This window comes from Vogesella sp. XCS3, assembly GCF_020616155.1.
Lineage (GTDB): Bacteria > Pseudomonadota > Gammaproteobacteria > Burkholderiales > Chromobacteriaceae > Vogesella.
On record NZ_CP085530.1, the window covers coordinates 1,569,492 to 1,683,830 of the forward strand.

Annotated in this window: 99 protein-coding genes, 6 tRNA genes, 1 pseudogene and 3 riboswitches (2 of these 109 running past the window's edge); of the genes and pseudogenes, 49 read left to right on the plus strand and 57 right to left on the minus strand. The window is 62.3% G+C overall.

All coding sequences use genetic code 11. The features are described 5' to 3' along the window. Window positions 1–1,218, plus strand: partial view of a DHA2 family efflux MFS transporter permease subunit gene (locus LCH97_RS07455; RefSeq protein ID WP_227304613.1) — the 3' portion only. It extends 327 nt beyond the left edge of the window; the window shows 1,218 of its 1,545 coding nt (coding positions 328–1,545); its start codon lies off the left edge, out of view; its stop codon occupies window positions 1,216–1,218. Window positions 1,219–1,311: 93 nt separating this feature from the next. On the opposite strand, the gene LCH97_RS07460 is transcribed toward LCH97_RS07455, so the two are convergent. Together LCH97_RS07460 and LCH97_RS07465 are read right to left on the minus strand one after the other, a co-directional pair. After that, window positions 1,312–1,656, minus strand: a complete 345-nt coding sequence (locus LCH97_RS07460) for a RidA family protein (RefSeq protein ID WP_026107885.1) — start codon at window positions 1,654–1,656, stop codon at window positions 1,312–1,314. A gap of 112 nt (window positions 1,657–1,768) precedes the next feature. Continuing rightward, window positions 1,769–2,950 (minus strand): fatty acid desaturase, encoded by a 1,182-nt coding sequence (locus LCH97_RS07465; RefSeq protein WP_227304616.1) that lies wholly within the window; start codon window positions 2,948–2,950, stop codon window positions 1,769–1,771. 223 nt (window positions 2,951–3,173) lie between these two features. Between LCH97_RS07465 and LCH97_RS07470 the strand changes: the two genes are divergently transcribed. Beyond that, a complete protein-coding gene (locus tag LCH97_RS07470; RefSeq protein WP_227304620.1) occupies window positions 3,174–4,754 on the plus strand; it encodes a YdgA family protein in 1,581 nt (526 codons plus the stop codon). Between the two features lie 68 nt (window positions 4,755–4,822). On the opposite strand, the gene bfr is transcribed toward LCH97_RS07470, so the two are convergent. Together bfr and LCH97_RS07480 are read right to left on the minus strand one after the other, a co-directional pair. Beyond that, window positions 4,823–5,293, minus strand: coding sequence for a bacterioferritin (gene bfr / locus LCH97_RS07475; RefSeq protein ID WP_017508476.1), 471 nt, complete (start codon window positions 5,291–5,293; stop codon window positions 4,823–4,825). 115 nt (window positions 5,294–5,408) lie between these two features. Next, entirely contained in the window at window positions 5,409–5,603 is a 195-nt protein-coding gene (locus tag LCH97_RS07480; protein ID WP_147683861.1) for a (2Fe-2S)-binding protein, read from the minus strand. Window positions 5,604–5,680: 77 nt separating this feature from the next. On the opposite strand from LCH97_RS07480, the gene LCH97_RS07485 reads away from it, so the two are divergent. The 4 genes from LCH97_RS07485 (at window position 5,681) to LCH97_RS07500 (ending at window position 8,720) form a co-directional block, all read left to right on the plus strand. Continuing rightward, entirely contained in the window at window positions 5,681–6,154 is a 474-nt protein-coding gene (locus tag LCH97_RS07485; RefSeq protein ID WP_227304625.1) for an NUDIX hydrolase, read from the plus strand. A 71-nt stretch (window positions 6,155–6,225) separates the two neighbouring features. Continuing rightward, window positions 6,226–6,705, plus strand: coding sequence for a hypothetical protein (locus LCH97_RS07490; protein ID WP_227304628.1), 480 nt, complete (start codon window positions 6,226–6,228; stop codon window positions 6,703–6,705). 26 nt (window positions 6,706–6,731) lie between these two features. After that, on the plus strand, window positions 6,732–7,778 hold the full coding sequence (gene mnmA / locus LCH97_RS07495) for a tRNA 2-thiouridine(34) synthase MnmA (protein WP_255619332.1): 1,047 nt from the start codon (window positions 6,732–6,734) through the stop codon (window positions 7,776–7,778). A 96-nt stretch (window positions 7,779–7,874) separates the two neighbouring features. Further along, window positions 7,875–8,720, plus strand: coding sequence for a transporter substrate-binding domain-containing protein (locus tag LCH97_RS07500; RefSeq protein WP_227304634.1), 846 nt, complete (start codon window positions 7,875–7,877; stop codon window positions 8,718–8,720). A gap of 73 nt (window positions 8,721–8,793) precedes the next feature. On the opposite strand, the gene LCH97_RS07505 is transcribed toward LCH97_RS07500, so the two are convergent. From LCH97_RS07505 to LCH97_RS07515, 3 genes are all read right to left on the minus strand, one after another. Then, entirely contained in the window at window positions 8,794–9,339 is a 546-nt protein-coding gene (locus LCH97_RS07505) for an NADPH-dependent FMN reductase (RefSeq protein ID WP_227304637.1), read from the minus strand. Window positions 9,340–9,403: 64 nt separating this feature from the next. Next, window positions 9,404–9,874 carry a RidA family protein gene (locus tag LCH97_RS07510; protein ID WP_227304640.1) on the minus strand — a complete coding sequence of 157 codons (471 nt, stop codon included), beginning with the start codon at window positions 9,872–9,874 and terminating at the stop codon, window positions 9,404–9,406. A gap of 13 nt (window positions 9,875–9,887) precedes the next feature. Then, window positions 9,888–11,126, minus strand: a complete 1,239-nt coding sequence (locus LCH97_RS07515; protein ID WP_227304643.1) for an MFS transporter — start codon at window positions 11,124–11,126, stop codon at window positions 9,888–9,890. A 98-nt stretch (window positions 11,127–11,224) separates the two neighbouring features. Between LCH97_RS07515 and LCH97_RS07520 the strand changes: the two genes are divergently transcribed. Beyond that, window positions 11,225–12,124, plus strand: a complete 900-nt coding sequence (locus tag LCH97_RS07520) for a LysR substrate-binding domain-containing protein (RefSeq protein WP_227304646.1) — start codon at window positions 11,225–11,227, stop codon at window positions 12,122–12,124. Window positions 12,125–12,193: 69 nt separating this feature from the next. Here LCH97_RS07520 and yiaY read toward each other — a convergent pair whose 3' ends face one another. The 4 genes from yiaY to LCH97_RS07540 all read right to left on the minus strand — a co-directional run bounded on the left by yiaY (window position 12,194) and on the right by LCH97_RS07540 (window position 21,888). Further along, window positions 12,194–13,324 carry an L-threonine dehydrogenase gene (gene yiaY / locus LCH97_RS07525; protein ID WP_227304649.1) on the minus strand — a complete coding sequence of 377 codons (1,131 nt, stop codon included), beginning with the start codon at window positions 13,322–13,324 and terminating at the stop codon, window positions 12,194–12,196. Window positions 13,325–13,615: 291 nt separating this feature from the next. After that, entirely contained in the window at window positions 13,616–16,468 is a 2,853-nt protein-coding gene (locus LCH97_RS07530) for an adenosylcobalamin-dependent ribonucleoside-diphosphate reductase (RefSeq protein WP_227304652.1), read from the minus strand. Between the two features lie 263 nt (window positions 16,469–16,731). Next, entirely contained in the window at window positions 16,732–18,342 is a 1,611-nt protein-coding gene (locus LCH97_RS07535; RefSeq protein WP_227304656.1) for a methyl-accepting chemotaxis protein, read from the minus strand. Window positions 18,343–18,609: 267 nt separating this feature from the next. Continuing rightward, complete coding sequence (locus LCH97_RS07540; RefSeq protein ID WP_227304659.1) at window positions 18,610–21,888, minus strand: DUF748 domain-containing protein; 3,279 nt, start codon at window positions 21,886–21,888, stop codon at window positions 18,610–18,612. A 186-nt stretch (window positions 21,889–22,074) separates the two neighbouring features. Here LCH97_RS07540 and LCH97_RS07545 point away from each other — a divergent pair, with 186 nt between their 5' ends. Continuing rightward, the gene (locus tag LCH97_RS07545; protein ID WP_227304662.1) at window positions 22,075–23,415 is read left to right on the plus strand and encodes a glutamine synthetase family protein; all 1,341 of its coding nucleotides are present in this window, start codon (window positions 22,075–22,077) and stop codon (window positions 23,413–23,415) included. 56 nt (window positions 23,416–23,471) lie between these two features. Here LCH97_RS07545 and LCH97_RS07550 read toward each other — a convergent pair whose 3' ends face one another. Both LCH97_RS07550 and LCH97_RS07555 read right to left on the minus strand, forming a co-directional pair. Beyond that, entirely contained in the window at window positions 23,472–25,283 is a 1,812-nt protein-coding gene (locus tag LCH97_RS07550; protein WP_227304665.1) for a carboxypeptidase-like regulatory domain-containing protein, read from the minus strand. 32 nt (window positions 25,284–25,315) lie between these two features. Continuing rightward, the gene (locus tag LCH97_RS07555) at window positions 25,316–25,684 is read right to left on the minus strand and encodes a hypothetical protein (RefSeq protein ID WP_227304667.1); all 369 of its coding nucleotides are present in this window, start codon (window positions 25,682–25,684) and stop codon (window positions 25,316–25,318) included. Between the two features lie 195 nt (window positions 25,685–25,879). On the opposite strand from LCH97_RS07555, the gene LCH97_RS07560 reads away from it, so the two are divergent. Both LCH97_RS07560 and LCH97_RS07565 read left to right on the plus strand, forming a co-directional pair. After that, complete coding sequence (locus LCH97_RS07560; protein WP_227304670.1) at window positions 25,880–27,433, plus strand: sensor histidine kinase; 1,554 nt, start codon at window positions 25,880–25,882, stop codon at window positions 27,431–27,433. Next, window positions 27,421–28,074 (plus strand): response regulator transcription factor, encoded by a 654-nt coding sequence (locus LCH97_RS07565; protein ID WP_227304673.1) that lies wholly within the window; start codon window positions 27,421–27,423, stop codon window positions 28,072–28,074. The genes LCH97_RS07560 and LCH97_RS07565 overlap by 13 nt, the downstream gene beginning before the upstream one ends. 45 nt (window positions 28,075–28,119) lie before the next feature. Here LCH97_RS07565 and LCH97_RS07570 read toward each other — a convergent pair whose 3' ends face one another. From LCH97_RS07570 to LCH97_RS07590, 5 genes are all read right to left on the minus strand, one after another. Next, the gene (locus LCH97_RS07570) at window positions 28,120–29,307 is read right to left on the minus strand and encodes a glycoside hydrolase family 5 protein (RefSeq protein ID WP_227304676.1); all 1,188 of its coding nucleotides are present in this window, start codon (window positions 29,305–29,307) and stop codon (window positions 28,120–28,122) included. A 66-nt stretch (window positions 29,308–29,373) separates the two neighbouring features. Then, window positions 29,374–30,453 carry a transporter gene (locus LCH97_RS07575; RefSeq protein WP_227304679.1) on the minus strand — a complete coding sequence of 360 codons (1,080 nt, stop codon included), beginning with the start codon at window positions 30,451–30,453 and terminating at the stop codon, window positions 29,374–29,376. Window positions 30,454–30,486: 33 nt separating this feature from the next. Then, on the minus strand, window positions 30,487–31,260 hold the full coding sequence (locus tag LCH97_RS07580; protein ID WP_227304680.1) for a DUF2861 family protein: 774 nt from the start codon (window positions 31,258–31,260) through the stop codon (window positions 30,487–30,489). Then, a complete protein-coding gene (locus tag LCH97_RS07585) occupies window positions 31,257–31,901 on the minus strand; it encodes a response regulator transcription factor (protein WP_227304683.1) in 645 nt (214 codons plus the stop codon). Before LCH97_RS07585 ends, LCH97_RS07580 begins: the two co-directional genes overlap by 4 nt. Further along, the gene (locus tag LCH97_RS07590) at window positions 31,898–33,280 is read right to left on the minus strand and encodes a DUF3404 domain-containing protein (protein ID WP_227304686.1); all 1,383 of its coding nucleotides are present in this window, start codon (window positions 33,278–33,280) and stop codon (window positions 31,898–31,900) included. Before LCH97_RS07590 ends, LCH97_RS07585 begins: the two co-directional genes overlap by 4 nt. A 96-nt stretch (window positions 33,281–33,376) precedes the next feature. Here LCH97_RS07590 and earP point away from each other — a divergent pair, with 96 nt between their 5' ends. The 3 genes from earP to LCH97_RS07605 all read left to right on the plus strand — a co-directional run bounded on the left by earP (window position 33,377) and on the right by LCH97_RS07605 (window position 35,976). Further along, window positions 33,377–34,519, plus strand: a complete 1,143-nt coding sequence (gene earP / locus LCH97_RS07595; protein WP_227304691.1) for an elongation factor P maturation arginine rhamnosyltransferase EarP — start codon at window positions 33,377–33,379, stop codon at window positions 34,517–34,519. A gap of 56 nt (window positions 34,520–34,575) precedes the next feature. Beyond that, window positions 34,576–35,139 (plus strand): elongation factor P, encoded by a 564-nt coding sequence (efp, locus tag LCH97_RS07600; protein WP_017508451.1) that lies wholly within the window; start codon window positions 34,576–34,578, stop codon window positions 35,137–35,139. A gap of 108 nt (window positions 35,140–35,247) precedes the next feature. Beyond that, window positions 35,248–35,412: riboswitch (yybP-ykoY riboswitch) on the plus strand. Window positions 35,413–35,415: 3 nt separating this feature from the next. Beyond that, complete coding sequence (locus LCH97_RS07605) at window positions 35,416–35,976, plus strand: TMEM165/GDT1 family protein (RefSeq protein ID WP_227304693.1); 561 nt, start codon at window positions 35,416–35,418, stop codon at window positions 35,974–35,976. Window positions 35,977–36,034: 58 nt separating this feature from the next. Here LCH97_RS07605 and LCH97_RS07610 read toward each other — a convergent pair whose 3' ends face one another. Together LCH97_RS07610 and rnr are read right to left on the minus strand one after the other, a co-directional pair. After that, window positions 36,035–37,888: a DUF3857 domain-containing protein gene (locus LCH97_RS07610; protein WP_227304696.1), complete on the minus strand. Its 1,854-nt coding sequence runs from the start codon at window positions 37,886–37,888 to the stop codon at window positions 36,035–36,037. Window positions 37,889–38,446: 558 nt separating this feature from the next. After that, a pseudogene (rnr, locus tag LCH97_RS07615) lies at window positions 38,447–40,957 on the minus strand (ribonuclease R); the annotation flags it as partial. Window positions 40,958–41,045: 88 nt separating this feature from the next. On the opposite strand from rnr, the gene LCH97_RS07620 reads away from it, so the two are divergent. The 5 genes from LCH97_RS07620 (at window position 41,046) to LCH97_RS07640 (ending at window position 41,645) form a co-directional block, all read left to right on the plus strand. Next, a tRNA-Leu gene (locus tag LCH97_RS07620) sits at window positions 41,046–41,132 on the plus strand. Between the two features lie 37 nt (window positions 41,133–41,169). After that, a tRNA-Leu gene (locus tag LCH97_RS07625) sits at window positions 41,170–41,256 on the plus strand. 38 nt (window positions 41,257–41,294) lie between these two features. Continuing rightward, window positions 41,295–41,381 (plus strand) — tRNA-Leu (locus tag LCH97_RS07630). A gap of 46 nt (window positions 41,382–41,427) precedes the next feature. Beyond that, a tRNA-Leu gene (locus tag LCH97_RS07635) sits at window positions 41,428–41,514 on the plus strand. A gap of 44 nt (window positions 41,515–41,558) precedes the next feature. Beyond that, window positions 41,559–41,645, plus strand: a tRNA-Leu gene (locus tag LCH97_RS07640). Between the two features lie 93 nt (window positions 41,646–41,738). Here the strand turns inward: LCH97_RS07640 and dtd are convergent. Next, a complete protein-coding gene (dtd, locus tag LCH97_RS07645; protein ID WP_227304702.1) occupies window positions 41,739–42,191 on the minus strand; it encodes a D-aminoacyl-tRNA deacylase in 453 nt (150 codons plus the stop codon). An 83-nt stretch (window positions 42,192–42,274) separates the two neighbouring features. On the opposite strand from dtd, the gene yaaA reads away from it, so the two are divergent. Continuing rightward, window positions 42,275–43,054 (plus strand): peroxide stress protein YaaA, encoded by a 780-nt coding sequence (gene yaaA, locus LCH97_RS07650; RefSeq protein WP_227304705.1) that lies wholly within the window; start codon window positions 42,275–42,277, stop codon window positions 43,052–43,054. Between the two features lie 64 nt (window positions 43,055–43,118). Here yaaA and LCH97_RS07655 read toward each other — a convergent pair whose 3' ends face one another. From LCH97_RS07655 to LCH97_RS07685, 7 genes are all read right to left on the minus strand, one after another. Continuing rightward, window positions 43,119–44,117, minus strand: a complete 999-nt coding sequence (locus LCH97_RS07655; protein ID WP_227304709.1) for a 2-hydroxyacid dehydrogenase — start codon at window positions 44,115–44,117, stop codon at window positions 43,119–43,121. A 217-nt stretch (window positions 44,118–44,334) separates the two neighbouring features. Continuing rightward, window positions 44,335–44,622, minus strand: coding sequence for a hypothetical protein (locus tag LCH97_RS07660; protein WP_227304712.1), 288 nt, complete (start codon window positions 44,620–44,622; stop codon window positions 44,335–44,337). A gap of 100 nt (window positions 44,623–44,722) precedes the next feature. Next, window positions 44,723–45,691 (minus strand): ABC transporter ATP-binding protein, encoded by a 969-nt coding sequence (locus tag LCH97_RS07665; protein WP_227304714.1) that lies wholly within the window; start codon window positions 45,689–45,691, stop codon window positions 44,723–44,725. After that, window positions 45,688–46,671 carry an ABC transporter ATP-binding protein gene (locus LCH97_RS07670; protein WP_227304717.1) on the minus strand — a complete coding sequence of 328 codons (984 nt, stop codon included), beginning with the start codon at window positions 46,669–46,671 and terminating at the stop codon, window positions 45,688–45,690. Before LCH97_RS07670 ends, LCH97_RS07665 begins: the two co-directional genes overlap by 4 nt. After that, entirely contained in the window at window positions 46,668–47,618 is a 951-nt protein-coding gene (locus LCH97_RS07675; RefSeq protein ID WP_227304720.1) for an ABC transporter permease, read from the minus strand. The genes LCH97_RS07670 and LCH97_RS07675 overlap by 4 nt, the downstream gene beginning before the upstream one ends. A gap of 9 nt (window positions 47,619–47,627) precedes the next feature. Beyond that, on the minus strand, window positions 47,628–48,584 hold the full coding sequence (locus LCH97_RS07680) for an ABC transporter permease (protein WP_227304724.1): 957 nt from the start codon (window positions 48,582–48,584) through the stop codon (window positions 47,628–47,630). Between the two features lie 72 nt (window positions 48,585–48,656). After that, a complete protein-coding gene (locus LCH97_RS07685) occupies window positions 48,657–50,312 on the minus strand; it encodes an ABC transporter substrate-binding protein (RefSeq protein WP_227304727.1) in 1,656 nt (551 codons plus the stop codon). Window positions 50,313–50,595: 283 nt separating this feature from the next. Between LCH97_RS07685 and LCH97_RS07690 the strand changes: the two genes are divergently transcribed. The 5 genes from LCH97_RS07690 to LCH97_RS07710 all read left to right on the plus strand — a co-directional run bounded on the left by LCH97_RS07690 (window position 50,596) and on the right by LCH97_RS07710 (window position 55,969). Then, a complete protein-coding gene (locus tag LCH97_RS07690; RefSeq protein WP_227304730.1) occupies window positions 50,596–51,084 on the plus strand; it encodes a rhodanese-like domain-containing protein in 489 nt (162 codons plus the stop codon). A gap of 21 nt (window positions 51,085–51,105) precedes the next feature. Continuing rightward, the gene (gene epsC / locus LCH97_RS07695) at window positions 51,106–52,071 is read left to right on the plus strand and encodes a serine O-acetyltransferase EpsC (RefSeq protein ID WP_227304733.1); all 966 of its coding nucleotides are present in this window, start codon (window positions 51,106–51,108) and stop codon (window positions 52,069–52,071) included. A 41-nt stretch (window positions 52,072–52,112) separates the two neighbouring features. Continuing rightward, window positions 52,113–53,045, plus strand: a complete 933-nt coding sequence (locus LCH97_RS07700; RefSeq protein ID WP_227304737.1) for a family 2A encapsulin nanocompartment shell protein — start codon at window positions 52,113–52,115, stop codon at window positions 53,043–53,045. Continuing rightward, complete coding sequence (locus tag LCH97_RS07705; RefSeq protein WP_227304741.1) at window positions 53,020–54,819, plus strand: family 2A encapsulin nanocompartment cargo protein cysteine desulfurase; 1,800 nt, start codon at window positions 53,020–53,022, stop codon at window positions 54,817–54,819. The genes LCH97_RS07700 and LCH97_RS07705 overlap by 26 nt, the downstream gene beginning before the upstream one ends. A 151-nt stretch (window positions 54,820–54,970) precedes the next feature. Further along, window positions 54,971–55,969 (plus strand): sulfate ABC transporter substrate-binding protein, encoded by a 999-nt coding sequence (locus LCH97_RS07710; RefSeq protein WP_227304745.1) that lies wholly within the window; start codon window positions 54,971–54,973, stop codon window positions 55,967–55,969. A 77-nt stretch (window positions 55,970–56,046) separates the two neighbouring features. On the opposite strand, the gene LCH97_RS07715 is transcribed toward LCH97_RS07710, so the two are convergent. Next, window positions 56,047–56,943: an EAL domain-containing protein gene (locus LCH97_RS07715; protein WP_227304747.1), complete on the minus strand. Its 897-nt coding sequence runs from the start codon at window positions 56,941–56,943 to the stop codon at window positions 56,047–56,049. A gap of 258 nt (window positions 56,944–57,201) precedes the next feature. On the opposite strand from LCH97_RS07715, the gene tauA reads away from it, so the two are divergent. The 4 genes from tauA to tauD are packed head-to-tail and all read left to right on the plus strand — an operon-like array spanning window position 57,202 to window position 60,657. Continuing rightward, a complete protein-coding gene (gene tauA / locus LCH97_RS07720; protein ID WP_227304749.1) occupies window positions 57,202–58,182 on the plus strand; it encodes a taurine ABC transporter substrate-binding protein in 981 nt (326 codons plus the stop codon). Window positions 58,183–58,195: 13 nt separating this feature from the next. Continuing rightward, entirely contained in the window at window positions 58,196–58,978 is a 783-nt protein-coding gene (gene tauB / locus LCH97_RS07725) for a taurine ABC transporter ATP-binding subunit (protein WP_370630723.1), read from the plus strand. Then, window positions 58,978–59,814: a taurine ABC transporter permease TauC gene (gene tauC, locus LCH97_RS07730; protein WP_227304752.1), complete on the plus strand. Its 837-nt coding sequence runs from the start codon at window positions 58,978–58,980 to the stop codon at window positions 59,812–59,814. Before tauB ends, tauC begins: the two co-directional genes overlap by 1 nt. Before the next feature lie 9 nt (window positions 59,815–59,823). Continuing rightward, on the plus strand, window positions 59,824–60,657 hold the full coding sequence (tauD, locus tag LCH97_RS07735; protein WP_227304754.1) for a taurine dioxygenase: 834 nt from the start codon (window positions 59,824–59,826) through the stop codon (window positions 60,655–60,657). A 12-nt stretch (window positions 60,658–60,669) separates the two neighbouring features. On the opposite strand, the gene LCH97_RS07740 is transcribed toward tauD, so the two are convergent. Further along, complete coding sequence (locus LCH97_RS07740; RefSeq protein ID WP_227304756.1) at window positions 60,670–61,227, minus strand: lipocalin family protein; 558 nt, start codon at window positions 61,225–61,227, stop codon at window positions 60,670–60,672. A 321-nt stretch (window positions 61,228–61,548) separates the two neighbouring features. Between LCH97_RS07740 and LCH97_RS07745 the strand changes: the two genes are divergently transcribed. After that, window positions 61,549–62,298: an SDR family oxidoreductase gene (locus tag LCH97_RS07745; protein WP_227304758.1), complete on the plus strand. Its 750-nt coding sequence runs from the start codon at window positions 61,549–61,551 to the stop codon at window positions 62,296–62,298. Between the two features lie 103 nt (window positions 62,299–62,401). Here the strand turns inward: LCH97_RS07745 and LCH97_RS07750 are convergent, their stop codons facing one another. From LCH97_RS07750 to LCH97_RS07765, 4 genes are read right to left on the minus strand one after another with little or no spacing between them, the layout of a single operon-like run. Beyond that, a complete protein-coding gene (locus LCH97_RS07750) occupies window positions 62,402–63,415 on the minus strand; it encodes a TRAP transporter substrate-binding protein (protein ID WP_227304760.1) in 1,014 nt (337 codons plus the stop codon). A 49-nt stretch (window positions 63,416–63,464) separates the two neighbouring features. Further along, window positions 63,465–64,742, minus strand: coding sequence for a TRAP transporter large permease subunit (locus LCH97_RS07755; protein WP_227304762.1), 1,278 nt, complete (start codon window positions 64,740–64,742; stop codon window positions 63,465–63,467). A 10-nt stretch (window positions 64,743–64,752) separates the two neighbouring features. Continuing rightward, window positions 64,753–65,268, minus strand: coding sequence for a TRAP transporter small permease (locus tag LCH97_RS07760; RefSeq protein WP_227304764.1), 516 nt, complete (start codon window positions 65,266–65,268; stop codon window positions 64,753–64,755). Continuing rightward, the gene (locus LCH97_RS07765; protein WP_227304766.1) at window positions 65,261–65,800 is read right to left on the minus strand and encodes a gluconokinase; all 540 of its coding nucleotides are present in this window, start codon (window positions 65,798–65,800) and stop codon (window positions 65,261–65,263) included. The genes LCH97_RS07760 and LCH97_RS07765 overlap by 8 nt, the downstream gene beginning before the upstream one ends. A 187-nt stretch (window positions 65,801–65,987) precedes the next feature. On the opposite strand from LCH97_RS07765, the gene LCH97_RS07770 reads away from it, so the two are divergent. Further along, a complete protein-coding gene (locus tag LCH97_RS07770; protein WP_227304768.1) occupies window positions 65,988–67,007 on the plus strand; it encodes a LacI family DNA-binding transcriptional regulator in 1,020 nt (339 codons plus the stop codon). 463 nt (window positions 67,008–67,470) lie between these two features. Here the strand turns inward: LCH97_RS07770 and LCH97_RS07775 are convergent. From LCH97_RS07775 to LCH97_RS07790, 4 genes are all read right to left on the minus strand, one after another. Beyond that, window positions 67,471–67,547: transfer RNA gene (locus tag LCH97_RS07775), tRNA-Met, on the minus strand. 60 nt (window positions 67,548–67,607) lie between these two features. Beyond that, window positions 67,608–67,793 (minus strand): hypothetical protein, encoded by a 186-nt coding sequence (locus LCH97_RS07780; RefSeq protein ID WP_227304770.1) that lies wholly within the window; start codon window positions 67,791–67,793, stop codon window positions 67,608–67,610. Window positions 67,794–68,013: 220 nt separating this feature from the next. Then, complete coding sequence (metG, locus tag LCH97_RS07785; protein ID WP_227304772.1) at window positions 68,014–70,074, minus strand: methionine--tRNA ligase; 2,061 nt, start codon at window positions 70,072–70,074, stop codon at window positions 68,014–68,016. Between the two features lie 168 nt (window positions 70,075–70,242). Continuing rightward, entirely contained in the window at window positions 70,243–71,490 is a 1,248-nt protein-coding gene (locus LCH97_RS07790) for an MFS transporter (RefSeq protein ID WP_227304774.1), read from the minus strand. 238 nt (window positions 71,491–71,728) lie between these two features. Between LCH97_RS07790 and apbC the strand changes: the two genes are divergently transcribed. The 3 genes from apbC (at window position 71,729) to LCH97_RS07805 (ending at window position 74,100) form a co-directional block, all read left to right on the plus strand. Then, window positions 71,729–72,877 (plus strand): iron-sulfur cluster carrier protein ApbC, encoded by a 1,149-nt coding sequence (gene apbC, locus LCH97_RS07795; protein WP_227304777.1) that lies wholly within the window; start codon window positions 71,729–71,731, stop codon window positions 72,875–72,877. Between the two features lie 9 nt (window positions 72,878–72,886). Next, window positions 72,887–73,675 carry a glutamate racemase gene (murI, locus tag LCH97_RS07800; protein ID WP_227304780.1) on the plus strand — a complete coding sequence of 263 codons (789 nt, stop codon included), beginning with the start codon at window positions 72,887–72,889 and terminating at the stop codon, window positions 73,673–73,675. Window positions 73,676–73,875: 200 nt separating this feature from the next. After that, window positions 73,876–74,100 (plus strand): hypothetical protein, encoded by a 225-nt coding sequence (locus LCH97_RS07805; protein ID WP_227304783.1) that lies wholly within the window; start codon window positions 73,876–73,878, stop codon window positions 74,098–74,100. An 89-nt stretch (window positions 74,101–74,189) separates the two neighbouring features. On the opposite strand, the gene LCH97_RS07810 is transcribed toward LCH97_RS07805, so the two are convergent. Beyond that, window positions 74,190–74,957 carry a CPBP family intramembrane glutamic endopeptidase gene (locus LCH97_RS07810; protein WP_227304786.1) on the minus strand — a complete coding sequence of 256 codons (768 nt, stop codon included), beginning with the start codon at window positions 74,955–74,957 and terminating at the stop codon, window positions 74,190–74,192. 166 nt (window positions 74,958–75,123) lie between these two features. After that, window positions 75,124–76,407 (minus strand): O-acetylhomoserine aminocarboxypropyltransferase/cysteine synthase family protein, encoded by a 1,284-nt coding sequence (locus LCH97_RS07815; RefSeq protein WP_227304789.1) that lies wholly within the window; start codon window positions 76,405–76,407, stop codon window positions 75,124–75,126. 191 nt (window positions 76,408–76,598) lie between these two features. On the opposite strand from LCH97_RS07815, the gene LCH97_RS07820 reads away from it, so the two are divergent. After that, window positions 76,599–79,214 (plus strand): EAL domain-containing protein, encoded by a 2,616-nt coding sequence (locus LCH97_RS07820; protein WP_227304792.1) that lies wholly within the window; start codon window positions 76,599–76,601, stop codon window positions 79,212–79,214. Between the two features lie 126 nt (window positions 79,215–79,340). Here LCH97_RS07820 and LCH97_RS07825 read toward each other — a convergent pair whose 3' ends face one another. Continuing rightward, window positions 79,341–80,591 carry a hemolysin family protein gene (locus tag LCH97_RS07825; RefSeq protein WP_255619313.1) on the minus strand — a complete coding sequence of 417 codons (1,251 nt, stop codon included), beginning with the start codon at window positions 80,589–80,591 and terminating at the stop codon, window positions 79,341–79,343. Between the two features lie 233 nt (window positions 80,592–80,824). On the opposite strand from LCH97_RS07825, the gene LCH97_RS07830 reads away from it, so the two are divergent. Continuing rightward, a complete protein-coding gene (locus LCH97_RS07830) occupies window positions 80,825–82,450 on the plus strand; it encodes a methyl-accepting chemotaxis protein (RefSeq protein WP_227304799.1) in 1,626 nt (541 codons plus the stop codon). A 96-nt stretch (window positions 82,451–82,546) separates the two neighbouring features. Here the strand turns inward: LCH97_RS07830 and gcvP are convergent, their stop codons facing one another. From gcvP to gcvT, 3 genes are all read right to left on the minus strand, one after another. Further along, on the minus strand, window positions 82,547–85,402 hold the full coding sequence (gene gcvP, locus LCH97_RS07835; protein ID WP_227304802.1) for an aminomethyl-transferring glycine dehydrogenase: 2,856 nt from the start codon (window positions 85,400–85,402) through the stop codon (window positions 82,547–82,549). 234 nt (window positions 85,403–85,636) lie between these two features. Then, entirely contained in the window at window positions 85,637–86,023 is a 387-nt protein-coding gene (gene gcvH, locus LCH97_RS07840; RefSeq protein WP_227304805.1) for a glycine cleavage system protein GcvH, read from the minus strand. Between the two features lie 75 nt (window positions 86,024–86,098). Then, a complete protein-coding gene (gcvT, locus tag LCH97_RS07845; RefSeq protein WP_227304808.1) occupies window positions 86,099–87,184 on the minus strand; it encodes a glycine cleavage system aminomethyltransferase GcvT in 1,086 nt (361 codons plus the stop codon). A gap of 37 nt (window positions 87,185–87,221) precedes the next feature. Continuing rightward, window positions 87,222–87,318: riboswitch (glycine riboswitch) on the minus strand. Between the two features lie 7 nt (window positions 87,319–87,325). Further along, window positions 87,326–87,426: riboswitch (glycine riboswitch) on the minus strand. 214 nt (window positions 87,427–87,640) lie between these two features. On the opposite strand from gcvT, the gene LCH97_RS07850 reads away from it, so the two are divergent. Beyond that, entirely contained in the window at window positions 87,641–88,033 is a 393-nt protein-coding gene (locus LCH97_RS07850) for a hypothetical protein (RefSeq protein ID WP_227304811.1), read from the plus strand. A 92-nt stretch (window positions 88,034–88,125) separates the two neighbouring features. On the opposite strand, the gene LCH97_RS07855 is transcribed toward LCH97_RS07850, so the two are convergent. Then, complete coding sequence (locus LCH97_RS07855) at window positions 88,126–89,448, minus strand: amino acid permease (RefSeq protein ID WP_227304814.1); 1,323 nt, start codon at window positions 89,446–89,448, stop codon at window positions 88,126–88,128. Between the two features lie 240 nt (window positions 89,449–89,688). Further along, the gene (gene gluQRS, locus LCH97_RS07860) at window positions 89,689–90,591 is read right to left on the minus strand and encodes a tRNA glutamyl-Q(34) synthetase GluQRS (RefSeq protein WP_227304817.1); all 903 of its coding nucleotides are present in this window, start codon (window positions 90,589–90,591) and stop codon (window positions 89,689–89,691) included. A 56-nt stretch (window positions 90,592–90,647) separates the two neighbouring features. On the opposite strand from gluQRS, the gene fdxA reads away from it, so the two are divergent. Continuing rightward, on the plus strand, window positions 90,648–90,971 hold the full coding sequence (gene fdxA / locus LCH97_RS07865) for a ferredoxin FdxA (RefSeq protein WP_227304820.1): 324 nt from the start codon (window positions 90,648–90,650) through the stop codon (window positions 90,969–90,971). Window positions 90,972–91,027: 56 nt separating this feature from the next. On the opposite strand, the gene cheD is transcribed toward fdxA, so the two are convergent. The 9 genes from cheD to LCH97_RS07915 all read right to left on the minus strand — a co-directional run bounded on the left by cheD (window position 91,028) and on the right by LCH97_RS07915 (window position 101,219). After that, a complete protein-coding gene (gene cheD / locus LCH97_RS07870) occupies window positions 91,028–91,630 on the minus strand; it encodes a chemoreceptor glutamine deamidase CheD (protein WP_227304823.1) in 603 nt (200 codons plus the stop codon). Further along, window positions 91,627–92,709: a chemotaxis response regulator protein-glutamate methylesterase gene (locus LCH97_RS07875; protein ID WP_227304826.1), complete on the minus strand. Its 1,083-nt coding sequence runs from the start codon at window positions 92,707–92,709 to the stop codon at window positions 91,627–91,629. Before LCH97_RS07875 ends, cheD begins: the two co-directional genes overlap by 4 nt. After that, complete coding sequence (locus tag LCH97_RS07880) at window positions 92,706–93,575, minus strand: CheR family methyltransferase (protein WP_227304830.1); 870 nt, start codon at window positions 93,573–93,575, stop codon at window positions 92,706–92,708. Before LCH97_RS07880 ends, LCH97_RS07875 begins: the two co-directional genes overlap by 4 nt. Then, a complete protein-coding gene (locus LCH97_RS18855) occupies window positions 93,560–96,298 on the minus strand; it encodes a methyl-accepting chemotaxis protein (RefSeq protein ID WP_370630724.1) in 2,739 nt (912 codons plus the stop codon). Before LCH97_RS18855 ends, LCH97_RS07880 begins: the two co-directional genes overlap by 16 nt. Before the next feature lie 15 nt (window positions 96,299–96,313). Beyond that, entirely contained in the window at window positions 96,314–96,808 is a 495-nt protein-coding gene (locus tag LCH97_RS07895) for a chemotaxis protein CheW (protein ID WP_227304833.1), read from the minus strand. Between the two features lie 27 nt (window positions 96,809–96,835). Further along, the gene (locus LCH97_RS07900) at window positions 96,836–99,070 is read right to left on the minus strand and encodes a chemotaxis protein CheW (RefSeq protein WP_227304836.1); all 2,235 of its coding nucleotides are present in this window, start codon (window positions 99,068–99,070) and stop codon (window positions 96,836–96,838) included. Window positions 99,071–99,101: 31 nt separating this feature from the next. Then, the gene (locus LCH97_RS07905) at window positions 99,102–99,467 is read right to left on the minus strand and encodes a response regulator (RefSeq protein ID WP_227304839.1); all 366 of its coding nucleotides are present in this window, start codon (window positions 99,465–99,467) and stop codon (window positions 99,102–99,104) included. A 218-nt stretch (window positions 99,468–99,685) separates the two neighbouring features. Continuing rightward, entirely contained in the window at window positions 99,686–99,991 is a 306-nt protein-coding gene (locus LCH97_RS07910) for an STAS domain-containing protein (protein WP_227304842.1), read from the minus strand. A gap of 10 nt (window positions 99,992–100,001) precedes the next feature. Then, window positions 100,002–101,219 carry a PAS domain-containing sensor histidine kinase gene (locus tag LCH97_RS07915; RefSeq protein WP_227304845.1) on the minus strand — a complete coding sequence of 406 codons (1,218 nt, stop codon included), beginning with the start codon at window positions 101,217–101,219 and terminating at the stop codon, window positions 100,002–100,004. A gap of 127 nt (window positions 101,220–101,346) precedes the next feature. Here LCH97_RS07915 and LCH97_RS07920 point away from each other — a divergent pair, with 127 nt between their 5' ends. The 9 genes from LCH97_RS07920 (at window position 101,347) to LCH97_RS07960 (ending at window position 109,587) form a co-directional block, all read left to right on the plus strand. Then, window positions 101,347–102,288 (plus strand): chemotaxis protein, encoded by a 942-nt coding sequence (locus tag LCH97_RS07920; protein WP_144371860.1) that lies wholly within the window; start codon window positions 101,347–101,349, stop codon window positions 102,286–102,288. A 37-nt stretch (window positions 102,289–102,325) separates the two neighbouring features. Beyond that, the gene (locus LCH97_RS07925) at window positions 102,326–103,261 is read left to right on the plus strand and encodes a chemotaxis protein (RefSeq protein WP_227304847.1); all 936 of its coding nucleotides are present in this window, start codon (window positions 102,326–102,328) and stop codon (window positions 103,259–103,261) included. Between the two features lie 41 nt (window positions 103,262–103,302). Then, window positions 103,303–103,692 (plus strand): chemotaxis response regulator CheY, encoded by a 390-nt coding sequence (gene cheY, locus LCH97_RS07930; protein WP_017507038.1) that lies wholly within the window; start codon window positions 103,303–103,305, stop codon window positions 103,690–103,692. A 41-nt stretch (window positions 103,693–103,733) separates the two neighbouring features. Next, window positions 103,734–104,480: a protein phosphatase CheZ gene (gene cheZ / locus LCH97_RS07935; RefSeq protein WP_227304850.1), complete on the plus strand. Its 747-nt coding sequence runs from the start codon at window positions 103,734–103,736 to the stop codon at window positions 104,478–104,480. Between the two features lie 48 nt (window positions 104,481–104,528). Further along, the gene (locus LCH97_RS07940) at window positions 104,529–106,472 is read left to right on the plus strand and encodes a chemotaxis protein CheA (protein WP_227304853.1); all 1,944 of its coding nucleotides are present in this window, start codon (window positions 104,529–104,531) and stop codon (window positions 106,470–106,472) included. A 10-nt stretch (window positions 106,473–106,482) separates the two neighbouring features. Continuing rightward, window positions 106,483–107,700 (plus strand): EAL and HDOD domain-containing protein, encoded by a 1,218-nt coding sequence (locus LCH97_RS07945; protein WP_227304856.1) that lies wholly within the window; start codon window positions 106,483–106,485, stop codon window positions 107,698–107,700. 9 nt (window positions 107,701–107,709) lie between these two features. Next, on the plus strand, window positions 107,710–108,348 hold the full coding sequence (tsaB, locus tag LCH97_RS07950; protein ID WP_227304859.1) for a tRNA (adenosine(37)-N6)-threonylcarbamoyltransferase complex dimerization subunit type 1 TsaB: 639 nt from the start codon (window positions 107,710–107,712) through the stop codon (window positions 108,346–108,348). Then, window positions 108,341–108,787, plus strand: coding sequence for a ribosomal protein S18-alanine N-acetyltransferase (gene rimI / locus LCH97_RS07955; RefSeq protein WP_227304862.1), 447 nt, complete (start codon window positions 108,341–108,343; stop codon window positions 108,785–108,787). Before tsaB ends, rimI begins: the two co-directional genes overlap by 8 nt. A 101-nt stretch (window positions 108,788–108,888) precedes the next feature. Then, window positions 108,889–109,587, plus strand: a complete 699-nt coding sequence (locus LCH97_RS07960; RefSeq protein ID WP_227304864.1) for a uracil-DNA glycosylase — start codon at window positions 108,889–108,891, stop codon at window positions 109,585–109,587. Here the strand turns inward: LCH97_RS07960 and LCH97_RS07965 are convergent, their stop codons facing one another. Then, window positions 109,588–110,766 carry a methyl-accepting chemotaxis protein gene (locus LCH97_RS07965; RefSeq protein WP_304956729.1) on the minus strand — a complete coding sequence of 393 codons (1,179 nt, stop codon included), beginning with the start codon at window positions 110,764–110,766 and terminating at the stop codon, window positions 109,588–109,590. Window positions 110,767–110,996: 230 nt separating this feature from the next. Between LCH97_RS07965 and LCH97_RS07970 the strand changes: the two genes are divergently transcribed. From LCH97_RS07970 to LCH97_RS07980, 3 genes are read left to right on the plus strand one after another with little or no spacing between them, the layout of a single operon-like run. After that, window positions 110,997–111,305 (plus strand): STAS domain-containing protein, encoded by a 309-nt coding sequence (locus LCH97_RS07970; RefSeq protein ID WP_227304866.1) that lies wholly within the window; start codon window positions 110,997–110,999, stop codon window positions 111,303–111,305. Window positions 111,306–111,317: 12 nt separating this feature from the next. Beyond that, window positions 111,318–112,994: a fused response regulator/phosphatase gene (locus LCH97_RS07975; protein ID WP_227304868.1), complete on the plus strand. Its 1,677-nt coding sequence runs from the start codon at window positions 111,318–111,320 to the stop codon at window positions 112,992–112,994. Window positions 112,995–113,043: 49 nt separating this feature from the next. Beyond that, complete coding sequence (locus LCH97_RS07980; protein WP_227304870.1) at window positions 113,044–113,634, plus strand: YigZ family protein; 591 nt, start codon at window positions 113,044–113,046, stop codon at window positions 113,632–113,634. Window positions 113,635–113,725: 91 nt separating this feature from the next. On the opposite strand, the gene LCH97_RS07985 is transcribed toward LCH97_RS07980, so the two are convergent. Next, on the minus strand, window positions 113,726–114,339 hold the 3' portion of the coding sequence (locus tag LCH97_RS07985) for a response regulator transcription factor (protein WP_227304872.1). Its footprint extends 16 nt past the window's final position; the window shows 614 of its 630 coding nt (coding positions 17–630); its start codon lies off the right edge, out of view; the stop codon is at window positions 113,726–113,728.

Genomic DNA, 114,339 nt, shown 5'->3' on the forward strand with positions numbered 1-114,339 from the left:
CTGCAAGGTGCGCTGGCGGGGCCGATGATTCCGCTGTCGCAAAGCCTGCTGCTGCAGAGCTACCCGCCGGAAAAGCGCGCCATTGCCATGGCGCTGTGGACCATGACCATCATCGTGGCGCCGATCTTCGGCCCTATCCTGGGCGGCTGGTTGTCGGACAACTGGCACTGGAGCTGGATTTTCTTCATCAACGTGCCGGTGGGCGTGGTGGCGGCGTGGCTGAGCTGGCGCGAGCTGCGCCACCGCGAAACCACCATCCTGCAGCTGCCTATCGACAAGGTTGGCCTCACGCTGCTGGTGCTGGGCGTGGGCTGCCTGCAGATGATGCTGGACCGCGGCAAGGAGCTGGACTGGTTCCACTCTGGCGAAATCATGCTGTACGGCGTGGTGGCGCTGCTGAGCCTGTCTTACCTGGTGGTGTGGGAGCTCACCGACAAGCACCCGGTAATCGACCTGTCGCTGTTCCGTGACCGCAACTTTACCGTGGGGGTGATTTCGGTAAGCGTGGGCTTCATGCTGTACTTTGGCGCCATTGTGCTGATGCCGCTGCTGATGCAGACGCAGATGGGCTTTACCGCTACCGAAGCCGGCCTGGCCACCGCGCCGGTGGGCATTCTGCCCGTGCTGCTGTCGCCGGTCATCGGCAAGAACGCCCAGCGGCTGGATATGCGCTGGGTGGTCACGGTGAGCTTTCTGGTGTTTGCCCTGTGCTTCTGGTGGCGCGCGGTCACCTTTAACCCGGACATGACCTTTGCCGATGTGGTGTGGCCGCAGTTTGTGCAAGGTATCGCGCTGGCGGGTTTCTTCATGCCGCTGACTACCATCACGCTGTCAAACATGAAGCCGCAACAGCTGGCCAGTGCGTCCAGCCTGTCCAACTTTCTGCGTACGCTGGCCGGCTCGGTGGGTGCCTCGCTCACCACTTGGCAGTGGGAGCACCGCGAAGGTATCCACCATGTGCAGCTAACCGACCGTATCAGCCTGTACGACGACAGCACGCGCCAGACGCTGGCTGGCATGCAGCAGCTGGGGCTGAGCCAGGAGCAGGCCGCCGCCCTGCTGACGCGCGACATCAGCCGCCAGGGGCTGTTTATCGGCGCCAACGAAATCTTCTGGCTGGCGGCGGGGCTGTTCCTGCTGCTCACCGGCCTGGTGTGGCTGGCGCGCCCGCCCAAGGCGGCAGCCGGGGCCCCACCGGTGGTGGACGCCGGGCACTAACACTGGGCACCACGTGCGGCCAACGTTGGCCGCAGCATGCAACAAGGGCAAGGTCTAACAACCTTGCCCTTGTTGTTTTTAGCGCCGCAAAACCTAGCGCGCGGCCACAATGCGGATCTCTACCTTCCAGTCCGGGTGGGCCAGCTTGGCACCTACCGTGCAGCGCACCGGCGCGTGGCCTTCCGCCACCCAGGCGTCCCAGGCCTCGTTCATCTGGTCGAACTCGGCCAGGTCCGGCATGAAGATGGTGGCTTCAATAATGCGGGTCTTGTCGCTATCCAGCTCGGCCAGCACCTTGTCTACCAGCGCCAGGGTTTCTGCTGTCTGCTCGCGGGCGTTGCCCTGGCCACTTTCCGGCACCTGTACGGTGTAGATCAGGCCGTTGACCACCACGGCTTCGGACATGCGTTTACCCGGCAGATGACGATAGATACTCATGGCAGCTCCTGTAGCAATAACAAGGGAAAGCGCGGATTGTAGCGCAGCCGCGCGCGCCAGCTGCAATAAAAAAGCGCCGCACAAGGCGGCGCTTTGACAGCGAGTGACAGGCTTAGGCTACGGCAGCCGTGCGCAGGCTCTGTGCAAAGCGCTGCAGCGATTCGATACCGCTGGCCTCGGCACGGTTGCACCAGTCCTGCAGCTCTTTGAGCAGTTCGTCACGGGTCAGCGAAGAACGCTCCCACAAACGGGTCAGCTCCTGGCGCATGCTGTACACGGTGTTCAGCACCTGGCTCTTGGCCAGTACCGCGGCCAACTGGGCACGCTCGGCCATAGGGGTGTCTTTGGCGTCCTGCTTCAGCCATACCTTCATCTTGCGTGCCAGGTCGGTATTACCCAGCTCCGGCAACTGGATCTTGGCGGCCTCGGCGCGGTACACATCTTTCAGCTCGCGCGCATAGCGGGCGGCCACGGCGTAGCGGTTGGCAATAATGGCTTGCAGGTGGTCCAGGTCCAGCTGCGGGTTGGCCGCATTCTGCACCAGGCGCGGCGCTACTTTGCGCACCTTGGCCAGACCCAGGATTTCCATGATGCGGATATACATCCAGCCGATATCGAACTCGAACCACTTGTACGACAGCTTGGCCGAGGTACCAAAGGTGTGATGGTTGTTGTGCAACTCCTCACCACCAATCAGGATGCCCCAAGGCACGATATTGGTAGAGGCGTCTTCGTTTTCGAAGTTGCGATAACCCCAGTAGTGGCCAATGCCGTTGATCACGCCAGCGGCAAAAAACGGGATCCACGCCATCTGCACCGCCCAGATCGCCAGGCCGGCAGCACCGAACAGAACCAGGTCGATCACCAGCATCAGCAAGATGCCCTTGCCGGTCTGGCCGGTGTACACGTGGCGCTCCAGCCAGTCGTCCGGGGTGCCGTGACCGAATTTTTCCATGATGCTGCGGTCTTTGCAGGCCGCACGGTACAGCTCGGCACCTTGCCACAGCACTTTGTCGATACCCAGCACTTGCGGGCTGTGCGGGTCTTCCGCGGTTTCGCAGCGCGCGTGGTGTTTACGGTGAATGGAAGCCCACTCCTTGGTAACCTGGCCGGTGGTCAGCCACAGCCAGAAACGGAAGAAATGGCTAGGAATCGGGTGCAGATCCAGCGCACGGTGCGCCTGATGGCGGTGCAGAAAAATGGTGACAGAAGCAATGGTGATGTGGGTGAGCACCAGCGCCACCACGATATAGCCCCACCAGGGCAGGTCGATCAGACCGTTAAGCCATTCCATTTATGCGTCAAACCTCATGGTACGTAGAGACAGGGCCCGATTTTACACGCATTGCCTTGTTGAAACCCAGCATATTCACCAAAGCCCCCCATAGAAAACTACGCAAAATGCCATGAAAATTCAAAGCACAAGCTTGATGCGGCCAACATCGGCCCGCATGCCGATTCATAAGCCGGCGCAGGTATTGTAAGATGCCCGTTCATTTCGTTTTTCAGGCCGGATCGTGAACGTTAACAAGCAACACCTCAAACTGGCTGCCGCCGGTATCGCCGGTGCCTTCGTACTGTACAGTGGCTTTGCCTACTGGGCGGGCATCAAGGCCGAAGAAACCCTGGCCGAACAGCACCGCATGATTGCCTCGATGTCGGTATTCACGGTGAAATCGCACCAGTACGAGCGCGGCTGGTTCTCGTCCGAAGAAACCACCGAACTGGCGCTGAACCAGCAGCTGCTGGGCCCTTACATCGGCCTGCTGCCGGAAAACCTGCGCCCGCTCTTGGGCGGTACGCTGCGCTATCGCCACCAGGTACGCCACGGCCTGCTACCCGGCCTGTTCGACATGGATCTGCGGCCGGCGCGCGCCATAGTGCGTACCGAGTTCGACATGAGCGATGCCACGCGCAAGACACTACAGCGCTTCTTTGGCGATGCGCCACCCATTACGGTGATCAACCGCCTGGGCCTCACTGGCGGCGGCGAGCTGGCTGTCACCATCCCGACCTTCGACTACGAAGAAACGCTGGCTGGCGTGAAAATGAACTGGAAAGGCTTCGACCTGAAAGTCAATTACCAGGCCGGCTACAAGGAATACCACGTCGAATCCACCAGCCCGGGCTTTACGCTGGAAGCGGGCCCGAAAGGCCGGTTTGCTTTCGACAGCGTGAAATACCTGTCTGAAGTCCGCCCCGGCAGCAGCGGGGTAAAGCTGGGTAGCAGCGAGCTGACAGTGGGCGACATCAAGCTCAACTGGAACGAAGCCATCCCCTACAGCATCAAGCTGAACGAGCTGATCTATCTGGTGGGCCGCGTGCGCGTGGGCGAGTTCATCAACCCGTCCGGCGAATTCCGCCCGTCCAACGTTGGCCTGTCCAAACTGAAATACCAGATTGTCACCAGCGAGCAGGACGACTTCGTCAACACCCGCGGCAAGCTGGATTTCGACCGTTTTGCCTACAACGACAGCGTGTACGGCCCGTTCAAGCTGGACATTTCGGCCAACCACCTGCACGGCCCTACCCTGGTGAAACTGGACGACGCGCTGGGCAAGCTGCCCTTCCAGGGCCTGGAGCCGGCGCAGCTGCGCAAGAAATACCTGGACACCATCGTGAAAGAAGGCCTGCCCCTGCTGCAGAACGACCCGAAGCTGATGGTAAATACCTTCTATCTGAAAATGCCAAGCGGCGTGGCGCAAGCCAGCGGCAGCCTGGCGCTGAAAGGCTTCCAGCAGAGTGACCTGAAAAACACCCTGCTATTCCTGAAGCGTTTTACAGCGCAGGCTAATATCGAGCTGCCGCAGCAAACCCTGGAAAACCTGGTGGTAGCGCAAGCACGCAACCTGTTTACCGTGGACGCCAGCGCAGAAGACCAGCCGAATCTGGAAGAGATCGACGCCCTGGCGCGCAGCTTGCTATCGGCCCAGCTGGACGAATGGGCCGCGCAAAAGCTGATCCGCCGCGAAGGTAGCCAGATCAGCACCAGCTTGCTGTTCAACGAAGGCATCCTGAAGGTAAACAACCACGGTGTGGCGCTGCCTTGGCAGGAGCCGGAAGAACCGGCACCTGCCGATGCTTCCGCCGCCCAGTAAGGTTGGCCGGAAGCAAAAAGCCCGTCATTTGACGGGCTTTTTGCTTATTGGCTGATGCCGGCTTGGGCTCAGTCTTCGATCATGCTTTGCTGGTAGTTGGCCAGGCCCAGTTTCTCGATCAGGCCCAGCTGGGTTTCCAGCCAGTCGATGTGCTCTTCTTCGCTTTCCAGCATCTCGGTCAGCAAGTCGCGGGTAACGTAATCTTTTACCGACTCGCAGTAGGCGATGGCGTCTTTCAGCAGCGGCAGGCTTTCGGTGTCCAGCTTCAGGTCGCATTCCAGGATTTCCTGGGTGTTCTCACCGATGTACAGCTTGCCCAGGTCTTGCAGATTAGGCAGGCCTTCCAGGAACAGAATGCGTTCGATCAGCTTGTCGGCGTTTTTCATTTCCACGATGGATTCGTGGTATTCGTGCTCGTTCAGCTCTTTCAGGCCCCAGTTCTTGAAGATACGGGCGTGCAGGAAGTACTGGTTGATGGCGGTAAGCTGGGTTTTGAGAATCTGGTTCAGAAACTTGATGACTTTCTTGTCGCCTTGCATGGCTGTGACCTCCTGCTATATCGAATTGCAGGGATTATGGCACAAATTTATGCAATGACAAGCCAACGGCGCATAGCGAAAATGCAATAGGAATGGTTCTGATTCTGTAGAAGAATCAGGCAGCTACCAGCTCTGGCTCGCTGATTTGCAGCAAAGTTTGCTTGCGCACCTGGTTGGCGCTGCAGGCGCAGCGGCCGCACTCGGTGGCCACGCCCAGATCACGCGCCAGATCGCGCATGGTGACGGCGCCGTCGAAGACAGCCTGGCGAATGTCGCGGTCGGTTACACCGTGGCAAAGGCAAACGTACATGGCAGCACCTGTTGATGATTAAGAATAAGTCGCAATACGTGTATATTAGAAACAAATGATAACGATTGTCAATTAATATGAACAGCCCTATCCCCGATACGCAGTGGAAACCCAACACTACCGTGGCCGCCATCATCGAACGCGATGGCCGCTTCCTGATGGTGTGTGAAAACACCGAACACGGCCTGCGCCTGAACCAGCCAGCCGGGCACCTGGAATACGGCGAAACACTCTTACAGGCTGTCGCGCGTGAAGCGCTGGAAGAAACCGGCTATGCGGCCAACCCTGTGGCGCTAAGCGGCATTTACCTGGCTGACAAGGACGACAGCAGCGGCATCACCTATCTGCGCTTTGCCTTCGTGTGCCAGGCAGATGGCCAGCCACTACGCAGCCAGCTGGATGAGGGCATCGTGGAAGCCGTGTGGCTGACGCCGGCCGAGATCCGCGCCCGGCAAGCCATGTGGCGCAGCCCGCTGGTGGGCCGCTGTCTGGACGACTACCTGGCCGGGCAGCGGCTGCCGCTGGCCAGCATTTACCACCACGGACGCTAGCCAGCATGCGCCGGGCAGCCCTGCTTTTATCGTTATGCCTCGCCCTGCCCGCCCCCCGCGCCGGTGCAGAGGTGCTAACCCTCTGTTACCATTACGGTTGCGATCGCAGCAGTGCCATTGATTTACAGCCCGATGCCCTGATCTGGTTCGAACAGCGCTTGCGCCAGGCCGATAGTGCGGCTGAGGAGCGTGCGGCTTTGCAGGATGTTGCCCTGGCGTATTACCAGATCGCCGCACAGGTGCTGCCGATTGCAGAAGACCAGGGCGGCAACCATGAAGACGCCCGCCTGATAGGCCGCATGGACTGCATCGACCACACACATAATCTGCACAGCCTGCTGGCCCTGCTGCAGGATCACCGGCTATTGCGCTATCACCAGCTGTCTGCCGATGTATTTCGCGCACCGCTGCTGCTTGATGAGCACCATGCCGTGGCCTTGCAAGATAGCGACAGTGGCCAGATCTGGGTAATGGATAGCTGGTTCCGACATTTCGGGGCACCACCGGTGGTGGTGCCTCTTGCACTTTGGAAGGAAGGATTTTCCCCGTGACGGGTAAAAAACGTATTGTTGTCGGCATGTCCGGCGGTGTGGACTCATCGGTAACGGCCTGGCTACTGAAGCAGCAAGGCCACGAGGTTATCGGCGTGTTCATGCAAAACTGGGAAGACGATAACGACGACGAATACTGCTCTATCAAGCAGGATGCGCTGGACGCGATGAGCGTGGCCGACATTGTCGGCATCGATATGGAAATCGTGAACTTTGCCAAGGAATACAAAGACCGCGTTTTTTCGTACTTCCTGAAAGAATATTCGGCCGGACGCACCCCCAACCCGGACGTGCTGTGCAACGCCGAAATCAAGTTCAAGGCCTTCCTGGACTACGCCATGGCCATGGGTGCCGACTGCATCGCCACCGGCCATTACGCGCGCAAGCTGGAACAGGGCGGTATGCACTACCTGATGAAGGGTGTGGACCACACCAAGGACCAGAGCTACTTCCTGTACCGCCTGCAGCAGCACCAGCTGGCGCGCGCCATCTTCCCGCTGGGCGATATCCATAAAACCGAAGTACGCCGCCTGGCCGAAGAAGCCGGCCTGCCCACTGCGGGCAAGAAAGACTCCACCGGCATCTGCTTTATCGGCGAACGCCCGTTCCGCGAGTTCCTGCAGCGCTACCTGCCCACCAAGCCGGGCGAGATGGTGACGCCGGACGGCAAGGTGGTGGGCGAACACGTTGGCCTGATGTTCTATACCCTGGGCCAGCGCAAAGGCCTGAATATCGGCGGCGCCAAGGATGGCACCGGCGACCCGTGGTTTGTTGCAGGCAAGGATATGGCAGCCAACCGCCTGGTGGTGGTGCAGGGCCACGACCACCCGCTGCTGCTGAAGCCCACGCTGCAGATGGACGACCTGTCCTGGACGCTGCCGCACACCCCGGCAGCTGGCGACTACGCCGCCAAAAACCGCTACCGCATGGCCGACGCGCCGTGCAGCCTGTCGCCAGTGGTAGATGGCAAGGCCACGCTGACCTTCCGCGACAAGCAGTGGGCGGTAACTCCCGGCCAGTCTGCCGTGCTGTACGACGGCGATATCTGCCTGGGTGGCGGCATCATCCAGTAAGCTAGCCAGCTCATAACCAGGCCCCGGCCTGTGGTGATTTATGCAGATTAGGGATAGATTCCTATGATGCAATATCACTGCAACGGGGCCTTTATCATGTCATCGTTACGCCATGTCGCCTGGCTGTTGTTGTGGCTAGCCACCTGCAGCCAGGCCGCCACGCTTATCCGCTACCCGCTTCTGGCTACCGCCAACGACCCGCAACAGCAATACATGCTGGCGCTGCTGCGCCTGGCCTGCAACAAGTCCGGCACGGACTGCAAGCTGCAGGCCGCCCGCCCTATGGTACAAAGCCGTGCCATCCTGCAGCTGCAACGCCCGAACAACAGCATCGACCTGCTATGGACCATGACCAGCAAGGAACGCGAGCGCCAGCTGCTGCCGGTGCGCATCCCGCTATACAAGGGCCTGATAGGCTGGCGAGTCGCACTGGTGGGGGAAGGCCGTGAGCAACTACTGGCCGACGTCAAAAACATCAGCGACCTACGCGCTTTCAGCGCCGGCCAGGGCCACGACTGGCCGGACGTCAGCATCCTGCGTGCCGCCGGGTTGACGGTGCTGACTTCTTCCGACTACGAGCCGCTGTTCAGCATGCTGAACCAGCAGCGTTTCGACTACTTTCCCCGCGCAGCCATCGAGATAGAAAACGAATATCTGGCCCATCGCAACAGTGGCATCAGCATCGACCCGTACATCCTGATCCACTACCCCACCGCGTTTTATTTTTTTGTGGCGCCGGGCAACAAAGCCCTGGCCAGCATGCTGGAAACCGGGCTGGAGCGCGCCATTAGCGACGGCAGCTTCGAGCGCCTGTTCCGGCAGTTTCACGCAGGCACCCTGCGCCGCCTGCAGCTGGACAAGCGGGTGATCATCCGGCTTGGCAACCCCCTGCTACCGGCCGAAACACCGCTACAACGCAAAGAGCTGTGGTACAGCCCCTAGTCACGCTCGCCGTAAAAACAACAAGGCCGCGCCCGTGGGCGCGGCCTTGTCGCGTAGCTAATGCCCTACGGCATTAGCCCTTGAGCTGCGCATGCCAGGCCTGCAATGCGGCCAACTGCTTGCGGATATTTTCCTGGATCGCCGCATCCAGCAGGTTACCATCACCGTCAAACCCGCCGGCAAAGGCATTGGCAAACACCTCTGGCTGGTTCAGCACGTGCAGGTTCAGGTACACACATACCTGGCGCAGATGGTACTGCGCACGCGAGGTACCCATGCCACCACCCGCCCCCATGATGGCCGCAGGCTTGCCCGACAGCAGCGCATTGCCCGGCTCGCGCGAGGCCCAGTCCAGCGCGTTTTTCAGCGCAGGGGCGATGGAGTAGTTGTACTCCGGGCAGGCAAACAACAGTGCATCGGCAGCGGCCAGCTGGCCCAGCAGGCGCTGCACGGGGGCTGGCTTGTCGCTGATATCGGCGTTATAGAACGGCATATCGGACAGGTCGGCAATGGTCAGCTGCATGCCTTCAGGCAGGTTGGCCGCGGCGTAGCGCAGCAGGCCTTTATTAGCAGACTTCTGGCGCAGGCTGCCACAAATGGCAACAACATTCAGGCTCATGGCTTACTCCTTGGTGGTGACTCCTCAGGTATACGCCATGGCCGCGCCGTGCGCCAGCCTGACATCAGGCCGCAATAGCGACCATATCCAGCTCCACCGCCGCGTTCTTGGGTAGCTGGTAAACGCCTACCGAGGTACGCACGTGCACGCCGGCCTCACCCAGCAGCTGGTACAGCAGCGCCGAGGCGCCATTGGCCACCTCGCTCTGGCGGGTATAGTTGGCCGCACTCTGCACATACACGTTCAGGCGCAGGATGCGCGCCACCCCGTCCAGCGAGCCCAGGTGCTGGTACAGCAACACCAGCGCGCGCAGGCAGGCGATGCGGGCTGCACGCTGCGCCTCGGCTTCGCTGCAGCTCTCCCCCACGCGGCCACACACCACCACCTGGCTGCCCACACGCGGGATCTGGCCGCTGATGTGCAGCTCCTGGCCGTGCTGCAGCAGCGGCACGTACTGGCCACCGATCTGTAGCGCCTCATTCGGGTCCAGCCCCTCGGCGATGCAAGCCGCCGCCAGTTGTTGATCGCGAGTCATCGCATGCTCCTTGTCATTTCGATACCGGCAGCGGCTCGACACCGCGCAGCTGCCAGGTCAAATACAGGCACAGACACAACAGAGCACCGATCAACCCGGCCACGCCCGGCCAGCCGTCCAGCCGCCACATCAGGCCGGAGCCGCTACCGATAAAGGCCGAGCCCAGGTAGTACGATGTCAGGTAAAACGCCGAAGCCAGCGCGCGGGCGTGCTGCACGCGGCGGCCAACCCAGCTGGCCGCCACCGAGTGCGCGGCAAAGAAGCCAAAGGTAAACAAGGCCACACCGGCCACCACCAGCCACAGGTTCTGGCTCAGCGTCAGCAGCAGCGCAGGCAGCATCAGCGCCACCGTTTTCCACAGCACCACACGGCGGCCGTGGCGGTCGGCCCAGCGCCCGCCCAGATTGGACGACACCATGCCCACCACGTACAGCAAGAAAATCAGGCCAATGGCGCTTTGCGACAGGCCGAACGGTGCCGCCTGCAGGCGGAAGCCCAGGTAGTTGTACAGGCTGACAAAACCGCCCATCAACATGAAGCCCAGCAAAAACAGGCGCGACAAACCAGGGTCGCGCCAATGCTGACGGCTATCCGCCAGCACACTGGCCAGCGACACCGGGCGCGGCACAAAGCGGCGCGACGGCGGCAGCAGCTTCCAGAACAGCAGCGCGGCCAGGGTACCCATTACCGCCAGTGCCAGCAGCCCGGCCTGCAAGCCCCAGGCGTCGGCCACTACCGCCGCCACGTAGCGCCCGCTCATGCCACCCAGCGCGTTGGCCGCAATATACAAGCCCACCGCGCGCCCCAGTGACTCCGGCGCCAGCTCTTCGGACAGGTAAGACAACGCCAGCGCCGGCAAGCCGGCCATCAGCACGCCAAACAGCGCCCGCCACCACAGCAGCCAGCCAAAACTGCTGCTCCACACCGCCAGCCACGACAACAGCACCCCGCCGGCCAGCGAGGCCACCATCAAGGGCGTGCGGCCAACCTTTTCCGCCAGCAGGCTGGCCGGTATCAGCAATAGCGCCATGGGCAAGGTGGCAGAGGACAGCACCGCACTGGCCGCCGCGGGCGACAGGCCGTACTGCGTAGCAAACAGAGGCATCAATGGTTGCACGCCGTACAGCAGGGCAAACGTCGCAAAGCCGCCAATCGCCGCCGCCCAGGTGGCACGCCACCAGGCGGCAGAGCCAGCGTGATGCGGGGTAGTATCGCCGGCCACACGGGCCAGCACAGCAGAAGCACAAGACATGATCCGACACCTTGTCAGGGAATGGTGTCAGCCTAGGCTTGGCGCATGGCAACGTCCAATATATATTTCAATAAGCATTAATACATTGAAAGTATCAAATGGAGCTGCGACACCTGCGCTATTTCGTGGCGGTAGCCGAAGAGCTGCACTTCACCCGCGCTGCCGAGCGCCTGCACATGGCACAGCCGCCGCTTAGCCAGCAGATACGCGCGCTGGAAGACGAGCTGGGCGTACGCCTGTTCGAACGGCACCAGCGCGCGGTCAAACTCACGGCCGCTGGCGAGCGCTTTTTGCTACGCGCGCGCGCCTTGCTGGAAGGCGCCAGCCAGGCAGCCGACGAAGCACGCCGTGCCGCCCGTGGCGAAATTGGCGAGCTGAACATCGGCTTTACCTCCTCGCTGCCGCTGATGTCGCTGCTGCCGGCCGCACTGCAGCGCTTTCGCCAGCAACACGGCAACGTCACCCTGCACTTTCACGAAGAATTTACCCGCGAGCAGTTCCAGCTGCTGGGCAGCAACAAGCTGGATGTAGGCGTGGTGCGCTTTAATGGCGAAGAGGACACGCCGGGAATTGCGCTGCGCGAAGTGCGGCGCGACCGCCTGTGCGCAGTCCTGCCGCGCAGCCACCCGCTGGCGGCCAGCAGCGGCATTGCCCTGACACAGCTGGCTGGCGAACGCATCATCGGCTACCCGTCCAGCACCGGCAACTGGCTCACCCGCCGCCTAGAAAAACTGGCACGCGAGGCCGGTTTCGAGTGGCGCGTCCACCAGCTGGCCGGTGAGGCCACCACCCAGATCGGCCTGGTGGACGCCGGGCTGGGCGTAGCAGTACTACCGGCACCGCTGCAGTGCGTGCAGCTGCCCGGCATCTGCTATGTGCCGCTGCTGGATAGCCACGCCTACATGACGCTGACCGTGGCCTGGCGCGAACGCGACACCTCGCCGCTGGTTGCCGCCTTTGTGGACGCCATGCTGGCCGCCGGTGCGGCCGCACCCTAGCCCTGGCCGGCACGCAAAAAAGCCGGTGCACAGGCACCGGCTTTGGCACTACCCGGTAAGGCTACCCGCTTACAGGGCGGCGCGATAAATCGCTTCTACTTCGGCCTGCGTCGGCTGCACCGGGTTGGTCAGGCCGCAGGCGTCTTTCAGCGCGTTGGCCGCCAGTGTCGGAATATCGGCATCTTTCACCCCCAGCTGGGTCAGGCCGGCCGGAATACCCACATCGGCCGCCAGCTGACGGATGGCCGCCAGTGCTGCCTCGGCGCTGGCTTCGGCACCCAGCGCCACCGCCACATCGGCCAGCCGGGCCGACGCTACGCGGGCATTGAACGCCTGCACGTGCGGCAGCAGTACCGCATTGCACACACCGTGCGGCAGGTCATAGAAGCCACCCAGCTGGTGCGCCATCGCGTGCACATAGCCCAGCGAGGCATTATTGAACGCCATACCGGCCAGGAACTGGGCGTAAGCCATCTGCTCGCGCGCAGCCATGTCCTTGCCATCGCTGACTGCTGCGCGCAGGTTGGCCGCAATCAGGCTCACCGCTTTCAGTGCGCAAGCGTCGGTAATCGGGTTGGCCGCGGTGGAGACATAGGCTTCTACCGCGTGCGTCAACGCATCCATACCGGTAGCGGCAGTCAGGCTGGCCGGCATGCCGACCATGGTTTCCGGGTCGTTCACCGACAGGATGGGCGTGGTGTGTTTATCCACAATGGCCATTTTGATATGGCGCGACTCGTCGGTAATGATGCAGAAACGGGTCATTTCGCTGGCGGTACCGGCGGTGGTGTTGATGGCCACCAGCGGCAGCTGCGGCTTGGCCGACTTGTCCACGCCTTCGTAATCCTGGATCTTGCCGCCGTTCACCGCCACCAGTGCGATGGCTTTGGCGCAGTCGTGCGGCGAGCCGCCACCCAGCGAGATCACGCTGTCACAGGCTTTATCCTGCAGCAAGGCTAGGCCGGCATTTACGTTGGCCGTAGTGGGGTTAGGCTGCACACCGTCAAACACGAAAGACTGGATATCGGCCGCGGCCAACTGCTGTTGCACCTGGGCGACCAGGCCGGCCTTCACCAGGCCGGTATCGGTGACGATCAGGGTGCGGCGCAGACCACGGGCCTGCATGGCGTCTACTGCTTTTTGTACGCTACCGGCGCCCATCAGGTTAAGTGCGGGGATGTGGAATTCGCTAACAGCCATTTTCTTGCCCTTTCATGAAAACGATCTCATGCCTGCAGGCTACGCTTTCTGGCCAAGCGCTTTTTGCGCCAAATCAAGTGATACCCACGCTACAAATTATATTAATCGGCAATGAACTTTCACTTACCAACCCTGTCACGCTGGAAAACACCCCGCAGCAGCCCCAAGCAGTTAGCTATCATGCTGGCTGGCATTTCGCTGCATGGTAAAAAATACTGAAATCGATACCAAAACCGTGGCAGACAGCAAAATGCCGCCCGCAGGCGGCACGTGGTCCCTACGCAAACGGGGCTAGCCGCACGCCCCTACGTGGCCGCAGGCGGTGCAGAATTCGCAGCCGTCTTTCTTGATCAGCGCGCGGTTACCGCACTCGGGGCAGGCCTTGCCCGCCATGGTTGCGGCCGCGGGGCTGACCACGCTGTTACCAAACAGCTCGCCCTGCTCCGGCACCATCACGCCCATATCCTCTACCGGTACACCTTCCTCGCTGAGGATGCCCAGCATGGCGTAGCGGTGGATGATCAGCCGCGCCAGATACGCCTCGGTAGACGGCCAGCTTTGCGACTTGTCGCTGCCTGGTGTGCGGGCAAAAAAGTCGGCCTGCGGCTCGGCGTAGCTTTGCAGCTTGCGCAACTTCATGCCTATCCACGCCGGGTCGATCACGCGCATGTCCAGGCTGAGCATCTTGCACAGCCCGTCCAGCTCGCGCGGGTAGTGGCCGGCCAGCCACATGGAGTACGGCCGGCGCTGGCCATTGGGCAGCACCAGCTCTTTCACGAACAGGGCAAAGTCGTCGCCGGTTTGCGGGTTGACCACGTCTACCGACCAGCTGATGGTGCCATCGGCACCGGACTTGGGCTCCTTGCGGGCAAACAGCGCGTCCATCACCGGTGTGGCGTCGCCATCGGCGCCTTCCAGCGCGCCCAGCTGTGCCACACGGTATTTCACCACGCGCGCCAGCGCGGCGGCGGCGGCGCTGCTCTGTAGCGCACCGTCGGCCAGCTCCACGCGGTAATGGCGGTCGCCGCGGGTGGCGGCCAGTGCGTCCAGCTTGGCGGCCAACCAGGCGCGGTCGCGGCAGCGCATGTCCATGGATAGCGTTTTGGCGATGGCGCCCAGGCCACGCGGCACGTCGCCATTGACCCAGCATTCGAACGGCAGCGCCGCTTCCCCCAGCTGGCTGCCATCGATATGGCCCACCATCACGGCAAAATCGCCCTCCTCGCCTTCTACCATGAAGGTCCACGACGGGTTGCCGTGCTTGAGTTTGGGCCGGTGTGGCCATTTCAGGCTGGCCAGCGCCGGGCTGGGTGCACTGTTCAGCGTGATGCGGCGGTCCGGGTCGCTCTGGTTCAGGTCTTGCGGCAGCGTCTGGCTGCCAGGGTTGGCCGCAGCCGGCGCCACCGACAGCACCGAGCCCAGCACGCTATTGGGGCGGTAGGTGGTAATGCCTTTCAGCCCGGCACGCCAGGCTTCCAGGTACAGGCTTTCGAAGTCGTCAAACGGGTAATCGGCCGGCACGTTCACCGTTTTGGAGATCGCCGTATCGATGAACGGCGCCACTGCCGCCACCATGCGCATGTGGTCCAGCGCGCTCATCTGCAGCGCGCTGACAAAGTAATCGGGCAGCGCGCTGGTATCGCCCCCTTGCATGCGGTACACGCGGTAGGCGTGGTCCTCTACCAGGTATTCCTGCTGGCTGCCGTCGGCCATGCGCTTTTTACGGGTGTAAAACCAGCTGAACGGCGGCTCGATACCGTTGGACGCATTGTCGGCAAACGCCAGCGAGATGGTACCGGTAGGCGCAATCGACAACAGGTGCGAGTTGCGGATGCCGTGCTGGCGGATGCGCGCCTGGATCGCTGCCGGCAGCCGGCTGGCGCAGTGCGGCGCCGCCAGGTAGCGCTCGGCGTCGAATAACGGGAACGCGCCCTTCTCGATAGCCAGGTCTACCGAGGCGTCGTAAGCGGCGTCGCGCATGCGCTCGGCGATGCTCGCGGCCAACCTTCTGCCCTCTTCGCTGTCGTAGCGCACACGCAGCATGATCAGCGCGTCGCCCAGCCCGGTAAAGCCCAGCCCGACACGGCGCTTGTTTTGCGCTTCGCGCTCTTGCTCCACCAGCGGCCACACGGTGAGGTCCAGCACGTTGTCCAGCATGCGGATGGCGGTGCGCACCACTTGCTCGAAGGCGGCGTAGTCAAAGCTGGCGTGCTCGCCAAACGGCTGGCGCACAAAGCCGCACAGATTGATAGAACCCAGGTCGCAGCAGCCGTAGTCCGGTAATGGCTGCTCGCCGCACGGGTTGGTGGACTCGATCACTTCGCAGTACGACAGGTTGTTGTCGGCGTTGATCTTGCTCATGAACAGCACGCCGGGCTCGGCGTGGTCGTAGGTGCTGTGCATGATCTGCTGCCACAGGTCGCGCGCGCGCACGGTGCGGTATACCCACAGCCCGTCTTCGCGTTGGTAGCTGCCGGGGAAAGCGCTGTTGGCCGGGGCTACCGCGTGGGTAAGCGGCCAGTCACCGTCGGTCTCTACCGCCTGCATGAAGGTGTCGGACACGCCTACCGACATATTGAAATTGCGCAGATCGCCCTGGTCTTTGGCGTGGATGAAGTCTTCGATATCCGGGTGGCTCACGTCCAGCACGCCCATTTGCGCGCCACGGCGCGCGCCGGCCGACTCCACCGTTTCGCAGCTGCGGTCGAACACGCGCATATAGGAAACCGGGCCGGAAGCGCGGCTATTGGTACCCTTGACCTGGGCGCCACGCGGGCGGATACGGCTAAAGTTGTAGCCCACGCCGCCGCCACGGCGCATGGTCTCGGCCGACTGCAGCAGCGCCTCGTAAATGCCTACCTTGCCGTTTTCGCTTTGCGATACCGCATCGCCCACCGGCTGCACAAAGCAGTTGATGAGGGTGGCTTTCAGGTCGGTACCGGCAGCCGAGTTGATGCGCCCGCCGGGAATAAAACCCTGGTCCAGAGCGGCAAAGAATAGCGGCGCAAAGCGCGCCGGGTCGCTTTCCTGCTCGGCCAGCGCCCGCGCGACGCGCTGGCGTACCTCGCTCATGCTCTGTTCGCCGTTCTTGGCGTATTTTTCCAGCAGTACTTCACGCGAAATGTCTTGTTCCACCCATGCCATTGCCTGCTCCCGTCTCATGACCACACCACCATATGTAGCACCCCAATCGGCAGATTACACAATTTTTAGTGGTACAGGGCATTGATAGGGGTCAAAGGCGCAGCTGGCATTCACGGCCAGTATTGCTGGCGCAACTGCTCGTACTCCGGCGAGGCACGCAGCTGGCGTAGCGCATGGTTCCAGGCATAACACCCCCCTTGCGCACACCGGAGCAGAAACGAAAACGCCTCCCACAGGAGGCGTCAGCGATGACAAGCCGGCGATTAGGTCTGGAAGCGGTTCACCGAGGCGCGCAACACTTCGGCTTGCTGATGGATGGCATTGACCTGCTCTACGGCGTGGCTGGCAGACGACAGAGCATCTTCCACCACACCGGCGACCTGCTCCACGCTGCCGGCAATGCTGGTACCCGCCTTGCTCTGCTCCGACATGGCCAGCGCCACCGAGCGGATACGGCTGAGCGAATCCTGCGCACGGCCATTGATAGCCTGCAGTGCACTGGACGCCTCTTGCACGCGTGTAACGCCTTGCTCCACCACTGGGGCAATGTTTTGCACCTGGCCAGAGACAACACCGGTATCGGCGACCACTGCTTGTACGATGGACGAAATCTCGTCGGTTGCCAGCGCGGTACGCTCGGCCAGCTTGCGCACCTCGTCGGCCACCACGGCAAAGCCGCGCCCGGTTTCGCCGGCACGGGCGGCTTCAATGGCTGCATTCAGCGCCAGCAGATTGGTCTGGTTGGCAATCTCGCGGATGGTTTCGGCAATACCGCTGATGTGGCGGGTACGTTCGGACAGCGAGTGCACCTGGCTATTCACCTCGCCAATCTGGCTGGCAATCAGCTCGATATGGCGGCTGGCTTCGCTGGTGAGTGCGGTACCGTTAGCGGCTTCTTCCACGGTGTGGCGGGCATCATTTTCGTTATCACGTGCACTGGCGGTGACGTGATCGATACTGACCGACAGCTGCTCGATGGCGGCGGCGGCCGACGCAGTAGACTCGCTGGCATTGTGCGACACGCTTTGCAGGTGGCCCATGTGCTGTTTGAGCTGGGTACCGGCGTCGGCAATGTCGTGGCTGCCGCTGCGGATATCGGTAATGATCTGCGCCAGTTTGTGCTGCATGGCGTGCATGCTGCCCAGCAGGCTGTGCGACGGGCCATTTACCACGATTTTTTCGGTCAGATCACCTTCGGCAATACGGCGCACTACCGCTGCGGCGTAAGACGGGTCACCACCCAGAGAACGCAGGATACTGCGGGAAAGCAGCCAGGCCAGTACGCCCACCGCCACGATGCCGATAACCACAAACAACAGCATCCAGCGCGCCTCGCTCCAGAAAATCTGGTCGATATCATCGACGAAAAAGCCGGTACCAATCACCCAGCCCCAAGGCTGGGCGCGCACTACGCCGTTCAGTTTCGGGATATCCACATCGCTGCCCGGGCGGGCGGCCACGACATACACCATGCCGTACTGCGCCTTGGTCAGCGCTTCGGCGTATACCTCTACCGAGGTACGGCCATCCGGCCCTTTACCACCGTCATCGTATTTGCCGATGCGGGACTCTTTCGGGTGGTACAGCATCACGTTGCCGCTATCCCGCACAAAGAAATACACCTCTTTGGTACGCACCATGGACAGCGCTTTCAGCGCCTGCTGCTTGGCCTCGGCCTCGGGCAGTTTGCCTTCGGCCGCCAGCTTGGCATGGCGCTCTACAATATTTTCTGCCACTTGCAGCAAGTGGGTAATCTGCGTTTCTTTTTCGTGCAGCAAGCCCTGTTTTTTGAAATACAGCGACATGCCACCTAGCAGCAGCAGGCCAAACAGACTAGCCAAAGTGAGAATCAGCAGGCGTGTAGACAGCTTCATCGGGTGTTTCCTCTCTTATTTATCATTATCGGCTCGCGCATACAGCGGCCAGCGCATCAGAACAGGCATGAGCATCAGCCGCCATTGGGGATACCCGCAGCTTGGCACCGTTTTATTGCCATTGTTGTGGTATGAACCAGCACAGTGCATTAGGCAAGCCAGCTTGCACCAAGCTTGCCATTATTTGCTGTCAGCATGCTTTCAACGCCCCTATCCTGCAGGGCAGGTAACCGCGCAGGACAGGGGCGCTGTACTACAGGGCGGTACTTATTGCAGCTTCAGCAATAGCGGCACGCCATCGGCCGCGGGCTTTACCGGCTCTGGCGCCAGTACAGTGATGCGCTCGGCCAGCGCCGGCTGTGCGGCCAACAGCAGCTGGCGTGCCGCGCTGGCGCGGGCATTGGCTAGCGCCTGCAGCGTCTTGTCGTCCACCTTGCGGGCTGCCAGCAGCTCGGCGCGCATGGCTTGCGCCCGCGCCGGCGTGTCGGCGCTGGTGGCCACACGCCTGAGCCAGGCGATACGGCCAAACTGCACACTGTAGGCGTCACCAACCGCGCTACGCACGGCCGGGTCGCCCAGGTCGGGCACCGGCAGCGGCTCGTCGGCGTGCAGCTTGTAGGCGGCACGCCGCAGGATGTCGCTATCCACCTGCTGCCGTACCAGCGCCACCGCATCGCCAGCCGCGTCGTAGCCGCCCCCCAGCGCCAGCTTCAGTTTGGGTCGTTTGGCCAGCAGCTCGGCCAGTTTGTGCAGCTTTTCGCGCTCCGGTGGCGGGATGCGGTCGTCGCCGGCGTCGGCGTAGATGTCGTCAAAGCCCTCGCCACCAAACAGCGCACGGAACGGCGCGGTAGCCACCTTCACCAGCACATTGCGCAGCGCCTGCCACACCAGATGACCGTAGCTGAAATCCGGCGCGTCCAGGCTGCCGGCTACCGGCAGCGACAGGTCGATTCGCCCGTCGCTGTCTTCCAGAATCGCCACCGCCAGCCGCAGCGGCAGGCGCGTGCCCTGGTAATCGGCTACCTCTTCACCCAGCTGGATGTTGTCTACCACCATGCGGTTGTCGCCCTTGAGCTGGCGGTCTTGCAGCAGGTAGCGCAGCTCGGTGCCAAGGCGGCCGTCGGTAATCTTCCAGCCGGCAAAGGTCATGGCGTACGGGTTGAGGCTACCCAGCGGGATATTGCGGAAGTTCAGCGCCATGTCCAGGTCGCGGGTGACGTCCAGCGGCGACAGGCTGCCGCGGATGCGCACGTCGCCGTACTGGTCTACCCGGCCATCCAGCGCTACCGTACCGCGGCGGCCCGGCTGGCTGGACAAGCCCAGCACGCTACCGGACAGGCTGTGGATGCGGGTACCGAAAGCGGGGTTGAGGCCAAGGTCGGCAAAATCCAGCCGCGCGTCACGTACGCGCACCGCGCGCACGTCCACCACCGGTACCGCTGCCGCTTTGGCGGCAGGGTTGGCCGCAGCCGGCGTGGCAGCTTTGGCAGGCTGTGGTTTCAGCACGTGGGCAAAGTTGGGCACCCGCTGCTCGTCCAGAATGAAGCGCAGCTGCGGTGACACCAGCCGCACGTCGCCCACGCTGACGCGCTGCGGCCGCGCGCGGATGCCGTCTAGCTGCAGGCGCTGCCAGCCCAAGAGCGGCTCGCGCTGGCCGGGTTCGTACAAGGCCAAACCTGCCAGCGCCAGCTGGCCGTCTGCCTGCCAGCGCCGTTTTTTCCAGCTGCCTTTGAGTTTGGCCGACAGCTCGCCGCCGCCAAAGCGCAGCGTGGTGGTGTCCAGTGCGTACGGTGCCACGCCCTGCAGCGGCAGCTTGCGCGCGTCCAGCGTGGCGGTGACGTCTTGCAGGTTGGCCCCCAGCTGCGCCCGCAGCGCCAGTTGGCCGCGGCCCAGCCGAGACTGCCAGTCCAGTGCAAAGCCCTGCGCTGGGTTGCCTTGCAGCGTGGCCTGGTCGATTGCCAGTTGCAGCGCCACCGGCTGCGCGGTGGTGGCATCGCGCCAGCGCAGCTGGCTGTCACTCAGCGTCAACTGCGGATACTGCAGTTGCCAGGCTGGTGCAGAAGCGCGGTCGGCGTCGGTGGCGACCGGGGCCGCCGCCGGCTGCGGATGGCGGCGCAACACACGCTGCCAGTCCAGCACGCCCTGTTTGTCACGCGCGGCGGCCAACTGCAAGCCGCGTAGCTGGATATCGCCGATTAACAGCTGACGCTTGGCCAGATCGGCGCTGCTGGCGGCCACGTCCAGCGCCGCCAGGCGGGCCTGTGGTGGCTGGCGGCCGCTGGCCAGTGCCAGGTCGCGCAGCGCCAGCGTGGCTTTATGCAGTGTCACGCCGCCGTCAGCGCCAATGGCCAGCGATGCCTGCAGTTGCTGCAGCGTCAGGCTGGCGGCAAGCGGGCTGACAAAGCGCTGGTCGGTGGCGCGCAGCTGCCAATCCTGCAGGGTGATGGCTGGTAGCTGCAGTTGCCAGCCGGGGCCGCTGTCGGCCTTGGCCTGCGCGGGTTTAGCCGGGGTGGCTGGCGGTATGGCAGCCAGCCAGTCGGCGCGGCCTTGGCGATCCAGCACCGTGACCAGCTCGGCACCACGCAGCGTTAGCTGGCGAATGGCCAAGCGGCGCGAGGCCAGGTCGAACTGGCCGCCGCCCAGCGTCAGGCTGGCCAGCTTGAACGGGTTGCCGCTAGCCGGCGCCTGCAGCGCCAGCCCTTGCAAGTTGGCCGCAAAACCCTGGCTGCCCAGCTGCAGCGCTTTGCCCTTGAGGTCCACATGGTAAGGCACGGTCAGGCCCAGCTTGCCGGCCGGTGCAGCCAACTTGAGGTGGGGCTGCACGTAGGGCCACACCGCAGCCAGTGTCAAATCGCGCACCTTCAGCACACCGTCGGACTGCAGCGGTTGCAGCTGCAGGCTGCCCTGCCAGTCCAGCTGCGTGCCGTCATCCAGCACGGCGGCCAGCCGGTAGCGGCCATCGCTGCCGGGTAGTGTGGACAGGTCTTTCAGTTGCAAGTCCAGCGGCAGCACCTGGCGTTGCACATCGCCAGCCAGCGCGTCCTGCAGCTGGATGCGGCCCTCCTTGATGGCCAGACGGGCGATCAGCAGCTTAACCGGCTCGCTATCCTTGGGTTCGGCCTTGGCCGGGCCGGCGGCGTCGGCGGCAAAGTGCGCCCAGTTCCACTGCCCGGCTGCGTCGCGACGGGCCAGCAGCTGCGGCGCGTCCAGCGTCAGTTCGGCCAGCGATACCCGCCCCAGCAGCAAAGGCAGCGCCTCGGCGTCCACCCGCAAGCCTTTGGCCAGCAGCAAGGGGCTGCCGTCGCGGTCGGCCAGGCGGATGTCGCGCAAGCTCAGCCGCAGCGCCCACGGCTCGAATACCACCTCGCCAAACGTCAGCTGGCGGCCTATGCCCTGTGCCCACTGCCCGGCGTAGTGTTGTACCAGCTGTGGCACAGCGGCCCAGCTGCCCGCCAGCAATACGGCCAGGGTGCCACCCGTCCATAACAGGCGGCGTGGCCAGCGTGAGGTAGCAGGAGCGGCAGGTGACGAGGAAGCTTCGGTCATGGCGGTAACAATCTGGCGGTAAGGGACGGGGCGCAAGCCACTGCATGGCCTCGTTTTTGCTGAAAGGTAATGCGTACAAGCGTTTGCCTGCATTCTATAACCTTTTCGCCACCGCCATGCGGCAACGCAAAACAGTACAACCACAAGGCTCGCCATGCGGCAGCCTTGTCACCGGAGAGCCTGCTCATGAACGATGCCCAAACCATCCAGCGCTGGCTGGACGAACACCACATCACCGAAGTGGAATGCCTGATACCGGACATGACCGGCCTGGCGCGTGGCAAGATCGTGCCGCGCCACAAGTACAACGCCGCCGAGGGCCTGCGCCTGCCGGAGGCGGTACTGATGATGACGGTCACCGGTGACTACCCGGAGCAGGACTTCACCGCCCCGGCCGACCCCGACATGCGGCTGATTCCCGACGCCGGCACCCTCCGCCCGGTGCCGTGGGCCAAGGAGCCCACCGCGCAGATCATTCACGACTGCGTCAATTTCGACGGCACCCCGGCCGTACTGTCGCCGCGCAACGTGCTCAAGCGCATCCTCAAGCTGTACGAGCAGCAGGGCTGGAAGCCGATTGTGGCGCCGGAAATGGAGTTCTACCTGGTGCAGCTGGAGCCGGACGAAGACATGCCGCTGAAGCCGCCGGTGGGCCGCACGCGCCGCACCGAAGCCGGCATGCAGAGCTTCAGCATCGACGCGGTGAACGAATACGACGATATCTTCGACGTGATGTACGACTGGTGCCAGGCGCAGGGGCTGGCGCTGGACACGCTGATTCACGAAATGGGTACCGCGCAGATGGAAATCAACCTGGACCACGGCGACCCGCTGGCGCTGGCCGACCAGGTGTTTTTGTTCAAGCGCACCGTGCGCGAGGTGGCTATCCGCAACAATATGTACGCCACCTTCATGGCCAAGCCGATGCAGGGCCAGCCCGGCAGCGCCATGCACATCCACCAGAGCGTGGTAGCGCTGGACGGCGGCCACAATATCTTCAGCCAGCCCGACGGCAGCGCGTCACCGGCGTTTTTTCACTTTATCGGCGGGCTGCAAACCTACCTGCCGGCCGCCATGCCCTTCTTCGCCCCTTATGTAAACAGCTACCGCCGGCTGTCGCGCTTTACCTCGGCACCGATCAACCTGAGCTGGGGCTACGACAACCGCACCTGCAGCCTGCGCGTGCCGCACAGCGGCCCGGAGGCACGGCGCGTGGAAAACCGCCTGGCCGGCGTGGACGTGAACCCCTATCTGGCGCTGGCCGCCAGCCTGGCCTGCGGCTACCTGGGCATGACGCAAGGCCTGCAGCCGGACGCGCCGCTGGCGGGCAGCGCCTACGACCAGCCGCACCAGCTGCCGCGCCACCTGGACGACGCCATCGACCTGCTGATGAACTGCCAGCCGCTGGCCGAGCTGTTTGGCGAGCACTTTATCCAGGCTTACAGCGCCATCAAGGAAGCCGAGTACGGCGAGTACTTCAACGTGATCAGCCCGTGGGAGCGGCGCTTTTTGCTGCTGCACGTGTAGCAGGCGGGGCACAAGCATGCGGCCAACCTTGCAGCAGGTTGGCCGCAGCCGTTTGCTTAGTTACTGCAACTGAGGCTGGCCACCGTCTGGCCGGCCAGGGCCAGCGTGGCCGGGTTGGCCGCACCATTGCTAATGGTGACGGTCTGTAGCGGGTAATAGCTGACCGTGGCCTGGCCGCCGGCCTTGCTCACCGACTGTATCGCCAGCAGGCGATAGCTGCCGTCTACTTTGGGTAGCAGCAGCTTGCCGCCTACCAGTTGTACGTCTTCGGCCTTCTGGAGAGTGCTGCAGCTGACCGCCGCGCCTTCCACCAGCAGGGTTCCCCGCAGCACGGTGCCACCACTCACCCCCAGGCCGACGGTATGGCTGGCCACGTAATCACGCAGGGTGGCCGGCAGATTGCTGCGATACGTCGCGTATGGGCTGTTGCCAAACAGGTACTGGCTGGCGGCGGCCTGGAACACGCCGGGGTTGTTGGCAATCGGCTTGCCTTTCACCACCCGCAGCACGCTGGCCACGCGGCGGCCCAGCTCCTGCGGGCCGGCATTGGCGGTCTCCAGCTGCTTGAGCATCAGGCGGAACATCTCGTAATAGCCGGCATCGGCTAGTCTCTGCGTGCCGATCATGCCATCCAGCCTCACATCCATCGGGTGTACGCTGTGGTCGCTGTCGGCAAACCAGCCGTCCACATCGCTCAGCCAGCCGTCCTGGCCGGCAAAGTGCACGGCCAGGCCTTCATCCAGCCACTTTTCCACCATATTCGGGCCGCCGGCCTCGGTATTGCCGGTGGCGGCGTTCACCGCCATGTGGATGGTTTCGTGGTGCAATACCTGGCGCCAATCGTCTTCGCCCGCAGCCTGCGTGCCGCTGAAATAGCCCAGGCTCCCGCCAACCGCCCCGCCGCTGGCACTGCCACCGGCATTCACCACGCTGCCATCCACGCAGTACTGCGCGCGCTGGCCGGTCAGCCCGGTATCGGTCAATACCTCGAAGCGGCTGCGCTCCTTGCGCAGGTAGTAATCGGCCAGCAAAGCGGCGCGGCGTTGCTGGTCGGCGCTGATGCCCTGGCCATACATATCCACATTGGCGGTGCGGTACACGGTAGCGTTCAGCGTGCCGCGGCACAGGTTGTCGTACGGGTAGGCCGGCAAGACAGGCACGCTGGCCAGCGGCACGCTGCTGACGGCGGCCTGCAGCAGGCCGGCCTGGCTGGTGATGCCGTTGGCGTCTACCATGATGGCACCGTAGGGGTGAGCATCCAGCAGCGCGTCCCACCCCTTGCCGTTGGCCGCAAAGGTTTTGTCGGTACGCAGCTTGCCGGCACTGCCACCCGCGGCGCTGGTAAGCGCCAGCAAGTCACTATCGAAGCTGTCCGCCGTCAGCGCCGCCAGATCGCCCTTGCCGGCCGCCAGAAAGTCATACAGCTGCTGGGTGGCCGCCTGGCCGCGGCAAGTGTCGTCGGCGCAGCGGCTGCGCAGCCATTGCCGCAGCTGGGCATTGGTCAGCTGGTTCACGTTGACGTGGTTATCGCCGGCAAATACCGGCGCGTACAGGGTGGTGCCGCCGGACTGCGCCTCCAGCACCATCGGTGCCTGCAGGCTACTCATATCCAGGCTGAACGCGCCGTTGCTGTCGCTGGTGGTGCGGCGGATTACGCCGGCGGCGTCGCGCAGGCTGATACGCGCGCTGGCCAGCGCCTTGCCGGTAGCCGCTACGCCGCTCAGCGTGGTGGCACTGCTGGCACTACCCACCGCAGACGTGCTGCCGGTATTCACCGTGGGGGTACCCGCAGCACCGCCCCCGCCGCCGCAGGCGGCCAGACAAGCCAGCGCCAGTACCAGGCCGGCGCGCTGAAAAGTTTTGCTCATGTTTGCATGCTCCTCGTGGATGGGTATCGGGTTCAGAAGGCGCTGGGCAGCGGCTCGCCGGGTTTCGCGCACTTGGGCAGCGAGTCCGAGGCAAACGAGCTGGCCATCACGCAGCGGAAGCGCTTGCTGCCAAGCTGGGCGTTGTAATAGATGATGGTGCCGTTCAGACTGTTGTCGCGGCTGAGCTCGCTAACGCGCACCTGGCTGGCCGGCACCCCGAAATGCTTGGCGGTGGCGTCGGTTACCTGCTGGTCGCTGGCCACGCCAACGCCCAGCTTTTGCGCCACCACCGGCGCAAACGAGCAGGCGGCCAGCGGCAGGCAGGCCAGCGGCAGGCAGGCCAGCAAGATACCGAGACGGCGCCAGTGCGCCAGGCGGGATAAGGGGAAAACGCTGTGCATGAAAGCCTCCGGCAGTGTTGCTTGCCCGCATGTCGCCATGACATCAGACAGACTGATTGCAATAGCAGCAGCATAAGCAGCGGGGTTTCGTGTGAAAATCACTCACCGGTTGACCCCCCCCTCACTTGGCGCACGATGCAACTTTTCCGCTCCCGACACCGCTGGCCCCGCCGTGATCTCCTGATTTTGGGCAGTGTGATCTCCATTACCCTCACCCTGCTCTGCCTGCAGGCACTGATGCACTGGTCATCCACCGTTCACGAAGCAAACCGCCGCTTTCGTGACCACAAGGACAATTTCTACCGCAGCTTTCAGCAGCACCTGGACCAGTCGCGCGGCGACGGTGCCAGCCTGACACTGGCGCTGCGGCCGGATGGCAGCGTCGATAGCGCGCTGCTACAGCGCATCTGCGGCCAACTGGCCAGCAGCACCTGGGCGCGGGCCGAGCTGGTTATTACCCGTGGCAAATACCCCGGCCGCCTGGCCTGCGGTAGCAACACACGACAAGCCCTGGCACCGCAAGATGTGCTGAACACACAGCAGCTGGCCCATGCCCGCCAGCCGCAGCCGGGGCCCGCCAGTACACGCCAGGCCAGACAAGGGCAAGACCCGGTGCTGGAATGGCTATACCCGCTCCCCCATGCAGCCGGCGCCCCACTGCCGGGCTTTGCCCGCCTGCACTACCGCCTGCAAAGCGGGATCGACGCCGCCGTGCGCAGCCAGCCGGACCACGGCGAGTACGCACTGGACGAAGGCAACCCGCTGGTGCCCGATGACCGCAACGATGCCTACCCGCCCGCGCCGCTACTGCAGAGCGCGCACTGGCCACCCGGGCGCTACAGCGTGGATGTCCTGCCCGGGGTGCAATGGCTACCGCCGTGGAGCACGCACTGGGACAACCTGGACTACACCACCAGCAGCGGCCAACCCTACCGCCTCACCCTGTTTGCCCGTAGCCCGCTGCAAAACTGGCTGGAAATCGTGCCGGCTGCCGTTATCGTGATGGTGCTATTTACTGCGTTGTCCATCGTGGTCGTCATCATGACCTGGACGCTGCTGCGCACCCGCCAGCGCCTGCGCCGCGCCGCCGACAGCCGCCGCCGCCGGCTGGCACGCCGTGCGCGCGAGCTGAAGCAGGCGCAAGAGGAACAACAGCTGCTGGAAGCTGCGCTGCTGGATACCAGCGAGCGCGAAAAACAGCGCCTGGGCAGCGAGCTGCACGACGGCGCCGGCCAGTCGCTGACCGCCGCCCGCCTGCTGGCCGACAGCCTGGCCAGCACCTTGCAGCCGCTACCGCCGGCGCTGGGTGCGCTGCAAAGCTGCCTGCAGCAGGCCGTGAACGAAGTGCGGCTGGGCGCGCGCGGCCTGACCCCCGCCCCCCTACTGGAAGACGGGCTGGAGCCGGCACTGCAGGCGCTGGCCAGCCAGCACGAGGGCAGCGGCGTCAGCGTGGCGCTACAGGTGTGCGACACGCCGCCCAAGCTCAGCGCCGAAGCGCGGCTGCACGTGTACCGCATCGCCCAGGAGGCCATCAACAACGCCATCCGCCACGGCCAGGCCAGCCAGGTAACACTGGCGCTGGGGCAGGCACCGCTACTGACCGTGCAGGACAACGGCTGCGGCTTCGACCCGGCCGGCGTCAGCCACGGTATCGGCCTGCGCTCGCAACAACTGCGCGCCGGCCTGCTGGGCCGCAGCCTGCAACTGCTGACCGAACCCGGAAGAGGCACCACCGTATGTCTGGCCTGATGCTGCAACACGCGCTGCTGGTGGACGACCACCCCATCGTACGGCTAGGGTTGGCCGCATTACTGGGCAGCCACTGCCCGGGCGTGCGCATTGCCGAGGCCGGCAGCGTCACCGAAGCGCGCGCCGCGCTGGCCGCCACGCCACCGCAACTGACGCTACTGGATATCAACCTGGGGCGCGGCAACGGCCTGCAACTGCTACCCGAGCTGCAGGCAGCCGGCAGCCGCGTGCTGGTGCTGTCGATACGCGACGAGGCCAGCATCATCGAACAGGCGCTGGCCGCCGGGGCCGACGGTTACCTGATCAAGGATGCGGCGGGCAAGGAGCTGGCGCAGGCGCTGGCCGCCCTGGCGCTAGGCCAGCGCTACCTGGCGCCCAATGTGGCGGTGCGGCTGGCTGGCCGCCAGGGGCCGCAAGCACCGCAAGGCGTGGACAGCCTGAGCGCCCGCGAGCTGGAAGTGTTCCTGCTGGTGGCGCAAGGGCTGGGCAAGGGCGAGATGGCGGCGCGGCTAGGCATCAGCGCCAACACGGTGGAAACCCACCGCCAGAAACTGAAGCAGAAGCTGGGCGCCGATAGCCAGCACGCACTGTTGAAGCTGGCGCTGGCGCATACCGGCCGCGCGCTGCCTGGCCGCGAGTGAACAGGCCGCCGGGCGTGTTGGCCGCAGCCTGCCGGCGATAGCGTTTTACGGCCGCGTCGCCGCCAGCCGGCGTGCCACCGGCTGCCATTGCACGGTGTTGGCGCGCTTGAGCTCGTAGGGCTTGCCCTGCTCTTGCGCCTGCCAGTACTGCCACGGCAGCGCTTTGTCGCCCAGCTCGTAGTCGTAGCCGTCGTAGGCGTCCTCGCGCCAGGCGTACACCGCCCAGTGCGCGCCCTGCCCTTCCACTACCTGTAGCACGTCTTCCAGATACGCCGCACAACCCGGGCTGCGGCGGTGGCAACCGAACTCGGCGGCCACCATGCGGCTGGCCGGAATACGGTGCGCCCGCGCCCAGTCGTGCGCCGGCGCCAGCCAGGCGGCAACGGCATCTTTATCCCAACGCTGGCCGGCCACCACACCAGGGTAGCGCCACGGCTGCGGCTGCTTGTGGTTCTTCGGGTTGCTCCAGGCGTAGGGCTCGTACATGTGGTAGGCGTACAGCGTGCGGCGATCGGCGCTGGGCTGCGGCCAGTAGGCCAGGCCGCCGCGGGCGCTGGCGTACCAGCTGCCGTCCAGCATGATCGGCGTTTTGGCGTCCACGCTGCGGATGGCGGCGGTGAGCTGGCGGTAGAACGCCGGCAGGTCGCGTGCGCCACCCTGCTCGCGGCGGTACCAGGCCTGCAGTGCCGGCAGGCTGGCGTCCTCGGCCACGTCGCTGCCTTTTTCCGGCGCCGGCTCGTTCACCAGGTTGTAGGCGGCTACCGCCGGGTGGTCTTTCAGCTGCTGCGCCAGGTCGCGCCAGAAGTCGGCGCTTTGCTGCCAGTAGCGTTTGTCTTGCCACAGGCGGCCGTCAAAGCGGTTGTCGTTGTTCTGCCGCCAGCGCATGCCGGGCAGGCTCAGCGGGGCGATCACCACCTTGATGCCGGCAGCGTGGGCGGCGTCCAGCGTGGTGCGCAGCGTGGCGAGGTCGGCCGCCACCAGGCCCTGGTAGCGGTCGGCGTTGCCGATCAGGAAGTCGCGCTGCGCCGGCTGCCATTTGTCGTAGGCCAGCCGCACCCATTCCACGCCCTGGGTACGGGCGGCGCGGTACAGCGCGGCGTCGGGCACTTGCTGGTTCATGATGTTGACGCCGTGGCGCGGGCGCGCGTCCCAGAAAGTAATCAGGTCGGCAGCGTGGGCCAGGTTGGCTGCCAGCAGTGCGCCAGCCAGGCACAGGCGAAGAGGAAAAGCCATCGTTTACTCCGTGTATCAGATGGCGGCATTACAGCGCAGCGCCAGCGGCGCTGTGTCAGGCGAATGTCAGAACCGCTCGCGCCAGCGGAAAGCCCAGCGCCCCACCAGCAGCGTAAAGCCCGCCACCAGCGCCACCAGCAGCCAGAAGCCGTGCGGGTTGGCCGCAAACGGAATGCCGCCCACGTTCATGCCAAAAAAACCGGCCACCATATTGATGGGCAGCGCCAGCACAGTAACCAGCGTCAGCGTGAACAGCGTGCGGTTGGTCTGCTCGTTCAGCATGGCGGCCAGCTCTTCCTGCAGCAGCTTGATGCGCTCTACCAGCGATACCAGGTCGCCCAGCACCAGCGAAAATTCTTCGGTGGATTCGCGCAGGTCTTGCAGATCGTCGTCGTTTACCCAGGCCGGCGGCTTGTTCAGCAGGCGGAACACCGAGCCTGGCTCCGGCGCCAGCAGGCGTTGCAGCCGCACCAGCATGCGGCGCAGCGCGGCCAGCTCGGCACGGCGGTCGCCCAGGCGGTGCGCCAGCAGGCTGTCTTCCAGCGCGTCCACACTGGCGGTGGTGTCGCGCACGATGCGGATCAGGATATCGGCCTGGTCTTGCAGCAGGTGTACCAAGAGGCCCAGCGGCGAGGCAAAAGCCGCCCCCCGCTTGACCGACGCCCGTAGCTGGTCGATGGCACGCAGCGGTTTGAGCCGCGCGCTCACCAGCACCTGTGGCGTGGCGCAAGCCCACATGGAGGCCACGTCGGTGACGCTGCGGTCGAACTCGAAGGTGACATCGTTGATCACGGCCAGCAGCGCCTGGTCCACGTGTTCCAGCCTTGTGGAGCCGGTGCCTGCGCCCAGTTGCTCGTAAAAAGCCTGCGGCAAGGCCGGCAGGCTGGCACGCAGCCAGCGCTGGCAGCCGCTGTGCGACAGGTTCAGGTGTAGCCAGACAAAGTGGCCAGCGGGCAGGCCTGCGGCCAACTGCTGCTGCAAGGCGGCCACGTCCAGCGCGCTGCCGGGCTGCTGCGGAGCAAAACGGTAGGCGCAGATCAGGCCCACCTGTTCTGCGTCAAAACCTGCTGTTGCCGCTACCGCGCCCATGCTGCTGCCCTCGCCTGACCGCGCCCACCGCGGCAGCAGCCAGTGTGCGACAAACACGTGACAACACCGTGACGGGCTGATAGCAACCGCCTAGCGCGGCCCCACCTGGCGCTGCACCACGCGCAATACCAGCGCGCCACGCGCTTCGGCACGTACCAGCGCCAGGCTTTGCCATTGCTCGCCGTTGGCCGCAGGCCAGCGCAGCGCCTGGCCCGGCTCGCGCCGCTGCCACCACTGCAGCGCAAAATCGCTACGCCGCAGCAGCGACTGCTCCAGCCACGGCGCCGGGCAGGCGGCACGCGGCGGCGGCAAGCGGGCCACGCCCAGCGGTTGGCGCGCCAGCCAGCCCAGGTTGGCCGCAGGCGGCAACAGCAGCTGCGCCTGCCACTGCCGCTGGCCAGCCTGCAGCAGCAGGCGGTAGCGGCCACCGGCCAGCGGTGCGGCCAGGTCCGGCCCGGTGAGGCGGAAATGGCGGCCGCCTTCGGCCTCGTAACGGGCACCGGCCAGCAGGTCGCTGCCGCTATCGTCCAGCAACTGCGCGCTGCGGGCGTCGCCTTCGCCACTGAGCGTAACGCGATAGCTGCGCGCCAGCGGCATGTCGCGCTGCGCCAGCTCCAGCGTCAGCGCCGGCTGCCACGGCGGTAGCTGCACGGGGGCGTCCTTGCCGCAGTGCTCGGCGGCCAGCGCTGCCAGTGCGGCCTGCCAGCTATCGCGCTGCGCCTGGCTGGCCAGCTGCGGCCAACTCGCCGCCAGCCCCTGCCACGCGGCGGGTGAGTCGCCGGCCAGCAACGCGCGATTGACGGCGTCCAGCGGCGTGGCCGCCAGGCATGGCGCGGCCAGCATGATCAGCAGCAGGTGCTTCATGCCGCGTGCAGCCGGTAACCGACGCCGCGCAGCGTCTCGATGGCGATGCCGGGCAGCTTTTGCCGCAGCTGCAGGATGTGGGTGTCCACGGTGCGGGTGCTGGGAAAGTGATCGTAGCCCCACACCTGGTTCAGCAGCTCGTCGCGGCTCATCACGCGGCCCACCATGCGCGCCAGCGTGGCCAGCAGCGCAAACTCGGTAGGCGACAGCGCCACCGCCTGCCCCTGCCAGCTGGCGGCCTGGCGCGCCGGGTACAGCTGCAAGGCGCCCACCTGCAGGCTGCCGTCGCCCAGCTGGCGCAACTGGGCACGGATGCGCGCCAGCAGCTCCTGATGGGCAAACGGTTTGCTCAGATAGTCGCGGGCACCGGCGTCCAGGCCGGCTATGCGGTCGGCCACCTCGACACGGGCGGTCAGCACGATCACCGGCAGCGCCTTGCGCGCCAGCCAGCCCGGCAGGTGGCGCAGGCTGTCGCCGTCGGGCAGGCTGCGGTCCAGAATCACCAGGTCGGCCTGGTGCCAGCACGCCGCCACGCCGTCGGCAGCGGCCTGCCACAGGCAGGTGTAGCCTTCGGCTTGCAGGTAGCGCTGCAGGCTGTCGCCCAGCAGCGGGTCGTCCTCGATCAACAACAGGGTAGTCATGGCGCGCTTTCGGCCTGCGGCGCCGGCAGGCAAAGGGTGAAGGTGGTGGGTGGGCCGGACAGCCGCAGCCGGCCGCCCATGCGGCGCATGGCGTCGGCGACGATGCCTAAGCCCAGGCCCATGCCGTCGCCGGCGCTGCCGCGCCGCAGCAGGCGGTGCAGGCGGTAATGCGGCAGGCGGCCGGCGTCGGTAACGTGCAAGCTCAGCAGGTGGCCATCCCAGGCGGCGTGCAGCCGCCACGGGGCCTGGCCGTGACGGCGGGCGTTGGCCAGCAGGTTATCCAGGCACAGCGTCAGCCAGTACGGGGTAAGCAGCAGGGTCACATCCTGTTGCAGGCAGTAGTGGCACTGGTGGCGCTCGGCCACGCCGTCCAGCCAATCGGCCAATGGCACCGGCTGCAGCGCCTGCGCGAAATGGCCCGCGCCCAGGTAGTGGCGGCTGGCCTCCGCCAGCTGGCGTAAACGTGCCACGCCGCCGGCCAGCTGGCCAAAGCTGTGCTGCGCGGCAGGCGGCAGCAGGTCGAACTGGCTGCGCAGCTGCTCTACCACGCCGGCCAGGCCGGTGATGGGCGTGCGCAGCTCGTGGGTCAGCAATTGCAAGGCGCGGCGGCGTTCGCGTTCCAGGCGGCGGCGCTGCCAGGCCAGCCACAGCAGGCTACCCGCTGCGGCCAACACCAGCAGCCCGGCCAGCAAGCGCCAGGGCCACGGGCTGGCCGGCAGCGGCTGCAGGCAATCGCGCCCCAGCCGCGCCTGGCAAGCGGCGCTGCCCTCGGGCGCCCACTGCCAGCCCAGCTCGGCCAGCAGCGGCTGCCACTGCACGGCACGGTATTGCCGCCAGTGGCCATCGTGCAGCCACCACAGGCTGTCGTCTTGCCGTAGCCAGCGCTCGCCGGCCAGCAGCGCATCGAGTTTATCGTCGGACAGCGCGGACAACGGTGCCAGCGCGTCGCTACGCTCGCGCAGATGCAGGCCGGCAGCCGGCGCGCCGTGCGGCCAACGCTGGCGCCAGACGCCGGCACTGCTGCCACCCAGCGGGTGTACCGGGTGCGCTGCCCACCAGGCGGCAGCTAAAGGTTGGCCGCGGCAATAGGCACGGGCGAACTGCTGCCACGCCGCCGGCACCGCACCCAGGCTGCCCTGGCACTGCTGCTGGTAGTGCGCCAGCTGGCGTAGGGCCGCTAGCGGGTAGTCGCCCCACGCCGGCTGCAGGCTGCGCGGCTGCAACAGCGCCTCCGGTACCGCTTGTAAGGCAGCCAGCGGTACCGATGCCACAGGGGCTAACGGCTGCAAACGCGCAGCCAGCGCCTCGGCAGGCGTGGCGACGGGCGGTGCGGCATGGGCGGCGTGGCCAAGCAGCCACAGGATAAGCAGGCGTTTCATCTGCTCATTATATGGCGGCGCGGCCAGGCTGCTGCGCGCTGCAACGCCGGCAGCCGCCCGCTATACTGGCGCCCTGTCATCCAGCCGGTACCTGCCATGCATTGCTCCCTGTTCTGTCGCGTCATCGATAACTACGGCGATATCGGCGTGTGCTGGCGCCTGGCGCGCCAACTGGTGCACGAACACGGCTGGCAGCTGACGCTGTGGGTGGATGACCTGGCCAGCTTTGCCCGCATTGCACCGGCGCTGGACGTAGCGCAGGCCCGCCAGCGGCTGGATGGCATCGAGGTGCGGCACTGGGCGGACACCCTGCCGGCCGACGCCGCCGTGGGCGAGGTAGTCATCGAAGCCTTTGCCTGCGAGCTGCCAGAGGCTTATCAACAAGCGATGGCCGCGCAAGCGCAGCGCCCACTGTGGCTGAACCTGGAATACCTGTCCGCCGAGGACTGGGTAGAAGGCTGCCACGGCCTACCGTCGCCGCACCCGCGCCTGCCGCTGCAAAAGTACTTTTTCTTCCCCGGCTTTACCCCGCGCACCGGCGGCCTGCTATGCGAGCAAGCCTTGCTGGCCGAGCGTGACGCGTGGCAGGCCGACATCGCGGCACAGCACGTCTACTGGCAAGCGCGCGGGGTGCCACCCTGCCCGCCTAGCGGCGTACGCTACAGCCTGTTTGCCTACGACAGCCCGGCGGCGGCGCAGTGGGTGCAGCAGCTGGCCGCCGGCAGCCAGCCGGTGCAGCTGCTATTGCCGATGGGCAAAGTGGTGCCGGACGTGTTGCAGGCGCTGGGCCTGCCAGCAGATGCCGGCGCCGGACAGCACTATCAGTGCGGCCAACTGGCGCTCTACCTGCTGCCGATGAGCGACCAGCGCGGCTACGACCGCCTGCTGTGGAGCTGCGATTTCAACGTGGTGCGCGGCGAAGACAGCTTCCTGCGCGCGCAATGGGCCGGCCGGCCGTTTGCCTGGCACATCTATCGCCAGGACGACGACGCGCATATCGACAAGCTGAACGCCTTTTTGCAGCACTACTGCCACGCCATGCCCCCCGCGCTGGCGGCGGCCGTGCAAGACTACATGCTGCAATGGAACCATAACCGGCTAAGCGGCGAGGCCTGGCCAGCTGTGCAGGCGCAGTGGCCCGCATGGCAGCTGCATGCGGCCGCCTGGCCAGGGCAAATTCTGGCCGGCGGTAGCCTGGCGCAGCGGCTAGTGCAATTTGCCGAAATCAGGCTACAATAGCGGGTTTTCTGGAAATCCGTTTCCATTCCAATTCAAGACATTAGGACTTTATAAGCATGAAAACCGCACAGGAACTCCGCGCTGGTAACGTATTCATGGTTGGCAACGACCCGATGGTGGTGCAGAAAGCCGAATTCTCCAAATCCGGCCGTAACGCTTCCGTTGTAAAAATGAAGATGAAGAACCTGCTGACCGGCGCCGGTACCGAAACCGTGTACAAAGCCGACGACAAGTTCGACGTAGTTGTTCTGGAAAAGCGCGAGTGCACCTACTCCTACTTTGCCGACCCGATGTACGTGTTCATGGACGAAGAGTTCAACCAGTACGAAGTTGAATCCGAAAACCTGGGCGACACCATCGGCTACATCATCGATGGCATGGAAGACAAGTGCGAAGTGACCTTCTACAACGGCAAGGCCATCTCCGTAGAGCTGCCGACCACCGTGGTACGCGAAGTGGAATACACCGAGCCAGCCGTACGTGGCGATACCTCCGGTAAAGTACTGAAGCCGGCCCGTATCAAAGGCACCACCATGGAGATCCCGGTTCCGGCCTTCGTGGAAATCGGCGACCTGATCGAGATCGACACCCGCACCAACGAATTCAAGAAACGCGCCTGATTTACCGCGCTTTCATGAAAACCGGCAGCCTGCGCTGCCGGTTTTTTTACGCCTGCACGCCACGGACAAGCTTGCCGAAAAATCGCGTGCTGGGTATCATGCCGGCTTCCTGAGGGAGTAGCCGCCCTGCGAGACAGCAGGGGCTTGCGTCAACACACTTGGCCGTTCGGCCATGGCGCCAGCGACACGCGTTTGGCAAGACTCATGATTCGCCATGCACAGCGGGGGCTGCGCCATGGTGGGTCATGTTTCGTGCGCAGCCCCCTCGGAGTCTTCATGGAAGCGTTTTTCCTGTCTACCGGCATTGTTGCCCTGGCCGAAATCGGCGATAAAACCCAGCTACTGGCCCTGCTACTGGCCGCCCGCTTCAAGAAACCCGTCCCCATCATTCTGGGCATTTTTGTCGCTACCGTATTCAACCACGCCGCTGCCGCCTGGCTGGGCCACGTGGCTACCGGTTTTGTCGATATGAACATCCTGCGCTGGGTGCTGGGTATTTCGTTCATCGCCATGGCAGTGTGGATGCTGATTCCCGATAAGCTGGACGACGAAACCAATCTGTTCGAGCGCTTTGGCGTGTTCGGCGCTACCTGTATTGCCTTCTTCCTGGCCGAAATGGGCGACAAGACCCAGATCGCTACCGTGGCGCTGTCGGCGCGCTATATGGACGCCACCATCGGCGTGGTGATGGGCACCACCATGGGCATGATGATTGCCAACGTACCGGCAGTGCTGTTGGGCGAGGTGGCCGCACGCAAGTTGCCGGTGGAACTGGTGCACAAGATCGCTGCCGGCATCTTTGCCGTGGTAGGTGTGCTGACGCTGGTGAGCTTTTAAGAGCTAAAAGCGACGATGCGGCCAACCTGGCAGGGTTGGCCGCATCGCTAGGCAAGACCTACTTTTGCAGCAGGATCTGCGCCTGGCCGTCGCACTCTTCCAGCTGGTCGACAAAGCGGCCAAACTCGGCACTGCGCATGGTATCGGCAGACAGCCATAGGGCTTTGCGAACCCACTGCTGCGCCAGCCCCACGCCGTTTTTGACCGGCACGGCTTTCAGGGTGTAGTCGGCCCATGGCGAGCGCACCTCGCAGCTGGCCGGCTGCGCCAATGGCTTGACGTCGTGCACCCGGGTCACGCTCTGCTCGTTACTGGCCTCCATCAGGTAGTCCGTCACTCCGGCCTTGGCCTGCCATTGACGCCAAGTGGCAATGCGGCCGCTGGTCTGGCGCAGATCCAGCAAGCGGAACGCGCCCAGCGGCTTGGTCACCTGTCCGACCTTCGCGTCTACCGTATAGTGGTAAGGCTCGGCCAACAGCGCTGGTACCGCGGTACGCTGTACCAGGTGCTGTGTCTTGGTCATGCCATTGGACAGCAAAGCCTCGGCCAGTACATTGTCCTGCCGCTCTTTGCCTTGCATGCTTTCCACACCCAGTATCTGGCGCGCCATGCTGCCCGCCAGCTCACCCTCGGCCTTGAGTTGCCAGAGGCGGCCATCTTGCGGGCTAAAGTCGAGCTGCTGCCGGTTATAGCTGCTGGCCGCGGCCATTAGCGGTATGCGATCGGTTGCCACTTTGCCATCGTCAGCGAGCACAAACACGCTGCGGTCTTGCAGCTCGCGCACCGGCCCTTGCAACACGTTCAGCTTTTGCGTCGGGTCCAGCCAATAGGTCTGCCCTTCGACTTGTAGCCTGACAATCGCGTGGTTCAAGCCATTTTGTGGCGACAACAGCAGCGGCGTGTTATCGACATCGGCACGCACCAATGCCACCTGCGCCTGCAAACCGCTCGCCCGCAGCATGGCCGCCAGCGTCAGCGCCATATCCTTGCAGTCGCCAAAGCCGCGTTGCTCGATCTGCGCCAGCGTAAACGGTAGATAGCCGTTTTCCGATATCCGCCAGTCGCCCATGTAACGGATACGGGTGTTAACGTCGGCCATCAGGCCGGCAAGCCTTTGCTGCCATGGCTTGCCTTGCACCATTGCTACCGCAGCAACCGCCTGCGCAGGCAAGGGCTCGGCCAGCCGCTGCGCAAAGCCCGTGGCGATGGGTGCCAGATAACGCAATGGGTCAGCCTCGGTACTTACATCAATCAGCGGCAGGCTACGCAATTCAAAGCGGTTTCCGGTTTCGGTGACGTCAAAAAACATGGGCTGTACGCTGCGTGCGGCCAACGTTTTGCGGTCTGCCGATTGCGTCACCTCGATACGACCAGCCAGATCGCGCCCAGCCCAGTGCAGCGGCTGGTCGGCGCGGATTTTCCAGTCGAATTCGTCTATGCGCAGGCTGCCGGCAGACAAACCCTGCATCTGTGACAGCGCCTCGAAAGGCGCGATGCGTGGCGTCTGGCGGCGGTACTCCAGCACCACGGTACTGCCGGTGCGTACTGCAGGAAAGGCCACAGTCAGATAGCTGCTGCTCTCGAAGCCATTCTGCCCGGGCATGGTGCCGCGCTGTATGTCGCCATCCGGTACAGCCAGCTCGGTGCCATCGGGCTGGCGTGTGTAGGCGCGCAGTAGCGTAAGCGTTTCACGTTCGCGAAACACCAGAGTAGCGGTGCCGAAAGCATCACGGCCACTATCACGCAGAATGGTGACCACCTGCTCGATGCGGCAATCACTGCCCTGCGCTACCTGCCACTGGCAATCCTGGCGAAAGCGCAAAGCCGAATTGGCCTCCTGCGGAGATTTGAACGCAGCCATAGCCGGCATGGACACGGCAAGGCACAGCAAAAACTTGGCAGACCGATTCATGATATCAAGATTCATTCTCATCAAAAACGCCACTCAAAGTACAACAAAGTCATAGCCCAAACAAGCTTAGCGCTGACTCTTTAGCATCCACTGCGCGATTCAATAAAAAAACCGCAGCACCTGGCTGCGGTTTTGTTTTCGCTTGCTACGCCGGGCTTAGCGGCGCGGGCTGCGGCGGCTGCGCGGCTTGGGTGTCGCGCTATCGGCCGCCGGCGCTGCCGGTGCCGGGCTGGCCGGCGCCTCACTGGCTGGCGCAGGGTTGGCCGCAGCACTGGCCGCCGGCTTGCGACGGCGCGGCGCTTTGGCGGGTGCCGCTTCGGCAGCGGGCGCGGTTACTGGCGGCACCGGCTGGCTGGCTGCCGGCTTCGGCTCCGCGGGCTGCGCCGTGGCCGCTTTGCTCGCCGGTGCTTTGGTGGCGGCCGGTTTGCGCGGCGCACGCGGTGGCTTGGCCGTTACCGGCGCTTCGGGCTTGGTTTCAACCTGTTTGGCTTCAACCTGCTTGGCTGCGACCGGTTTGGTTTCAACCTGCTTAGGCTCTACCTGCTTGGTTTCAACCTGCTTAGGCTCTACCTGCTTGGTTTCAACCTGCTTGGCTGCAACTGGCTTGGTTTCTACCGGTTTGGCAACAACAGGTTTGGCAGCAGCTGCTTCTGCCGGCTTGTTGGCCGCATTGCCCTTGCCCCGATGACGATTGCGCGATGACGGTTTGGCCGCCGGTGCCGGCTCGCTGGCCACTGGCAATACAGCCGGTACCAGCTTGACGCTGACTTCGGCTGCCGGCTTGGCCGGCGCCTTCTGTGGCGGCTCGAACCCGCCCTGACGGCGCTTGTCGCGGCGGTTTTTCTGGTGACGCGGGCCACGGTCGTCGCGACCGCCATCACGGCCACCGTCGCCCTTGGCGCGGCCTTGATCCAGCAAGGCAAAGTCCACCTGTGCGGTTTCCAGATCAGCGCGCATTACCTTGATGGTGACGGCGTCGCCCAGCTGGTAACGCAGGCCGCTCTTCTCGCCGATGATGGCTTGCAGGTCTTTGTGGAAGTGGAAGTAGTCCTTGCCCAGCTCGGAGATATGGATCATGCCTTCCACGTACAGGCCATCCAGCAGCACGAAGATGCCAAAACCGGCCACGGCGCTGATCTTGCCGGTGAACACTTCGCCCACCTTGTCGCGCATGAAGTAGGTTTTCAGCCACGATTGCACGTCGCGGCTGGCGTCATCGGCGCGGCGCTCGGCCATGGAGCAGTGCTCGCCGATGGCTTCCCACTTGCCCGGCTTGTACTTCTTGTCGGCCAGAATGGCCTTGATGGTGCGGTGCACCAGCAGGTCGGGGTAGCGGCGGATCGGCGAGGTAAAGTGGGTGTACGCCTCGTACGACAGGCCGAAGTGGCCCAGGTTTTCCGGCTGGTAAACCGCCTGCTGCATGGAGCGCAGCAGCATGGTCTGGATCATGCTGGCATCCGAGCGCTCGCGCACGCGGTCGGCCAGCTCGGCGTAGTCTTTGGTGGTGGGCTTGTCGCCGCCGCCCAGGGTCAGGCCGCTGACATTCAGGAAGCGGCGCAGGTTTTCCAGTTTCTCGGGCGTCGGGCCTTCGTGCACGCGGAACAGGCACTTGTGTTCGTGCTTGAGAATGAACTCGGCCGAGCACACGTTGGCCGCCAGCATGCATTCTTCGATCAGGCGATGGGCGTCGTTGCGCACTACCGGTACGATCTTGTCGATCTTGCCCTGCTCGTTGAACAGCATCTGCGTCTCGACGGTATCGAAATCCACCGCGCCGCGTTTCTTGCGCTGCGCCAGCAGCTGCTGGAACAGGGCGTACAGGGTTTCGAGCTGCGGCTTGCGCGGGTGCTCGCCGCCTTCGGACAGCAGCTGCCATACCTGGGTATAGGTAAAGCGCGTTTGCGAGCGCATCACCGCCGGGTAGAACTGGTACTTTTTCACCTTGCCGCGCGCCGAGATCTGCATGTCGCACACCATGCACAGGCGGTCGACATCCGGGTTCAGCGAGCAGATGCCGTTGGACAGCTCTTCCGGCAGCATGGGAATCACGCGGCGCGGGAAGTACACCGAAGTACTGCGCGTGCGGGCGTCCACGTCCAGCGCGTCGCCGGGGCGTACGTAGTGGCTGACGTCGGCAATGGCCACGATCAGGCGGAAGCCTTTGCCGCTCTTCTCGGCGTATACGGCGTCGTCGAAGTCGCGCGCGGTTTCGCCGTCGATGGTGACCAGCGGCAGGTCGCGCAGGTCTACGCGGTCCTTGATGTCTTTTTTGCCGACTTTTTGCGAGGTAGCCACGGCCTGCGCCACGGCTTCATCGCTGAAAATATGCGGCAGGTCGTGCTTGCGCAGGGCAATTTCGATTTCCATGCCAGGGTCGGCGTAATCGCCCAGCACCTCGCTGACCTTCACGATGGCCTGACGATGCGCATCCGGGTATTCCAGAATGTCGACCATCACCACCTGGCCGTGCTTGGCACCGCCGTCGCCGCCGGCTTCCACCAGCATTTCCTGGCGCACGCGGCGGTCTTCGGCCACGGCAAACCAGACACCGCGTTCGTTGTAGATACGCGCAATCAGGCGGGTGGTGGCACGTTCGATCACATCGGCAATACGGCCTTCCGGGCGGCCACGGCGGTCGGTGCCGGCCGGGCGGATCATCACGCGGTCACCGTGCATCACCTTGTGCATTTCGCGTTCGGAAAGGTAGATATCGTCGCCCTCGCCGTCTTCGCGCACGGCAAAACCGTAGCCATCACGGTGGCCGGAAATGCGGCAGGGGATCAGGTCGAGCTTCTGCGCCACGCAGATCTCGCCCTTGCGGTTAATCAGGATCTGGCCGGCACGTTCCATGGCGCGCAGGCGGCGCTCGAACAGGTCCAGCTCGTGATCGTAAATGGGGAAAACGGCCGCCAGTTCCTCTGCGTGCATCGGCACGCCATTTTTTTCGAGGATTTCCAGGACAAATTCGCGGCTAGGTAAGGGATTGTCGTATTTGGTTTTTTCGCGACTCAGGTGCGGGTCCTGCAGGCGCAAAGGCTGGTTCTTGCTGTTTTTTCTATTGGAGGCCATTGACACTCTCAAAATGATCATTATAATGCGTGCTTCTTCGGTGCACTGCCCTAAACAAGCAGCGCTATCGATGATACAGCAAAGCAGCGCCCAGGTGGCGGAATTGGTAGACGCACTAGGTTCAGGTCCTAGCGCCCGCAAGGGTGTGGAAGTTCGAGTCTTCTCTTGGGCACCAGCAAATGCTCGCTTCTTTGTTGTAGAAAACCCGGTTGGCCCAGGTGGCGGAATTGGTAGACGCACTAGGTTCAGGTCCTAGCGCCCGCAAGGGCGTGGAAGTTCGAGTCTTCTCTTGGGCACCAGCAGCAATGCTGATGTTCAACCGGTAAAAATTTGTCGTGCCCAGGTGGCGGAATTGGTAGACGCACTAGGTTCAGGTCCTAGCGCCCGCAAGGGTGTGGAAGTTCGAGTCTTCTCTTGGGCACCAGCAAGTTATCTTGCTGTTGACACGACAACTGACAATCAAGGTTTTGGCCCAGGTGGCGGAATTGGTAGACGCACTAGGTTCAGGTCCTAGCGCCCGCAAGGGTGTGGAAGTTCGAGTCTTCTCTTGGGCACCATTACTTTTTGTCAGATAGCAGTCGGCAGCACACAATCAGGTTTAGCCCAGGTGGCGGAATTGGTAGACGCACTAGGTTCAGGTCCTAGCGCCCGCAAGGGTGTGGAAGTTCGAGTCTTCTCTTGGGCACCAGTTAAAAAAGCCGTTGACACAGTCAGCGGCTTTTTTGCGTTTTCACCTTCCGCACACAGGTTGGCCGCATGCGGCCAACCCTGCCCTGCCGGCTTACTCCGGCGCCTTGCTATCCAGCCAGATGGTGACCGGGCCATCGTTCACCAGTGCCACCTGCATGTCGGCGCCGAACACGCCGGTGGGTACCGCCTTGCCTAGCGCGGCGGCCATCGCCATCACAAAGCTGTCGAACATCGGCTGCGAAATCTCGCCCCGTGCCGCGCGGCTGTAGCCGGGGCGGTTGCCCTTCTTGCAGCTGGCAAACAGCGTGAACTGGCTCACCGCCAGCACTTCGCCCCCTGCGTCCAGCACCGAGCGGTTCATCACCCCCTGCTCGTCGTTAAAAATGCGCAGCTGGCTGACCTTACGTACCAGCCAGTCGATGTCGGCGGCCGTATCGGCCTCTTCTACCCCCACCAGCAGCAGCAAGCCGGCGCCGATCTGCCCCGTGATGCTGCCCTCTACCGTTACCGACGCCTGGGTAACGCGCTGTACCAATACCCGCATGCCTGCCTTTCCTGCCGCGTACCATTCACCGGCTGCGCCGCCATGCATTAGAATGGCCGCCGCCCACCGCCTAAGGACGTGACATGTTGATGGTTATTTCGCCAGCCAAAACGCTGGACTACGACACCCCTGCCCACACCGCACGCTACACGCAGCCAGACTTCCTGGCCCACAGCGCCGAGCTGATCGCCACGCTGCGCCAGCTTAGCCCGGCCGATATCGGCCAGCTGATGAGCATCAGCGATGCACTAGCCACGCTGAACGCCGGGCGCTTTCACGACTGGGGCGGTGAATTTACACCAGAAAACGCCAAACAGGCAGTACTGGCCTTTATGGGTGATGTGTACGAAGGGCTGGATGCCGCCAGCCTGAGCGAGCCGCAGCTGGGCTGGCTGCAGCAGCACCTACGCATTTTGTCCGGCCTGTACGGCCTGCTGCGCCCGCTGGACCTGATGCAAGCCTACCGCCTGGAAATGGGTACCCGCCTGGCCAACCCGCGCGGTGCCAACCTGTACCAGTTCTGGGGCGAGATCATCACCGAGGCACTGAACACCGAGCTAGCCAAACAGCCGCTGCCGCAGCTGGTGAACCTGGCCTCCGACGAGTACTTCAAGTCGGTGAAGCCGAAGAAGCTGCAGGCCACGGTGATCACACCAGTGTTCCAGGACCTGAAAAACGGCCAGTACAAGATCATCAGCTTTTACGCCAAGCGTGCACGCGGCCTGATGGCGCGCTGGGCGGTAGAACACGCAGTGAGCGATGCCGAGGCACTGAAGGGCTTTAACAGCGAAGGCTACGCCTTTGACGCTAACGCCTCCGACGCCACGCACTGGGTATTCCGCCGCGACCCGCTGGCGCAATAAGCACGTTAGTCGCAAACAAAAAGGTTGGCCGCGGCCAACCTTTTTTCATTCGCAACGCCAAGCGCTACTGCGGCAATACCTCGTTGGCCAGCGCTTCGCCAGCGGCAAAGGCCGTGGCGTTGCCCAGCGTGGTATCGGCGATATTGGCCAGCGCCTCGCGCGTGAGAAAGCCTTGGTGCGAGGTGACCAGCACATTGGGGAAGGTCAGCAGCCGCGCCAGCTGGTCATCCTGCAGGCCGGTATCGGACAAGTCCTCGAAGAACACGCCCTCCTCCATTTCGTACACATCCAGCCCCACACCGGCCAGCTGGCCGCTCTTAAGCGCGTCGATCACCGCCGGGGTATCCACCAGCGCCCCACGGCTGGTATTGATCAGGATGGCACCGGGCTTCATGGCGGCAATGGCTGCCGTGTCGATAATATGGCGCGTGGCAGGCAGCAGCGGCACGTGCAGGCTCAGCACGTCGCTGTGCGCCAGCACCTCGGCCAGCGGCGCGTAGTCAAAGCCCAGCCGCGCCGCCAGCGTCGCGTCCTGCTGCGGGTCGCAGGCCAGCACGCGCATGCCGAAGCCGCGGGCAATGGCGATGGCCGACTCGCCGATACGGCCGGTGCCGATCACGCCAAATGTCTTGCCGTGCAGGTCGAAACCTACCAGCCCGTCCAGCGAGAAATCCATCTCGCGCACGCGTACGTAAGCCTTGTGGATGCGGCGGTTCACCGCCAGCAGCAGCGCAAAGGCGTGCTCGGCCACCGCGTGTGGCGAGTAGGCCGGCACCCGCGCCACGCGGATGCCGTGCTGGCGGCAGGCGGCCAGGTCCACACCGTTAAAGCCGGCGCAGCGCAGCACCACCAGCCGCACACCCAGCGCGGCCAACCTGGCCACCACGGCGGCGTCCAGCCGGTCGTTCACAAAGGGGCAAACAGCGTCAAAACCGGCCGCCAGCTCCACCGTGGCCGTATTGAGGCGCGGCTCGAAAAACCCCAGCTCATGGCCGAAGCGGGCATTGGCCAGCGTCAGCGCCTGGCGGTCGTAATGTTTGGTGTCGAATACGGCAATCTTCATGCGCACTCCAGTGGGTTGGTGGCTGTGTATCAAGCATGATGACGCACTTGCCGCCTTGCAGGAAAGCCCCCACGAAGCCAAGCCGGGCTCCCTCCGCAGGCTCGCTACCCCGACACAGCACCTGCCGATACCGGCCAATGCTGGCGAGGCAGGTTCCGGCGCATGGGGCAAACGCTGTGCTTAGGCGGCCATTGGCCGCACTCGGCCTGACAGGCTGTCAATTCAGACGGGGCCGCAAGCGCGTGGCCACCTCGCCACCCTGCTGTTTGCGGCCAATAAAGGCCACGCTGATCTGCTGGGCCCGCGCCACGCTTTTCATGCGGCGTGCCAGGTTGTGGTTCACAAACTCCAGCATGATGACCATGTGGCCGATACCGGCCGGAATGGTACGGGTGAGGTCGCTGCGCTTGCGCCCGCTCCAGTGCACCACATCGCTGTAACCGCCGGCGATCAGCGCGCGGCGGGTGGCATCGATATTGTCGCCGCCTACAATCATGGCTCGCATGGTGTGACTCCCTTGGTTGCATTCACTGCAGTGTATGGATAGCCCAGCAGCCGACAAACCAAGAAAAACGGCACAGCTTATACACTGTGCCGTCATAGCCTTATGCCATCAGATGACAACGCACCTGATGGCCGGCAGCCACCCTGTGCACCACCGGCACCTCGCTGGCGCACTGCGCCGTAGCCTGCGGGCAGCGCGTGTGAAAGCGGCAGCCGGCGGGCGGGTTGGCCGGGCTGGGCGGCTCGCCCTGCAGCACTACCCGCTCGCGCCGGGCGTCCGGGTCGGCCACCGGTATCGCCGACAGCAAGGCGCGGGTGTAAGGGTGGCGCGGCTGGCCGAACACCTGCTCGCGGCTGCCCTGCTCCACAATCTGCCCCAGATACATCACCGCCACGTCTTCGCACAGGTGCTCGACCACCGCCAGGTCGTGCGAGATGAACAAAAAGCTCACCCCTTGCTGCTTAAGGTCGGCAAACAGGTTGATGATCTGCGCCTGGATCGACACGTCCAGCGCCGACACCGGCTCGTCGGCCACGATCAGCGCCGGCTGCAAGGCCAGTGCGCGCGCAATGCCGACGCGCTGGCGCTGGCCGCCGCTGAATTCGTGCGGGTAGCGGCTGTAATGCTCCTCGCCCAGGCCGCAGCTGGCCATCACCGCCAGCACCCGCTCGCGCAGCACCTCGCGCCGGCACAAGCCATGCGCCAGCAGCGCCTCGCCGATGGCGTCGCCCACACGCAGGCGCGGGTTGAGCGAGCCCAGCGGGTCCTGGAATACCAGCTGCAGCTGCGGCCGTAGCCGGCGCAGCGCGGCTTTGTCCAGCGCGTGCAGGTCGTGGCCGGCAAAGCGTACTTCGCCAGCGTCTTTCTGATGCAAGCCCAATACGGTGCGGCCAACCGTGGTCTTGCCGCTGCCCGACTCACCCACCAGGCCCAGGCTGCGGCCACGGCGCACCACAAAGCTTACGTCGTCCACCGCCCGTACCGCGCCGGTCTGGCGCCCCAGTACACCGCCGTGCAGCGGAAAGTGTTTCACCAGGCCATTCACGGCCAACAGGGTATCGTCGCTCATGCGGCCTCCTCGGCGTTCAACAGCAGGCAAGCCGCCTGCTGGGTAGGGCTGGTGGCCTGCAGCACGGGTTGCCGGTGCAGGCAGGCTGGCCGCGCGTGCGGGCAGCGTTCGGCAAAGGCGCAGTGATCGGGCAGCGCCAGCGGGCTGGGCACCTGGCCGGGGATGGCGGCCAACCTGTCCAGCCTGCGCCCCGGCACCGGCCGCGACGCCAGCAGGCCCTGGGTATACGGGTGCTGCGGGTGGCGGAAGATGTCGCGCACGCTGCCGGTTTCCACCACGCGGCCGGCGTACATCACCACCACGCGGTCGGCCATCTCGGCCACGATGCCGAGGTCGTGCGTAATCAGCAGCAGCGCCATGCCGCTGGCCTGCTGCAGGCGGCGCAGCAGGTCGAGAATCTGCGCCTGGATGGTCACGTCCAGCGCGGTAGTCGGCTCGTCGGCAATCAGCAGCCGCGGCTGGCAGCTGATGGCGATGGCCAGCATCACCCGTTGCAGCATGCCGCCGGACAGCTGGTGCGGGTAGCTGGTGGCAATGGCCTCCGGCCGCGCAATGCCTACCTGTTGCAGCAGCGCGATGGCTTGCTGCCAGGCGGCGGCCGGGCTGAGCTGGCGGTGGGTCAGCAGCGGCTCCATCAGCTGTTCGCCCACCGACAGCACCGGGTTCAGTGCGCTCATCGGTTCCTGGAACACCATGGCGATATCACGGCCGCGCAGCGGGCGCCACGCTGCCGGCGGCAAAGCCAACAGGTTGGCCGCATCCAGCCGCACTTCACCGCCCAAGCGGCAGGCCGGCGCCGGCGGCAGCAGGCCCATCAGGCTGAGCGCAGTCACGCTCTTGCCGCAGCCGGACTCGCCCACCACAGCTACGCTTTCGCCTGCGTGGATGGCAAAGCTGACGTCCTGCACCGCACGCGCCACGCCCTGCTCGGTGGCGAACTGCACGCTGAGGCGGTCAAACTCGATCAGTGGCTGGCTCATCGTGCACCCCTTGCTTGCAGGCGCGGGTCCAGCGCATCGCGCAGGCCGTCACCCAGTACGTTGATGGCGATTACGGTGGCAAAAATGGCCAGCCCGGGCGGCATCCACAGCCAGGGGCGGCGCTGGAAGTCCACAAAGCTGTTGGCGGTATCCATCATATTGCCCCACGACGGCGTGGGCGGTACCACGCCCAGGCCCAGGTAGCTAAGGTAGGACTCGTTGAGGATGGCACCCGCCACGCCGGTGGTAGCCACCACAATCAGCGTCGGGATGGTATTGGGCAGCAGGTGTACCAGCAGGCGGCGCCACAGCGGCAGGCCCAGCACCTCGGTGGCCAGCATGAAGTCGCGGCTGCGCAGCGATTGCACCTGGCCGCGGATGATGCGAGCCAGGTTGGTCCAGCCCAGCAGGCTGAGCATCAGCATCACCAGGTAGATGCGCTGCTCCGGCGCCACCTGCAGCTCGGACAGCAAGGCGCCCAGAATGATCAGCAAAGGCAAGCTGGGGATGGTCATCAGCAGGTCGGCCAGCCGCATGATGGCGCCGTCCACCCAGCCACCGGCGTAACCGGCCAGCGCGCCCAGCACGTAACCCAGCACGACAGACAGCACCACCGACACCAGCCCTACCGCCAGCGAGATACGGCCGGCGTGCAGCAGGCGGGTAAGGATGTCGCGCCCCAGAAAGTCGGTGCCCAGCCAGTGTGTGGCGCCAGGCGGATGGTTGGCCGCCAGCGCATCGGTGGTTTCCAGATCCCACGGCAGCAGCCACGGGCCGGCGACGCAGGCGACTACCATCAGCGCCAGAAACAACAGCGCCAGCATGGCCGGGCGGTTGCGCCACAGCCGGGCCAGCGCCTGCTGCCACGGCGTGCGCCCCGCACTGGCCAGGCTGGCCAGCTCGGCCTGGCGGCGGCGCCACGGCAAACGTAAAGACAACACAGACATCACAACTCCTTAACGCAGACGGATACGCGGGTCGGCCAATGCCGACAGCACGTCGGCCAGCAGGTTGCCCACAATGGTGAGCACGGCCAGCAGCAAGGTGAAGCTCATCAGCACCGGGTAATCGCGTGCGGCCAAGGTATCGATATGGATATGGCCGACACCCGGCCAGTTGAAGATTTTCTCGGTGACGATGGCGCCGGCAAACAGCCCCGGCAGCTCGAAGCCCAGCAGCGCGATCAGCGGCAACAGTGCGTTGCGCAGCGCGTGGCGCAGGATCACTACCCGCTCCGGCAAGCCCTTGGCCCGCGCGGTGCGCACGCAGTCCATCGCCAGCGCGTCCAGCATGCTGGCGCGCACGTAGCGCGTCAGGCCACCGGCCTGCAGCATCACCAGTGTCAGCACCGGCAGCACCATGTGGCGTGCCACGTCCAGTGCGTAGTCCCAGCCAGTGGCATTGCTGCCGATGCTGATCATGCCGCCTACCGGCAGCCAGCCCAGGTCCACGGCAAACCACTTGATCAGCAGCAAGCACAGGAAAAACACCGGAAAGCTCATGGCGGCAAATACGCCCAGCGTCACCACGCGGTCAAACCAGCTGTAAGGACGCACTGCCGCCAGCACACCCACCGCCAGCGATAGCGTCCAGTACAGCAGCAAGGACACCAGCGCCAGCAGAAAGCTGCTCCACAGGTATTGCCCCAGCAGGGTGCTCACCGGTATCTGGTGCTGCAGCGAAAAACCCAGGTCGCCCTGCAGCAGCTGGCCAAGCCAGCCCAGGTAGCGCGCCCATAGCGGGCGGTCCAGCCCGTACAGCGCTTTCAGCTCGGCCGCACGCTGCGGGGTCAGGTTGATATTGCCGTCGATGAAATCGCCCGGCGTCAGCGCAAACACCAGGAAGATCAGCAGCGAGGCACCGAATAACAAAGGAATGGCGCCCAGCAGGCGCCGCAAGACATAGGTTCGCATGAGAGGTCCAGCCAGAAGTGAAACCGGCCGCCACGGTGGCTACCGTAGCGGCCGGGGTTGGCCGCAAGCGGCTCAGTACTGGATTTTCAGCTTGGGCAGGCTGCCGAAAATGCCGTTGAACACATCGGGCTGGTAGTTGCCGATACGGCTGCTATTGACGTACAGCAGCTTGCGGTTAGCCAGCAGGATCAGCGGTGCATCGTTGGCCAGCACCTGGTACAGCTGGTGGTAAATGGCCTTGCGCTTGCCGATATCCAGCGTGCCGTTACCGGCGTTGATCAGCTTGTCTACCTGCGCGTTCTTGTAGCCCACTTCGTTTTCGGTGGAACGGAAACGCGCCACGCCGTCGTGCGGGTCGTTCAGGCCGGAGGTGCGGAAGGTAGCCAGATCAAAGTTGCCAGCCTTGCGCTTGGCCAGCAGCGCGTTGAAATCCGACACCTCGGGGCGTAGCTCCACCCCTACCCGCTTGAAGTTTTCCTTGGCAATGGGAATCAGCGCATCGTTGAACAGGCTCTTGGTTGCCAGCAGGGTGACCACCAGCTTCTGCCCGCCTTTTTCGCGAATACCGTCGCTACCCAGCTTCCAGCCGGCCTGATCCAGCAGTGAGGCAGCTTTGGCCGGGTCGAAGTTGTAAGGGTTCACGCCCTTGGTATCGTAAGCCCAGGACACCGGTGACAGCGGCAGCGTGGCCACACTACCGTAGCCCTGGTACACCACGTCCACCAGCTTTTTGCGGTCCAGCGCATAGGTCAGCGCCTGGCGCACGCGCACGTCTTTCAGCGCCGGTTTGTTGTGGTTGAACTCGATCAGGCTGTAGTCGCTCGAGTTGTAGATATTCAGGTTGGCAAAACCCAGCGCCTTCAGCTGTTCGATGTTGTCGGCATTGATCGAAAAGCCTTCCAGGTCGGTTTCGCCGGTCTGGAACAGCTGTAGCTTGGTGGCGTCGCTGGTGATGCGGTAGATGAAGTTGGGCACCGCTGGCTTGCCGGCAAAGTAATACGGGTTGGCGTGGAAGCGCACTTCCTGGCCCGGAATGAATTTGTCGTAGATATAGGGCCCGGCACCCAGCGGCTTGCTGCTGTACTGGCGCAGCTCGTCCAGCTTGCCTGGCTGGTAGCCACGGCCATACCAGGCGCGCGACAGCACCGGCCCGCCGATCAGCTGCAGCGTGGTGGCACCCGGCTCGGTGACGGTGATCTGGATGGTTTGCGGGTTCAGCACCTTGATACCTTCCACACTGCTGGCCTTGCCGGCCTTGTAGGCGTCGCCGCCCTTGATCTTGGCCAGGCTGATATCGGTGCCGCCGTCGTAGGCCGGGTCGTGCAGGAAGGTCAGCGTAAAGGCCACGTCATCGGCGGTAAACGGCGAGCCGTCACTGAACTTCAGCCCCTTGCGCAGTTTCAGCGTGTACTGCAGGCCGTCCTTGCTGACCTGCCACGACTCGGCCTGCTCGGCGCGCAGCTTGCCTTGCGCATCCAGCCCTACCAGCCGCCCGAAGATCACCTCGGTCACGTTCTCGTCCCAACCATTGCTGAACAGGTAGGGGTTAAAGATGCCCTGCGGCGCCGAAATGGCCCCGACGATGGTGTCCTTGCGCGCCTTGGCCTGCGCCGGAATAGCCGACGGGTTAGTGGCGGCAATTACATCGGCCTGGGCGCTACCGGCCAGTACGCCGGCAGCAATGGCTGCGGCCAACAGGCGGCGCAGGAAGGGAGAGTGGCTATGCATGACTGGTCTCAAAGTGGTTGTCAGAGGCCGCCAAAGTTAGCAGCCCGCCCCCACCAGACAAACCAATGATTTCTGATTTTCTTATCAATAAAGGCATATAAATTCACAAAATCAGAATAATCAACAACAAGAAGCCCAATAAAAAGCCATACACCGCCAAATCAGCAACATCCCATCGTTATAAAAAATACTGGAAATGACAGCTGTTTTTCTTGGTTAGCCCGGCGGAACTGCCGCCGTATAGTGGCCCTGCACCCGAAAGATGCCCTGCACGGAGACCACCATGCCCCACGCTATCAGCCCACAGACCTTCCCCCTGCCTATCAACCCAGACACCTTGCTGGCCTCTGGCCGCGAGCGCGCCCAGCGTGCGGAGCTGCCCTACCCTGGCTGCCTGTACCCGCAAGAGGCGTGGGCACTGGTAGAGGCCGGCGTTGCCGCACTGGTAGACGTGCGCACAGTCGAGGAGCGCAAGTTTGTCGGCCACGTACCGGGCTCGCTGCACGTGGCCTGGCAAACCGGTACGGCGCTGATCAAGAACCCGCGCTTTCTGCGCGAGCTGGAAAACAAAGCCGGCGGCAAAGACCGCGTCATCGTGCTGCTGTGTCGTAGCGGCAAGCGTTCGGCGGCCGCTGCCGAAGCGGCTGCGGCAGCGGGTTTTACCCAGGTGTTCAACGTACTGGAAGGCTTCGAGGGCGAGCTGGATACACAGCAACGCCGTGGCGACCTGGGTGGCTGGCGGCTGCGTGGCCTGCCGTGGCAACAGGACTAACCCACAGCGGGAGCAGATCACATGAATGACCGAGCAAAAAGCTGGCTGTCGTTTGGCAGCCACCAGCAGCAAAACTGGGATATCGAAGGCGTGGTGCGCGAGCTGCGCAACGCCCGCCTGGACTGGCGCAAAACCCACGGCCGCACCCGCGAGCTGGGCGGGCGCGAGTTCCCCTCGCGCGAGGCTCTGCACGACATCGTGGAGGCGCTGTCCGGCGTGCTGTTCCCCATGCGCCTGGGGCCGCCGGACCTGAACGAAAGCAGCGAGGACTTCTATGTGGGCCACACGCTGGCCCAGGCACTGGACGCGCTGGTGAAACAGCTGCAGCTGGAGCTGAGCTATAGCGCCCGGCTGCAAGGGCTGAGCGATGCCAAAAGCGAACAGAACGCGGTGATCATCGCCCGCGGCCTGGCCGCCGAGCTGCCACGGCTGCGCCGCATTCTGGATGCCGACGTGCACGCTGCGTATGTAGGCGACCCGGCGGCGCGCAGCGTGGACGAAGTGCTGCTGTGCTACCCCGGCATCAGCGCCATCCTTTACCACCGCCTGGCGCACTACCTGTACCGCGCCGGTGCCACGCTGGTGGCACGCATCATCGCCGAGATCGCGCACTCCGACACCGGCATCGACATCCACCCCGGCGCCCAGATCGGCAAGGGCTTTTTCATCGACCACGGCACCGGTGTGGTGATAGGCGAAACCGCCATCATCGGCGAGCGGGTACGGCTGTACCAGGCCGTAACACTGGGCGCCAAGCGCTTTGCCAGCGACGCCGACGGCAAGCTGGAAAAAGGCCAGCCGCGCCACCCCATCGTGGAAGACGACGTGGTGATCTACGCCGGTGCCACCCTGCTGGGCCGCATCACCATCGGCCAGGGCGCCACCATCGGCGGCAACGTCTGGCTCACGCGCGACGTGCTGCCCGGCAGCCATATCACCCAGGCCAATAGCCAGAATATTACCGGGACGCCGCAGGCCACACGCTAAGCGCCCCCTTTCTCCCCAGCAAACCAAAGCAAGGAACCATCATGGCCGAACATCAGGATGTCAAACAGGCACTGGGCGACAACGCCGCCCGCCAGCTGGCGAATGCCACCAAGACCGTACCGCAGCTGTCTACCATCAGCCCGCGCTGGCTGGTACACCTGCTGCAGTGGACCCCGGTAGAGGCGGGTATCTTCCGCCTGAACCGCGTGAAAAACGCCGCCGGCGTACGTGTAGCGTGCTCGCAGCGCGACGAATCCGAGCTGCCACAGACCTTCGTGGACTACGAAGAACAGCCGCGTGAACTGTTCCTGAACGCGGTGACCACCGTGCTGGACGTACACACCCGCGTGTCCGACCTGTACAGCAGCCCGCACGACCAGATCAAGGAACAGCTGCGCCTGACCATCGAAACCATCAAGGAGCGCCAGGAAGCCGAGCTGATCAACAACCCGGAATACGGCCTGCTGGCCAATGTGGACGACAGCCAGCGCATCAGCACGCTGACCGGCGCACCGACCCCGGACGACTTTGACGAGCTGCTGACCAAGGTGTGGAAAGAGCCGGGCTTCTTCCTGGCCCACCCGCTGGCCATTGCCGCCTTCGGCCGCGAGTGCACCCGCCGTGGCGTACCGCCACCAACCGTTAGCCTGTTCGGCTCCCAGTTCATCACCTGGCGCGGCGTGCCCATCATCCCGTCCGACAAACTGCCGATCGACGAAAACGGCAAAACCAAGATCCTGCTACTGCGCGTAGGCGACAAGCGCCAGGGCGTGGTAGGCCTGTACCAGCCGGGCCTGGCCGGCGAACAGAGCCCGGGCCTGTCGGTACGCTTCATGGGCATCAACCGCAACGCCATCGCCTCCTACCTGATTTCGCTGTATTGCTCGCTGGCCGTGCTGACCGAAGATGCGCTGGCCGTGCTCGAAGACGTGGAGATTGGCAAGTACCATGACTATCCAGACACTTACAAGTAAGCCGGACGGCCTGCCGGATGTGGCCGACCTGGCGCGGCTGGCCAACGCCTTCTTCAGTGCGCTACCGGGTGAAACGCCGCCAGATAGCGGTAGCCTGACCCCGCCATCGCCTGCCGCTGCACCGGCCATCCAGCCCTTGCCGGCAAGCGCACCGGCGCCGGCCGCCGGTAGCGGCCTGCGCGACGACGCCGCCTACGCGGTGCCGCAAGGCTACGCCGCTGCCGTGCCGCAGTTGGCCGCAGCGCAGCCGTCGGCCCCGTCGGCAGGTGGCGCGCCCGCCTCGTCGCCGTACTACTTCGTCAGCGAAGCAGGCCGTTACGGCGAGCTGGCCGGCAGCACCCAGGCCGCGCCGCTGCCCGGCGTGGACGACCGTGTTACCGCACAGTCGTTCGGCCTGCCCGGCGAGGACTTCCTGCGCAGCCTGCTGCTGGCCGACAGCCGCCAGCCGGCAACGCCAGCCAGCCCGGCCGCCGCCCCCACCAGCCAGTACTACTTTCTGGAACCGGTGACGCGGCTGGACAAGGCACCGGACTTCGACCGCCAGGTGGCCAGCCGCCAGCACGGCTTTGATGTGAATGCGGTACGCCGCGACTTTCCCATCCTGGCCGAGCGCGTCAACGGCAAGCCGCTGATCTGGCTGGACAACGCCGCCACCACGCACAAGCCGCAATCGGTGATCGACCGTATCTCGTACTTCTATCAGCACGAGAACTCCAACATCCACCGTGCCGCCCACGAGTTGGCCGCACGCGCTACCGATGCCTACGAAGCCGCCCGCAATAAAGTGGCACGCTTCATCGGCGCCGGCAGCCCGGACGAGATCATCTTTGTGCGTGGCGCCACCGAGGCCATCAACCTGGTAGCCAATACCTGGGGCCAGCAGAACATCGGGGCCGGCGACGAGATCATCGTGTCCAACCTGGAGCACCACGCCAATATCGTGCCGTGGCAGCAACTGGCGGCACGGGTGGGCGCGCGCATCCGCGTAATTCCGGTGAATGACAGCGGCCAGATCCTGCTGGACGAGTACCGCAAGCTGCTGAACAGCCGTACCAAGCTGGTGGCCATCACCCAGGTGTCCAACGCGCTGGGCACGGTCACCCCGGTGGCCGAGGTCATCGCGCTGGCGCACGCCGCCGGAGCCCGTGTGCTGGTGGACGGCGCGCAGTCGGTATCGCACCTGCGCGTCAATGTGCAGGCGCTGGACGCAGACTTCTTCGTGTTCTCCGGGCACAAGGTGTTTGCCCCCACCGGCATCGGCGTGGTGTACGGCAAGGCGGTGCTGCTGGACAGCATGCCGCCGTGGCAAGGCGGCGGTAACATGATTGCTGACGTCACTTTCGAAAAGACGCTGTACCAGCCGGCGCCCAACAAGTTTGAAGCCGGCACCGGCAACATTGCCGACGCTGTGGGCCTGGGCGCCGCCATCGACTACGTGGAGCGCATCGGCCTGGACAACATCGCGCGCTACGAGCACGACCTGCTGGTGTACGCCACGCACGGCCTGCAGGGCGTGCCGGGGCTGCGGCTGATCGGTACAGCAGCGAACAAGGCCAGCGTGCTGTCCTTCGTGCTGCCGGGCTACCGCACCGAAGAGGTTGGCCGCGCGCTGAACCAGGAAGGCATCGCGGTGCGCTCCGGCCACCACTGCGCCCAGCCCATCCTGCGCCGCTTCGGCCTGGAAGCCACCGTGCGCCCGTCGCTGGCGTTCTACAACACCTGCGAAGAAGTCGATACGCTGGTGGCGGTACTGCACCGTCTGGCGCGCCGTTAATCAGCACTTGCCCTACCCGGCCCGGCCAGCACATGGCCGGGCTTTTTACGCCTATCGCTTTGCCAGCCTATCAATATGCAAATCAGCTTTTCTTGGTTCGGCACGGCCAAGCCGCCCCGTACACTGCCAGCATCACCATAAGGAGCACACCATGACGCTACGCCGTACGCTTGTTTCCACCCTGCTGGTTTCGCTGCTGTCACCGCTGGCCCTGGCAGATGTCAGCCTGCTGAACGTGTCCTACGACCCGACACGCGAGCTGTATCAGGACTTTAACGTGGCCTTTGCCAAATACTGGAAAGCCAAGACCGGCGAAACAGTGACCGTGAAGCAGTCGCATGGTGGCTCCGGCAAACAGGCGCGCTCGGTGATCGATGGCCTGGAGGCCGACGTGGTGACGCTGGCGTTATCCAACGATATCGACGAGCTGCATAAAAACGGCGGCCTGGTACCGGCCAACTGGCAAAGCCGCCTGCCCCACAACAGCACACCGTATAGCTCCACCATCGTGCTGCTGGTACGCAAGGGCAACCCCAAGAGCATCAAGGACTGGAACGATCTGGCACGCCCGGGGGTAGAAGTGATCGCGCCAAACCCGAAAACCGGTGGCGGTGCACGCTGGAACTACCTGGCAGCCTGGGGCTATGCGCTGAAACAGCCCGGCGGCAATGACGCCAGCGCCCGCGAGCTGGTGAAAAAAATCTATCAGAACGTGAAGGTACTGGACTCCGGTGCCCGCGGCTCGCTGGTGAGCTTCTCGCAACGCAATATCGGCGACGTACTGATCTCGTGGGAAAACGAAGCCTATCTGGCCACCAAGGAGCTGGGCCCGGACAAGTTCGACATTGTGGTACCGTCGATCTCCATTCTGGCCGAACCGCCGGTGAGCATCGTGGACAAGGTGGTAGACAAGCGTGGCACCCGCAAAGTGGCCGAAGCCTACCTGCAGTATCTGTACAGCCCGGAAGGCCAGGAGCTGGCGGCGGCCAACTACTACCGCCCGCGCGACCCGAAAGTGGCTGCCAAATACGCCGGTAAATTTGCCAAGGTAAAACTGTTTACCATCGACCAGGTATTCGGCGGCTGGGCCAAGGCACAAAAAGTGCATTTTGACGACGGCGCCATTTTTGACCAGATCATTACCCGCTAAACCGCGCTGCGGCTGCTAATAAGTGGCCGCACAGCAATAAACCCCGGCATGCCGGGGTTTATTATTTGGCAGGCTGATTAAACAGCCGGCTGTGACAGGGTGATCTCAGGTAAAGAGGCTTCCTCTGGTAACGATGCCACATCCAGCGCCAATTGCTGGCTCACCCATTGCCCGGCATAAAAGCGGGCACCCATCTGGTGGGCGATGGCCAGCATATTGCCACAGACAATTTCTTCCACCCCCAGCACATAACCCTGCTCCACCAGCTGTGGCATCAGCTGTAGCAGCTGCTCGCGCACCTGCGGGTACATGATGGCGCGGCGGATAAAGCGCGGTGCCAGGCAGACAAAATCCGGCTCCAGCAGCCATAGCCGGTGCAGGTCGTGCGGGCTTTCGCCAAAGCCGCCCAGCCCTACCTGATGAGCGTGCTCGCGGTAGCGTTGCATCAGGGCGCGGCCAACGTCAGTGGTATCGGGGTCGATAAACAGCAAAAACAGCACCTGGCTACTGGCTAGCCCCAGGCCCTGTAACAGCTGGGTCGTGAAATCCACGATACGGTCGCTGAAAGCGTGGCAAATGCGCGGGTCGAGGTCGATACGCAGCGGCAGCGCACGGCCGTTGCGGCCCAGGTGGTTAAGCAAATGCAGGATGCGGATCAGCTTCAGCAGTGCTACCGCCTTGGTTTCGGCGTAATTCATGGCAAACAGCCAGTCTGCCGGCAGCGTCTGCCCAAACTGGCCGTGGATACGCAAACGCGCTGCCATATAAACCGTCTGGTAGCCCTCGGCATCGGCTTGTACCACGGGGAAGAACTCGCTGCTGAGCCACCAGCCATCAAAAGCGGCAAACACCTCTTTATCGTTCCAGCCTAGCCGGTAGCTGCCTGGCAGGTCTGCCAGCAAGCCCTGACAATACTGTAGTAACGCAGGGGCGAAACCCGCTGGCGTTGTCTTGCTCTTTTTAAAGCGTTTCATTCCAAGGATTCAATAAGAGCGCAATGCCATTAATGTAGGCGCTTTTATTCAGCAACTATATAAGCAATTCAGATAAGCTCTGTCGCAATCCGCAAATACACGACCAAACCCTGACAAAACAAGCAGCTGCGACTTATTCAATTTAATGAATAGCTTTATAAAAATGCTGCGATATATATTGCGGCATTACTTATTTCCACCATGTGTCACTTTTACTTCTAATAGGGGCAACACACCGACACACACAAGGATTGAACCATGACCCGCCCCAGCCTCACCGCCCTGTTTGTTTCCCTGGCTTTCGCCTCCGGCATCGCCCTGGCCGAAGACGTCACCATTGCCTACCAGACCGGCATCGACCCGTCCAAGGTGCCGCAAGCCAATGGCGAGTACGAGAAAGCCACCGGCGCCAAGATCAACTGGCGCAAGTTTGAAAGCGGTGCCGAAGTGGTGGCGGCGGTAGCCTCCGGCGACGTACCGATCGGCAATATCGGCAGCAGCCCGCTGGCCGCTGCAGCCAGCCGTGGCCTGCCTATCCAGACCTTCCTGATCACCGGCGTCATCGGCGAATCCGAAGCGCTGGTAGTGCGTAACGGCAGCAACATCAGCAAGCCGGCCGACCTGGTCGGCAAAAAAGTAGCCGTACCGTACGTATCCACCACCCATTACAGCCTGCTGGCCGCGCTGAAACACTGGAAAGTAGACGCCAGCAAGGTAAACATCCTCAACCTGCGCCCTAGCGAGATTGCTGCCGCCTGGCAGCGTGGCGATATCGACGCCGCCTACGTGTGGGACCCGGCGCTGGGCAAGGTCAAAGCCAGCGGCAAGGTGCTGACCAGCTCGGCAGAAGTCAGCAAATGGGGCGCCCCCACCTATGACCTGTGGATCGTGCGCAAAGACTTTGCCGAGAAAAACCCGGCCTTCCTGAAACAGTTTGCCAAGGTTACCGGCGCCGTATTCGACCGTTACAACAAAGACCCGAAAGCGTTCGCCAATGATGCGGCCAACGTAGAAAAGATCGCCCGCCTCACCGGCAGCAAGCCGGAAGAAGTAGCAGCCCTGCTGCCGGGCAACAAGTACCCGTCGCTGAAAGAGCAAAGCGCACTGCTGCAAAAGCCGTTCGTGAAAGCCGTCACCGATACCGCTGCCTTCCTGAAGTCGCAAGGCAAGGTGGACAGCCTGCAGCCGGACTACAGCCCATTTGTTACCAACCAGTTCGTCAACGCAGCGCAAAAGTAAGCGGGGAGCCAGCATGAGCCTGCTACAAGCACACAATCTGGGGGTGACCTACCCCGGCCAGGCCAGCCCGGCGCTGCAGCACGTATCGCTGCAGCTGGGCGAAGGCGACCTGGTGGTGGCGCTGGGGCCGTCCGGCTGCGGCAAGTCCACACTACTGGGCGTGCTGGCAGGCTTCATCGCCCCCAGCGAAGGCAGCGTCAGCTTTGACGGCCAGCCGGTGGTGGCGCCAGGGGTAGAGCGCGCCGTGGTGTTCCAGCACGATGCGCTACTGCCATGGCTGAACGTGGCCGACAACGTGGCCTTCGGCCTGAAGCTGCAAGGCGTGGACAAGGCCCGGCGCGAGCGCGTGGTAGCCGACACGCTGCAGCTGGTGGGCCTGGCCGACGTTGGCCGCAAGTACACCTGGCAGCTGTCTGGCGGCATGCGCCAGCGCGTGGGCATTGCCCGCGCCATCGCCAGCCAGAGCAAGATCTTGCTGATGGACGAACCGTTCGGCGCGCTGGATGCCTTTACCCGCGAACAGATGCAGCAACTGCTGCTGTCGGTGTGGCAACACGCCGGGCGCGGCATCTTCCTGATTACCCACGACATCGAAGAAGCGCTGTTTCTGGCCACCGAGCTGGTGCTGATGTCGCCCGGCCCCGGCCGCATTGTGCAGCGGCTGCGCCCCGGCTTTAGCCAGCGCTACCGCGACGGCGAGGACGTGCGCACCATCAAGTCCGACCCGGCCTTCATCGCCCTGCGCGAGCAACTGCTGCGCAGCCTGTTTGCCCAACGCCAAGCGGAGGCCGCCTGATGTCTGCTAACGAACACACCCTGATACGCATCCCTGACACCCTGCCCACCAGCCAACGTAGCCGCCGCCCGCTCTCCCCCACGCAATGGAGCCTGATCAGCATCGGCAGCATTACCCTGCTGTGGTGGGCGATTACCGCCAGCGGCCTGGTGCCGGCGCTGTTCCTGCCGCCCCCCGGCGATGTGTTGGCCAAATTCGGCACCCTGGTCGGCAGCGGTTATATGGACGCCACGCTGCAACAACACCTGTGGGCCAGCCTGCAACGCATCGTGCTAGCGCTGTTGGCCGCGGTGGCTGTTGGCATTCCGGTGGGCATTGCCATTGGCACCTTCCCGCGCGTACGCCACCTGCTGGACCCGCTGATCGAGTTCTACCGGCCGCTGCCGCCGCTGGCCTACCTGCCGCTGATCGTGATCTGGTTCGGCATTGGCGAGCTGTCGAAGGTGTTGCTGATTTTCCTGGCCATTCTGGCGCCGGTGCTGATCGCCACTGCCCACGGTGTGGGCAGCGTCAGCACCGTGCGCCAGCAGGCGGCGCTGTCGCTGGGTGCCAGCCGCGGCCAACTGCTGCGCTACGTGATCCTGCCTGGCGCCCTGCCCGACATCCTCACCGGCATCCGCATCGGCCTGGGCGCCGGCTGGAGCACGCTGGTGGCCGCCGAGCTCATCGCCGCCACGCAGGGCCTGGGTTTCATGATCCAGTCCGCCGCGCAGTTTCTGGTCACCGACGTGGTGGTGCTGGGCATCATCGTCATCGCCCTGGTGGCCTTTGCGCTGGAGCTGGGCCTGCGCCGCCTGCAGCGCCGCCTCACCCCCTGGCACGGCCAGACCCATTAAGGAGTAGTCATGAGCTTGCGCTTTACCCGCCTCAGCCCGGCGCTGGGGGCCATTGTGGAAGGTTTTGACCTTGCCACCCCGCTAAACGATGAACTGCGCCAGCGCATCAGCGATGCCCTGCTGGCACACCAGGTGCTGTTCTTCCGTGGCCAGGACGTGAGCCCGCAGCAGCAGCGCGATTTTGCCGCCTGGTTTGGCGACCTGCACATTCACCCGCTGTACCCGAAGATAGACGACACACCGCAGATCATGGTGCTGGACACCGCGCTGAACGACCTGCGCGACAACGCCATCTGGCACACTGACGTGACCTTCATCGACACCCCGCCGCTGGGCTCGGTACTTGTGGCGCGCAAGCTGCCCGAGTACGGCGGCGATACGCTGTGGGCCAGCGGCACCGCCGCCTGGCGCGGGCTGTCGCCCTACTTCCAGCAGCTGCTGGACGGCCTCACCGCCACGCACGACTTCACCAAATCGTTCCCGCTGTCGCGTTTCGGCAATACGCCGGAGGCGCTGGCCAACTACGAGGCAACCCGCCGCAAGACACCGCCGGTGGTGCACCCGGTGATCCGTACCCACCCGGTAACCGGCGAAAAAGCGCTGTTTGTCAGCGACGGTTTCACCACCCACATCAACGAGCTGGAACCAGCCGAAAGCCAGGCGGTACTGCAGTTCCTGTTTGCCCACTTTGCCAAGCCGGAATACAGCGTGCGCTGGCGCTGGCAGCCGGGCGACGTGGCATTCTGGGACAACCGCGTCACCCAGCATTACGCGGTGGACGACTACCGCCCGGCGCACCGCATCATGCACCGCGCCACCATTCTGGGCGACAAGCCGTTCTAACGTTAAGCGGCTCTAGTTGGCCGCCGCGGCGTCGTCACCACGCTGCTGGCTGCCCCAGATCAGCTTGTCGGTATCAAAACCCAGCCCCCGCGCCTGCACTAGCAGGCGCGTTTTCACGTCGTCCGGCAGCTGGCGGTCGCGGGCCAGCAGCCACAAATAGCTGCGGTCGTTGCCGGCCACCATCGCCCAGCGGTAGGCCGGGTCCAGCGCCACCACGTGGTAGCCGCCGTAAAACGGGCCGAAAAATGACACCTTCAGCGAGGCGGTGGCCGGGTCAGTATTGAAATACGCCCGCCCCAGCGCCTGCTGCCAGCGGCCACTGGCAGTATCAAAGCCACGGTTAAGCACCGCCACGCTGCCGTCGGCCTGCGGCGTGTAAGTGGCGCGCACGTCGCTCATATCGCGCTCGAAGCGGTGGTCCAGCCGTGCAATCTCGTACCACTGCCCGCTGTAGCGCTGCAGCTCAAAACCGCTTACCGGCTGGATGCCGGGCGGGGGCAAGGTGCTGCACGCAGTCAGCGTCCAGGCCAGGCTGGCCAGCAGCAAAAAGTAGCGACGTCGGATTGGCATGATGGAAGGCTCCGGTTGACTAAGGTTGGCCGCACCCGGCAAGCCCGAGTGCAAGCGCCTTGCAGCATGAGGGCAGCGCCGCCAAAGCTCAATAGCTCACCAGCCCACGGCTACGCCCCTTGGCAAAAGTGTACCTAGCGATGACAGGAAGGCTCGCCGGCAAAACATGGCACATTCATCAGCACCGCCGGGCACGCACCCGCACACCCAGCCACTGACACTATCCGTCACAGCCTGCCGCCAGGAAACAGCGCAAGAATCGGGCTGCCACAAGCCTGCGCCACCCTTACAGTGCCCCTGTCACTCACACAGGAGCACCCCATGACACTGCTACAAGACAAGGTTGCCATCGTCACCGGCGCCTCGGCCGGCATCGGCGCCACCACCGCCCGCTTATTGGTTGCACACGGCGCAGCCGTAGTACTGAATGCCCGGCAAGCGGGCCCACTGCAAACACTGGCAGCCGAACTGATTGCCACCGGCGGCCGCGTCTGCGTGGTAGCGGGTGACGTTACCCGCGCCGACACCCACCAGCGCTGCGTGGACGCCGCATTGCAACACTTCGGCGGCCTGGATATCGCCATCAACAACGCCGGCAGCACCGGCGCCATACGGCCGCTGGCCGAGCTGCAAGCCGACGAATGGGACGCCACGCTGCAAAGCAACCTCGGCGCAGCGTTTCTGGCAGCACGGGCGCAGATCCCGGCCATGCTGCTACGCGGCGGTGGCGCCATGGTATTTACCAGCAGCTTTGTCGGCAGCAGTGTGGGCTTGCCGGGCATGGCGGCCTACGGCGCGGCCAAGGCCGGCTTGATGGGGCTGGTGAAAGGCATTACCGCCGATTACGCGGCACAGGGTATACGCGCCAACGCGGTACTGCCTGGCGGCACGCTGACCGCTATGGCTGGCGACGAGGCGCAACAGGCGTGGGCTGCCGGCCTGCACGCCATGAAGCGCTTGGCGCAGCCGGCAGAAATCGCGGCCGCCATCGTCTTCCTGGCCAGCCCGATGGCCAGCTTTGTGGCTGGCTCGGCCCTGTACGCCGATGGCGGTAATGCCGCCGTAAAGTAAACGGGTAGTCAGACTTTTCCGTGTGGTACGGCTTGTCCGTAAAAGGTAAAGCGGGGCCGGATCGTTTGCATCCCGCCCCCAACCTGGCATTTTACTCAGCCACCTAGCGCGCCTGCGCCAGCGCGCCCTGCAGCGCCTTCAGTACCTCGCCACCACCGTTGGCCGCAAAGCGGTCGAACGCCGGCTTGGCCTTGTCGCGCATGCGCTTGAGCTCGGCGTCGCTCACCTTGTTGATCTGCATGCCCTGCTGCGTCAGGAAGCTGACGCTACGCATGGCCTCGGCGCGGGTATCCTTGCGCTCGAAGGCGCGCGATACCACGGCAGCGTCCTGCAGGATCTTCTGCTCGTCACGCGACAGGCCGTCCCACCATTTCTTGCTGACCGTCACCACCCACGGGCTGTAGACGTGCTTGGTAATGGACAGGTACTTCTGCACCTCGTAGAACTTGCTGGACTGGATGGTGTTCACCGGGTTTTCCTGGCCGTCCACCGCCCGCGTTTCCAGCGCGGTAAACAGCTCGGCAAAGGCCAGCGGCACCGCGTTGGCGCCAAAGCTGTTGAACATGTCGATGTATACCGGGTTTTGCATCACACGCAGCTTGATACCCTGGAAATCCTCGAAGCGGGTAATCGGGCGCTTGGTGTTGGTCACGTTGCGAAAGCCGTTTTCCCAGTACACCAACCCCACCATGCCCTTGGCCGGCAGGCGCGTCAGCAGCGACTGGCCGAAGGCACCGTCCAGCACCTTGTCCGCCTCCTGCTCGTTGGTAAACAGGAACGGCAAGTCGTACACGCCAAAGTCCTTCTCCACGCCCACCAGCGTGGCGGTGGAGCCCACCATCATCTCTTGCGCGCCGCCGATCAGTGCGTTCTGCATCTGCACGTCGTTGCCCAGCGTGGCCGAGGCAAAGCCTTTTACTTTCAGCTTACCGCCGGAGCGCTTGGCCACTTCGTCGGCAAATACCTTCACCGCGCGGCCCTGGTTGCTGTCTTCGGCCAGGCCGTAGCCAAAGCGGATCAGGCGCGGCTTGATGTCGGCCGCCTGCGCCAGCGGCGCGGCCAGGAAACCGGCGGCCAACAGGCCGGCCAGCAGGGGTTTGAACAGCAGGGTTGTCATGGGTCTCTCCTTGATTTGTGTTGTCACGACAGCAGCGTTGGCCCGCAGGCTAACGGAAAAACTTGGCCGGCACGGTGACCAGCTCGGGCACCGCCACCAACAGGGCCAGCAGCGCCAGATACACGCCCAGGAAGGGCAGCACGCCGCGGGTGGCGGATTCCAGCGAAATGCGGGCAATGCCGCACACCACGTTCAGCACCGTGCATACCGGCGGGGTAATCAGGCCGATGGAGCCCACCAGGATGAACATCACGCCGAAGTAAGTCGGGTCGATGCCGGCTTGCAGCACCAGCGGCATCATCACCGGGCCCAGTACCAGGATGGTGGGGGTCAGGTCCATCACGATGCCCACCAGCAACAGCAGCAGCATCATGGCGGCCATCAGCATGCGCGGTTGTTCCATCAGCGGGCCCAGCATCTGGCCGATCTGCGCCGGCAAGTCGGCCAGCGTGATCATGTACGACGACACCATGGCTGCCGCGCACAGGAACATCACGGTGGCGGTGGTACGGGCAGCGTGCACGAATACCGGCTGCAGTGCCGGCAGCTTCAGCTCGCGGTACACCAGCAGGCTCACCAGCAGCGAATACACCGCCGCCACTACGGCGGCCTCGGTCGGCGTGAACACGCCGAATTTCAGGCCACCAATAATGATCACCGGCAGCATCAGCGCCCAGATACCATCCAGCAGCGCGTGGCGGCGCTGTGCCCAGCTCTGGCGCGGCTGCGGCTTCACCTGCATGCCGCGCGATACCCACAGCCAGGTAAGAACCAGCCCCACGCCCATCAGCAGGCCGGGCACGATGCCGGCCAAAAACAGCGCGGTAATCGAGGTATTGGTGGTGACGCCGAAAATGATGAACGGCATGCTGGGCGGGATGATGGGCGCGATGATGCCGCCAGAGGCAATCAGGCCGGAGGCGCGGCCAACCGGGTAGCCGTTGTCGCGCATCATCGGAATCAGCAAGGTGGCCAGCGCGGCGGTGTCGGCGATGGCGGAGCCGGACAGGCTGGCCAGCAGTACCGAGGCGGCAATCGCCACAAAGCCCAGCCCGCCCTGGATATGGCCGACAAAGGCCACCGCCAGGTTGATGATGCGGCGCGAAATGCCGCCGGCGTTCATCAGCTCGCCGGCCAATATAAAGAACGGCACCGCCATCAGCGGAAAGCTGTCGGCCCCGGACAACAGGTTCTGCGCAATCAGCTGCGCGTCGAAAAAATCCAGGTGAAACATCAGCGCTACCCCGGTCAGGATCAGCGCAAAAGCCACCGGCATGCCCAGGGCCATGCCGGCAAACAGTACAGACAAGAAGATTGCGATGGTCATCGGGTGTCCTTTACAGATCCTGGCCGCCGGTGGCGTCGGGGTTGCCCGGAATGTGCGCCTGCGGGTGGCCCAGCAGGATGCGCAGCAGGTTCAGGCCCAAGAGCAGCAGCATGGCGATAGCGCACAGCAGGCCGGCGCCGGAAAACAGCGCCATCGGAAAGCCCAGCACCGTGGAATAGGTTTGCAGGCCGATCAGCGTCTGCTGCCAGCTGCCTTGCAGAAACAGCACCAGCACGTACAGCATCAGGCCATGGCTGAGCAGCGCACACAGGCGGCGCCAGCGCGGGGCCAGCCTGGCCTGCACCATTTCCACCCCCAGGTGTGCGTGCTGGCGGGTAGCCAGGATGGCGCCCAGAAACACCAGCCACACGAACATCAGCCGCGACACCTCTTCGGCCGAAGCGATGCCCGAGTCAAACACATAGCGCAGCACCACATTGCCGAACACCAACAGCACCATGACCGCCAGCGCCAGCGCCAGCAGCCATTCGATTACCCGCTCGCAGCGGGACAGCAGCTTATGCATGGGAACTCCTTGTCTGTGTCGTAAGGCGGGCGACCACGCCGGCCACCAGCTCGGCCACCAGCTCGGCCACCGGCAGACGGATATCGGCTTCGATAGCGCCCTCCTGCGGCTGCGGTGGTTCCAGGTCGGCCAGCTGGCTATCGATCAGTGCCAGCGGCATGAAATGGCCCTGGCGGGCACGCATACGCGCCTCGATCAGCGCGCGATCGCCCTTCAGGTACACAAAGGCCAGGCCGGGGCAGCCCTCGCGCAGCAGGTCGCGGTAGCGGCGCTTCAGCGCCGAACAGGACAACACCACCCCTTCTCCGGCGGCGGCCGCCTGCAGCAACTGGCTGCGCAGCGCCTGCAGCCATTGATGGCGATCGTCATCGGTCAGCGGAATGCCTGCTTCCATCCGCGCCACATTGGCAGGCGGGTGAAAATCATCGCCCTCTATAAAGCGTGCGCCCAGCGCGGTGGCCAGCCTGCGGCCAACCTCGCTCTTGCCGCTGCCGCATACGCCCATCACTACCAGCATCGTTTGCCTTGTCATGTTAGCGTTAACATTTGGGAGTCAAAAAAATGCCACCGCAGTGGCCCTGCCGCACGTCAGCGGGGAGCTGGCGTTTGGCCGGATGCAAAGTTAGCGCTAACATAAACCCCTGTAAAGCAGATTTGATCGTGCAGCGCAGCAAACTCTGCGCTCCCGACATCCACCACCTCCCGCTAGAATGAGCGCCATGACAGACCGCAAACCCCGTGCCGGCCAAAGCCGTGTCACCCTGAACGATGTTGCCGCCCATGTCGGCGTCAGCGCCATCACCATCTCCCGCGCGCTCAACAAGCCGGCCCTGGTTACCGACAGCCTGCGCCAGCGTATCGACGACGCCGTGCGCCAGCTGGGCTACGTGCCCAACCGCGCGGCCCGCTCGCTGGCTTCGGCACGGTCTCACAGCGTGGTAGTCCTGGTGCCGTCGCTGTCCAACGCCGTGTTCGTTGACACACTCGCCGCCATACACGACACGCTTTACCCCTGCGGCTACCAGATGCTTATCGGCGACACGCGCTACGCGCCGCAAGACGAAGAAAAGCTGCTGCGCACTTATCTGGAATACAACCCCGACGGCATCCTGCTCACCGGTTTCGATCAAAACGACGCCGCCAGCACCCTGTTGCGCAGTGCCAACATCCCTACCGTACACATGATGGAGCTGGATGACAGCGGCCGTTACTGCGTAGGGTTTTCGCAATTCGACAGCGGCTACGCACTAACCCGCCTGCTACTGGACAAAGGCTACCGCCGTATTGGCTTCCTGGCTGCACAGCTAGACCCGCGTACCATCAAGCGTGGCGAAGGCTATCGTGCTGCGCTGCGCGAAGCCGGGCTGTACCAGCCACACCGCGAAATTGCCGAAGCGCAACCGTCGTCGGTGGGCCAGGGCGCGCGGCTACTGGACGAGCTGCTGCGCCAAGCACCGGACTGCGACGCCATCTTCTGCAATAACGACGACCTGGCGCTAGGGGTGATGTTCGAGTGCCAGCGCCGCCACATCGCCGTACCGCAACAGCTGGCCATCGCCGGCTTCAACAACCTGGACATGTCAGCATGGACCAACCCGGCGCTGACCACAGTAGCCACCCCGCGCTATGCGATTGGTGCTGCTGCGGCCAACATGCTGCTGACACTGATGGCAGGTGAACAGCCCGCGCAAGCGCTACAAGATCTTGGCTTCAAATTACTTGTCAGAGGCAGTACCTAGCCCCCTCAACGTAGCAATGACCGCCCCCGGTCATTTGCGTACCGTGGTGTAACCGGCGGCAGTGATGGCATCAGATACAAGCGGCAGGTGAACGCTTTGTGTACAGGCAAATACAAGATGGCCGCCCCAGGGTGGCCATACGCAGCGGGTGGATTTTTGCTCGGGGGGTGAAAAACCGTCAGCCCTAGCAGGCAGATTGGGCCAAGGCCAGTTGACGGGCAAGATGGTATCTACCGTGCTTTTCTTGCCATTGATGTGACGCCACTAACACCAAACTTGACTACCAGCCGGTGACGGCAGCATGCAGCTTGTGTCCAAATGGTCAAAAGTGCTTTGCCAAAAACGTGCTGCGGGCACGGCTTAGGCACAGAAATGGGCACAGAAGCCGGTCTGTGCCTAAAACGGAGCAGAGAAAACGCAAAACCCCTGATTCAATTTTTCAATTGAATCAGGGGTTTGTGTTTGGTTGCGGGAGCAGGATTTGAACCTACGACCTTCGGGTTATGAGCCCGACGAGCTACCAGACTGCTCCATCCCGCGACAGAGAGGAGCAACTATATCTTTACTGCACTTCCGCGTCAAGCTTTTTACAAAAATAACTTATGCTGCCGTCTGTACGTAGGCGTTGGCCGGGTACATAACGCTCTCCACACCCGCGGGTGTGCGCATGGTCACTTCGTAACGGCGGCCTACTGCACGCACGTCCATCACCTCGAAACGCAGCTCTTCACCTTTATCGGTGATTTCCAGGATGCTATGGCCTGGCTCCAGTTGGTTAATACGCATTGTCTATTTCCTTTTCAGTTTTCATTCTTGTTATGAACTATTGGTAAAACAGCTTGAAGCTACAGGACACCATACACAGTGTCAAAGACATTGACCATACGTAGGACTACGTGGTTCCCGCGTAGTGTCAAACAGCTTAGCAGCGGCAAATGAACGCCGGATGACAGGCAAAAAAAACGCCCCGCAATGCGGGGCGCTGTGGCGTAGCAGACAATAACGCTTAGCCTACGCGCATGCCTGGCTGTGCGCCGTCGTCGGTATCCAGCAGGAACAGGCCGCTGCTGTCGTCAGTGCCGGAGGCGCAGACGATCATGCCTTGCGATACGCCAAAGCGCATCTTGCGTTCGGCCAGGTTGGCCACCACGATCACTTTGCGGCCAACCAGCTTGTCCGGCTCCTGGTAGGCGGAACGGATGCCGGAGAAGATGTTGCGCTGTTCAAAGCCCAGGTCGACGGTGAACTGCAGCAGCTTGTCGGAGCCTTCCACAAAGTTGCAGGCCAGTACCTTACCCACGCGCAGGTCCAGCTTGGCAAAGTCGTCGATCTTGATGGTGTCGGCCAGCGGCTCGTAGTTGGCCGCAGCGGCCGGTGCTTGTGCTTCCATGGTCTGTTTGTTCGCTTCGATGAGTTTGTCCACCAGCACCGGGTCGACGCGTTGCATCAGGTGCTGGTATGGCTTGATGGTGTGGCCCAGCAGCAGCTGCCCGGCGTCAGCCCACTGCAGCGGTGCTACGTCGAGGAAGGCCTCTACGTCTTGCGCCACTTTCGGCAGTACCGGCTTCAGGTAGATGGTGAGCAGGCGGAAGGCGTTGATCAGCACGGTGCACACTTCGTGCAGGCGCGCTTCCTGGCCTTCCTGCTTGGCCAGCTCCCACGGTTTGTTGGCGTCCACGTAGGCGTTTACCACGTCGGCAATGCCCATGATCTCGCGCAGTGCCTTGGCGTACTCGCGTGCTTCGAAAGCTGCGGCGACGTTACCAGCTTCGTGGGCGATATTGCCCAGCAGGCGAGTTTCGTCTTCTACGCTATCGGCCAGCTTGCCGCCAAAGCGCTTGGTGATGAAACCGGCGGCACGGCTGGCGATGTTGACGTACTTGCCGACCACGTCGGAATTGACGCGGGCCACGAAGTCACCCAGGTTCAGGTCGATGTCTTCGATACGGCTGTTGAGCTTGCCGGCGATGTAATAGCGCATCCATTCCGGGTTCAGGCCGCATTCCAGGTAGCTCTTGGCGGTGATGAAGGTGCCGCGCGACTTGGACATTTTCTGGCCGTCCACGGTGAGGAAACCGTGGGCGAACACGCCGGTGGGCACACGCATGCCGGAGAACTTCAGCGTGGCTGGCCAGAACAGCGCGTGGAAGTACAGGATGTCCTTGCCGATGAAGTGGTACATCTCGGTGTCGGTATCCGGCTTGAACCAGGCGTCGAAGTCCAGGTTCAGCTGTGCGCACAGCTTCTTGAAGCTGGCCATGTAGCCGATCGGCGCATCCAGCCATACATAGAAGTACTTGCCCGGCGCATCGGGAATCTCGAAGCCGAAGTACGGTGCGTCACGGCTGATGTCCCAGTCCTGCAGGCCGCCGCCGATCCACTCGTTCATCTTGTTCAGCGATTCCGGCTGCAGGTGCGGCTGTGCCACGCCGTCGGCGCGAGTGGTGTTGCCGCTGGTCCAGTCGCGCAGGAAGTCGGCGCACTCGCCCAGGCGGAAGAAGTAGTGCTCGGAGGTTTTCAGCACCGGTGTGGCGCCGGACACCGCCGAGTACGGGTTCTTCAGCTCGGTGGGGTTGTAGGTGGCACCGCACACTTCACAGTTGTCGCCGTACTGGTCTTTGGCGCTGCATTTCGGGCATTCGCCCTTCACGAAGCGGTCCGGCAGGAACATCTGCTTTTCCGGGTCGAACAGCTGCTCGATGGTGCGCGAGGTGATCTTGTTGTCAGCACGCAGCGCGCGGTACATCTGCTGCGCCAGTTCCTTGTTTTCCGGGCTGTTGGTGCTGTAGTAGCTATCGTGGCCGATCAGGAAACCCTGCGAGTCGGCTACGTGCAGCGCTTCTACCTCGGCGATCAGCTGCTCGGGGGTGATGCCGCGCTTCTCGGCTGCCAGCATGATGGGCGCGCCGTGGGTGTCGTCGGCGCACACGTAGTAGCACTCGTGGCCGCGCATCTTCTGGAAACGCACCCAGATATCGGTTTGGATCTGTTCGAGCATGTGGCCAAGGTGCAGCCCCGCGTTGGCGTAAGGCAGTGCACTGGTCACCAGAATCTTGCGTGTGGTCATGGAGAAGCGTCCGGTGAAAGGTATTCGGTAAACCGTCGATTATAACGACAAAGGTTGGCCGCGACAGTCATCGCGGCCAACCTTGTGAAATTACGCCGCCGCAGCAACGCTAGCAGCGGGCTCAGCCAGGCGCTAGCCGCTGGCAGCCAGCACCAGCGGGCGCGCCGGTCAGGCCGATTGTGGCAGCAGGTCCGGGTCGTCGCGCTCGGCCATGGCCACCGCCACTTGCGGGCGCGCCAGCCACACGAAAGCCAGCGCGGTCAGCACCGACAGCAGGGCAAAGCCGGTGATGCCGCCGGCGATATACGCCCAGCGGAAGAGCTCGATGCCGATACCGTAGCCTGCCATGCACAGCATGCTCATGCCAGCGGACACCACACCCTTGGGCAGCTGGCTGCTCATCAGCGCAAAGCGGTACAGCACGCCAAAGGACAAGCCCTCGCCTACCGCCATCAGGCTCATGCCCAGCACCAGGAAGATGTGCTGGTAATGGCCGTACAGTACGCCCGCCAGCATCAGCACCAGGCCGCCCACTACCGGCCACATGCCCAGCAGCACCGAGCGGCCCAGCGGCCAGGCTTCGGCACGGGCGGCCAGCAGCAGGTTACCGGCGATCAGGCCACCGAATACCGGCAGCTGCCACAGGCCGTACTCCAGCGTGCTAATGCCCAGGTCTTCCACCAGCAGCACCGGCGACAATGCGATCCAGCCCATCAGCGGCAGCGCCAGCATGGGGATGCACAGTACCGACAGCACAAAGCGGCGGTCACGCAGCAGCTGCAGGTAGTCGCCGCCCATACGCGACAGCGGGCGCGGGTTGGCCGCAGGCTGTACGGTTTCCGGCATTTTCCACCACAGGCCCAGCAGCGCCAGCAGCGCGCAGGCTGCAATAAACAGGAAGCAGCTACGCCACGGCGCCAGCTCGATCAGCGCGGCACCGGCCAGCGGGCCCACCATGGGGGCAATCAGCGCCACGTTCGCCATCAGCGCGGTAACGCGCACGGCGGTTTTCTCGGCGTAGGCTTCCTGCACCGCGGCATAGCCCACGGCATTGATGAAGCACAAGCCCATGCCCTGCAGTACGCGCAGCGCCATATAGGTTTCGATACTGCTGACCAGATAGGTGGCCAGGCAGCTCACGATAAAGCACACCACGCCGCCGAGCAGCACCGGGCGGCGGCCGTAGCGGTCGGACAGCGGGCCGGTGAGCCACGATAGCGCCGCACCGCCCAGCAAGAAGAAGGTCATCGACAGCGGTACCCAGCCGGCGTCCACACCGAACTCGCGGGTAACTTGCAGCATGGCCGGCTGCGCCATGTCGTTGGCGATATAAACAGCAAACTCGAACAACACCAGGGCTAGCGGGAACAACAAGGTAGCAACAGACAGGTGGGCAATTTTATTATTGGCAGACAAAAGAACACCTCAAAAGCCATGACGCGGCAGCAAAGCACCGCGTCACGTTGACAAAAAGGCCGGGGATTCTACGCGAAATCAGCCACTTAGGCCAGCGCTTATTGCCAACGCACCGCCAACGCAGGCGACAGGCGGCGCTTTGGGCTATCATTTGCGGCATTCCCCGCGCCCCCGGCGCCTGTCGGCGGGCGCAAAACCTGATTAAAATAGTCGGGTAATCCCGACTTGGCGCACGAATATGTTCTCCCGACTAGGCAAACTGTTTGGCAGCCCTGCCAACACCGACACCACACGGACACCCGACATGGCTCACAGCGACGCAGATATTCTGGCAGCCCTTGCCAACCTGATCGACCCGGATACCGGCAAGCCTTACCGCAAGGGCCTGGCCATCGCCTGCAACGACAGCAGCCGCCTGGCGCTGAGCGTCAAGCTGCCCTACCCGGCCAAAAGCCGCTTTGCCGAGATCGGCGCCCTGTTCAGCGAAGCCTTGGCCCCGTTTGCCGACGGCCGCCCGGTAGAGGTTGATGTAAGCAGCCAGATCACCAGCCATGCCGCCCAGCGCGGCGTGCCGCTGCTGCCCGGTGTAAAGAACGTGATTGCGGTGTCGTCCGGCAAGGGTGGCGTGGGTAAATCCACCACTGCGGCCAACCTGGCGCTGGCGCTGGCGGCCGAAGGCGCGCGCGTCGGCATTCTGGACGCCGACATCTACGGCCCGTCGCAGCCGCTGATGATGGGCCTGCAAGGGCAGAAGCCCGAAGTAGTAGAAGGCAAACTCAAGCCGCTGGAAGCGCACGGCGTACAAACCATGTCCATCGGCTACCTGGTGGACGACGACCAGGCCATGGTATGGCGCGGCCCCATGGTGAGCCAGGCGCTGCAGCAGCTGCTCAACGACACCCTGTGGGACGAGCTGGACTATCTGGTGATCGACATGCCGCCGGGCACCGGTGACATCCAGCTGACACTGTCGCAAAAGGTACCGGTGACCGGCGCCATCGTGGTGACCACGCCGCAGGACATCGCGCTGATCGACGCCAAGAAGGGCCTGAAGATGTTCGAGAAGGTGGGCGTGCCCATCCTCGGCATCGTGGAAAACATGGCCATGCACGTGTGCAGCCAGTGCGGCCACGAAGAGCACATCTTCGGCCATGGCGGCGCCGACAAAATGAGCGCGCAGTACGGCGTGGACGTACTGGGCTCGCTGCCGCTGGACCTGTCCATCCGCCTGTCTACCGACGAGGGCAAGCCCACCGTGGTAGCCGAGCCGGACGGCAAGCTGGCTGCCCGCTACCAGCAAATTGCCCGCCGCGTGGCCGTCAAGGTAGGCGACAAGGCGCGTGATTTCTCCAGCAAGATGCCGAAGATCGTCATCCAGAACAGCTAGGGCACACGCATGATCGGCATGTTCGATTCCGGCCTGGGCGGCCTGTCGGTATGGCGCCAGCTGCGCCACGCCCTGCCACAACAGGATGTGGTGTACCTGGCCGACCAGGGCTACTGCCCCTACGGCGAGCGCAGCCAGGCAGAGCTGATAGCACGCGCCGAGGCCATTACCGCCTGGCTGCTGCAGCAAGGCGCGCAGCTGCTGCTGATCGCCTGCAATACCGCCACCAGCGCTGCCGCGCGCCACCTGCGCGAACGCTACCCGCAGCTGCCCATCGTCGGTATGGAGCCGGCCATCAAGCCCGCCGTACTGGCTAGCCAGAGCGGCCGTGTGGGCGTGCTGGCCACCCACGCCACCCTACAGGGCGACAAATTCCGCCAGCTGGTGGCGCAGTTTGCCGGTGACACGCTGGTGATTCCGCAAGCCGGCAAAGGCTTTGTCGAGCTGGTAGAAGCGGGCGAGCTGGACAGCGAACGCAGCCGTGCCGTGGTTGGCCGCGCGCTGGCCCCGCTGCTGGAGCACGGCGTGGACCACGTGGTGCTGGGCTGTACCCACTACCCGTTTCTGGCGCCGCTGATGCGCCAGCTGCTGCCGGCGCACATCGACCTCATCGACCCCACCGACGCAGTGATCCGCCAGACGCTACGCCTGATGCAGCAACACGGCCTGGCCGCCGCCAACGGCGCTGCGGCCAACTACCGTTTTGCCAGCACCGGCCAGCCCGGCAATATGGCCCACTTCCTGCAGCACACGCTGGGCACTACGGCACAGGTGGAATATATCGACTTGCCCGGCTAACACCGGCACCCCTCACCACAGCAGGCCCGGGCACACCCCGGGCCTGTTGCTTTTCAGCGCTGCTTACAACAGATGTCATGCAACTGAATTGACAGAAAAAAACTAAGGTTTTACCCCGCCCCGTCGATAAACAAACATGGGGCAGCACACAGCAACGCTAGTGAATGCAAGGCCCCTGGGCAAGGCAGGAGGAAAACATCATGGGTAATCTGAACTGGTATGCCGGCCTGCGCGAGCAAGCTGCTTATCAACAAGCCGCTGCCATGCTCAAAGCAATTGAAGAACATAAACAGGCTATAGCCCGGCTGGAAACCAGCCTGGCAACCCTGGGCGACATCGTGGATCTGGCACGTGTAGACCGCATGGCCGCCCAGCTACTGGTAGAAGAGCGCCTATCAATAAGCGACCACAAACAGAGCGGTTAAACCGCCTACCATAGTCTGATACCGCAAGGTGCCAACTATAACGGCCAGCCCTGGCAACAGGGTTGGCCGCTCTTCTTTGTGGCTGCCGGCTAGCGCAGCTGCGGGTAGCTTAGCCAGGCCAGATGCAACACATTAAAGCCCGTATGCAGCAACAGGGCGTAGCCCAGCCGCCCCGTGGCGGCATACAGCAGCGCGTACGCCGCCCCCGCCAATGTCGCCACCAGTGCCCACAGCAGGCCACCGGGCATATGCACTAGGCCAAACAATACCGCCGATAAAGCGCAGCGCTGCCATAACGGCCAGCGCGCTGCAGCCGCAAACACCCCCTGGCGAAACAGCGCCTCCTCCGGCAAGGACACCAGCAACAGGTTGGCCGCCAGCCACGGCAGCCACCAGGCCGGCCATTTGGGCTGCCACGCCAGCAAGCCGCTAGCCAGCGCCAGCCCCAGCGCGGCAAACAGGCAGGCAGCGCACGCCAGCAGCCAGTAGCCACGCTTTGTCACCGCGGGGATGGCAACGCCCGGCAGGCACAGCAGCAGCCACAAACCGGCCAGCCCCTTATCCCAGTGCCAGTACAGCGTGTAAGGCTTGCTGTTGTCAGCCAGCATCCCCTGCCACCAGCGTGGCGGGTAAAAACCGGGCAAGGCGTGCAATGCCAAGGCCAGTATCAACAACACCGCCAGCAGCCAGGGCCAGCGCGCCCGTGGCCAACGCCGGCACAGCCAGGCTGCCAAGCCCAGCAGCACGTAAGCCAAGCCAGCTAACGGCGCCAGCACGCCCGCCCACAGCGCCACGGCTGAAGCTGGCACGGCCACGCCCAGCGCCAGCCGGCGCTGCCCGGCCAGGGCCGCCAGCAAGGAGATCGCCAAAAGCGTAAAGGCAGCCAGCACAGGCCAATCAGATACGGTATAAGGCATGTCAGGGCAAAAAAGCAGTAAAGCGCGCCAGTGTAGCGCAAGACAAAAACATTGCGGCCAACCTTGGTGGGGTTGGCCGCAACGGTATTACAGCAAGGGCAGCGAGTTACGCCTGGCGCGCGGCGGCGTCCAGCGCCTGCACCACGTCGGCCAGGATGTCGTCCACGTGCTCGATGCCGATGGACAGGCGGATCAACTCCGGCTTCACGCCGGCACGCAGTTGCTCCTCCGGCGACAGCTGGCGGTGCGTGGTGGACGCCGGGTGGCACGCCAGGCTCTTGGCATCGCCGATGTTCACCAGACGGGTCACCAGCTGCAGCGCGTCGATGAAGCGGCCACCCGCCTCTACCCCGCCCTTGATGCCGAAGGACAGAATGCCGGACGCGCGGCCGCCCATGTACTTGTCCACCAGCGGGCGGCTGGGGTGGCCTTCCAGCGCGGCGTACTCTACCCATTCCACCGCCGGGTGCTGCTGCAGGTACTGCGCCACTTTCAGCGTGTTATCGCAGATACGGTCCAGGCGCAGCGCCAGAGTTTCGATACCCAGCAGGATCTGGTGTGCGTTGAACGGCGAGATGGCGGCGCCCATATTGCGCAGCGGCACCACGCGGGCACGGGCGATGTAGGCGGCGGCGCCCAGCGCCTCCACGTAGTTCACGCCGTGGTAGCTGACGTCCGGCGTGTTCAGGCGCACAAAGCGTTCCTTGTGCTCGCCCCACGGGAACTTGCCGCTATCCACGATGATGCCGCCGATACTGGTGCCGTGGCCGCCCAGGTATTTGGTGAGGCTGTGCACCACGATGTCGGCACCGTGCTCGAACGGGCGGCACAGGTAAGGCGACGGTACGGTGTTGTCCACGATCAGCGGCAGGCCGTGCTTGTGCGCCTCGTCAGCAAACGCGCCAAAGTCCACCACATTGCCCAGCGGGTTACCGATGGATTCGCAGAATACTGCCTTGGTGTTGGCGTCCACGTTGGCCGCAATGTCTTGCGGGCGCGCCGGGTCGATAAAGCGCACGGTAATGCCCAGCTGCGGGAAGGTGTGGGCAAACAGGTTGTAGGTGCCACCGTACAGCGTGCTGGTGGCGATAATATTGTCGCCGGCCTCGGCGATGGTCTGTATGGCGTAGCTGATGGCCGCCATACCCGATGCCACCGCCAGCGCGCCAATACCCCCCTCCAGCGCCGCCACGCGCTTTTCCAGCACGTCGGTGGTGGGGTTCATGATGCGGGTGTAAATATTGCCCTGTACTTTCAGGTCGAACAGGTCGGCACCGTGCTGGGTGCTGTCGAAGGCGTAGCTGGTGGTCTGGTACAGCGGTACCGCTACGGCTTTGGTGGTCGGGTCGGGGCTATAGCCACCGTGTACTGCGAGTGTTTCCAGTTTCATCTTTGTAGATCCCTAGGGCTTGTTATCGCCGGCCGCATCATGGCAGGCCGCAGGCCATACCTTAGCGTCATGCCGCCACAAGATAAAGCCTGTTTTTTTGCAAAGCTTTGCAACCCAGCTGGAGATGCTGCGTCCAAGCCAACCTGCCCGCCAGCGACTATGCTTCAATAAAACAAGACCACGGGCCTCCCATGCTGCAACGACTCTTCCCGCTGGCACACACCGTCAGCCGCCAAATGTTCTGGCTGCAATCATTACTGGTTGTACTGCTGCTCAGTGCCATGGCTTTCCTGCACTACTACAACGACGGGCGCACCTGGCTGCTGGCCGATGAAAGCCGCCGCCACGCCCGCGAACAGCAGCAGCTGGGCGATACCGTGTCGCGCTTGGGCGACCTGCACAACAGGCTGATCCTGCTGGTAGAGGAACAAGAAGCCGAGCAGCTCAGCCCCAGCGATATCGTGCGCCGCAAGCTTAGCCTGCAACAGGCACTGAACCAGCTTACCCAAGACACCCTGGCACTGGGCGAGCAAACACGGCAAAGCCCGGCGCTGGCTAAGCTGGTACGCGAGATCCAGGCCGACCTGATGCGCTACCACACCCAGGCTAGCAACCTGCTGCAACTGCTGCCCAGCGAAACCGAAGCCGCTGAAGAGCAGGCGCTGATTATCAGCCGCCAGGTCACCCAGGACATGGAAAAGCTGCGCAAACTGGCACGCCAGCAGCGTGAAAAGTCCATCCGCCACTTCGAGGCCGACTTGCAGGAAACCCTGCACACCGGCCACCAGCTACAAAACATCCTGCTGGGCCTGTTGCTTGCCGCGCTGGCCTTGATAGGCTGGCGCATGCACCGCATTGGCCGCCAGCTGCAACAAACCGAAGCCTTGCTGGTGGCGCTGGGGCATGGCGACACCAGCGTGGTGCCGCCGCAAGGCGATGCGCTGTTCCAGCCGATATTCAAAGCGCTGCGCCGTTTCCGCGAGCTATTGATCAGTCAGCAAGCCCTGCTGGCCAGCAGCGAGGCGCAACAGCATAAGCTGGAATCCATGGTAGACGAGCGCACCGCCCACCTGCAGCAAGCCAACCGCCAGCTGGAAGACGAAATCCGTCAGCGCCAGCAGGCAGAAAAGCGTCGCCGGCTGTACGAAATGGTGTTCGAGCACACCGAAGACGCTGTCATCATCACCACACCGGATACCCATATCGTTGCGGCCAACCCTTCCTACCAGATGATGACCGGCATGACGCTGGACGAGCTCTGCGGCAAGCGCCCGCCCATTGCCCGCTCCGGCCACCACGACCGCCAGTTCTACCAGCAGCTGTGGACACAGCTGTCCAGCGCCGGGCGCTGGCGGGGTGAAATCGTTAACCGCCACACCGATGGCAGCCTGGTGCATGCCCTGCTTACCATCAATGCCGCCACCGAGCCGGACGGCTCCGTCACGCACTATGTGGGCATCCTGTCGGATATTACCCAGCTCAAGCTGGCGGAAAACCAGCTACGCCGCCTGGCCTACTACGACCCGCTCACCGCCCTGCCCAACCGCGTGCTGCTGAAAGACCGCCTGACGCACGAGATAGACATTGCCCGCGAAGAAAAGCGCAGCTTCGCCACCATGCTGCTGGATCTGGACCGTTTCAAGTACGTCAACGACACGCTGGGGCATAAAGCGGGCGACGAGCTGCTGATGGACGTAGCCGAACGCCTGCGCGGTACGGTACGGCTGGAAGACACGGTAGCGCGGCTATCGGGTGACGAATTCTGCATTATCCTGCGCGACTGCACGCCGTCGCAGGTAGCCCGCACAGCCGACGCCATCGTCACCGTGCTGAACCTGCCTTTCCGCCTGGAGGCGCGCGATGCCGAGGTCGGCGCCAGCATCGGCATTGCCATGTTCCCCGGCGACGGCGAGAACAGTGAAAACCTGATGAAAAATGCGGATGCCGCCATGTACCAGGCCAAAGCGCTGGGGCGTAACCGCTATTGTTTCTTCGAACCCGCGATCGAAGCCCGGCTACGCGGTGAGATGGAGCTGTTCTCCCAGCTGCGCCACGCCATAGAAGAGCAGCAGTTTGTGCTGCATTACCAGCCCATCATCCCGCTGGGCGACGGGCTGGGCAGCTACGGCGAAGCACTACTGCGCTGGCCTGGCGGGGGTAGCCAGGCCTCGCCAGGCGTATTCATCCCCTTTGCCGAACAGCATGGCCTGATAGAAGGCATAGGCGATTTTGTACTGGAGGCAGCCTGCCGCTTTGTGGCCACCAGCGTTGAGCAAGGCCAGCCGCAAAGCATCAGCATCAATCTGTCGGCACGCCAGCTGGCCATGAGCGACCTGCCCGAGCGGCTGGCGCAAGCGGTATCGCAGCATGGCATACCAGCCTCCGCCATCGAGCTGGAGCTGACCGAGTCGTCGCTGATCCAGAACCTGGAAGCCATTTCGGTGACACTGACCCGGCTACGCCAGGCAGGGTTCCGTATTGCCATTGATGATTTTGGCGCGGGTTACTCGTCGCTGAACTATCTGGTGGAACTGCCGGTAGACAAGGTCAAAATCGACCAACGCTTTATCTGGAGCCTGTTCAACAGCCCGCGCAACCAGGCGGTGGTGAAGGCGATTCTGTCGCTGGCGCGCACCATAGGCATCCAGACGGTGGCCGAAGGTGTGGAAACCGCCGAACAGCTGGCGTTTCTGCAGGCCCATGGCTGCCACTACGTGCAGGGCTACTACCTGGCCAGACCCATGAGCCAGCAAGACTTCCTGACCTTCCAGCAGCTAGGCCCGGCCAACGTGACACCCGCAGGCTAAACTGCGGCCAACCCTGCCCGTACAGGTAGCGCAAGCCTGACAAGCAAAACCCCCTGCCAAGCCAGCAGGGGGTTTTGTCTCTCGGGCCGCCACAGCCTTACAGCAGGGTAGCGTACCAGCCAGGGGCTAATCGGCAGCCGGGGGCGCGGGAGGCGCAATCACCAGCACCTTGTCTACCCGGGTGCGGTCCATGTCCATTACCTCGAAGCTGAAGCCGTTCCACACCACCTTGTCGGCGGCGCTGGGTACGCGGCCCAGCATGAACATGACAAAGCCGCCCAGGGTCTGGAAGTTGCCCGACTCTTCGCCCTCGATACTATCCAGCTCGAAATGCTCTTTGAAGTCTTCCAGCGACATCATGCCGTCCACCAGCCAGCTACCGTCTTCGCGCTGCACGATTTCATCGTCACCGTCGCCCGCTTCGGTGGGCAGGTCGCCCACGATAGCTTCCATCACGTCGTTGATGGTAACCAGGCCTTCGATTTCGCCATATTCGTCCACCACCAGCGCGGTGTGGTTACGCGTGCGCTTGAACTGCTCCAACAGCTGCATCGGGCTGATGGCTTCCGGCACGTACAGCGGCGGGCGCACCGATTCGGCCAGCTTCACCGATTTGTCGTCCAGCAGGCGGTGCAGCAGGTCTTTGGCCTGCACCATGCCCAATACGTTCTCGAAACCGCCTTTTACCACCGGGTAGCGGGTAAACACGCTACCGCGAATGATCTTGAGGTTTTCTTCCAGCGGGTCTTCCACGTCCAGCGCAATGATGTCTTTGCGCGGCGTCATGATGGAAACCACCTTTTTCTCGTCCAGGCTGAAGATGTTTTCCACCAGCTCCTGCTCGGCGCGGTCAAAGATGCCTTCGTCAGCACCCTGCTCCATCAACACCTTGATTTCTTCTTCGGTGATGGACGGGTCTTTATTCTTTTTGACACCCAGTACGCGCAGTACTGCTTCGGTAGACAGGCTCAGCAAGCGCACTACCGGGGAGGTGACACGGGCCAGCAGCAGCATAGGGCGCGCCAGGATAGAAGCCAGCACTTCGGGGTTCTGCATGCCCACGCGCTTGGGTACCAGCTCGCCGATGATCAGCGAGAAATAGGTAATCAGCATCACCGTAACCGTCAGGGCTATGGGGCGGGCAAACTCGGCCAGTACAGGGTAGGTTTCCAGATAGTGCTGCAGGCGGTCGGCAATGGCGGCTTCACCGAATGCACCGGACAAAATGCCGATCAGGGTAATGCCGATCTGGATGGTAGACAGAAAACGGGTGGGTTCTTCTGCCAGCTTGAGCGCCGCAGCGGCGCCGCGGTTGCCTTCGTCTGCCCACTGCTGCAGGCGAACCTTGCGCGAGGAGACAATGGCGATTTCGGTCATGGCAAAGATGCCATTGAGGAGAAAGAGTACAACTAATATAAGCACGTCCATTGGACAGGGTAAACACCATATAAAGAAGACTACGCCATTCTACATGCCAGCCGTTTTTTCGCCAGTACCCTGCCACACGCCGTTAATGACAAAAAAATATGTCCAATCATTGGCAAGCCTAGCTGAAAGCACTATAAATAAAAAACTTGGCATTTTGCTGCCCCATTTTCAAGGAAAATGCGATGAAGCGTATTTCTTTGCGTACCCACCTCATGCTGATTGTGAGTATTGCGATCCTGTTCTGTGTGGCGCTGGGTACCAGTGGCCTGCTGGGGTCCCGCAGTATTGCCGGCGAGGTGGACTACTTGCTGAACACCCAGAAAATGATTCGCCAGCAAACCGAAGCCGACATGATGCACGACGCGGTGCGCTCGGACGTGCTGTCGGCGCTATACCGGGACAAGCTGGGCGAAAAGGACAAGCTCAAGGGCATCGCTGCAGACCTGGCCGAGCACGCCAAACACTTTCGCGAGCTGATGGCCGACAATACCCAGCGCGCCAGCACCAATGAACCACTCAAGGCGCTTTACGGCGAAGTCATCCCGCAGGTAGAACGCTATCTGCAATCGGCCAGCATCATCATCAGCAGCCTGGAAAGCCAGCCGGACAAGGCGCTGGCCACCCTGCCCGCCTTCGAGCAGGACTTTGACGCGCTGGAAGGTGGCATGGAAAAAGTCACCGATGCTATCGAACAGTCTTCCACCAGTGCCCAACAGACAGTAGACGCAGGTATCAGCAAGCAATCCATCATGAGCGGCACGCTGGCACTGGTGGCTGCCGTGTTGCTGATCGCCTACGCAGCCGTCCTGAGCCGCCTGCTGCTGCGCCCGCTACAGGCACTGACCAGCACGGCCAACCAGGTCATCAAGACCGGCAACCTGAGCCTGCGTGTAGACGACCACGCCGGGCTGGAGCTGTCTGTCTCAATACAAGCCTTTAACCGCATGCTGCAATCACAGCAAAAGCTGGTTGCCCAGTTGCAAGAAGTTGCCGGCTCGCTGGAAAACACCAGCAGCAGCATAGGTAGCCTCACCGCCCGTGTGCGTAGCGATGCCGAAGCACAGAGCAGCTCGGCCGAGCATATCAGCAGCGCCATCAGCCAGATGAGCCATAGTGTGGCCAACGTCAGCCAAGGCACACGCAGCGCACTGGAGTGCAGCCAGGCGGCGGGCGAACAGGCACGCAGCAGTAGCCAGACGGTCACCCAGTCTGCCAATGCCATTCTGGCCGCCACCCAGTCGGTGCAGCACGTGTCCAGTGTGATCCACTCGCTGGAAAGCAGCGCCATGCAGATCGGGCGCGTAGTGGAAGCCATTACCGGCATTGCCGAGCAAACCAATATGCTGGCGCTGAATGCGGCCATTGAAGCCGCGCGTGCCGGCGAAACCGGCCGCGGTTTTGCCGTGGTGGCCGACGAAGTACGCAACCTGGCGGTGCGCACCAGCACAGCTACCCAGGAAATCCAGACCATGGTGTCCAGTATCCAGACCTCGGCACAGCAAGCGGTACACGCCATGGAAGAAGGCATACGCCAGGTTGCACAAAGCTCGGAAGAGGCACAAAAAGCCGGCAACGCCATCGAGCTGATCGAAGACCGCACCCGCGAAAGCGTCAACACCATGGGGCAGATCCACCAGGAGCTGCAAGAGCAAGCCAGCGCCAGCCAGGATATTGCCGGCAACGCCGACCAGGTGTCCGATATGGCACGCCGTACGCTGAACAGCGCGCTGGAGGTAGAAGCCGAAACCCGCCGCCTGCAGCAGCTAGCGCAAAACCTCAACAAAACGCTGGCCAGCTTCAGCGGCTAGTTTTGGCAGCCGCCATCAAAAAACCCCGCCAGCTTGCACCGGCGGGGTTTTGCTTTGCCTGCGGCCAACCTGCCAGGTTGGCCGCATGGGCAAGGCTTACTCGTAGTTGTCGATGGACGGGCAGCTGCACACCAGGTTGCGGTCGCCGTATACGTCGTCGATACGGTTCACGCTAGGCCAGAATTTGTTTTCCAGCACGTACGGCAGCGGGAAGAACGCCTGCTCGCGGCTGTACGGGCGGGTCCACTCGCCAGCGATGTCGGCCTTGCTGTGCGGTGCGTTGCACAGCGGGTTGTTGTCCTTCGGCCAAACACCGTTCTGCACCGCGTCGATTTCCTGACGGATGGACACCATGGCGGCAATGAAGCGGTCCAGCTCGGCCTTGGACTCGGACTCGGTCGGCTCGATCATCAGCGTGCCGGCTACCGGGAAGCTCATGGTCGGCGCGTGGAAGCCGTAGTCCATCAGGCGCTTGGCCACGTCTACCTCGGTTACGCCGGAAGCGGCTTTCAGCGGGCGCAGGTCGATGATGCACTCGTGCGCCACACGGCCGTTCTTGCCGGTGTACAGCACCGGGTAGTGAGCAGCCAGCTTGTCTTTCAGGTAGTTGGCGTTCAGCAGCGCGATCTCGGTAGAACGCTTGGCACCCTCTGCGCCCATCATGCGGATATACATGTAGGAGATCGGCAGGATGGACGCGGAGCCGAACGGCGCAGCGGATACCGCGCTCTGGCCGGCCACGGCACCCGGTACTTCCGCTACCACGTGGTTGGCCATGAACGGCGCCAGGTGCGCTTTCATGCCAATCGGGCCCATGCCCGGGCCGCCACCGCCGTGCGGGATGCAGAAGGTTTTGTGCAGGTTCATGTGCAGCACGTCGGCACCGATGTCGGCCGGACGAGTCAGGCCCACCTGCGCGTTCATGTTGGCACCGTCCATGTACACCTGGCCGCCGTTGGCGTGGATCAGTTCGCAGATTTCCTTGATGGACTCTTCGAACACGCCGTGGGTGGACGGGTAGGTAATCATCAACGCGCCCAGGTTGGCCGCGTGCTGCTCGGCCTTGGCCTGCATGTCGGCCATGTCCACGTTGCCGTTGTCGTCGGTTTTCACCACGACAACCTGCATGCCCAGCATCTGTGCGGTGGCCGGGTTGGTACCGTGCGCCGATTGCGGGATCAGGCAGATGGTGCGGTGCGCATCGCCACGGCTGGCGTGGTAGCGGCGGATAGCCAGCAGGCCGGCGTATTCGCCCTGCGCGCCGGAGTTCGGCTGCATGGAGATGGCGTCAAAGCCGGTGATGGCCAGCAGCTGCTGCTGCAGGCCTTCGATCATTTCCAGGTAGCCGGCAGCCTGCTCGCGCGGGGCGAACGGGTGCATATTGGCAAACTCGGGCCAGGTCACCGGGATCATTTCGCTGGTGGCGTTCAGCTTCATGGTGCAGCTGCCCAGGCTGATCATGCTGTGGTTCATCGCCAGGTCGCGGTTTTCCAGCTTCTTCAGGTAGCGCAGCATCTCGTGCTCGCTGTGGTGCTCGTTGAACACCGGGTGGCTGAGGATGGCGGATTCGCGTTTCAGGCTGGCCGGAATGGCGTCGGCAGCGGCCGCGTCCAGCGCAGCGATGTCGGCCGCCTTGCCGGTGAAGATTTCAATCAGCTGAGCCAGGTCGGCTTCGGTAGCGGCTTCGTGGAAGGCCACACCCAGCACGCCATTACCGGCGTCACGCACGTTGATACCGGCAGCCAGTGCAGCGGCGTATACCTTGGCCGCATTGGCGCCCAGCTCCACCTGTACGGTGTCGTAGAACTGCTCGAACTTCAGCTTCCCGCCTGCCGCTTTCACCGCGTGGGCGAAAATGGCGGCCAGGCGATGGATGCGCTGGGCAATGCGCTTCACGCCAGCCGGGCCGTGGTACACGGCGTACATGCCGGCCATATTGGCCAGCAGCACCTGGCTGGTGCAGATGTTGGAGTTGGCTTTTTCGCGGCGGATGTGCTGCTCGCGGGTTTGCAGCGCCATGCGCAGCGCGGTCTTGCCTTTGGCATCGATGGACACGCCGATGATGCGGCCAGGCGCCGAACGCTTCATGTCGTCGCGGAAAGCAAAGTAGGCCGCGTGCGGGCCGCCAAAGCCCATCGGCACGCCAAAGCGCTGGGTGTTACCCAGGGCTACGTCGGCGCCCATTTCGGCTGGCGATTTCAGGGCGACCAGTGCCATCACGTCGGCGGCCACGATGGCGACGCCACCTTTGGCTTTGACGGCAGCAATGTACGGGGTCAGGTCCAGCACGTCGCCGGCTTCGCCCGGGTACTGGAACAGCGCGCCGAAGTAGTCGCCGTTGCCGGCTTCTTCCGGGTGGCCCGACACCAGCTCGAAACCGAAGTATTCGGCGCGGGTTTTCAGCACGTCCAGCGTTTGCGGCAGCACGCGGCTGTCTACAAAGAAGCGGTCGCCTTTTACCTTGGAAGCGCGACGCGCCAGCGCCATGCCTTCGGCGGCGGCGGTGGCTTCGTCCAGCAGCGAGGCGTTGGCGATATCCAGGCCGGTGAGGTCGATCACCATTTGCTGGAAGTTCAGCAGTGCTTCCAGGCGGCCCTGGGCGATTTCAGCCTGGTACGGGGTGTAGGCGGTGTACCAGCCCGGGTTTTCCAGCACGTTACGCAGGATCACACCGGGGGTAATCACCGGGTAGTAACCCATACCGATAAACGATTTGTTGATGACGTTCTTGCTGGCCACGGTTTTCAGGTCGGCCAGGGCGTCTACTTCGCGCTGCGCAGCCGGCAGGTCCAGCGCACGGTTAAAGCGGATGCCGGCGGGCACGGTTTGCGCCACCAGGTCTTCCAGCGAGCTGGCACCGATTTCGGCCAGCATCTGCTGCTGTTCGGTATCGCACGGGCCGATGTGGCGGGCGATGAATTCTTGATGATTGAAGAGTTGCGAGAGAGACATGTCTGCGATTCCGTCTAATCGATTAGCCACGAAAACACACGAAAAAACACCGGTAGGGCAACAGCTCAAACCTGTTGCGGCGTAACCCAAAGCTGGGCGTACTGCGCCAAAGGTGTAGCAGCCTGGTCGTGGCACTCGCCTCAAGCGCCGCCAGCCATTTTTGTGTCCTTGCGTGTGTTTCCGTGGCTAATAAAAAAAAATGCCCCGCCATCTTGCGATGGCAGGGCTGTCTTATCAGGCGCCGATTTCGGCTGCGTAGGCAGCGGCGTCCAGCAGGCCGTCCAGATCAGCAGCGTTGGCCGGCTTGATCTTGAAGAACCAGCCTGCGGCGTACGGCTCGCTGTTGGCCAGCTCAGGGTTGGCTTCCAGCTCGGCGTTCACTTCCAGGATTTGGCCTGCGATCGGGGCGTATACGTCGGAAGCGGCTTTTACCGATTCCACCACGCCGGCTTGCTCTTCGGCAGCCAGGTTGGCGCCTACGGCGGGCAGCTCGACAAATACGATGTCACCCAGCAGCTCTTGCGCGTGCTCGGTAATGCCTACGGTTACGGAGCCATCGGCTTCCAGGCGCAGCCATTCGTGGCTGGATACGTATTTCAGTTCGGCAGGAATGTTGCTCATCGTTTCTCTCCAGAAAAATGTGTCGTGTTGGTGTAACGGGGCAGGCGCTCGCTCGCCCCGTCGTTATACACCAGCTTATTCAAAAACTTTCTTGCCGTTACGCACGAACGGCATTTTCACCACACGCACGTCGGTCAGCGTGCCGCGCAGGTCTACCTGGGCGGTAGCACCGGTGGCTGCCGGTACACGGGCGATGGCGATGGAATGCTTGAGGGTGGGCGAGAAGGTGCCGCTGGTGATGATGCCTTCGCCGATACCGTCTACCACAACCTTCTGGCCTTCGCGCAGTACACCACGGCCTTCCAGCACCAGGCCGACCTGCTTCATGGCCACGCCGGCGGCTTTTTGCGCTTCCAGCGCGCTGCGGCCGATAAAGTCGCGGCCTTCGGTCATGGCGATGGTCCAGCCCATGCCGGCTTCCAGCGGGGAGACGCTGTCGTCCATATCGTGGCCGTACAGGTTCATGCCGGCTTCCAGGCGCAGCGTGTCGCGGGCGCCCAGGCCGATAGGCGCCACGCCGGCGTCTTTCAGCTCGTTGAAGAAGGTGATGGCTTCGGTAGCGGGAATCATGATTTCCAGGCCGTCTTCCCCGGTGTAGCCGGTGCGGGCAAAGAACCACTCGCCGGATGGCAGGCCCTGAAACACTTTCAGCGCGCGGATAGCGTCGGCTAGCGCCGGCTTCACGCTGCACACCTTGTCGATGGCGGTAGGGCCTTGCACGGCCAGCATGGCCAGGTCGCGGCGCACTTGCAGCTTCACATCGAAACCGGCGGACTGCTTGTCCATCCAGGCCAGGTCTTTTTCGGTGGTGCCGGCGTTAACGACCATGCGATAACCAAAAGCGGTGAGGTATACGATCAGATCGTCTACCACACCGCCTTGTTCGTTCAGCATGCCGGAATACAGCGCCTTGCCCTCGAAACCCAGCTTGGCCACGTCATTGGCAATCAGCTTTTGCAGCCAGGCCTTGGCGTCGCTACCGGTGATGTCCACCACGGTCATGTGCGACACATCGAACATGCCGGCGTCGCTACGCACGATTTCGTGCTCTTTCAGCTGCGAGCCGTAATGGATGGGCATGTCCCAACCGGCAAAATCGACCATTTTCGCGCCGGAGGCGAGATGGGCTTCGTATAGGGGGGTGCGTTGCGGGGCTGTCATGGCAGGTCCTTGTCCGAGCGTGAGTTTCCTCTGTTTCTCACACCCCTCTGTCCCTGCACCTGAGATTTTCCGGCATTGCGCCGTTAGCCCCTTCGGTGGGCGCATCCTGTGCGCCGCTCTCCAGATTCTGCGGGGAAAACCCCGATTCTTGCAGTCCTTTTGCCTGAGCGATTGCGGGTGCACTTGCGCCTTCGGCGGCGGTTCTGCCCTGCGGGCAAACCGCTCTCTCCTGCGGAATGCGCGCATTATCGTTGCCACAGCGTGGCTTGGCAAGCTGGATTTGGCAGCACTGTGGCTGCGGTTTGCCGGGTTTTGAACAGATGAACAGGCACAGCCAATGCGCTATGCTATATAGCTATCAAATGTCTTGCAGCAACGGCCTTTGGCCGGCAAAAACATTAGCACCCGGCTTACCATGCCAACACATACCGGACAACTCAAGCGCACAAGATGGCCATGGCACAAGACCAAGCCCCCGCTTTTTACCCTTCTGCCATCACGCTGCCAGCCCACCAGGGTTTGACGGCACAGGTCATACAGGAGAACGCCATGCCGTCATTATCGATGGACGAGATTCTTGCCAATCTGGAAAGCTATAGCGAACATGCCGCGCGGCTGGCGGGCCCCGGCCGGCCATACGCCACCGTGCTGCACGATACCCTGCAGCACGTTACCGCACACTTGGCGCCGCTGGAAAAATCACTGGTGATACGGGCCGCGGCCCAGGCTTTTGGCCGCGCGGCGGAGAGTGCCCCTCTGCTAGAAACTGCCATGCCTGGCGCAAACGATATCGGGGCGCATTGTCTGCTACATGGCGAAAACCACCTGATTCCGTTCAAGCTGGACTGAGCAGGGCCAAGGTTGGCCGCAAAAAAACCAGGCCCGGCATACCGTGTACGCCGGGCCTGCTGTCATGTTGGCCGCAAGCTACCCTGCCCTGCTTAGCCTTTCACCAGCCGCTCGCGCAGCTGCCACAGATAAATAGGCAGGCCGGCCAGCAGCAGCAGCACGCCCCACATCACCACCTCGGCACCCGAGCCATAAATGGTCCACATGGCAAAGATGAAACCGCCAAACGAAAACGCCAGCGGTGCGTACCAGTCGCGGCGTGTGAACTGGCGGTGGCGCTTCAGCATCACCGCCAGCAGCGCCATGGCGCAGAAAGCATACGGCAGCAGCGTGGTGGCGGTAGCCAGCAGGATGACAAATTCGAAAATCTGCACGCCACTGTCGCCGCCAGCGTACTTGCTGGCCAGCAGGATGGTCACCAGCACGGTAGACAACAGCAAGCCTACGATAGGCACACCGGCCTTGTTTTCACGCACAAAGAAGCGCGGGAACAAATGGTCGCGTGCGGCCGCGGCCGGAATATGGCCCTGCATCAGGCACCAGCCGTTCAGCGCGCCAAAACAGGACACTACCGCGCCCAGGCCTACCGCGTAATACGCCCAGTTGCCCCACAGGTGGCGGGCAGCGTCGGCAAACGGGGCGCTGGATGCGGCCAACTGGCTGGCCGGCATTAGCCCCTGCAGCGCAATGGTGCTCAGGATGTACAGCCCGGCGGCAATCAGCGTGCCCAGCACGGTGGCACGCGGGATGGTGCGCTCCGGCTGATCCACGTCACCGGCCGGCACCGACGCCGACTCCAGCCCCAGAAACGCCCACAGCGTCAGCGCCATGGTGGCGGGGATCGCCTCGCCCAGCGGCTTGTGCTGCGGGTTGAATTGCACGAAGTCCGGGTTCAGGTACAGCAAACCGGCGATGGTAACGCCACCCAGCGGCAACAGCTTGATCAGCGTGGTGACAATCGCCACGCGGCCCGAGCTTTGCGGGCCGCGGCTGTTGATCCAGGTCACCAGCCAGATCAGGCCGATGGCGGTGGCACCGGCGGCCAGGTTGCTCTGGTTCAGCACCGGAAAGAACACCCCCAGGTAGCTGACACCAGCCACGGTCAGCGCGGCGTTGCCGGCCCACAGCGCGATCCAGTACCCCCAGGCAATCAGAAAACCGGCAAAGTCGCCAAAGCCTTCGTGAATATAGGCGTAAGGGCCACCAGCTTTATGTGGCAGCAGCGTGGCCAGCTTGGCAAACACCAGCGCCAGGCAAATGGCGCCCAGCGAGGTAATAGTCCAGCCAATCAGCGACGAGCCACCGTATTGCGCCAGCGACGCCGGCAGCAGAAACACGCCAGAGCCGATCATATTGCCCACCACCAGGGCGGTACACATCCAGAAGCCGAGCTTGCCCGGTGCAGCCTTAGTCATGGCGGCCTCCTTGACAGGCAGGGGAAACAGCGGAAACAACAATGCACGGCCAGGCCGCACGGGGAATGAGGTATTGCATGGAAAGTCCTGATTGTTCTTGGGTTTTGCTGGTGTCCACAGGCCCACCCCTGTCTCGGGGCGTGGCCATGCCGTACACAGAGCGTTGCACGGCATCACAAAACAAACAGGGCCCCGACGAGGAGGCCCTGCTGCTGTGCACAAAATTATAGCGGTTTTTGGCTATGTCAGGACGATAGGCCCGACCGGTACCTGCGCCAGCCGCCAGTTTTGTCGCGCCCACTGCCATATCTCGTCGCGTGTCTGTACGTGGTTTGGCACCGGGTGCCCTAATCGTGCCAGCGCATCGCGCAACTGCTGCGCGACGTTGGCCGCATCAATCGCCGGAGCCAGCGTCTGCTTGGAAAGTTTCTCGCCCGCCGCATTCACCATCACCGGCAGGTGGCAATGTGTCACCGGCGGGCCGCCCAGACACTGGCGCAGCCACAGCTGGCGCGGTGTGGATACCAGCAGGTCGGCGCCGCGCACGATATCGGTCATACCCTGCGCAATGTCGTCCACCACCACCGCCAGCTGGTAAGCCCAGAAACCGTCGGCCCGCAGCAGCACCACATCGCCGATATCGCGCTGCAGCTGCTGGGCGTAATGCCCCTGCAGCCGGTCCTCAAATGCCAGCTCGGCGTCGGGCACGCGCAAACGCCACGCCCGTGCCTGCCGCCCCGCCGCCACGTCGTGGCGGCAAGTGCCGGGGTAGACCATGCCATCCACACCACGCAGGCCCGATTCGGCAATTTCCTTGCGCGTGCAGGCACAGCCATAAGCGTGGCCGGCGCGGATCAGCTGATCCAGCGCTGCACGGTACAAGTCGTGACGGTCATGCTGCCACACCAGCTCGCCCTGCCACTCAAAACCAAAGGCTTCCAGCGTATGCAGGATGGCACTGGCAGCGCCGGGCATTTCACGTGGCGGGTCCAGGTCTTCCATGCGCAGCCACCACTGGCCACCCTTGCGATGCGCCTCCAGATAGCTACCCACCGCCGTGGTGAGCGAGCCGGCGTGCAACAGACCGGTAGGACTGGGGGCAAAACGGCCACGGTATGGCGCGGTAAAAAGCGAGGCTGACATGGCAGGAAAAGACGACAACAATGAGTAGATGAACAAGCAAGCGCGGGGGCCGCAGCATGACGCACGTTGTAACCGAAGCCTGTATCAAATGCAAATACACCGATTGCGTGACGGTATGCCCGGTGGACTGCTTTCACGAAGGGCCCAACTTTCTGGCTATCGACCCGGACGAATGCATCGACTGCACGCTATGCATTGCCGAGTGCCCTATCGATGCCATCACCACCGACAGTGACCTGCCCGCAGATCAGGCGCATATGCTGGCACTCAATGCCGAGCTGGCGGCGCAGTGGCCGGTGATCAGCAGCCAGAAAGCCCCGCTGCCAGACCACGAGCACTGGGCCACCCAGCACGGCAAACTGCCCTTGCTGGAACGCTAGGCATAAAAAAGGTTGGCCGCGGCCAACCTTTTGTTTTGCTTGCCATGCCAGACGGGCTAGATGAACAGGTCGATATCGCCACCATGCTTTTGCTCGGTATCGCGGTCGATACGGCGGCGGTAGCTTTCTTCTTCCTGCACCAGGGTTTGTTGCGGGTTGATCTTTTTCACCATCACCTTGCCGGTATCGGTAAAAAAGTAGATCTTGCGCGCAATATCCAGCCCCAAGTCCTCGGCCACGATAGGGATGTTCTCCTGCGCCAGGAAGGCGCGCACGAAACCGGCGTTGCGCTGGCCGATGTTCACCGTGGTCATGCCGGCAATCACATTACCGCCGCCAAACACCTTGGCTTCCAGCGTGCTGCGGTTGGCGCCCAACTTGAGCATGTCGTTAATCAGCAGCTCCATGGCGTGGGTACCAAAGCGCGCGGGCATCAGGCGGTCGCTATTGCTGCTGCCTTGGTCCGGCAGCATGAAGTGATTCATGCCGGCAATGCCGGTTTTGCGGTCACGCAAACAGGCCGAGACACAGGACCCCAGCACGGTAACCAGCAGTAAGCCGTCTGCGGAGGCTTCGTACTCCCCTGGCAACAGCTTGGCGGCAGCGCGGCCGAAGCTTTTATCGAAATATCGATGATGAGCCGTACCGGCGATTGTCATCCGGCGTCCCTCGTCGATTTGCCAGCCAGATAGGCCAGCACCCGTTCTGCCACTTTATCCAGCGAGGCCACCTCGTGTACCGCACCGATTTCGTAAGCAGCCCGCGGCATGCCATACACCACACAGGAAGCCTGGTCCTGGCCGATATTGAACGCCCCGGCTTCGCGCATGCGCAGCATGCCTGCCGCACCATCCCGCCCCATACCGGTAAGAATCACCCCGACGGCACGCTTGCCCAACAGGTTGGCTGCAGAGTCGAACAACACGTCGACAGCCGGACGGTGGCGGTTCACCGGCTCGCTCTGGCTCAGCTCGGTTACAAAACCGCTTGCCACCTTGCGCAGGCTAAGGTGGGAATGGCCAGGCGCAATGTAGACGTGCCCGGGCAAAACAGGCTGCCCGTCGGTAGCTTCACATACCGACATGGCACAGCACTGGTCCAGGCGGCGCGCAAAAGACAGGGTAAAGTTTTCCGGCATATGCTGCACCACCAGCACCGGCGGCGTATCAGCGGGCAAGGCAGACAGGAACTCGCGCAGGGCCTCGGTGCCACCGGTAGATGCCCCCACCACGATGATGGCATCGCGGGGCAGGATGGCAGAGGCGGCAGGGATGCGCGGCTGGGCGGTGGCACTGTCACGCTGGATAAAGCGCGCCGGCAAACGCACGCGCGCATCGGCCGCCATACGGATTTTCTCGCAGATTTTCTCGGCGTAATCCAGCATGCCACGGCTGATATCCAGCTGCGGCTTGGCAATGCAGTCGACGGCCCCCAGCTCCAGCGCCCGCAAGGCGGTTTCCGAGCCGCTAGCCGTCAATGAGGAAATCATCAGCACCGGGGTTGGCCGCAAGCTCATCAGACGGCGCAGAAACTCCAGGCCGTCCATCTTGGGCATTTCAACGTCAAGGGTGATCACGTCCGGGTTGGTTTCACGGATACGTTCGCGGGCAGCAACCGGGTCCGGGGCAAACGCCACGACTTCCATATCGCTTTGTTCATTGATGATCTTGCCCAGCAACTCGCGTATCAGCGCTGAATCATCAACTACGACCACGCGTATCTTGCGCTCCGGGTTCATGGTGTTTTTCCACTCGCCAGGCGGTAAGCGGTCTTGCCGCAGGGCGAAAAGGTATCGGTTATATGCTGGATATTCTCGGAATGCCCCAGCAGTAATAAGCCATGCGGTTTCAGGTACTGGGCAAAATGCTCCAGGATCCCGGCTTGCGTAGGCTTATCAAAATAGATCAGCACATTGCGGCAAAAAATTACGTCAAACATGCCTAGCTGTGGCCAGCTGCGATCAACCAGATTGATCTGGCGGAATTCCATATTGCGCATCAGGCCCGACTTGACCTTGACCATGCCTTCGTTCTGACCGCGCCCGCGCAAAAAGAACTGCTTGAGCTGCTGGTCACTGAGCTTGGCAATTCTATCGAGAGCGTACACCCCTCCGGCCGCCTTCTTCAAGACATTGGTATCAATATCCGACGCAACGATATGATAATTACCCGACCTTACCGCCGGGTCGAGCGTCATGGCGATTGAATAGGGCTCTTCGCCGGTAGACGAGGCCGAGCTCCACACACGGTAGGCCTCGCCACGGTCGGCGTGCTTCTGCGCGTGCTGATGCAGGATATCGAAGTGGTGCTGTTCGCGGAAAAACGATGTGAGGTTGGTGGTGAGCGCATTGATGAAATGCTCCCACTCGTGCGCCCCGTCGGGCGAGCGCAACAAGGCCAGGTAGTCGGTAAAGTTGGCGACACCAAGCCGGCGCACATGTTTGGCCAGCCTGGCGTACGCCATGTGGTTTTTTACCGCACTCAGGGCAATACCGGTTTTGTCGTAAAGCAACTCGCGGATGATGCGGAAATCTTCATCGGAGAAATGAAGATCCCGCGCAAAGATGCTTTCCTTATCGCTGGCTGTGCTCAGAACTCCTCCCACTCGCCTTCATCCGTCGCGGCCGGGCGTACGGCCTGGTGGTTCATGGCGGGCAACGCTTTACGCACGGGTGCGGGTGGCTGCGGCACCAGCACGCTGGCTTGCGGCTTGCGCTCCTGCTTGCGTGTCACGGCGCCGAGCTGATCCAGCTTGAAGATAGCCACGGCATCGCGCAGATTCGAGGCCTGCTCTTCCAGCGATTCGGCAGCCGCGGCAGCCTCTTCAACCAGCGCGGCATTCTTCTGCGTGTTCTCGTCCATCTGGCTTACCGCCAGGTTGACTTGCTCGATGCCGGAGCTCTGCTCGATGGAAGCGGCCGAGATTTCGCTCATGATGTCGGTAACACGGCGAATGGACGAGACGATCTCTTCCATGGTGCGGCCCGCTTCGTCTACCAGACGGGTACCGGACTCCACTTTTTCTACCGAGTCGCCAATCAGGCCCTTGATTTCTTTGGCAGCGGCTGCCGAACGCTGCGCCAGGTTGCGCACCTCGCTGGCTACCACGGCAAAGCCACGGCCCTGCTCGCCGGCACGGGCGGCCTCTACCGCCGCGTTCAGCGCCAGGATATTGGTCTGGAAGGCAATACCGTCGATCACACTGATGATGTCCACAATCTTGGTGGCACTCTCGTTGATCTCGTTCATGGTGGACACCACTTTGCCCACTACCACACCACCACGCGACGCAATATCGGAGGCACCCACCGCCAGGCTGTTGGCCTTGCGCGAGTTCTCGGCGTTCTGCTTCACGGTACTGGTGATTTCTTCCATGCTGGAGGCGGTTTCCTCCAGGCTGGCGGCTTGCTGCTCGGTACGGCTGGACAGGTTGACGTTACCAGCCGAAATTTCCTGCGCCGCGGTATTGATGGCGTCGGTGGCTTCCTTGATGTTGCCAACGATCTCTTTCAGGCGCGCTACGGTCAGGTTGGTATCGTTGCGCAGCTGGCCGAACATGCCTTCGTATTCCGCTTCTATCGTGCGGGTCAGGTCACCGGCAGCCAGGCCGGACAGCACCTGGGCGATATCGCCCAAGCCACGGCTGGACACATCCAGCAGCTGGTTCACCTGGCCGGACAAGGTGGCAAAGAAACCGGTTTTGCCATCCAGCGGGATACGCTGGCTGAAGTCACCGTTGGCCGCAGCACCCACCACTTCGGACACTTCTTTTTCTACACGTACTTCTTCGGTGCGGTCTGCCCACTCGACTACCGAGCCGATACGTTCACCGGTATCGCTGAATACCGGATTGGCGGTAAGGCGGAAGGTGCGGCCACCGACGCTGATCTGGCTGGTATGCGTGGTTTTCAGCGCTTCCAGCAAGCCGCGCTGATGCGCCGGGTTACGGTGGAAGACATCCATATTGGCACCCTGCAGCTTGCGGGCGTCAAAGTTTGGCAGTACGCGCTTGATGTCGTGCTCGGCCACCTGCAGCATGTCTTGTACGCTGCGGTTCAGGTAGATGATGTTGCGGTCGTTGTCGGCGATCATCACGTTGGACGACACATTGTCCAGCGCTTTGCGGATACGGGTGTTCTCTTCCAGCATGCGCAGGTCGGCTTCGCGCTTTTGCTGCTCCAGTGCTTCGCGCTTCAGCTGCTCGGTAATGTCCTGCCACTCCACCACAGTCCCCAGGGCGGCGCCTTGTTTGTTCAGGATAGGGGTAACGAACAGCACAAAAGTACGCACACCCACCTGGATGGTGGCCTTGTGCGGCGAACGCATGCTGGCCAGCATGCTGCGCTGGTGCTCGGGGCGCTTGTGGAAGCCATCGATATTGCTGCCTACCAGGTCACGGGCGCTAAAGCCTGGCAGCTCTTTCTTGATGTCCGCTTCGGCGTTTTGGAGCATGTCCGCTACTGCGCGGTTGGCGTACACCACGATATTGTCGGCATTGGCAATCATCACATTGGTGGCTGCGGCGTCCAGCGCGTTACGGATGCGGATATTCTCGACAGCCTTATCAGCAGCCTGCTTGATAAAGTAGAACAGGCTGCTGGTATCTTTTTCGCTAACTTGCAGCGTACTGGTTACCTCGCCGGTGGCCAGCTCTTGCATGAGTTTGGCAGCATCGGACGGCTCGCCACCAATCACACGGAACAACGAACGGCCAATCAGGTAGGCAGCCAGCAAGCCAATCACAAGGGAAGCTACTAGGAAACCTTCGGTAATCAGCAGTGAGGTGTTGGCATCTTGCTGCAGGCTGACGCCGTGCTCCTTCGCCATGCCTTCTTCGTAGGTCACCAGCGCGTCGATGGCATTCAGATACGCTTTCTGCACATCACGCACGTCGGAAAACAGAAACGCCTTGGCTTCCGGCAGCTGGCCTGCGTTGAACAGCGCGCTAAACTGACGCAGCTTGGCACGGTATTCCTGATCTGCCTTGACCAGGGCGGCCTGCATGGCCACCGACTCTTCCTCTGGCGGGTGCTGCTTCAGCACTTCCAGGGCTGCGTCGATGTTCTTGAGCTGCTCATCCAGCTCTTTTACCTGCGATGCCGCTACCTGCGGGTCGTCGGCCAGCAGGGCTGTACGTACACCGCGCGCCGTGGCATTGACGTTATCCACTACCTTGTTCACCGCACTGGCGCGCGGCATGTGGTTCCCGGTAATTTCCGCGCCACTTTCGATAATGGTCTGCAGGCGAAGTACCGACAAGATAGACGATGCGGCGATCAGGGCCAGCAGCACGCCGAAACCGATAACCAGTAACTGTTTGACTTTCATGCCTTTTCCCCTGTTTTAAACGTTGGCCGCAACAGCCGCATCCATCAACGCCATCTCGTCACTGCTCATCAGTTTCTCGATATCCACCATGATGATCATGCGCTCCCCTACCACCCCCAGCCCCTGGATGTAGTTGGTATTCATCACTGCACCGAATTCCGGCGCCGGGCGAATATCGTCCCCGGACAGCTCGATCACATCCGACACGCCATCCACTACCATGCCGACCGTGCGGTTGAGCACGTTCAGGATAATGACCACGGTGAAGTCGTTATAAATGACGTTGCCCACATCAAACTTGATGCGCATATCCACGATAGGCACGATATGCCCGCGCAGATTGATCACACCCTTGATAAAGCTGGGCGACTTCGCCAGGCGGGTTACCGCGTCGTAGCCGCGGATTTCCTGTACTTTCAGAATATCGATACCGTACTCTTCGTTACCCAGCGCAAAGACCAGGTATTCGCGTCTGATTTTGTCGGTATCACTGCTGTTGTTAGCGTCCATGGTGGCAACACCCATCACTAGCACCTGTTAATGAAGCTGCGCGGTGAGTATGTCACCGTGCGCTTTTTGTAAATTCACCCGGACAATGGCCGCCACGTCCAGAATCAGCGCGACGCGGCCATCACCCATAATGGTGGCACCGGACAGCCCCTCTACCTTGCGGTAGTTGGCCTCCAGGTTTTTCACCACAAACTGTTGCTGCCCCAGTAGCTCGTCCACCATCAGCGCTACTTTCTGGCCGCTGGATTCCACAATGATCAGGATGGATTTATCGGGCTGCGCGGCCGGAGCATCAATAGAGAAGTATTCCGCCACGCTGACAATAGGCAGGTATTCGCCACGCACACTCACCACCTGGCCACGACCGGCAATGGTTTTGACTTCACTTGGCGCAGGCTGCAGCGACTCCAGAATGTAGTTCAGCGGCAAAACATAGGTTTCGTCGGCAATCTTGATCGACATGCCATCCATGATGGCCAGCGTAAGCGGCAGGCGGATGGTCATGGTGGTGCCAATATCGACCATGCTGCTGATATCGATGCGGCCACCCATGGCCACAATATTCTTGCGTACCACGTCCATGCCAACCCCACGGCCGGAAACATCGGTAACTTCGGCAGCGGTGGAGAAGCCGGGCTCGAAGATCAGGGCCCACACCTCGGTGTCGCTCATACTGTCGGTTACCGGCAGGCCGCTTTCGCGCGCCTTGGCCAGGATCTTGTCGCGGCGCAAACCGGCACCGTCGTCGGTCACCTCGATCACGATACTGCCGCCTTCGTGGAAAGCACGTAGCGTCAAGAGGCCGGTTTCTTTCTTGCCTTTGGCACGGCGCTGCTCTGGCGACTCGATGCCATGGTCCAGGCTGTTGCGCACCAGGTGGGTCAGCGGGTCGGACAGCTTTTCGATAAAGCCTTTATCCAGCTCGGTGTTCTCGCCCACCATTTTCAGCTCGACTTGCTTGTCCAGCTTGCCCGCCAGGTCGCGTACCACCCGCGGGAAACGATTGAACACAAACGCGATCGGCATCATGCGGATGGACATCACGGCTTCTTGCAACTCACGCGAGTTACGTTGCAGCAGCGATATGCTGTTCAGCAGGTTCTCGTGCTCGACCGAATCAAGCCCAGAGCCGTACTGCATCAGCATGGACTGGGTAATCACCAGCTCGCCCACCAGGTTCAACAGCAGGTCGACCTTATCGGTACTGACGCGGATGGAGTTCTCACCGGCGCTCGGGGCAGCAGCAGGTGCGGAGCGCACCTCCGCACGAACAGGCTCTTTAACCGCGACAGGGACGGCTGGGCTACCCGAAGTGCTGGGTGCAGCAACAGGTACTGCGGCAAGGGGCTCGAACAGACCAAAACCGTCTTCTTCAAAAGCGATGCCGGTTTTGCCATTGGCCGAACCCGCTGGTAGCGGCGCGAACAGGCCGAAGCCATCTTCCTCGAACGCGATATCGCCGCTATTTGCCTCATGACTGGCAGGCAACGGGGCAAAAAGACCGAAACCATCTTCTTCGAAAGCAATGTCACCGGACGGTGCGATCGGCGGCAAGGAGAAGAAACCGACACCGTCATCTTCGACGGTCACATCCTCCACCACCTTGAATGCCTCGGGCGGCAACAAGAAAGCGAGCATTTCCACCACGTCGTCACAAGGGGACTCCGTGCCGAGCAAGGCCAGGGCCGGAATAACCGGGTCTGCCTGCTCGTCCGGTGCCTGCATGATCTGCAGACTGCCCAATGCGGCTAGCCGCTGCCACAGCTCCTCAATGTGCATGGCAACGGGTGGGTAGATTTCGATATGTAACCGGCTAGGCACCGCCGCAGCGACGGGCTGTGCAGCCGCAACGGGTGGCCGGGGCACCGCCTGGCCGGGAATGGAAAGCTGTTCCAGCTTTTGCTTGAGTACCGCAATGCGAGCTTCGTCTACAGGCTCGTCACCACGGTGGAAAGCCAGCATTTCCTTGAGCAGGTCGCCAGAGAGCAATGAGGCATCAACAATATCCCTGCTGAGCGGCAGCTCGTTCTTGCGAACTTTATCCAGCAGGTTTTCCAGTACATGCGTCAACTCGGCCAGATCGCTGAAGCCGAAGGTAGCCGCACCGCCTTTTATGGAGTGCGCCGCACGAAAAATGGCATTGAGATCTTCTGACTCTGGCTGCTGTACATTGATCGCCAGTAGAAGCGATTCCATATTGACTAAGTGTTCTGCAGTCTCATCGAAGAACACCTGATGAAACTGCGACATGTCAAAAGTCATGGACGCCCCCTAGATAATGATTTTCTGATGGTTAGCCAACAAGGCGGCGTACAACGTCTACCAGCTTTTGGGGGTCAAAGGGCTTTACCAGCCAGCCGGTAGCACCAGCAGCCCGGCCCTGGGCTTTCATCTGGTCGCTGGACTCGGTTGTCAGCATCAGGATGGGGACAGATGCGTAATTCGGCAGGCGGCGCAACGAGCGGATCAGCGTCAGGCCGTCCATGCCCGGCATATTCTGGTCGGTGAGTACCAGGTCTACCTGGCCTGCTTGTGCCTTGGATAGCCCGGCATTGCCATCGGAAGCCTCAATGACTTCGTAACCGGCACTTTTCAGGGTGAAGGCAACCATTTGGCGAATCGAGGCGGAGTCGTCCACCGTTAGAATTCTTTTAGCCATAGACTCAGCAATCCATCTAGATTAAGTGTGCGCACAATTTAAACGAAAAAGCCTGCGAAGCCACCATGTTTCTATACGTATTAGTCCATGCGTACCACTTTGGTCAATGTCATGCATGAATCCGGACGCATTTCACAGGCTGCTTGGCAAGCTACCAAACCGGCTGCGGCCAACCTGCGTCTTTAAACCGTGCGCAAGCAACCGTGCCGGCTCGTGGCTCAACGGATGGTGAAAAGCTTGGTAAAGCAGGCAATTTCCAGCACTTGACGCACGGTGTCCTTGCATTGCACCAAAGCCAGGTCTTTACCGGCAGCACCGGCCCGCTCCTTCAGCAGCAAGAGCATGCCCAGAGCCGAGCTATCCAGGTAGGGCACCTGCTCAAAGTTCACATCGATGCTGCTTACGTCAGGGTTCTCCAGCAACTCCTGGCTAGCAGCACGGAAGTCTTTGTGAACATTGAAATCAAACTGTCCAATCAGCAAGATAATCCCGGTCTTGCCTTCTACTTTCACGATGGGCTTCATACATTCCTCATCAAATGGTTTGGTTGGATTGCACAACCGGCAGCTGCAACTCGAACACCGTGCCCCGGTCATCATGTTTGTACGTAATTGACCCTTTCATATCCTCGACCACTCTCTTGACAATGGCAAGGCCAAGCCCGGTGCCATTTGCCCTAGTGGTAAAGAAGGGGTCAAAAATCTGGGATTCTACCTGCTCGGGCACGCCAACGCCCTGATCAATTACCCGAATGACGTAAAAATCCTGCTGCAATGCCGCCTCAAGTACCACCACAGACCCGGCAGGGGCATGTTCGCAGGCATTTTCCAGCAAATTCACCAGTGCGCCCAGCAGGTCGGAACGCCCCCCCAATACCACGGCATCCCCGCCGATTTGCGGCTGCCACTGCAGCTGCTTAGCGGCTAGTTGCGCCTGTACGATAGCCTCCAGTTCGGACAATACCGACGAGATACCGATGGATTCCATCCCATCGCGCACCGGCCCAATGCGCACAAAGCGCAACATGTCCTGCACCAGTGATTCCAGCGCCTGCAGCCGGTTCATCACCTTGCCGGCAAAACGGCTTCGCCCTTCTACCGGCAAATCATCACGCTGCAAGTTGGCCGCATACAACAAGGCAGTCGCCAGCGGGGTGCGTATCTGGTGCGCCAGCGACGCGGCCATGCGGCCCATCACCGCCAACCGCTCTTGCTGGGCAAGCTGCTGGTGCAGCTGGTGCAGATTGCTCACATCTACCAGCAACAAGAATGAGCCAGCACCCGGCAATGGACAGGCCACAACGGTAAAGAACTGCATGGCACCTTGCTGGCGGACATACACACCTTCGCGCTCGCTCTCATGAAAATGCGCATCCAGCAGCCAAGGCTGGCCTGGCTGCAAATCGGGCAACCAGCCATGTACGGCAGCATTCATGGCCACCACGCAGCCACGCTCATCCAACTCTACTACCCCGGCAGGCATGACCTGCAACAGCGTGGACAAGCGTGCGGCAAGCTGCTCGTTGGCCGCAGACTTGGCGACCAGTTCATCATTGGCCAGTTGCAACTTCACATTCAGCTCGGCCACCTGTGCCTCTAACAACTGATAGGCTTGAATCAGGTCATCCGTCACACTATTGAAGTGCTCCAGCGCACTGCGAAGTTGACCTTCGTCTGCTTTCATTCGTAAAACCCCGTTCAGTTGCGACACATCCATTTGTAAAACATGCTTGAACAGTATGATAATGGACAAGAGACATCCGCGGCATCTTGCCGATTGGCAGGGCCACACAAACTTGCCCTAGCCTTTTTCCGCGGACAGAGTATGAATAGTATTGTCAGTGACCACGTTGAACGACAGCCAACCTCCGGAGGTTTCCGTGTCTGAACTACTTAAAAAAATTGATGCCCGCACCAAGCTGGCCGGCACTAACAAACTGGAGATCCTTCTTTTCTCCCTAGGCGTAGATCAACGCACAGGCCGGAAGGAGACCTTTGGCATTAACGTGTTCAAGGTCCGCGAGGTGATGCGCACGCCCGAAATTACCTCGGCGCCGGAAATGCCGGCCTCGGTAGAAGGCATGGTCAGCCTGCGCGGCAGTCTGGTACCCGTGATCGACCTGGCAAAATACGCCGGCATTATTTCCGACAAACGCCCGGAAATCATGATCGTTACCGAGTACAACGGCCATACCCAGGGTTTTCTGGTAGAAGCGGTTGATACCATCCTGCGCCTGGACTGGGCTGCAATGCGCGTACCGCCAGACATGATTACCAACCGCATGGGCGGCCTGGTAACGGCGGTTACCGAGCTGGACGCCGGTACGCTGGTAATGATGATGGACGTGGAAAAAGTGCTGGCAGAAACCGCCATGTACGGCGACGAACACCAGTTCGTCAACATCGAGCCGCTGAAAGAAGAGCGCATGGTGTACTTCGCCGACGACTCTGCCGTAGCCCGCAAACAGATCGAGCGTACTTTCCAGGCCATGCAAGTCAAGTACGCCTACGCCATCAACGGCATGCGCGCTTGGGATGACCTGCAGCGCATGGCCAGCCAGGCGGATCTGGCCGGCCGCAAGCTAAGCGACATCGTGCACCTGGTACTGACCGACGTGGAAATGCCGGAAATGGACGGCTACATGCTGACCAAGATGATCAAGTCCGACCCGCGCTTTGCCGGCATCCCGGTACTGATGCACTCGTCGCTGTCGGGCCAGTCCAACCAGAAGCTGGGCGAATCTGTCGGCGTAGACGCCTACGTATCCAAGTTTGAACCGCAGAAGCTCTCGATGAAAATTCGCGAGATGCTGAAAATCTGAGCTACCTGAATAATCTCTGGAAAAACAAGGAATAGCCATGGCAGCATCTGACGCATCCCTTCTGGCCAGTGTCGACGCCCGCACCAAGCTGGCGGGGTCTAACAAAATGGAAATCCTGCTGTTCTCGCTGGGGACACGGGAAACGTTCGGCATCAACGTTTTCAAAGTGCGCGAAGTATCGCAAACGCCGTTCATCACGCGCACCCCCAACATGCCATTCGGCGTGGAAGGTGTACTGTCGCTGCGCGGTAACATCATTCCGGTCATTTCGCTGGCCAAATTCATTGGCTGTGAAACCGACACCACCACTTACGGCACCATGATCGTGACCGAGTTCAACAAGAGCACCCAAGCCTTTCTGGTGGACTCGGTTGACCGCATCATCCGCGTGGACTGGGATAAAGTGCGTGCGCCGGAAAACGTGATGAGCACCACACAGCAGACCCTGATTACTGCGGTGACCGAGCTGGACGACGGCAAACTGGTATCCATTCTGGACGTAGAGCAGATTCTGGCCAGCGTGGTTGGCGAGACCCGCGTACCGGATATTCCTACGGCAGCACTGGAACAAGACCAGTACGTTTTCTTTGTGGATGACTCGGTTGTCGCCCGCAAAGAAATCAGCAGCGTGCTGGACAAAATGGGCCTGAAATATCACCAAGCCAACAATGGCAAGGAAGCCTGGGACAAACTGCAGGTGTTGGCCAACCGTAACTGGTCGGAAAACGAAAATCTGCACGATACGCTGAAACTGATCCTGGTAGATGCTGAAATGCCGGAGATGGACGGCTATGTACTGACCAAGCTGATCAAATCCGACAACCGCTTCAACGGCATCCCGGTTGTCATGCACTCGTCGCTGTCGTCCAACGCCAACCGCGCCATGGGCACCAGCGTCGGTGTAGACGCCTATGTTGCAAAATTTGACCCCGCAATCCTCGCAGATACTTTAATTCCGTTCCTGCAACGCTAAAATAGCGGGTTAAACACCAATACTTGGTCAGGACAACGCCAATGGCAGATAAAAACCTCCGTTTCCTCGTGGTGGATGACTTCTCCACCATGAGACGTATTGTACGCAACCTGTTGAAAGAGCTTGGCATCACCAATGTGGATGAAGCTGAAGACGGCCAGGTAGCGTTACACAAGCTGAAAACACAGCATTTTGATTTCATTGTTTCCGATTGGAACATGCCGAACATGACGGGGATCGAGCTGCTGCGAGCCGTTCGTGCCGACGCGCAACTGAAACACCTGCCGTTCCTGATGATTACCGCGGAAGCCAAGCGGGAAAACATCATCGAGGCCGCCACTGCAGGTGCCAGCGGTTACATCGTCAAACCGTTTACTGCCGCCACTCTGGAAGAAAAAATGAACAAAATCTTCCAGAACCTAAACAAATAACATCAACATCGCGAACATTGAGCGGTTGAGGAGGAGTAATCGTGTCTGATCACCTTCTTGAAAGTGGCGACTCTCCAGAACTGGAAGCACTTTTTGACAGTATTGCGGCCACGCAGCCGGTAAATAGTGCCTCTGCGCCAGAATCAAAAGCAGCTGCCTTGCCAGCCGACATGTCTCAGGAAAAAGTCCTGGGCATGTATGCACAGATCGGCCAGATGACACGCAAGCTGCACGACACCCTGCGAGAAATGGGCTATGACAAGTCGCTAGAGCGTGTCGCGGATGCCATCCCGGATGCCAAAGACCGCCTGGGCTATATTGCGACACTGACCGCCAATGCGGCAGAACGCGTACTGAACGCTACCGACATTGCCAAACCTATCCAGGATGATTTGCAAGCCCGTGCGGACCAGCTGAACCAGCGTTGGGAACTCCTCTACGCCAACAAGCTGACTACCGAAGAGTTCAAAACCCTGGCTCACGATACCCGCAGCTATCTGGCACTGGTGCCCAAGCAAACTGAAGCCACCAGCAACCAGCTGCTGGAGATCGTGATGGCGCAAGACTTCCAGGACTTGACCGGCCAGGTCATCAAGAAAGTCATGGAAATGGTCAAAACGCTCGAGTCCGAGCTGCTGACCGTACTGATCGAGTACCTGCCTGCCGAGCGCAAGCTGGAGCTCAATACAGAATTGCTGAATGGCCCGGTAGTGAACCCCGATGGCCGTACCGATGTAGTAACCAACCAGCAGCAGGTAGATGATCTGCTGGATAGTCTTGGTTTCTAGGTCATACTCCAAGAACACGCATTAAGTCGACATACAAAGGAAGCAAAAATGAGCGACTTCGCCGGAATGGAAGAACTTCTGCAGGATTTCTTACTCGAGTCGACCGAGCTACTCTCCGATGTGGACAACAAGCTGGTGGAGCTTGAGAAAAGGCCGAACGACCGCGCCTTGCTCAATGACATCTTCCGCGGTTTCCATACCATCAAGGGTGGCGCGGGCTTCCTGAATGTCGCACCGATGGTGACCATTTGCCACCGGACAGAAAACCTGTTCGACAAACTGCGCAACTCCGAACTGGGCCTCTCGTCTGAACTGATGGACGTCATTCTGGACGCCACCGGTGCAGTACGCGATATGTTTACCGTGCTGTCGCAAGGCCTGCCACCACCAAACCCGGATCCGGCCATGTTGGCCGCCCTGGATGCCGCGCTGGCTGGCAACCTGGCTGCCGTGAAGGCACCCACCCAAGCCGCACCTGTTGCCCAAGCCGCACCTGTTGTCCAAGCCGCACCGGCACCTGCCCCGGCTAGCAACAGCAATGAGCCTAACTGGGCAGCATTGCATCAGGCCGTGAGCGGCGCCGAACAACCAGCCGCGGCTGCCAGCCCGGCAGCCACGGCCACCTATGACATGGCTGCTGCTGCAACGGTGGTAACCGAGAGCGCACCCGCCGAGCTCATCCCTGCGGCTATCGTACCCGCAGCGGTTGTGCCTGCAGCGCCGAAACCACAAAACAAACCGGCTCCATCTACCGGCGGCCCGATCTCCGGCCAGGAAAACACGATCCGCATCGACACCGTGCGACTGGATCAGGTACTGAACCTGTCCGGTGAAATCGGGCTGACCAAGAACCGCCTGACGACACTGCGTACCGAAATTCTCCAAGGCAATATGGAGACCAATACGCTGCGCTCGCTGGATGAGGCCATCAGCCAGCTGGACTTGCTGGTAAGCGATCTGCAAAACGCGGTAATGAAAACGCGCATGCAGCCGATTGGCCGCCTGTTCCAGAAATATCCGCGCCTGGCGCGCGATCTGGCCCGCCAATTGGGCAAGGAAGTGGAACTGGTCATTACCGGTGAAGAAACAGAACTCGACAAGACCATGATCGAGGATCTGAACGACCCGCTGGTGCACTTGGTCCGTAACGCAGTGGATCATGGCGTAGAGTCGGCAGACGAGCGCATTGCCATGGGCAAGAAACCGCAGTCGCTGATCGAGCTGACTGCCGAACAGGTAGGTGACCATATCGTTATCGAGATTACCGATGACGGCAAGGGCATGAACCCTGAGGTGCTGCGCCGCAAAGCCATTGCCAAGGGCCTGATCGATGCTGAAACGGCCAACTCTCTGGACGAAAAACAGTGCTTGCAGCTGATTTTCCTGCCAGGCTTCTCGACCAAAGACCAGATTTCCAGCGTATCCGGCCGCGGTGTTGGCATGGATGTGGTGCGTACCAATATCCAGAAACTGAATGGCCGTATCGATATCAACTCCATTCAGGGCGAAGGCACACGCATCAGCATTTCGCTGCCGCTGACTCTGGCGATTCTGCCAGTACTGGTAGTACGTGCCTGCAATCAGCCGTTTGCCGTACCCCTGGCCATGGTGCGCGAGATCATCCCGATCGATACCACCGCCATCCAGGAAGTATCCGGCCGCCCTACCATTGTGGTGCGCGACGAGATCCTGCCGCTGAAAACCCTGTCGGGCCTGCTGAACTGGCAGCCTACACAGAAACCGAACTTTGGCGTACTGATGCAGTCTGCTGAAAAGTCGTTCATCCTGGCGGTAGACTCTTTCGTTGGCCGCGACGATGTGGTGATCAAGCCGCTGCAGAACATTCGCCCGAAAGGTGTGGCTGGTGCCACGCTGTCTGGTGATGGTTCGGTCGTGCTGGTACTGGATATGGAAGACCTGCTGGCCGGCCAGATGGACTCCTCTGCCAACGGTAGCGTTATGCTGAGAAACGCAGACAACTTCTCTTACTAAGATAAAAACAATGTCGACATCCGCCTTTCTGGGACGTCAGCCTGTATTGAACAGGAATCAGCAGCTCATTGGATATGAGCTGCTTTTTCGTCGTGCCGACGATGCTGCCAGCGCCACTCCCCATGCACCGCTAGAAGCAGATACCCAGGTGCTGGTGAATGCCTTGAACAATATGGGCACCAACTGGCTGATCGGCAACAAGCTGGCCTTCATAAATGTAGGCGAAGCGATGCTGACCAGCGACTTTCTGGAGCTGCTGCCGCCCCGGCGCGTCGTACTCGATCTTGCGGCCAACATACAGCCTACCAACGAGGTCGTGTCACGTGTGCGCTACCTGCGCTCGCTGGGCTTTGGCATCGCACTGGACGACTTCTCATTTGATGCGCCTTCCTCTGCCCTGCTGGAGCTAGCCAACTATGTAAAACTGGATGTGCAAAGCCAGACACAAGCCCAGTTTCAGGCACAAGCGGCCAGACTACGCAGCTACCCGGTTATCCGTATTGGCGAGCGTATAGAATCCTACCAGCACTACCACCTGTGTCGTGACCTGGGCATGGATGGCTACCAGGGCTATTACTTTGCCCGGCCGGAAACCCTGTCGGCCAAAGTGATCCACCCTTCGTTCGCCAATACGCTGAAGCTGCTGAACTTGCTGCGTGCTGATGCACCGGTGCGTGAAATCGAGGCGGTACTGAAAACCGATGTGGCGCTGTCGTTCAAACTGCTGCGCTATGTCAACTCGGCTGCTGCCGGCCTGAATACCACCATCAGCTCTTTCAGCCACGCCGTCACAGTGCTGGGCTACCAGAAGCTCTACCGCTGGCTGACCTTACTACTGGTTACCAGCAACGAAAGCAACCATCTGGCTCCGGCACTGCAAAAAACTGCCGTTATCCGCGCCCGCCTGATGGAAATTCTGGCACAAGAAACCGGCTTCACCACCGAGCATTGTGACAATGCCTTTATTGCTGGCATGTTTTCGCTGCTGGACGTGATCTTTGACATGCCCATGCACACCATTCTGGAGCACATCAGCCTGCCGGCTGAAATCCACCAGGTCCTAGCAGACCAGAGTGGCGGCTTGAGCCTGCTATTCCGCCTAGCCATGGCGCTGGAGGCTGGCGACCCATCCCTGCCCCACCTGGCAAGCCAGCTATCGCTGGAACCGGACCAACTGAACCTGCTTCACACTGCTGCCCTGGCGTGGGTAGAAGAACTCGGACTTTGACTTACCCTGATGAATTTACTTGCCATCGATTGCTCGAACCAGAACCTGTCTGTTGCACTATCCACCCCGAACGGCATCATCAGCCAACACCATAGCGTGAAACAAGGGCACTCCGACCATGCACTGGCCGCTGTACACCAGCTGTTAAACGATGCCGGGGTAAATTTGTTGCAGCTGGACGTGATCCTGTTTGGCAAAGGACCCGGCGCCTTTACCGGGCTGCGTATAGCCGCCGGTATCGCCATGGGCCTGGCCACGGCTGCAGGCCTGCCTGTGGTGGGTGTGCCTACCCTGGACGCCATCGCGCGCAGCCTGCCACAAGGTAACGGCCTCGCCGTGATTGATGCCCGTATGGGCGAGGTATATGCCGCGCATTATCAGCATGGGCAGTGTCAGGGCGAGATCAGCGTAGTGAAAGCCGAGCTGGTGGTATTGGACGCTATGCCGGCGGTAGCCGGTGATGCCATCGACTTGCTCCCGCCGCACCATATTCCTGCGAGCTACGCGGTACCTCAGGCTAGCGACTATATCGCGCTCTATCTTGAGAACCCCGCCCGCTACCCGGCAAGCCCCAGTGCGGACTTGCTCTATGTGCGCAACAAGATTGCCCTGACCGCTACCGAGCAACGCGAGCAGAAACGTGGCTGACTTTACCCGCGCCAAGCTTGAAGATGCGCAGCGGCTAGCCAGTGCCGAAGCCGACAGCACGCCCCACGCATGGAATAGCAGCATGTATGCCGGCTCTCTGGCGAGCGAGCACGATACGATCTGGCTGATGCAGCAAGATACTGTGCTGCTGGGTGCGGCAGTGCTGATGCAGGTACTGGACGAAGCCCATTTGCAGAATTTTTTCATCCACGCCAACCATCAGGGCCAAGGGCTGGGCGGCCAACTACTGCGCCACGTGCAGCAGCAGGCCCGGCAGCAAGGTGCCAGCAGCCTGTTTCTTGAAGTACGCGCCAGCAACAGCATTGCCCTGCAGCTATACCAGCGCGCCGGCTTTACCCAGTACAGCACACGCAAGGCTTACTATCGCCAACCCGATGGCAGCCGTGAAGACGCCATCCTGATGAAAGCCGAGCTATGAACCGCCGTGCGTTTGTACTGCATGAAATGGGTCATAACCCGCTGTGGCTCCCGCGTGGGACCAGCCTTGCGGATGACAGCCCTGTCACGGACACTGCGCCCTTGGCCACCTCGGCCATTGTCGCGCCCATTGCACAGGCACCGCTTGTAGCTCCGTCTCCGGCGCCGGCTCCTGCACGCATCATCCCGATCGAGCAGCCCGCCACGCCACGCGAGCAGCCAATAAGCGACTGGGCCACCTTGCATACCAGCATTGCCTCCTGCCAGCGCTGCGAGCTGGCCAAGACACGGCACAATGTTGTCGTTGGCCGCGGCAAGCCCACGGCACGCTTGCTGATTGTGGGTGAGGCACCGGGCGAGCAGGAAGACCGCCAGGGGCAGCCGTTTGTCGGCAAAGCCGGGCAGCTGCTGGAAAGCATGTTGGCCGCAGCCGGTATCGACAGCGAGCAAGACGTCTATATCTGCAATGTGGTCAAATGCCGGCCACCAGGCAACCGCAACCCTGCTCCAGCAGAAATTGCCAGCTGCGCCAGCTATCTGCAGTGGCAAATCGACGCTGTCCAGCCGACGCTGATTGTGGCGCTAGGCCGCTTTGCCGCCCACACTTTGCTTAATAGCCAGGCACCGATCAGTGCACTGCGCAAGCAGCTGCATCATGCGCATGGCCTGCCCGTACTGGTAACCTTCCACCCCGCCTACCTGTTGCGCAGCCCCGGCGAAAAAGCCAAAGCCTGGCAAGATTGGCACCAGATAAAGTGCCAGCTGGCAGCGTCTGGCAAGGTGACAACCAGCGCGTCCTGATTAAAACAGCTCTATATCATTTTTGCTGGCAGACACCTCCGCCTGCGGCGACTGACGCAAAGCCGCCAATTGCGCCAAATACTGCTCTTTGGTGGCGTCCAGCGCCTTACCGCTAGCGGCAGCTTCCAGCAGCGGCGGGGCTAATTGCTGCAAGGCCTGCAACTTCGATACGCACTGCCCGGCCCGCCCCAGCATCTGGCTCAGGCGGTCCTGGAACTGTAGTGAGGTAATGGCCACATTGGTGCTGTGCTCTACCTGCCCAGCAATGCCGTTCAGTTCGGCAACAGCATGCTCCATACCTTGGCTTAGTTCGTTGATCTGCCCCATGGTATGCTGCACACGCATTTTTGCCTCCAGTACATAGCTCATATCGTGCGACGCCAAAGCCGCAATACTGCGATGCGCTTCTTCCACCATTTTCTGTACCGACAAGATAGTCTGGCTGATCTGCTCGTTGAAATCGTGTGTGCGCAACGATAGCGCCCTCACCTCATCAGCCACCACGGCAAAACCGCGACCAGCCTCCCCCGCTCGAGCCGCCTCGATAGCCGCATTCAGTGCCAGCATATTGGTTTGCTTGGAGATGCCATCGATATCAGCCAGGAACGCATGCACACTGCGGATTTTTTCGTCGATCTCAGTCATATGGTTCACCTGCACAATGCTGACCTGGCTGGTGCGCAGGGTATTCTCTACAAAAATCTCCAGCGTTGCATTGGTGTCATGGGCAAAGCGCTCAAAGCTGGCAGTATGCTGGTTGTCGCCCTCTTCCCCCGCACCAATCATGCTGATGGCAATATGCTGCTGCGCCTTGGCATGGCTCGTGATACTGCTGAAGCTATCCAGCAACGCACTGATGGCTTCTTCCAGTATCCGGTTTGCCGCGCCAAGCTGCCCTTCAAGCTGCCGGCACTGCTCGGCGTATTCTTGCTGGATCTGCTGCCATACAGGCTGCACCTGCTGCCAGGCTTGCGCCGCAGTATCCGTCTGGATGGCACGCTGCTGCGAGCGCCCCCGCAAGGCCCGCCAGCCAAGCAGCAACAATATCAAACCGGTAAACCCGCTATGCAGCAGTGCGGCCAACCAGCTCTGCTGAGCCAGTAAGGCTGCCGCCATGTGCCAGGCCAATACAGCGCCCAGAGCCAAGCCCAGACAAACAGCCTGCTTCTTGTGAGGCATAGTCTCCCCTCGAATTATTTGCCACGCAGGATGATGATCCTCTCTAGTATTAGACCATGCAGCCCGCGTAACCCTGCTTATTCTATAGATAACATTATTTGTAACCCGGCAAGCATGTGTAGGGTCTGGTAACGATAAGGCTGGTTAATAGCCGCCCCAATGCATACAATAACCATACCGCATAGATACCACCCTTGCCAGCAGCCACGACCAACCCATAAAGGCCAACCATGTCTGTTACGTTTCATATCCGGGAGCAAGAGGCCACCATCCAGATTCATGGCCATTTCAACTTTTCCCAGCATGGCGCATTTCGTGATGCCTGCAAGGCGGTGCTGTCTCACCAGGCAATAAAATCGCTGGAAATCAATCTGATGGAAGTAGACCACCTGGACAGCTCGGCCTTGGGCATGCTGCTGGTGCTGCGCGATCAGGTCGATGAACGCCGGATTCCGCGGCTATTAATCAGCAATGCCAAACCCGTTGTGCGCCAGATTTTCGCCATTGCCAAATTCGACAAGTTTTTTGAAATAGACTGAAAGCCAGCCGCAATGCAAACCTTGAACGTGCTGGTAGTCGATGACAGCAATGTAAACAGGCTGGTGGTAAGCCGCCTGATCCAGGCGCTGGGGCATCGCGTCATGACGGCGGAAGATGGAGAACAGGCGCTGGCATGCTGCGAAAACTTGCTGCCCGACTTGATCCTGATGGATGTCATCATGCCGCAGATGGATGGCCTGGAAGCCACCCGTCGCATTCGCGAGCGCTTCAACAAACGCTGGATCCCGATCATTTTCCTGACCGGCAAAATAGAGCAGGAAGACATGTTGGCCGGTCTGGAAGCCGGCGGTGATGACTACCTGACCAAACCGGTAGACATCAAGCTGCTCACCGCCAAGATCCGCGTGATGTCGCGGATTGCCGACATGCAACAGCGCATCAGCCAGGATGCGCAGCGCCTGGAGGCCTACTATCTCAGCAACGAGATGGAGCAACAGCTGGCCGAGCACGTACTGCACAACCTGTACGGCGACCGCAGCCAGACTGGCATCGAACAGTGGATCCTGCCAGCCGTACAATTTAGCGGTGACATCATTACCGCGGCACGCTCTCCTACCGACACCCTGCACATCATGCTGGCCGACAGCACCGGTCACGGGCTGTCTGCTGCCATTGCCTGCCTGCCCGCTGCTACGGTGTTCTATGCCATGACGCAGAAGGGCTTCGGCATCAACGCCATCGCGCGCGAGATCAATAAGAAGCTCAAGCAACACCTGCCCGTTGGCCGCTTCGTTGCCGCCACGCTGGCAGCCATCAACCCGCAAGAGAAAACCGTTACGGTATGGAATGGTGGCATTCCGTTTGCCGCCTTCATCAATGAGCAAGGCCAGATCGAAAAACAGTTCCAGTCCAGCAACCCGCCACTGGGTATCTTGCGCAACCTGGACTTTGACGCCAGCGTCGAGGTGTACCGCTGGTCCGAGCCTGGGCGGCTGATGATCTGTTCCGATGGCCTGACAGAGGCCAAAGGTGCGCAAGGGGACATCCTGTCGCTGGAAGACCTGTGCCGTATGCTGGCCCGCCCGTACACCCAGGCTGCGATTGCCCCGCTACGCGAACAGGTCATCGCCCACCTGGCCGGCCATGAAAACGCCGATGATATCTCGCTGGTACTAGCGCCCTGCACGGCCAGTATCGGCCCTGCCAGCACGGCAACACAAAGCACGATGTTTACCCAGCTGAGCAACTGGGAGCTGCGCCTGGACTTTGGCCCCAAAGAACTGCGCGAAGAGCTGGGCATGGCCACCCTGCTGGGCTGGCTCAACCAGATCGGGCTATCCGAAACCCAGCTCAGCGATATGCTGCTGATCGTCACCGAGCTATTCAACAATGCCCTGGACCACGGCGTGCTGGCACTGGACTCCAGCGAAAAACACTCCAGTACCGGCTTTGCCAGCTATCTGATGAAACGAGCAGGCAAGCTGTTCGGGCTAGAGCATGGCTGGATACAAGTGGCCATGTCGCATGTTACCGGCGAAGACTTTCCCATCCTGAAACTCTGTATCCACGATAGCGGCCAGGGCTTTGATGCAACGCGCTTCCTGCAGGCTGAGCCGGACGATACCGCCCTGCACGGGCGTGGCATTGCATTGGTAAACCGCCTGTGCCGAAGCGTGCGGTATCAGGACGATGGCCGTCGGGTTGAAGTGGAATACGTCCTGCGCTAAGGCGCGGCTTGTTATCATGCCGCCCTCAGCACGCTAGCCCCTACCCCACATGCCGTTTACCCTGCCCCACCCTGGCCACGCCGAACTGGATATCAAGAAAAGCCGTTTCATCGCCTGCGTCGAGGCCGTGCCCAGCCGTACAGCGGCCCTGCAGCGCGTGGCCGAGCTCAAAGCCGCCCACCCCGGTGCAGCACACGTATGCTGGGCGCTGCTGGCAGGCGGCCACTCTGCGGCCAACGACGATGGCGAGCCCTCCGGCACCGCCGGCCGCCCCATGCTGGACGTGCTGCGACACCAGCAGCTGGAGGGCGTACTGGCCACCGTGGTGCGTTACTACGGCGGGGTGAAGCTGGGTGCCGGCGGGCTGGTACGGGCGTATACCGACGCGGTCGCCCAAGCGCTGTTGCACTGCGAGCGCCAAGAACAAGTCGCCATGCTGACCCTGGCCTGCAGCCTGCCCTACGCACTGGAAGGCAACGCGCGCCGGCTGCTGCAAAAACACGATGCCACGCTGCTGGCGGTGCAGCATGCGGCCAACGTTAGCCTGCAGTTCAGCCTGCCACTACAGGCTGCCGACGCGCTGCGCCACAGCCTGAACGAAGCCTGCCACGGCCAACTAGTCTGGCAGGAAGCGCCTTAAGGCAGCCCCCCTAATACGATGCCCAATGAAAAGGCCCGCCAGTTAACGGCGGGCCTGTTGCACTAGCAGGGTCGGGTGGCAGCAGATGGGGCTAGCGGCCTTTCTGCTGGCGGTACGCCACCACTGTCTGCACCAGGTCGGCAATCGAGCGCACGCCCATTTTGTCCATCATCTTGCCGCGGTGTGCTTCTACGGTTTTGATGCTGATACCCAGGTCATCGGCAATGATCTTGTTCATCTTGCCTTCGATCACCCGCTCCAGCACCTCACGCTCGCGCGTGGTTAGTGTAGCCAGCCTCGCCTCGCACTGGCCGGCCTCCTGCGCGCTTTGCGCCTGGTTGGCCGCACTGGCCAGCGCACTGTCTACCGCCGCCAGCAGCGCTTCCTGGTTAAAGGGCTTTTCCAGAAAATCGTGCGCACCGCGCTTGACCGCCTGCACGGCCATCGGTACATCGCCGTGGCCGGTAATGAAAATCACCGGCCAGGTATTGCCACGCGCCTGCAGCTCGTCGTACAGCTCCAGCCCGCTCATGCCCGGCATGCGGATATCCAGAATCAGGCAACCGGTGCCCAGCGCTGGCCGGTAGCTATGCAAAAAGCCTTCCGCACTATCGTGGCACTCGATGCTGTAATCGTGGCTTTCCAGTAACCACAGCAGGGAATCACGAAAGGCCTCGTCGTCGTCCACGATATGGATGCGTATGT

Bases quoted from the DNA above. Each gene is read 5' to 3' on its own strand.
- LCH97_RS07460 (WP_026107885.1), bottom strand. From the start codon at position 1,656: ATGAGTATCTATCGTCATCTGCCGGGTAAACGCATGTCCGAAGCCGTG.
- LCH97_RS07465 (WP_227304616.1), bottom strand. From the start codon at position 2,950: ATGGAATGGCTTAACGGTCTGATCGACCTGCCCTGGTGGGGCTATATC.
- bfr (WP_017508476.1), bottom strand. From the start codon at position 5,293: ATGCAAGGCGACAAGAAAGTCATCAAGTTTCTGAACCAGATTCTCAAA.
- LCH97_RS07480 (WP_147683861.1), bottom strand. From the start codon at position 5,603: ATGTACGTTTGCCTTTGCCACGGTGTAACCGACCGCGACATTCGCCAG.
- LCH97_RS07485 (WP_227304625.1), top strand. From the start codon at position 5,681: ATGAACAGCCCTATCCCCGATACGCAGTGGAAACCCAACACTACCGTG.
- mnmA (WP_255619332.1), top strand. From the start codon at position 6,732: ATGTCCGGCGGTGTGGACTCATCGGTAACGGCCTGGCTACTGAAGCAG.
- LCH97_RS07500 (WP_227304634.1), top strand. From the start codon at position 7,875: ATGTCATCGTTACGCCATGTCGCCTGGCTGTTGTTGTGGCTAGCCACC.
- LCH97_RS07505 (WP_227304637.1), bottom strand. From the start codon at position 9,339: ATGAGCCTGAATGTTGTTGCCATTTGTGGCAGCCTGCGCCAGAAGTCT.
- LCH97_RS07510 (WP_227304640.1), bottom strand. From the start codon at position 9,874: ATGACTCGCGATCAACAACTGGCGGCGGCTTGCATCGCCGAGGGGCTG.
- LCH97_RS07515 (WP_227304643.1), bottom strand. From the start codon at position 11,126: ATGTCTTGTGCTTCTGCTGTGCTGGCCCGTGTGGCCGGCGATACTACC.
- LCH97_RS07520 (WP_227304646.1), top strand. From the start codon at position 11,225: ATGGAGCTGCGACACCTGCGCTATTTCGTGGCGGTAGCCGAAGAGCTG.
- yiaY (WP_227304649.1), bottom strand. From the start codon at position 13,324: ATGGCTGTTAGCGAATTCCACATCCCCGCACTTAACCTGATGGGCGCC.
- LCH97_RS07530 (WP_227304652.1), bottom strand. From the start codon at position 16,468: ATGGCATGGGTGGAACAAGACATTTCGCGTGAAGTACTGCTGGAAAAA.
- LCH97_RS07535 (WP_227304656.1), bottom strand. From the start codon at position 18,342: ATGAAGCTGTCTACACGCCTGCTGATTCTCACTTTGGCTAGTCTGTTT.
- LCH97_RS07540 (WP_227304659.1), bottom strand. From the start codon at position 21,888: ATGACCGAAGCTTCCTCGTCACCTGCCGCTCCTGCTACCTCACGCTGG.
- LCH97_RS07545 (WP_227304662.1), top strand. From the start codon at position 22,075: ATGAACGATGCCCAAACCATCCAGCGCTGGCTGGACGAACACCACATC.
- LCH97_RS07550 (WP_227304665.1), bottom strand. From the start codon at position 25,283: ATGAGCAAAACTTTTCAGCGCGCCGGCCTGGTACTGGCGCTGGCTTGT.
- LCH97_RS07555 (WP_227304667.1), bottom strand. From the start codon at position 25,684: ATGCACAGCGTTTTCCCCTTATCCCGCCTGGCGCACTGGCGCCGTCTC.
- LCH97_RS07565 (WP_227304673.1), top strand. From the start codon at position 27,421: ATGTCTGGCCTGATGCTGCAACACGCGCTGCTGGTGGACGACCACCCC.
- LCH97_RS07570 (WP_227304676.1), bottom strand. From the start codon at position 29,307: ATGGCTTTTCCTCTTCGCCTGTGCCTGGCTGGCGCACTGCTGGCAGCC.
- LCH97_RS07580 (WP_227304680.1), bottom strand. From the start codon at position 31,260: ATGAAGCACCTGCTGCTGATCATGCTGGCCGCGCCATGCCTGGCGGCC.
- LCH97_RS07585 (WP_227304683.1), bottom strand. From the start codon at position 31,901: ATGACTACCCTGTTGTTGATCGAGGACGACCCGCTGCTGGGCGACAGC.
- LCH97_RS07590 (WP_227304686.1), bottom strand. From the start codon at position 33,280: ATGAAACGCCTGCTTATCCTGTGGCTGCTTGGCCACGCCGCCCATGCC.
- earP (WP_227304691.1), top strand. From the start codon at position 33,377: ATGCATTGCTCCCTGTTCTGTCGCGTCATCGATAACTACGGCGATATC.
- efp (WP_017508451.1), top strand. From the start codon at position 34,576: ATGAAAACCGCACAGGAACTCCGCGCTGGTAACGTATTCATGGTTGGC.
- LCH97_RS07605 (WP_227304693.1), top strand. From the start codon at position 35,416: ATGGAAGCGTTTTTCCTGTCTACCGGCATTGTTGCCCTGGCCGAAATC.
- LCH97_RS07610 (WP_227304696.1), bottom strand. From the start codon at position 37,888: ATGAATCGGTCTGCCAAGTTTTTGCTGTGCCTTGCCGTGTCCATGCCG.
- dtd (WP_227304702.1), bottom strand. From the start codon at position 42,191: ATGCGGGTATTGGTACAGCGCGTTACCCAGGCGTCGGTAACGGTAGAG.
- yaaA (WP_227304705.1), top strand. From the start codon at position 42,275: ATGTTGATGGTTATTTCGCCAGCCAAAACGCTGGACTACGACACCCCT.
- LCH97_RS07655 (WP_227304709.1), bottom strand. From the start codon at position 44,117: ATGAAGATTGCCGTATTCGACACCAAACATTACGACCGCCAGGCGCTG.
- LCH97_RS07660 (WP_227304712.1), bottom strand. From the start codon at position 44,622: ATGCGAGCCATGATTGTAGGCGGCGACAATATCGATGCCACCCGCCGC.
- LCH97_RS07665 (WP_227304714.1), bottom strand. From the start codon at position 45,691: ATGAGCGACGATACCCTGTTGGCCGTGAATGGCCTGGTGAAACACTTT.
- LCH97_RS07670 (WP_227304717.1), bottom strand. From the start codon at position 46,671: ATGAGCCAGCCACTGATCGAGTTTGACCGCCTCAGCGTGCAGTTCGCC.
- LCH97_RS07675 (WP_227304720.1), bottom strand. From the start codon at position 47,618: ATGTCTGTGTTGTCTTTACGTTTGCCGTGGCGCCGCCGCCAGGCCGAG.
- LCH97_RS07680 (WP_227304724.1), bottom strand. From the start codon at position 48,584: ATGCGAACCTATGTCTTGCGGCGCCTGCTGGGCGCCATTCCTTTGTTA.
- LCH97_RS07685 (WP_227304727.1), bottom strand. From the start codon at position 50,312: ATGCATAGCCACTCTCCCTTCCTGCGCCGCCTGTTGGCCGCAGCCATT.
- LCH97_RS07690 (WP_227304730.1), top strand. From the start codon at position 50,596: ATGCCCCACGCTATCAGCCCACAGACCTTCCCCCTGCCTATCAACCCA.
- epsC (WP_227304733.1), top strand. From the start codon at position 51,106: ATGAATGACCGAGCAAAAAGCTGGCTGTCGTTTGGCAGCCACCAGCAG.
- LCH97_RS07700 (WP_227304737.1), top strand. From the start codon at position 52,113: ATGGCCGAACATCAGGATGTCAAACAGGCACTGGGCGACAACGCCGCC.
- LCH97_RS07705 (WP_227304741.1), top strand. From the start codon at position 53,020: ATGACTATCCAGACACTTACAAGTAAGCCGGACGGCCTGCCGGATGTG.
- LCH97_RS07710 (WP_227304745.1), top strand. From the start codon at position 54,971: ATGACGCTACGCCGTACGCTTGTTTCCACCCTGCTGGTTTCGCTGCTG.
- LCH97_RS07715 (WP_227304747.1), bottom strand. From the start codon at position 56,943: ATGAAACGCTTTAAAAAGAGCAAGACAACGCCAGCGGGTTTCGCCCCT.
- tauA (WP_227304749.1), top strand. From the start codon at position 57,202: ATGACCCGCCCCAGCCTCACCGCCCTGTTTGTTTCCCTGGCTTTCGCC.
- tauB (WP_370630723.1), top strand. From the start codon at position 58,196: ATGAGCCTGCTACAAGCACACAATCTGGGGGTGACCTACCCCGGCCAG.
- tauC (WP_227304752.1), top strand. From the start codon at position 58,978: ATGTCTGCTAACGAACACACCCTGATACGCATCCCTGACACCCTGCCC.
- tauD (WP_227304754.1), top strand. From the start codon at position 59,824: ATGAGCTTGCGCTTTACCCGCCTCAGCCCGGCGCTGGGGGCCATTGTG.
- LCH97_RS07740 (WP_227304756.1), bottom strand. From the start codon at position 61,227: ATGCCAATCCGACGTCGCTACTTTTTGCTGCTGGCCAGCCTGGCCTGG.
- LCH97_RS07745 (WP_227304758.1), top strand. From the start codon at position 61,549: ATGACACTGCTACAAGACAAGGTTGCCATCGTCACCGGCGCCTCGGCC.
- LCH97_RS07750 (WP_227304760.1), bottom strand. From the start codon at position 63,415: ATGACAACCCTGCTGTTCAAACCCCTGCTGGCCGGCCTGTTGGCCGCC.
- LCH97_RS07755 (WP_227304762.1), bottom strand. From the start codon at position 64,742: ATGACCATCGCAATCTTCTTGTCTGTACTGTTTGCCGGCATGGCCCTG.
- LCH97_RS07760 (WP_227304764.1), bottom strand. From the start codon at position 65,268: ATGCATAAGCTGCTGTCCCGCTGCGAGCGGGTAATCGAATGGCTGCTG.
- LCH97_RS07765 (WP_227304766.1), bottom strand. From the start codon at position 65,800: ATGACAAGGCAAACGATGCTGGTAGTGATGGGCGTATGCGGCAGCGGC.
- LCH97_RS07770 (WP_227304768.1), top strand. From the start codon at position 65,988: ATGACAGACCGCAAACCCCGTGCCGGCCAAAGCCGTGTCACCCTGAAC.
- LCH97_RS07780 (WP_227304770.1), bottom strand. From the start codon at position 67,793: ATGCGTATTAACCAACTGGAGCCAGGCCATAGCATCCTGGAAATCACC.
- metG (WP_227304772.1), bottom strand. From the start codon at position 70,074: ATGACCACACGCAAGATTCTGGTGACCAGTGCACTGCCTTACGCCAAC.
- apbC (WP_227304777.1), top strand. From the start codon at position 71,729: ATGTTCTCCCGACTAGGCAAACTGTTTGGCAGCCCTGCCAACACCGAC.
- murI (WP_227304780.1), top strand. From the start codon at position 72,887: ATGATCGGCATGTTCGATTCCGGCCTGGGCGGCCTGTCGGTATGGCGC.
- LCH97_RS07805 (WP_227304783.1), top strand. From the start codon at position 73,876: ATGGGTAATCTGAACTGGTATGCCGGCCTGCGCGAGCAAGCTGCTTAT.
- LCH97_RS07815 (WP_227304789.1), bottom strand. From the start codon at position 76,407: ATGAAACTGGAAACACTCGCAGTACACGGTGGCTATAGCCCCGACCCG.
- LCH97_RS07820 (WP_227304792.1), top strand. From the start codon at position 76,599: ATGCTGCAACGACTCTTCCCGCTGGCACACACCGTCAGCCGCCAAATG.
- LCH97_RS07825 (WP_255619313.1), bottom strand. From the start codon at position 80,591: ATGACCGAAATCGCCATTGTCTCCTCGCGCAAGGTTCGCCTGCAGCAG.
- LCH97_RS07830 (WP_227304799.1), top strand. From the start codon at position 80,825: ATGAAGCGTATTTCTTTGCGTACCCACCTCATGCTGATTGTGAGTATT.
- gcvP (WP_227304802.1), bottom strand. From the start codon at position 85,402: ATGTCTCTCTCGCAACTCTTCAATCATCAAGAATTCATCGCCCGCCAC.
- gcvH (WP_227304805.1), bottom strand. From the start codon at position 86,023: ATGAGCAACATTCCTGCCGAACTGAAATACGTATCCAGCCACGAATGG.
- gcvT (WP_227304808.1), bottom strand. From the start codon at position 87,184: ATGACAGCCCCGCAACGCACCCCCCTATACGAAGCCCATCTCGCCTCC.
- LCH97_RS07850 (WP_227304811.1), top strand. From the start codon at position 87,641: ATGGCACAAGACCAAGCCCCCGCTTTTTACCCTTCTGCCATCACGCTG.
- LCH97_RS07855 (WP_227304814.1), bottom strand. From the start codon at position 89,448: ATGACTAAGGCTGCACCGGGCAAGCTCGGCTTCTGGATGTGTACCGCC.
- gluQRS (WP_227304817.1), bottom strand. From the start codon at position 90,591: ATGTCAGCCTCGCTTTTTACCGCGCCATACCGTGGCCGTTTTGCCCCC.
- fdxA (WP_227304820.1), top strand. From the start codon at position 90,648: ATGACGCACGTTGTAACCGAAGCCTGTATCAAATGCAAATACACCGAT.
- cheD (WP_227304823.1), bottom strand. From the start codon at position 91,630: ATGACAATCGCCGGTACGGCTCATCATCGATATTTCGATAAAAGCTTC.
- LCH97_RS07875 (WP_227304826.1), bottom strand. From the start codon at position 92,709: ATGAACCCGGAGCGCAAGATACGCGTGGTCGTAGTTGATGATTCAGCG.
- LCH97_RS18855 (WP_370630724.1), bottom strand. From the start codon at position 96,298: ATGAAAGTCAAACAGTTACTGGTTATCGGTTTCGGCGTGCTGCTGGCC.
- LCH97_RS07895 (WP_227304833.1), bottom strand. From the start codon at position 96,808: ATGGACGCTAACAACAGCAGTGATACCGACAAAATCAGACGCGAATAC.
- LCH97_RS07900 (WP_227304836.1), bottom strand. From the start codon at position 99,070: ATGACTTTTGACATGTCGCAGTTTCATCAGGTGTTCTTCGATGAGACT.
- LCH97_RS07905 (WP_227304839.1), bottom strand. From the start codon at position 99,467: ATGGCTAAAAGAATTCTAACGGTGGACGACTCCGCCTCGATTCGCCAA.
- LCH97_RS07910 (WP_227304842.1), bottom strand. From the start codon at position 99,991: ATGAAGCCCATCGTGAAAGTAGAAGGCAAGACCGGGATTATCTTGCTG.
- LCH97_RS07925 (WP_227304847.1), top strand. From the start codon at position 102,326: ATGGCAGCATCTGACGCATCCCTTCTGGCCAGTGTCGACGCCCGCACC.
- cheY (WP_017507038.1), top strand. From the start codon at position 103,303: ATGGCAGATAAAAACCTCCGTTTCCTCGTGGTGGATGACTTCTCCACC.
- LCH97_RS07940 (WP_227304853.1), top strand. From the start codon at position 104,529: ATGAGCGACTTCGCCGGAATGGAAGAACTTCTGCAGGATTTCTTACTC.
- LCH97_RS07945 (WP_227304856.1), top strand. From the start codon at position 106,483: ATGTCGACATCCGCCTTTCTGGGACGTCAGCCTGTATTGAACAGGAAT.
- tsaB (WP_227304859.1), top strand. From the start codon at position 107,710: ATGAATTTACTTGCCATCGATTGCTCGAACCAGAACCTGTCTGTTGCA.
- LCH97_RS07965 (WP_304956729.1), bottom strand. From the start codon at position 110,766: ATGCCTCACAAGAAGCAGGCTGTTTGTCTGGGCTTGGCTCTGGGCGCT.
- LCH97_RS07970 (WP_227304866.1), top strand. From the start codon at position 110,997: ATGTCTGTTACGTTTCATATCCGGGAGCAAGAGGCCACCATCCAGATT.
- LCH97_RS07975 (WP_227304868.1), top strand. From the start codon at position 111,318: ATGCAAACCTTGAACGTGCTGGTAGTCGATGACAGCAATGTAAACAGG.
- LCH97_RS07980 (WP_227304870.1), top strand. From the start codon at position 113,044: ATGCCGTTTACCCTGCCCCACCCTGGCCACGCCGAACTGGATATCAAG.